Source organism: Gilliamella sp. wkB171, from assembly GCF_001693755.1.
Taxonomy (GTDB): domain Bacteria; phylum Pseudomonadota; class Gammaproteobacteria; order Enterobacterales; family Orbaceae; genus Gilliamella; species Gilliamella apicola_F.
The window spans coordinates 1-115343 of record NZ_LYST01000055.1; the positions used below are offsets into that span (position 1 = coordinate 1).

The window sequence follows — 115343 nt, forward strand, 5'->3', positions numbered from 1 at the left end:
CGCCTTTCCCTCACGGTACTGGTTCACTATCGGTCAATCAGGAGTATTTAGCCTTGGAGGATGGTCCCCCCATCTTCAGACAGGATATCACGTGTCCCGCCCTACTCTATAAGCTTCCACATAATCTACTTTCATGTACGGGACTTTCACCCTCTATCGTGCGACTTTCCAGACGCTTCCACTAATACATTATGCTACCCGCTTGGGCTGCTCCCATTTCGCTCGCCGCTACTTTGGGAATCTCGGTTGATTTCTTTTCCTCGGGGTACTTAGATGTTTCAGTTCTCCCGGTTCGCCTCATCTGACTATGTATTCATCAGATGATAGTGCAGTCACCTGCACTGGGTTTCCCCATTCGGACATCAACGGTTATAGCGCCTTTTATCGGCTCACCGTCGCTTTTCGCAGATTAACACGTCCTTCATCGCCTCTGATTGCCTAGGCATCCACCGTGTACGCTTAATTTCTTAACCTTACAACTCACAGTTGTCTTGGTTTCAATTACGCTTTTTTCTCTTTTCTACTTCATCACATCTATACTTACATACAAATGCTTTCCGTAAAAACGAGAACTCGTTTCTTTCAGCTTGTTCCTAATTGTTAAAGAGCGTTATCTTTCTATTTACTCTTTCAAGTAAATACAAACATAATTTTTTTCAAAAGAGACATCTTAATGGTGGAGCTAAGCGGGATCGAACCGCTGGCCTCCTGCGTGCAAGGCAGGCGCTCTCCCAGCTGAGCTATAGCCCCATTATCTTCACTTCTTCAACATATCAAGCATCTTCGCTCATTACCGTTGAATTGGTGGGTCTGAGTGGACTTGAACCACCGACCTCACCCTTATCAGGGGTGCGCTCTAACCACCTGAGCTACAGACCCAATAAAGTGACTCTTTCTAAACAAACAATCTGTGTGAACACTTACGAGCACTTCGTAAGGAGGTGATCCAACCGCAGGTTCCCCTACGGTTACCTTGTTACGACTTCACCCCAGTCATGGACCACACCGTGGTAAACGCCCTCCCGAAGGTTAAGCTATCTACTTCTGGTGCAACCCACTCCCATGGTGTGACGGGCGGTGTGTACAAGGCCCGGGAACGTATTCACCGTGACATTCTGATTCACGATTACTAGCGATTCCGACTTCATGGAGTCGAGTTGCAGACTCCAATCCGGACTTAGACGTACTTTATGAGGTCCGCTTGCTCTCGCGAGGTCGCCTCCCTTTGTATACGCCATTGTAGCACGTGTGTAGCCCTGGTCGTAAGGGCCATGATGACTTGACGTCGTCCCCACCTTCCTCCGCTTTATCAACGGCAGTCTCCTTTGAGTTCCCGGCCAAACCGCTGGCAACAAAGGATAAGGGTTGCGCTCGTTGCGGGACTTAACCCAACATTTCACAACACGAGCTGACGACAGCCATGCAGCACCTGTCTCACAGTTCCCGAAGGCACTCTCGCATCTCTGCAAGATTCTGTGGATGTCAAGACCAGGTAAGGTTCTTCGCGTTGCATCGAATTAAACCACATGCTCCACCGCTTGTGCGGGCCCCCGTCAATTCATTTGAGTTTTAACCTTGCGGCCGTACTCCCCAGGCGGTCGATTTATCGCGTTAGCTTCGGAGCCCATCACTCAGGGCAACAAACTCCAAATCGACATCGTTTACAGCGTGGACTACCAGGGTATCTAATCCTGTTTGCTCCCCACGCTTTCGCATCTCAGCGTCAGTATCTGTCCAGAAGGCCGCCTTCGCCACCGGTATTCCTCCACATCTCTACGCATTTCACCGCTACACGTGGAATTCTACCTTCCTCTACAATACTCCAGATAACCAGTTTTAAGTGCAATTCCTAGGTTGAGCCCAGGGCTTTCACACCTAACTTAATTATCCGCCTACATGCCCTTTACGCCCAGTCATTCCGATTAACGCTCGCACCCTCCGTATTACCGCGGCTGCTGGCACGGAGTTAGCCGGTGCTTCTTCTGTAATTAACGTCAATTGATGCACCTATTAGATACACCACCTTCCTCACTACCGAAAGTACTTTACAACCCGAAGGCCTTCTTCATACACGCGGCATGGCTGCATCAGGGTTCCCCCCATTGTGCAATATTCCCCACTGCTGCCTCCCGTAGGAGTCTGGACCGTGTCTCAGTTCCAGTGTGGCTGGTCATCCTCTCAGACCAGCTAGAGATCGTCGCCTTGGTGAGCCCTTACCCCACCAACTAGCTAATCCCATATGGGTTCATCAAATGGCGCATGGCCCGAAGGTCCCATGCTTTGGTCTCTCAACATTATGCGGTATTAGCAGTCGTTTCCAACTGTTGTCCCCCTCCATTCGGCAGATCCCCATACTTTACTCACCCGTCCGCCACTCGTCATCAAGTGCAAGCACTCATGTTACCGTTCGACTTGCATGTGTTAAGCCTGCCGCCAGCGTTCAATCTGAGCCATGATCAAACTCTTCAATTTAAAGTTTGATGCTCAATAACTGTCTCTGACATAATTCAAATGAATCTTCAGTGTCACTTATCAAGACTTAATTTTTTGAGTCCGTAGACTTTAATCTTTCGTCTCGCAAGTGCCCACACAGATTGTCTGTTTCTTCTTTTTAAAGAGCTGACAGCTTTAAATTTAACTAAACATTTTGTTGTTTCAGTTTGCTGTCTCAAGGGTTGCGTATGTTACTCACTTCATTTGCCTACGTCAACCCCCAATTTTATAAATTTCAAATTTTTCTTATCGAGTGATTGCTTTTTAAGCTAAACGCAACTTTATAAGCTTATCGTGATTTGTTTTACTGCATTCTTCGCTTTACTAATCGCTTCCTCAACCGTTAGTGCTCTAGCAAGCGCAACACCCATTCTGCGCGTTGCTTTTACTTCTGGCTTACCGAATAAACGTAAATCCGTTTGTGGCTGACTTAATGCTTTATCTAAATTAGCAAATGTAACTTGTTTAGAATCTCCCTCTACTAATAAAACAGCAGATGCACTCGGGCCATATTGTTCAATAACAGGAATAGGTAAACCAAGTATTGCTCGAGCATGTAGCGCAAATTCAGAAAGATTTTGTGATATTAACGTCACCATACCGGTATCATGTGGACGTGGTGAAACTTCACTAAACCAAACCTGATCACCTTTAATAAATAATTCGACACCAAATAAACCGCGCCCGCCTAATGCATCAGTTACTTTAGTTGCAATTTCCTTTGCTAACTTTAGTGCATTATCAGACATCGCTTGAGGTTGCCAAGATTCTCGATAATCACCTTTTTCTTGTCGATGACCAATTGGTTGACAAAATGAAACACCATGAATATGTCGAACAGTTAATAAAGTAATTTCATAATCAAAATCCACCAAACCTTCGATAATAACCTTACCCCCACCAGCTCGCCCTCCTGCTTGTGCATATGTCCATGCTAATTCAATGTCCTGATGATTACGTATCAGTGATTGTCCTTTTCCTGAAGAACTCATAACGGGTTTAACAAAACAAGGAAAGCCTATCTCTTCAACCGCTTTTTTAAATTCATGTTCATTTATAGCAAATCGGTAAGGTGAAGTTGGTAGTTTTAGCTCTTCAGCGGCTAGCCGACGAATACCTTCTCGATTCATTGTCAGTTGTGTTGCTTTTGCTGTAGGAATAACCGTAAAGCCTTGCTGCTCTAATTCGACTAAAGTGTCAGTTGCAATTGCTTCTATTTCTGGAACGATATAATCAGGTTTTTCAGCTTCGATAACTTTCCTTAAAGCTTGACCATCTAACATATTGATTACATGATAACGATGTGCAACTTGCATTGCTGGCGCATTAGCGTAGCGATCAACAGCAATAACTTCACAACCAAACCTTTGTAGCTCTATCACGACTTCTTTCGCTAATTCACCTGCACCACAAAGCATAACTTTTGTTGAAGTGGGTGATAACGGCGTTCCTATTGTAGTCATAATGTCCTCATACTCAGTTAACTATTTTTAATTTTAATATCCTAAAAATAAAAAATCGGGAACAATATCCCGATTTTCTAATTACTATTATGCTTGATAAGGATCACGTAGAATCATGGTTTCACTACGATCTGGACCTGTTGAAATAATATCAATTGGGGTTTCAGTTAACTCTTCTATTCGTTTAATATAATTTTTTGCTGCTTGTGGTAACGCATCATAGCTTTTAATACCAAAAGTTGATTCGCTCCATCCTGGCATAGACTCATATACAGGTTTGACTAAACTCCAATCTTCAGCAGCAGCCGGTGCATTGTTAATCACATCACCATTAGGTAATTGATAACCAACACAGATTTTAACCTCTTTAAGACCGTCTAACACATCAAGTTTAGTTAAACAGAAACCAGAAACTGAATTTAGTTGTACGGCTTTACGAACAGCAACCGCATCAAGCCAACCAGTACGACGACGACGACCCGTTGTTGCACCAAATTCATTACCTTGTTTACACAGATATTCACCTACATCATCAAAGAGTTCTGTTGGAAATGGTCCTGCACCAACACGAGTAGAGTAAGCCTTAACAATACCTAGCACATAGCCAACATAACGAGGACCAAAACCTGATCCTGTCGCTACACCGCCAGCAGTAGTATTTGAAGAGGTAACAAAAGGATAAGTACCATGATCAATATCAAGTAAAGTACCTTGTGCACCTTCAAACATTATTCTTTCGCCTTTCTTCCGAGCGTCTTCTAATAACGTCGGAATATCTGCAATCATAGCGACTAAAATATCTGCAATCGCTAATGTGTCATCAAGGACTTTTTGATAATCAACCGCTTCAACTTTATAGTAATTGACTAATTGAAAGTTGTGGTATTCCATAACTTCTTTCAATTTTTCAGCAAATGCTTGACGATCACGCAAATCACCAACTCGAAGTCCACGACGAGCGACTTTATCTTCATATGCAGGGCCGATACCTCGACCTGTGGTGCCTATCGCTTTACTACCACGTGCTTTTTCACGAGCTTGGTCTAATGCAATATGGTAAGGTAGAATTAAAGGGCAAGATTCAGATATCAGTAATCTGTCTTTAACTGGAATACCTTTTTCTTCTAACGCTTTCATCTCTTTCATTAGCGCATCAGGGCAAAGCACTACACCATTCGCAATGATACTTATAACATCATGACGAAGAATACCTGATGGGATAAGATGTAATACTGTTTTTTCGCCATTGATCACTAACGTATGGCCAGCATTATGCCCACCTTGATAACGAACAACATATTTTGCTTTTTCTGTGAGTAAATCAACAACTTTACCTTTGCCTTCATCACCCCATTGCGTACCTAGCACAACAACATTATTACTCATAGACTATTACTCATTCTGTTATTTATTCGATTTTAGTTTCATGTATTGGAAAAATTCACTATCTGGGCTAATAACCATAACGTCATTACCAATAAAACTTTGTTCATAAGCTTTTAAACTTCGAATGAAGCTAAAAAACTCCATATCTTTACCAAAGGCATCAGCATAAAGTTTAGCTGCATTAGCATCACCTTCACCACGAATAATTCGTGATTGTCGTTCAGCTTCAGATAATATTTTTGTTGCCTCAAGTGTCGCTGCTGCTCTTGTTTCTTCTGCTTTTCTTACGCCTTCAAAACGTTTATCGCGGGCAATGACTTCTCGTTCTGCTCGCATTCTGGCATAGATAGAACCTGAAACTTCAGCAGGGAAATTAATCTGTTTAATACGTACATCAACGACTTCAACACCAAAAGCGCGTAGACTCGTTTTACTACTTTCGGGATCTTTTTCTGTATCTGCAACTAATTTATCTATTGGTGCGTTATCAACAGAATCTTGATGTGTACCATTTAAAGCATCTTTTACTCGAATCATTAAAGAATTACGCGATTTAGTATCCGCATTCGAGTCATTAATAATGTCCTTATTACTCAGTTTACCAATTTCCGCTCTTAAACGACCATTAAGACGAGCAAGTAGTAAGTCTTCAACATTATTGCCACCGGCAACTGTTTCATAATAACGATTGAAATCAACAATTTTCCATTGAACAAAATAATCAACTATCAACTCTTTCTTTTGAACATTGAAAAAACGTTGTTCTTTACTGTTATTAGAACTATTGGTGGTTTGTATTTTAGCATCAATAACTTTAACACTATCAATACCTGGAATTTTAAAATGTAATCCAGGTTGAGATAATCCAATTATTTTATTAAATCTTAAAACAACACCACGGGTGCCTTCCTCAATAACATAAACACTTGAAAAAAACACACCAATTAAAATCAAAACTATAGGAATCAATAACTTACGCATATTCATTTTTCTCCTTATCGTCCCATAGTCCGCGTCGTATTGCTGGTAGAACTATTATTACGGGTTGTAGCACCATTTTGCGACTCTTTGGTTGGTTGAGGTGCACTTTTTATCGCATCAGAAGAGCTTGGCATATTAAAATTGTAATCACTGTTTTGATTTGGCAACGTAGTTGGAGTAGATGTTTTTTCGCCATTATTTTTTAATAATTGCTCTAAAGGTAACACCATTAAATTACCACTTTTATCATTCACAACCACTTTATTAGTTTTACTTAATATTTTTTCCATTGTTTCAATATATAAACGCTCTTTAGTGATTTGAGGGGCAGCCTTATATTGAGGTAATATTTTTTCAAAACGTGCAACATCACCGGCCGCTTCAAGTTCTACCCGAACTTTATACGCATCAGCATCAGCTAAAATTCTTGCAGATTTACCTTCTGCTTGTTGCACTAACTGAACTTTATCTGCTTCAGCTTGTTTAATTTCACGTTCACTATCACCTTGAGCACGAATAGCATCATCGTAAGCATCTTGCACTTCATCTGGTGGTCGAGCAACTTGGAAGTTCAAATCAACAATGTTAATCCCCATATCGTAATGCGTAATCACATTAACTAATTCATCTTTAGTACTGCTTTCAAGCGCAGCTCGTCCATCAGAAATAATCGCATCGATATTAGAACTTCCAACCGCTGTTCTTAAAGCACTATCAGCAGCTTGACGAAGACTATCTTCAACATTGGTCACATTAAATAAATACTTCAATGGATTGCTGATACGATATTGAACATTCATTTCAACAAAAACTAAATTTTCACCTGTTGTAACAATGAACCCTTGTACATTAAAATTTCGTGTACCTTGGGTATCAACGACATAAACTTTGTCGATTAAGGTAGGTTTCCAATTCAAACCAGGTTGAATAATTTCTGGTTGAACCTGTCCAAAACGGGTAATCACACCGCGTTGACTTTGGTTGATAGTATAAAAACCACTTATTCCCCAAATTAGAATAAGCACAACAATGACAGCAATAATAATTTTTGAGCTATTCATCGATAATTTTATTTTTGATGAACCACCATTATTATTGCTTGAATTACCTTTTTTTAATAGGTCTTTAATTTTATCTAAAAAACCACCGGATGAATTAGAAGGTTTTTTATTATTACTTCCCCATGGATCGTTATCTTGTCCGTTATTTCCGGGCTGATTCCACGCCATATTTTATATGCTCCATTTAACAATTAGTTGTTATTTTGCGTATTGATTAAGTATAACAGATCTGGCTCTTGTTTACAGAGGCGATTCCATTCAATTGACGGCATTCTCACATCAAGATGAAAGCTACCATCTTCATTTATAATTTCATGTTCTACTGCATTTAGCTGATAAAAACGACTTCTTAGCCTTACTAAATGAACAGGTAAGCTTAATTGACAAATTTGGATCTGTCTAGCAAGTCTTTCTTTTAATGCAGTAAATAAGAGATCTAATCCTAAACCATTTTGAGCAGAAATCCAAACACGAATAGGCATACCGTTTTCGTCACGATCAATACCAGGCTGTTTACCTTCAATTAAATCTATTTTATTCATTACCATCAATGTTGGAATATCGTGGGCATCTATTTCTAATAGAACCTCTTCGACGGCATGTATATTATCTAATAGGTTTGGATCGGATGCATCAATCACATGTAATAAAAGTGCAGCCTCTTGGGTTTCGAGTAAAGTTGCTTTAAAAGCAGCAATAAGGTCATGAGGTAAATGACGAATAAATCCGACTGTATCGGCTAATACGACTTCACCAACATCTTCAACATTAATGCGTCTTAAAGTCGGATCAAGCGTTGCGAACAATTGATCGGCAGCATAAACATCGGCATGCGTTAATGAATTAAATAGTGTTGATTTACCTGCATTAGTATAACCAACCAACGAGACGGTAGCTAGATCGGCTTTATTTCTTGATTGTCGATTTTGATTACGCTGCTTTTCAACTTTAGCAAGCCTAGATAATATTAATTGAATACGATGACGAATTAAACGCCTATCGGTTTCTAACTGAGTTTCGCCCGGTCCCCTTAAACCAATCCCACCTTTTTGTCGTTCTAAGTGTGTCCAGCCTCGAACTAAACGCGTTGATAAATACTGCAACTGCGCTAATTCTACTTGTAACTTACCTTCATGAGTTCTAGCGCGCTGAGCAAAAATATCTAAAATAAGCCCAGTTCGATCAACGACACGGCATTCACATAATTTTTCAAGGTTTCGTTCTTGGGTAGGAGTTAAGGTGTGATTAACTAAGATGACAGATGCGTCAAGCGCTTTAACTTTTTCGGCAATTTCAAGCGCTTTCCCTTCACCAATAAAATATTTAGCTTGTGGTGCTTTTCTTGAGGTTGTCACAATATCGAGAATCTCAATTTGAGCAGAAGAAACAAGCACTTCAAACTCTTTTAGATCCTCGATATCGCTTTCTTGAGGGAAGAATACATGGACTAATAAGGCAGATTCCCCGCCTTTATATCGCTCAAACAATCAGATTCTCCACTGAATTAATCAGCTTTCGCTTTCCTCTTCAGGTTGAGTCACCAATCCAGAGATAGATCTTGATGGTACAACTGTTGAGATGGCATGTTTATATACCATTTGGCTTACAGTATTTTTTAATAAAATAACAAACTGATCAAATGACTCAATTTGCCCTTGTAATTTAATACCGTTAACTAAATAAATGGATACAGGAATATGCTCGCGACGAAGCAAATTTAAATAAGGATCTTGTAATGACTGCCCTTTTGACATGAGTTTATCCTTTAAGATGAAAATAATAATATGAAGATAATATAATCGTACTTTTTAAAAATTTTTAATTTAACTAAAACATAAAGTACTTATGTCTATTTACCAAAATAACATAAAAAACTCAGCTCTTGAACCGGTCAATAATAATTTATGCACAAATAACTAAAATTTTAATAAATTTACACTAATCAAACAAAAAAATATACTAAAATATTATATTAACCTAAAACTTTTTTACATTTTGGAAAAGCAATTCAGTCATAAAAAGTTAAGTAATAGGCAGTAAAAAAATTTTCAAACCTAAAACAGCTGATCGAAAACCTTATCCATATTATCAGGATTTAACCATGTAATAGGTTGTTTCCAACCACGTAGCCAAGTAATTTGCCTTTTTGCTAATTGACGTGTTGCACAAATACCTTTGAACACCATTTCATCATAACTACTTTGACCATCTAAATACTCCCACATTTGCCGATAGCCAACACAGCGCATCGAAGGTAAATTTAAATGCAAGTCAGGTCGTAATTTTAGCGCTTTCACTTCATTTTCAAATCCTTGATCAAGCATCTGTAAAAAACGTTGTTCAATACGCTGATGTAACTCGGCGCGATCTGAAGGCATAATGGCAAACTGCATCACATCGTAAGGTAATGCTTCACCACTTTCTTGGGTAAGTTCGGTTAAACTCTTACCCGAAATTAAATACACTTCTAAAGCACGATTAAGACGCTGTGGATCGTTTGGATGAATTCTTTGAGCTGAAACAGGATCAACTTTTTTTAATTCTTCATGAATCGCTTGCCAACCAAATTTATTGGCCTTCTCTTCTATTTGTTGCCGAATTTCATTGTTAGCCACAGGTAAAGGGGATAACCCTTCAAGCAACGCTTTAAAGTACAACATTGTTCCACCAACTAACAGTGGAATTCGCCCTTTTTTTAACGTTTTTTCAATTTCAACGAGGGCATCATGCCTAAAATTGGCGGCAGAATAACTTTCTGCGGGATCACATATATCAATTAATTTATGTGGGTAGTTTAATTGTTCTTGTTTTGTTGGTTTGGCCGTACCAATATCCATATCACGATAAATCAGCGCTGAATCGACACTTATAATATCAATTGGATAACGTTCATAAAGCGCCATCGCAAATGCGGTTTTACCTGAAGCCGTTGGCCCCATTAATGAAATAACTTTTGCTTTATTCATAATTACATGGATTTTATAAAAGATTGAAGATCAATAGGATGTAAAAATGTTTCTAGTTGCAATAAATTGCTATCAATTTGCTCTAGCTGTGCAAGTAATTGGATCACTTTGGTCACACTCCAACTTATTGCTTGAGTATTATCGCATTGACTAGCCAGCCAATCTGCAATTTTGGTCGGATCTAATGCTTTTTTCTCTGACGATGAAATCAATGCCAATAAAGCAGGTAATATTTGCTGCCAATTCATCGTTCTAAGCATTTTAGGTACGCTTTGCAAATGTAATTTTGCTTTGTCGATATAAAAATCAAATCCTAAAAAATTAAGTTGAGGTTGATAATTAGTTAATGCTTGTTGTTCTTTATGATTGATTAAAATAGTCAATGGAATCAATAATTTTTCAGAATCTTGAGATAATAATTTAATTGCTGACAATTTTTGTTGAGCTACAGGTAATTTCATCAACATAAATTTTTGCTGATTATCTTCAAACTTTTCAAGCAATGCTATATCTGGTTGAATAACCGTTAACACACGACCAAATTGTACTAATGACGAACTATCAAGCTGCTGTTGTAAGGAGTGTAAAGATGTACTTCGCTGTGGAAACAACGCATCAATTACCGCTTTTTGCCCCTCAGTCATTTGATCATCTTGATGGGATAATCTTACTGGCTCAGGTTTAGTTTCAACCGATTTAGAAACATCAACAAGCTGACCATATAGTGTATTTTCTCTAGCAAAATTACCTGATTTTTTTGTTGGTTGACTGCTAGCTTGATAATTTTTAGGTTGAGCCAATTGATTAAAAATATTAACACCCGCAGCTTGACGATTAGGAGTAATGACTGGCGCTTGAGTCGTAATAGACAAATGGGATTCCAATGCCATCATAATAGCTTGATAAACAAAATCATGAACTAAACGTGCTTCATGAAAACGAACTTCATGTTTAGCAGGATGTACATTGACATCAACCTGTTTTGGATCAAGTTGTAAAAAGACCACATAACTCTGTTGCTCATTAGTTTGACTAATATAAGCTTGACGCAAAGCATGATTAAGTAATTTATCTTTAATAACACGACCATTAACGTAAAAATATTGCAGATCACTGACGTTGTTACTAGCGACCCATCCTTGAATAAGTAAATCATCATGCTGCCAATCGAGTTTAACTGCTTTTTGCATAAACTCTCGACCACAAACTAATTCAACCCTTTTTTCAAGTGTGGATGATCGATATTGTTTAACCAGTTTACCATTATGTTGCAAATTAAAAGAGACATCAGGACGCGCTAAAGCAATTCTACGAACAAACTCTTCAATATGCATAAATTCGGTTTTGTCGGTTTTCAAAAAACGACGACGCGCAGGTGTATTATAAAATAAATCCAAGACTTCAACCGTTGATCCTACGGGATGAGCTGCAGGTTTAATAACCGGTTTCATATCGCGACCTTCGGCATAGACTTGCCAAGCTTCGGATTGCTCGGCGGTACGGGAAGTTAACGTCAATCGAGATACTGAACTGATACTGGCTAGCGCCTCACCACGAAATCCAAGGCTAATAATTGAATCTAAATCATCTAGTGTACTAATTTTACTGGTGGCATGACGTGCTAAAGCTAATGCTAATTCCTCTTTAGTAATACCAAAACCATTATCACGAACACGGATTAACTTACAACCACCTTGTTCGAGATCAATATCAATTTGCGTACTACCTGCATCAAGGCTATTTTCGACTAATTCTTTAATAACAGATGCCGGCCTTTCTACCACCTCACCAGCAGCAATTTGATTGGCCAATTGTGGTGATAGAATATGTATTGCCATTAGTGCCGTTCTCCAAATTTAGGATTTTGTTTTACATAGTTTTTTATACCTTGATAAATTGCTCTTGCAATCTTATCTTGATGAGTATTACTAGCAAGTAAACTTTCTTCAGTTTCATTTGATATAAAACCAACCTCAACCAAAATAGAAGGGATATCCGGAGACCGTAATACACCTAAACTAGCATGTTCAGGTTTACGTTTATGCAGTTTGATTGGCCCACTCATCTCTTTAATAACTTGTGTTGCTAATTCATACCCTACACGCTGAGAATAGGAAAATTGTAGATCTAATACCGCCTGACTCAAATGACGATTATGGTCATCACTAAGCGCATCACCAGCACCACCTAATAGTTGAGACTGTTTTTCATCTTGTTCTAGCCAACGCCCCAGTTCAGTATCCGCACGTTTAGTTGACAACACCCAAACTGAAGCACCAGAAGCACTTCGATTTGGCGCGGCATCAGCATGAATTGACACAAGTAAATTAGCTTTGTTTTTACGCGCGATATCTGAACGCTGCGATACCGAAATGAAATTATCACTACTGCGTGTTAAGACACCTTTAAAATTAGGATCATTATTTAATAAATTGGTAAGCTTTTTAGCAATAGAAAATGTCACTGTTTTTTCATAAAGATTATGTTTACCTATGGCACCAGAATCTTTACCGCCATGCCCAGCATCAACAGCTATAACCACTTTAGCGGCATAAGCTGAGCTGCAAAGTAGCAAAAGCATAAAAAAAGTCATTAATTTTTTCATCAGTATTTTCGCTAATTGTTAATGTAGTAAATTAATAATTGACTGACCTGCTTTGGTATTTGCTTGTAAACAAACACTGCGTTCAAGCGCTAAATAAGACAAATGGATTTCAATATCGGCAATGGGTAATATGCCTTGTGCTTGCTTTGGCCACTCAATTAAACAAATTGATCGAGAAGAGAAATATTCGCGCATGCCCATAAATTCTAATTCTTCAGGATCAGCTAATCGATATAAATCAAAATGATAAACTGAAAAATCGTTAAAATGATAAGGTTCAACTAAAGTATAAGTAGGACTTTTAACATTACCCTTATGACCAAGTTGTTGTAAAAATCCTCGACTGAACGTTGTTTTACCCGCACCAAGATCGCCAATTAAGTAGATAACTATTGCACTACTGTGATTAGATAAATAATTTAAACATTGCTCAGCAAGCTGTTTACCAAATAAAATTGTTTCTTGCTCGTTAGCTAAAATAATCGGTTTCATAACGAATTCTTTGCTCAATAAATGATCCTTATTATATACTAATAACCATTAAAGATGTACCAAGCAAGGTTAACTTGCTTTTTTCTTAAAAATTCAAAGTAAAATAGATATTTTAGTAAAAAGTGGAAAAATGTTACATACAATTTCAACTCATCACTTAACAAATATTGATACAACACTCATATCTACGCAAGATGCCGTACTTTTTTGGCAAAATGGCGTTATGATTGCTTGTCAAAATAATGCCTTATTGAATGATATTTTACAAAAAACCACGCATTGTTATGTACTTGACAACGATATTATTGCTCGTGGCATTAGTCAATTCATCGATGTAAGGCTTGAAGTCATCACTATGCAACAAGTAGTTGAATTAACAGCAAAGTATTATCCACAAATAAATTGGGAATAATCTGTTAATATCATTAAAAGAATTCATTATTCTTAAATAACCACATATCAAAACAGAATTGGCACATTTGCAAATCTAAATCTTGCAGTTTAATATAAATTCAACTGTGTTTTAATGAATAGCTGATATTAATGACCAATTTATTAACTTTATCGCAAGCAAATGCTCGATTAAAAAAAGGGGATGTCATAGCCTATCCAACCGAAGCTGTTTTTGGATTAGGTTGCGATCCTGATTGCCAATCGGCAGTAATGACACTATTACAACTAAAGCAACGATCAATTGATAAAGGATTGATTTTAATTGCCAGCCATTTTAAACAACTTATCCCTTATATAGATGAAACAGCGCTAACAATAGAACAACAACAAAAAGCAATAGCCAGTTGGCCTGGTCCTATTACTTGGCTTATGCCCAAAAATAAAACCACACCTTATTTTTTAACGGGGCAATATAATTCAATTGCGATAAGAGTAACAAATCATCCATTAGTTTGCCAACTTTGCGATTTATTTGGAAAACCATTAGTCTCAACCAGCGCCAATCGTTCTGGTCATGAACCTTGCCGAACCGTTATTGAAGTGACTAAACAATTTGGTGACACATTGCCTATCTTACAAGGTGAAACAGGGCAACGCTCACAACCCTCTGAAATTAGAGATATCAAAACAGGACAAATTATTAGGCAAGGATAGTGTTATGCAAAATTTATATATTGGCGTAATGTCGGGAACAAGTATGGATGGAATTGATATCGCGCTAGTTGATATCACAGCAGGAAAAGTCACATCCATTATCAGTGATTGTTATCCGATGCCAAATTCAATTAAACAACAATTACTAACACTATGCGACACAAAACAGACAACATTAAAAGATTTAGGTCAGCTTGATCATCAACTTGGACTATTATTTGCTAATAGTATCAATCAATTTTTACAAAACAATCATATCAATAAAAACCAAATTAAAGCAATTGGCTGCCATGGGCAAACGATTTACCATCAACCAACAGGTAATAATCCTTTTACCATGCAAATTGGTGATGCCAATATTATTGCAGCTAAAACTGGCATTATCACCATTGCCGATTTTCGCCGTAAAGACATGGCTTATGGTGGGCAAGGTGCTCCACTAGTACCTGCTTTTCATAAAGCAGTACTACAAGATCCACACATCAATCGAGTCATATTAAATATTGGTGGCATTAGTAATATTTCAGTCTTAATTCCTAATCAAACAGTTATTGGATACGACACGGGGCCGGGTAATGTGTTACTTGATGGTTGGATAAATGAAAATCTTAATCAAAGCTATGATAAAGATGCGATGTGGGCAAAAACAGGCCACATTCAACAAAACTTATTACATAAGTTACTTGATGAAGCATATTTCAAATTACCTGCACCTAAAAGCACTGGACGCGAATTATTTAACTTACCGTGGTTACATGAAAAACTGGCAGGTATGAATTTAAAGGCACAAGATGTTCAAGCAACTTTAGTGGAATTAACCGCAATATCTATTGAACATGAAATTGAAAAATTACCTATCAGTAACAATTTACCTTGCGAATTATTGGTTTGTGGTGGTGGTGCTAAAAACCCACTGATTATGCAAAGATTATCAACATTATTACCTAACTGGACAGTATTAACCTCAAATGACAAAGGAATAAACAGTGATGATATGGAAGCAATTGCATTTGCCTGGCTTGCTTATTGTCGAATTAATCATATTCCATCCAACATTCCTGAAGTAACAGGAGCAAGCCAGGCAGTATGCTTAGGGGTGATATATCAATAATTTAAATAATTAATCATCAAATTTTGTTAATTTATTGTAACTAATTAATGCTGATATTTTAGCTATTGATTGACTAATTTCGCTAATTAATTAGCTCCATCTTCAGCCGTATTACACCTAAAAATAGACGTTAATAAACTTAACGCGGCAAGAATGTTACTTAAACGATCATAAATAGATACAGCAAAACATCTTAAACCAAGCTCAGACTCTTCATCATCTTTACCATATCCACAACGTTTTACTTCATCAAGTTCAGCTAAAAAAGCATCTTTACTGGTTATAGTTTTAGGTATGTATTGGCTAAATTCAATGCTATTGACTGAATTTTTGTTACTTTAATCATTAACCAAACAAGTCATACTTTTCCTAACCCTATAGGTGAAATAGCATCATTAAATCTCTTGTTTACTTACCGCGTAAAACTAGACAAATCAATTCACACTCAAGTAATTCAGCAATTAGATAGCTTAAACAAAACACAACACCAAAAATGAGAGCACGAGTAAAAAATTTTCCTAACTATAATTACAATAACTGCTTTGATAATAATATCGATTTTAAATTATCATTAATTTTAATCATCTGATTAATTAAATTAGATGATTTTTTTATTAGAACTAAATCAAACCAAGTTTATGCAAAGCTTTAGCGATTCCATCATTGTTATTATCATCAGTAATAAATTCAGCATGTGCTTTTAGCCCATCAACAGCATTAGCCATGGCTATTGGATGATCAACAGTTAAGAACATCTCAAAATCATTCATTCCATCACCAAATGCATAAGTTGGTACATCAGTGAATCCTTTTCGCTGTAATAACTGAGTTATGCCATTTCCTTTAGAACCACCGTGATTAAAAACATCAACGCAGTAGGGTGTATTACGAATAAAGGTCAATTCAGGAAATAGATCTCGATAATGTTCTTCGCCTGATTCACATAACAGCAATAACATTTGAATAGGTTGATTTAAATAGATCTGATCATCAACGGGAGGAACGGATTGTTTTAAATAATGATAAAATACCTTAGCAGGTTGACTATCTTGCGAAACACGCATAATTTCATAATTATAAAAAGAGAGAGGTATATCCATTTGTTGTTTGGAAAATTGATAAATTCTAGCTATCACATCTTTATCAATATTATTCGTAAAGACCGTTTCACCTTGATAAAGTACCACTTGACCATTCATTCCAACAATTGAATCGATTTGTGTTTTATGCATCAAGTCAACAACTTCACAAGGCGTTCGTCCCGTCGCTAACATGGGAATAATATTATTTTGTTTAAGCTTATTTATAGCTTGATAAGAACTGGGTAAAACTTCAATTTGACTATTAAATAGTGTTCCATCTAAATCAAAAAAAACGATAGCTTCAGGCTTTTTACTCATACTACAAATCCAAAATATATTTAATAAAAGGAATAGTTAACTTACGTTGTTGAGCAAGCGTTGCAACTTCAAACTTTTCTAATAAAGAAAACAGTGTACGCATATCACGATTAACACGTTTTAATAAAAACAATCCAACTTCGGTTGATAATTCAAAACCACTTAATTTAGCTCTTAATTGTAAAGCTTTAAGCTTATCATCATCACTTAATTCTTTTAATTGATAAACTTGTCCCCAAGATAATCGAGAAACCAAATCAGGTAAAGTAAAACAAATCTGTTTAGGAGGTGCATTAGCTGTAATTAATAACTTACTTACATTTTTCTCAGTTAAACGATTAAATAAATCGAAAATAGCCTCTTCCCAATCTCTATGACCAGCTATAGCATCAATATCATCTAAACACACTAAATCATAATTATCCAAGCCTTGTAAAATTTCGGGAACAAGATGGTAATACTGCTTTAAAGGAATATAACTGGCTAACTTATTTTGATTTGAAGCATGCAACAAATGAGTCCGACCAGAAGCACTTGCCGACCACATATAAAAGACATTGAAACCTGGCTTATCAAATAAAGCTTGTAACGAATCGAACAATAATTGATTATCGCCCACATAAAAACTATCAAAAGTTTCACTATTAGATAAAGAAAAAGGTAAAGGTAACTGTGAAAGAGTAATAAAATAACCTCACAATAAAAATAATTTCATGATAAGTATAAATTTGCTACCACAAAAATCAATCACTTTTGTATAAAACAAATCAAGCATAATAACCATCTTACTTAATAAGCTAAATAGAGCAATACAGATCAAACAACAGTGTTTAAAACATCACCGCTAATATATCAAAATTTAAGCAAACAAATTTATTTTTTGTGGATAACTTTGTGATAAATACGGCTAATAAGCTGTTATAATCGGATTAATAACCTTAAAGGCAAAAACAATTGTGGATAAATACAATAGTTATAAACAAGTCTAAATCCAAAAAGATCCGATCAATTAACAGAATTAGATCGCAACTAAGATCCTAAATAATAATCACAAAAATAAGTTATCAACAGAAGTCATCTAAACTAATAACAATAAAAATAAAAAGATCAAATAAAAGATCTTATTTAATTTAAATAGCGATCAAAATAGATCATTTGACGTAATCAAAAAGATGAGTACAATTCCTAACGCTAAATAAACCCTAATCACCTGATCAAAAACGACGATCATCAATATATAAATAAAAACAACGAGGCTTTTATGTTTTATCCAGATCTTTTTGATGTCATTATTGTTGGTGGCGGCCATGCAGGAACAGAAGCAGCAATGGCATCAGCTAGAATGGGCAGAAAAACACTACTATTAACCCATAATATCAATACGTTAGGTCAAATGTCTTGCAACCCTGCAATTGGTGGTATTGGTAAAGGGCATCTAGTAAAAGAGATCGATGCAATGGGCGGACTCATGGCACACGCTATTGATCTAGCAGGGATCCAGTTTAGGATCTTAAATAGTAGTAAAGGTCCTGCTGTGCGAGCTACTCGCGCTCAGGCAGATCGATCGCTTTATCGAAAAGTGATCCGAACAACACTTGAAAACCAACCTAATTTAATGCTATTTCAACAATCAGTTGAAGATGTGATCATCGAAAACGATCAGATCACAGGTGTAAAAACTCAAATGGGTGTATCTTTTAGAGCAAAAGCCGTAGTATTAACAGCAGGCACTTTCTTAGATGGAAAGATCCACATCGGTTTAGATAATTACAGCGGTGGTCGAACAGGCGATCCAGCATCAATTGGTTTATCAAAATCATTGCATCAATATCCATTTAGAATGGGTCGCTTAAAAACAGGTACACCACCACGTATCGATGCGAGAACTATTGATTTTTCAAAACTTGGAACACAATATGGCGATGATCCCGTTCCGGTATTCTCATTTTTAGGTCATGCTAGTGAACATCCAAAGCAGATCCCATGTTATATAACAAGTACTAACGAAACCACACACGAGATCATTCGTAACAGTTTAGATCGCAGCCCTATGTACACAGGTGTTATTGAAGGTGTAGGTCCAAGATACTGCCCTTCCATTGAAGATAAGATCATGCGCTTTGCTGATCGTAATTCCCATCAGATCTATTTGGAACCTGAAGGATTAGATAGTAATGAAATCTATCCAAATGGGATCTCAACAAGTCTACCTTTTGATACTCAACTTGCATTCGTACGTAGTATGAAAGGGCTTGAAAATGCTAATATTGTAAGGCCCGGTTATGCGATCGAATATGATTATTTTGATCCAAGAGATCTTAAACCGACGTTAGAAAGCAAAGTGATCAAAGGGCTATTTTTAGCCGGTCAAATCAACGGCACAACTGGTTATGAAGAAGCTGCGGCCCAAGGGATGCTAGCTGGGTTAAATGCAGCAAGATTTGTATATGATCAAGATCAATGGTATCCAACACGTGATCAAGCTTATTTAGGCGTCTTGGTAGATGATCTTTGTACATTAGGCACAAATGAACCTTACCGCATGTTTACTTCTCGCGCTGAATATCGCTTGATGTTACGTGAAGATAATGCAGATATTCGCTTAACTGAAATCGGACGTAAATTAGGGATGGTTGATGATTACCGTTGGCAAAAATTTAATGAAAAATTTGAAGCAGTGGAACAAGAAAGGGCACGTCTGCGTGATATTTGGGTTCATCCTCATATCGAAACCATTGATGAAGTGAATGCGGTCCTAAGTGCTAATTTAACCAAAGAAGCCAATGGTGAAGAGCTACTAAAACGTCCTGAAATGAATTATCAAACGTTAAAAAAACTATCACTGTTTGCACCAGGGGTAAGCGATCCGCAAGCAGCTGAACAAGTTGAAATTCAAGTCAAGTATGATGGTTATATCAAACTGCAAATTGAAGAAATAGAGCGTCAAAAACGTAATGAACAAACATTGATCCCTGCGCATATTGATTATGCAGAAATATCAGGGTTATCTAATGAAGTAGTGGCTAAATTGAAACAACATAAACCTGTTTCTATTGGGCAAGCTTCACGTATTTCGGGTATTACGCCTGCTGCTATTTCAATGTTATTGGTTTACTTAAAAAAGAAAAATTATGTTAAAAAAGAAACTCATTAATCTAATTGATCAAACTGATCTTTTGATCTCAGATCAACAAATTGATCTATTAATTGATTATGTTGAAATGTTACATAAGTGGAATAAAGCTTACAATTTAACTGCTGTGCGAGATCCTAACGAAATGTTAGTTAAGCATATTATGGATAGTCTTGTTGTATCGCCTTATTTAGAAGGTAAAACGTTTATTGATGTCGGAACGGGGCCAGGTTTACCTGGCATCCCATTAGCAATTATCAACCCTGAAAAACAATTTGATCTCGTTGATAGTTTAGGTAAACGAATTCGTTTTTTAAAACAAGTACAATTTGAATTAAAGTTAACTAATATAAATCCAGTACAAAGTCGAATTGAACAATATTGCGATAAAAAGTTTGATGGTGTGATTAGTCGTGCTTTTGCTTCCCTGCAAGATATGCTTAATTGGTGTAAACATTTACCTAATGAACATGGTGCTTTTTATGCGCTTAAAGGCAGTGAGATCGATACTATTCCCGATGGTTTTATACTTAAACAAAATATTAAATTGACTATTCCCCAATTAGATGCCGAAAGACGTTTGGTGATAATTCAATAGTGTTATGTTTAGTCACTTTTACGATTGCTAGTTTTTACGTTTTTTGACGTAATCTTTAATGCCATCTACGATCGCTTTAGATACTTGATTTTGAAACGAAGCTGTTTTTAATTTTTGCTCTTCTGAAGCATTACTAATAAAAGCAGTTTCGACTAAAACCGAAGGAATATCTGGTGCTTTTAATACAGCAAATCCCGCTTTTTCAAGTGACGGTTTATGTAATTTATTGACACTTTTCATTCTATTTAAAATGGCATTGCCGAGTAATACACCATTGCTCAGTGTGGTTTTTTGCACTAAATCTAAAATGGTATTATCTAAATATTTATCACCACTACGACTGACGCCGCCTATTTGGTCGGCCTCATTTTGAGTTTGTGCTAAATAGCTAGCTGCTGAGCTACTTGCGCCGCGTGTAGATAAAGCAAATACTGACGATCCTTTTACTGATGAGCTAGCAAAGGCATCGGCATGAATAGAAATAAATATATCAGCGTGTAATGATCGAGCTTTAGCTACTCTAACTTTCAATGGTATAAAGACATCCTCATTACGTGTCATGTAGACTTTTATATTAGGTTCTTTTTTCAAAGAACTGTAAGCTCGACGGGCAATTTGTAAAACGACATCTTTTTCACGCGTCTTATTATTTCCAATAGCGCCAGGATCTTCGCCTCCATGTCCAGGATCGAGAACAACAATAATAGGTGCGTTTTTGTTTTTATTTGTTGCTGTTTTGATCTCAGCTTGTTTTTTATTAAGATCGCCTTTTTTATACTCTTCTAATAATGCAAGCAAAGGATCATCATCTGTTGCTGATGAAGGCTTAGATGGATAAAGATCGATGACTAAACGATGTTTAAATTCAGCTACAGGCGATAAGCTAAAGGTATTTGGTTGAATACCTTGCTTCAAATTGATCATGATTCGAACTTTTTTTGAATCAAGTTGGGCAACACTTATTGATTTGATATAAGGATCTCGAGGTAATACTTTAGATGAAATCTTTTTTAAAGTAGCATCTAAATTAATATTCTCAATATCAATGGCAAGCCTTTCTGGATTGGTCAATAAAGTGTGTTTGAATTTTAAATTTACATTCGATTCTAATGTTATTCGAGTATAGGTCGATGAAGGCCAAACTCTAACGGCTATGACCTGAGCTAAGTTTGCTGCAAAACCTACTTTTGTGACAGATAATAAACATGTCGCAATAATACCTTTAATGAGTAGGCGTTTTGTTGGACTAAATGTTTTTGACATATCTAAACACATTATTTTCTAAATAAATTGATCGTGAATAATAGCATAAAATATATTGATATTAAAAAGAATGATTCTCATCTTTAATTGGCTTTTTTATTTGATAAGTTATCTATTGATTATGTTATAGCCGCGGCCTTGATATTTTTTATTCAGGTTAGGATTATATTTAACTCAAGGTTTAATCAATTTGGCTTTGTTGGCATTGTTTGTTAAAACTTTTAAACAATGAAATTTATATTTTTGATGAAAATAGGAAGTAATCAAATTGGCGCTATCATGCATTTTTCAGTTTGCCTACTTATTTTACACTACTAGATAAATTAAAAATTACGTTATTAATAAATCAGTTATAATAAAATTATATCTACGATAAATTTTGACTAAGTGTTAGACAATAAATTGATTGGTGATGTTTTTAGTTAGCAAAATAACCTTTTTTTTACTGTTAAATTTTTTCTAAAATATTGCTATTTTCAATAAAAAAATCCAATACGCTACTTTGTTTTGTTATTTTTCATTTTTATTATAGACCCTACAATTACAAAGGATTACAATATGGCACGCTAAAATCGCGGATTTAAACCCGTTTTCATTTTAACAATTAAATATAGCTGAGTTATTGATGAGCAAAAAACTACATATCAAAACTTGGGGCTGCCAAATGAATGAATATGATTCAACTAAAATGGCAGATCTCCTTGAATCCACCCATGGTTTAACTTTAACAGAAAATGCAGAAGAAGCAGATATTTTATTACTCAATACTTGCTCTATTCGTGAAAAAGCCCAAGAAAAAGTGTTCCATCAATTAGGTCGTTGGAAAAACTTAAAACAACATAATCCGAATATTATTATTGGGGTAGGTGGTTGTGTTGCTTCACAAGAAGGTGCACATATTCGTAAACGCGCACCATTTGTTGATATTATTTTTGGACCACAAACTTTTCACCGTTTGCCTGAAATGATTGAGCAAGTTCGTAGTGGTAAAGGCAATCATGTTGTTGATGTTAGCTTTCCAGAAATTGAAAAATTTGACCGTTTGCCTGAGCCGCGCAGTGAAGGGCCAACAGCTTTTGTATCGATTATGGAAGGATGTAATAAATATTGTACTTACTGTGTGGTACCTTATACTCGAGGTGAAGAAGTCAGTAGGCCGTGTGATGATGTTATTTATGAAATAGCTCAGTTAGCCGAACAAGGCGTTCGTGAAGTCAATTTACTTGGTCAAAATGTAAATGCTTACCGCGGTCCAACATTTGATGGTGATATCTGTTCTTTTGCTGAATTATTGCGATTAGTTGCGGCTATTGATGGTATTGATCGTATTCGTTTTACTACCAGCCATCCAATTGAATTTACCGATGATATTATCGATGTTTATCGTGATACGCCGGAATTAGTTAACTTTTTGCATTTGCCGGTACAAAGTGGTTCAGATCGTGTGTTAAATCTGATGAAACGCACACATACCGCTATTGAATATAAATCAATTATTCGCAAATTACGCAAAGTTCGTCCTGACATTCAAATTAGTTCGGATTTTATTGTTGGATTCCCTGGTGAAACCCAAGAAGATTTTGAACAAACCATGAAATTAATTGCTGATGTGAATTTTGATTTAAGTTATAGCTTTGTTTATTCAGCACGACCAGGTACACCAGCTGCTGAAATGGAAGATAATGTTTCTGAAGACGAGAAAAAACAGCGTTTATATATATTGCAAGAGCGCATTAATCAACAAGCGATGCAATTTAGTCGCCGCATGTTAAATACCGTGCAACGTATTTTGGTTGAAGGACCTTCCAAGAAAAACTTAATGGAATTAACAGGACGTACTGAAAATAATCGTATTGTTAATTTTGAAGGTTTACCAGATATGATTGGAAAATTTGTTGATGTAGAAATAACCGATATTTATCCTAATTCCTTACGAGGAAGAGTGGTTCGTACTGAAGATGAAATGGATTTACGAGTCAATCAATCGCCAATGTCAGTAATTTCACGAACGCGTAAAGAAAATTATTTAGGCGTGGGTATTTATCATCCATAACTATAAGTGAATATCGTGAAGGGTTATCACTATGTTGTGCACTTTTTAATGCGTTAAAATATTAAATTTATATCAATAACGCATTGGCAGTTAATCTTAATTATTAGAGGACTTATCATTGAATATTTTGACTTGTGAAACTTTACTTGAGCCGGCTGATAATCAGCGGTTAAATAGTCTTTGTGGTCCTTATAATGACAATATAAAACAATTAGAGCGTCGACTTGGTATTGAAATTAATCATCGTGGTAATCTATTTTCAATTACCGGTGATCCTATTTGTGTTAATGCAGCCAACGATATTTTAAAAGTACTTTATAAGCAAACTAAATTAAAAAATAAAATAGTTGATATTGAACCAGAACAGATTCATTTAGCTATCAAAGAATCTGGGGCTCTTGAAAAAGCAAGTGAACACTTACCTGCTTATGTTGATTATCAAGCAGGTAAGCTTGTTATGATAAAAACTAAGCGTGGCGTAATTAAACCCAGAACAGCAAATCAAGCGCAATATATTGCGCATGTGTTAGATTATGATATCTCGTTTGGTATTGGTCCGGCTGGAACGGGTAAAACCTATTTAGCGGTAGCCGCAGCGGTTGATGCTTTGGAAAAACAACAAATTCGTCGAATTGTATTAACTCGCCCTGCGGTTGAAGCTGGTGAAAAACTGGGCTTCTTACCGGGTGATTTAAGTCAAAAAGTGGATCCTTACTTACGTCCTCTTTATGATGCTTTATTTGAAATGTTAGGTTTTGAAAAGGTTGAAAAACTCATTGAAAAAAGTGTTATTGAAGTTGCACCCCTAGCTTATATGCGTGGGCGTACTCTTAATGACGCATTTATTATTTTAGATGAAAGTCAAAATACGACTATTGAACAGATGAAAATGTTTTTAACCCGTATTGGTTTTAATTCTAAAGCGGTCATTACTGGTGATATTACGCAAATTGATTTACCTCGCCATCAAAAATCTGGATTACGTCATGCAATTGAAGTATTAAGCCAAGTTGACGAAATTAGCTTCAATTTTTTTAATAGTGAAGATGTTGTTCGTCATCCTGTGGTTGCAAGAATCGTCAATGCTTATGAAAATTGGGAAGAACAACATAAGCATCAATCTGGCGAAAGAAGTATTTAGAGGAGTCATATTATCCCTATCTCAAGTAAAAAAAAGAGAAGCAATATTCGAGATCACTCGGCAGAAACGAATCTGTTTTTGCGGCGAGTGTTATTTGCTTTTGTTATTATCTTATTATTAATATCGGTTTTACTCGGTAATTTAGCTGATTTGCAGATTTCTAATTTTAGTTATTACAGTACTAAATCGAATAATAATCGTATCGAAATTATCCCTATTCCACCTAGCCGTGGAATGATTTATGATCGTAATGGCACGCCCTTAGCCATTAACAATATAACTTATCAACTCAATATTATTCCTGATAAAATTAAAAATCTTAATGAGCAATTTAATGAATTAAAAAATATTGTTAATTTGACCGATGAAGATATTGAAAATTTTCAAAAAGAACGTCGTAATTATAAAGCTCATCGTCCCGTGCCACTTAAGGACAATTTAACTCAAAAGCAAATTGCACGTTTTGTTGTTGATCAGCATCGTTTCCCTTATGTTTCAATTGTGGGTATACAGCATCGCTATTATCCATATGGCGCATCATTAACGCATATTATTGGCTATATTTCAAAAATTAATACTGCTGATAAACAACGTTTAGATGATGAAAATAAAACCAGTGATTATGTGGCAACTTTTAATATCGGTAAAATGGGTATCGAAAAATACTACGAAGATGTATTACATGGTACGCCAGGATATGAAAAAGTTGAAGTTAATAGCCGAGGGCGCATTGTTCGTCAACTTAATCAGCATCCACCACAAGCTGGTGAAGATATTTACCTGTCTATCAATCTTAAATTACAACTTTATATCGAGCAGTTACTTGCTGGCCGTAAAGCAGCAGTTGTTGCTATTGATCCTAACAATGGCGAAATTTTAGCATTGGTTTCAAGTCCGAGTTACGATTCTAATCCGTTTGTTGGTGGAATATCGAATGCTAAATATAGCGAATTACTCAATGACCCTAATAAACCTCTTTATAATCGAGCATTACTTGGTTCTTATCCGCCTGCTTCAACAGTAAAACCCTATATCGCCATTGCCGCTTTAAGTGAAGGTGTTGTTACACCCAAATCAACCATTAATGATCCGGGTTGGTGGCAACTACCTGGTACCGATAGACGATATCGAGACTGGTTAAAATGGGGACATGGGCGCGTTGATGTGTTAAGAGCAATTGAAGAATCAGTTGATACCTATTTTTATCAAGTTGCTTACGATATGGGTATCGATCGTTTACATCAATGGATGACTAAATTTGGTTATGGTGAAAGAACCGGTATTGATATTTCACCAAATGAAGAAAATAAAGCCGTTATGCCTAGCCGTGAATGGAAAATGCAACGTTATAAAAAAGCTTGGTTACAAGGTGACACCATTCCGGTAGGGATTGGTCAAGGTTATTGGACAGCAACACCTATACAGTTAGCTAAAGCGCTTACTATTTTGATTAATAATGGTAAAACTTATACGCCACATTTTTTATTGTATAAAAAGAGCGATATTTTAAATACCAATTCGAATCCACCTGCGGTTAATCAACAAAATTATATTGAAAATAATAGTTTAGTTGATGTTAATCCCAATTACTGGGCATTAGCTAAAGAAGGCATGCATCGGGTAATGTTTGGTGCACGAGGAACTGCACGAAAAATCTATGCCGATGCAAAATACCAAGCAGCCGGTAAATCGGGTACAGCACAAGTTTATGGTTTAAAAGAAGACGAAGTTTATAATGCCCATAAAATTCCTGAACACTTACGTGATCATGCGTTATTTGTTGCTTATGCTCCTTTTGATAAACCAACTATTGCGTTAGCCATTGTGCTTGAAAATGGCGGTGGTGGTAGCTCAAATGGCGGAGCTGTCGCACGAAAAATATTGGATTATTACCTATTAGGTGATAATTCAACGGAATTAGATGAAACTGCATCACATGCAGGGCATGAAGATTAATTATGAATAATATCAAAAAAACTTTTTGGCAAAAAATCCATATCGATCCACTATTTTTTTTATTCATTACATTATTACTTGGCTATAGCCTTTATATTCTTTGGAGCGCTACTGGTCAAGATTTTGATATGATGCAAAAACGAGTCATTCAAATTTTACTTGGTTATGTTGTGATGATTGTCATTGCGCAATTTTCGCCTAGAACCTTTGAAAAATGGGCGCCATATTTGTATTTGTTTTGTATATTTATGTTGTTATTGGTCGATATTTTTGGTTATGTAAGTAAAGGCGCACAGCGATGGTTAGATTTAGGCATTTTACGCTTTCAACCCTCTGAAATTGCTAAGATAGCTGTCCCATTAATGGTAGCTAAATTTATTCACCGTGATGGTTGTCCACCACCATTAAAAAATACCTTTCAAACTTTAATTATTATTGCCGTTCCTACTTTACTTGTTGCTATGCAGCCAGATTTAGGTACTGCAATTTTAATTGTTATGTCAGGTATTTTTATCATATTTTTAGCTGGCATCAATTGGCGATTTATTTTTATCGCTATTATTTTAATTGCGGTATTTCTGCCAGTAATGTGGTTTTTTCTTATGCATGATTATCAGCGACTTCGAGTGTTAATGTTATTTAATCCTGAACTCGATCCTAGTGGTGCGGGTTATCATATTATTCAATCTAAAACCGCTATTGGCTCCGGCGGGATCTGGGGTAAAGGCTGGCTTGAAGGCACACAATCTCAGTTAGAATTTTTACCAGAAAGGCATACTGACTTTATTTTTTCCGTTATCGCTGAAGAGTTTGGTTTTATCGGCACAATAATACTATTAGTGTTATTTTTATGCTTAATTATCCGTGGATTAGTTATTGCCGCACAAGCTCAAACCACATTTGGCCGTATACTCTCAGGTGGTTTAATTTTAGTGTTTTTTGTTTATGTATTTATTAATATTGGTATGGTTAGTGGAATCTTACCGGTAGTTGGTGTACCATTACCGCTAATAAGTTATGGTGGCTCTTCCTTAGTCGTATTAATGGCAAGTTTTGGCATTATGATGTCTATTCACACTCATCGATACATGTTATCTAAAAATATTTAACGGAATTGAATTAAATGAAAAAGAAATTTAAATTATCTTTTGCTTTGTTAGCGCTTGCAATTTGTTCTTCGGCATCAGCTGAAATGGCTTTTCCTATTCCTGCTATTCCCCAATTAGATGCTGAATCTTATATTTTAATTGATGCTAAATCAGGTGAGATTTTGGCGCAATATAATGCTGAACAACAACGCGATCCAGCAAGTTTAACGAAAATGATGACCAGTTATGTAGTTGGACAAGCATTACAATCAGGGCGTATCAAAAATGATGATATGGTCGTTGTAAGTAAAGATGCTTGGGCAACAGGAAATCCTATTTTAAAAGGCTCATCATTGATGTTTTTAGAAGTGGGTAAAACGGTTTCGGTATCCGACCTTAATAAAGGAATAATTATCCAATCTGGCAACGATGCCTGTATCGCAATGGCTGAACATATTGCAGGTAGTCAAGGTGCTTTTGTTAATTTAATGAATGAATATGCGAAAAAAATAGGTTTAGAGCATACGCATTTTGAAACTGTTCATGGCTTAGATGCACCCGGACAATATACAACAGCAAAAGATATGGCGTTTTTAGGAAAAGCATTAATCCATGATTTACCTTCAGAGTACGCTATTTATAAAGAAAAAGAGTTCACTTATACCCTATCTAAACCACAATTAAACCGAAATGGTTTACTTTGGGATACCACTTTAAATGTTGATGGTATTAAAACTGGGCATACCAATGCTGCTGGTTATAATTTAGTTGCCTCAGCTGTTGATGGTAATACGCGTTTAATTTCTGCTGTATTAGGTGGACGCACTTTTAAAGGACGTGAAGAAGAGAGTAAAAAATTATTAGTTTGGGGATTTCGTTTTTTCGAAACAGCTAATCCAGTCAAAGCGGGTACGCCATTAACAACAGAATCTATTTGGTATGGCGATCAGAATAAAATTCAGTTGGGTGCAATTGAAGGTGCTTATGTTACTGTGCCAAAAGGACGTTCGGCTGATGTACAAGTACAATATATTATTGATGATTATATTTACGCACCTATTACTAAAGGCACCAGTGTAGGTAAAATGCAGTTTTTATTAGATGGCAAAATTATTAATGAACAGCCATTAGTTGCATTACAAGATGTTGAAGAAACAGGATTCTTTGGATCTGTATGGGATTGGATTTGTTTGAAATTTAATCAAATATTTAACTAAATTTTATTAAACCATTTGATAAGTAAAAACTTATTGAATGGTTTTTTATAACATAAAAACAATCTGTAAACTTATTCACTGCCCTAAAATAACGTTCTTACAACGCTTTTTACTTTGTTAATCACGCATACTATCTTACTTAATTTACAAGCATAACTTGTTTATTACTCATCGCTTTTAAAAAGATAACTGTCTGGTATTATAAAATTATCTTTCCAACAAGGTTTTGAAATAGAAAAGCGTTGCAATGTAAAACGGGATAAAATCTTCCTGATGTAACACATTAAAATTTTTAAGATCAGTGACTAGTAAAGCTACATCTAGTTCATCTACTACGATACGCTCTCGTTTTTCTAAAGTAATTTTAGTTGATTTAGCATAAAAATTAACTTTTTCATGAATGGCTAAAGTAGGGATAAAAGTCATTTTTTTAACTTAATTTTCAATGACTACAATCTGCAAATAACCGTAATTTATCTTTAACGCATGAAGAATAAAAAAGCTTTTTAATATAACTTACTCTTAGCAATATTTTTTTTATTCGTTATCACATCCTTTTATAGGTTGATATTTTATATCTTTAATACGATTAGGATAGAAGCATAATTAAAAGTAAATTAAGACTAACGGCATAAGCTAACAAGATGACAGTAAAGCTAATTTTTAATATGTAAAAACATCGTGTTAATAAAGCTAGCGTTTTTATTTTTTAATTGAAAAATACTTAGTAAATTCACGAAATTTATTCAAATTTTTATTTTTTGAGTTAACTTTCTTTTTAATGCATAACACTATTGTTGCTATTTTTATAGAAATAACGCTAGCAAACCTTATCTAAATATGGTATAAAACGCGCGCAACTCTTCACATTCATTTTTCAAAAAATTGTTGTGAGATAAAGCAAAAATTTTAAAATTTAATTAACGTTATAACACACACATATCATTACTCTTTGCCGGGGTGCCTTTTACTTTAAGTAATAAGGTCGGATAAAGCGGATATGTGGAGGCATAACCCCAACGTCAAAATGAGGAAATCATGACTACAGTATCAATGCGCGATATGTTACAAGCGGGTGTACATTTTGGACACCAAACTCGTTATTGGAACCCAAAAATGAAACCATTTATTTTTGGTGCTCGTAATAAAGTTCACATCATCAATCTTGAAAAAACAGTTCCTTTATTCAACGAAGCGTTAGCTGAATTAAACAAGATTGCCGCTCGTAAAGGTAAAATTTTATTTGTTGGTACAAAGCGTGCAGCTAGCGAAGCGATTAAACAAGCGGCTGAAAGCTGTGGGCAATACTATGTAAATCACCGTTGGTTAGGTGGTATGTTGACTAACTGGAAAACAGTACGTCAATCAATCAAACGCTTAAAAGATTTAGAAACACAAGCTAGTGATGGTACATTTGACAAATTAACCAAAAAAGAAGCACTAATGCGTGCTCGCGAAATGGCTAAATTAGAAAATAGCTTGGGTGGAATTAAAAATATGGGTGGCTTACCCGATGTGATTTTTGTTATTGGTGCTGACCATGAACATATCGCAATCAAAGAAGCTAACAATTTAGGTATTCCAGTCATTGCTGTTGTTGATACAAACTCAGATCCAGATGGTATTGATTATATTGTTCCAGGTAATGATGACGCAATTCGTGCTATTCAATTATATGCAAATGCGGTTGCTGATGCAGTTCGTTCTGGTCGTGAACAAAACCAATCTCCAGTATCTGAAGAAAGCTTTGTTGAAGAAGCGCCAGCAGCTGAGTAATAAACTCAAATATTTTCAGGGTCGATAATGAGTGTCGACCCATTCTAATGAAAATCATCACAATGGTTAAATAGAGGATTAAAAAATGGCTGAAGTTACCGCTTCTATGGTAAAAGAACTGCGTGAAAGAACAGGCGCAGGCATGATGGAATGTAAAAAAGCATTAGTTGAAGCGAATGGTGATATTGATCTTGCTATCGACAATATGCGTAAATCAGGTCAAGCAAAAGCCGCTAAAAAAGCTGGTCGTGTTGCTGCTGAAGGTGTGATTATTTCTAAAATTTCTGCTGATAAAAAATCAGGTATTATTTTAGAAATCAACTGTGAAACAGACTTTGTTGCAAAAGATGCTGGTTTTATCGCATTTAGCGAAAAAGTAGCGACAGCTGCATTAAATGATCACATTACTGATCTTGCTGCTTTACAAGCTAAATTTGAAGAAGAGCGTACAGCTTTAGTTGCTAAAATCGGTGAAAACATTGGTATTCGTCGTGTTCAAGCAATCGCTGGTGATGTAGTAGGCAGCTACCAACATGGTGCTCGTATCGGTGTTTTAGTTGCAGCAAACAGTGGCTGTGATGAAGAATTAGTTAAACATATCGCTATGCACATTGCTGCAAGTAAACCTGAATATGTTAACCCAAGCGATGTTCCGGCTGATGTGGTTGAACATGAACGTAATATTCAAATCGATATTGCAATGCAATCAGGTAAACCACGTGAAATCGCTGAAAAAATGGTTGAAGGCCGTATGCGTAAATTCACTGGTGAAGTATCACTTACTGGTCAACCATTTGTAATGGATCCAAGTAAAACTGTAGGTGATCTACTTGCTGAGAAAAAAGCGACAGTTGCGACATTTATCCGCTTTGAAGTGGGTGAAGGTATCGAAAAAGTCGAAGTTGATTTTGCAGCCGAAGTTGCTGCGATGTCGAAACAATCTTAATTGTTTTATAAAAACCGCCGTAAAGGCGGTTTTGTTTATCTACAAAATATTTTAAAATTATTACCAGCTAGCTAACCTAGTTTGTCAGGTAATTAAACAACGAAATAGTGAGACTTCATATGGTAACCCCTTTCTATAAACGTATTCTTCTAAAACTCAGTGGTGAAGCACTACAAGGCGATGAAGGTTTTGGTATTGATCCCACCGTTCTTGACCGTATGGCACAAGAAATAAAAGAACTAATTGAAATGAATGTTCAAGTGGCTGTTGTTATTGGGGGCGGTAACCTATTTCGTGGTGCAGGTCTTGCTAAAGCAGGTATGAATCGAGTAGTTGGCGATCACATGGGGATGCTAGCAACGGTAATGAATGGTCTTGCAATGCGCGATGCTCTGCATCGAATAGAAGTTAATGCGCGTTTAATGTCTGCTATACCTTTAAATGGTGTGTGTGATGATTATCGTTGGACTGAAGCAATTAGCTTACTTCGTCATGGTAAGGTGGTTATCCTTTCAGCAGGTACAGGTAATCCGTTTTTTACAACCGATTCTGCTGCTTGTTTACGTGGTATCGAAATTGAAGCGGATGTGGTTCTAAAAGCGACTAAAGTTGATGGTGTATATTCTGCTGATCCTGTTAAAGATCCAAATGCAACACTTTATAAAACATTAAATTATGAAAAAGTGTTAGATGATGAACTAAAAGTTATGGATCTTGCCGCATTTACATTAGCGCGTGATCACAATTTACCTATTTGTGTGTTTAATATGAATAAACCTGGTGCATTACGTCGTGTCATTTTAGGTGAACCAGAAGGAACATTAATTAATAATCAGGCAACAGTTAGCTGTTAGTCTTTGTTATTTTAAATAAGGTTTTTATTATGCTAAACGAGATTCAAAAAGAAGCGCAATCGCGCATGGAAAAAAGTATTGATGCGTTTCAAACTCATATTTCTAAAGTGAGAACAGGCCGTGCATCACCAAGCTTATTAGATGGTATTATGGTTGAATATTACGGCAGCCCAACACCACTACGTCAATTAGCAAATGTGGTTGCTGAAGATGCAAGAACCCTTGCTATTACAGTATTTGATAAATCATTAACACCAATGATTGAAAAGGCGATTTTAACTTCCGATTTAGGGCTCAATCCTGCATCGGCAGGTACAGTAATTCGAGTGCCTTTGCCACCATTAACTGAAGAACGTCGTCGTGACTTAACGAAAATTGTTCGTAACGAAGCTGAACAAGGTCGCGTGTCTATTCGTAATATTCGTCGTGATGCCAATGATCAAATTAAAGCACTGTTAAAAGATAAAGAAATTTCAGAAGATGATGAACGTAAATCACAAGATTTGATTCAAAAAGCTACCGATGCGGCAATTAAAAAATTAGATTCGGTACTTGCCGATAAAGAAAAAGAGTTAATGGAATTTTAATTTTTAAGTTTAAAAGCCTAGTTATAACAACTAGGCTTTTTTTATGTAAATAATTTGCTTCTTAAGATCGGTTTTTTCAATTAATTTTTCATAAAAATGGATAGTTACTGTTTTATTATTTTATTTGTTGGATGCAGTGATAATTCATATTCACCGCAGCATCGCAAAAGCAGGTTAATGATTCCAATCCACTATAAGTAGTTCAGCATTATGCCTAATTAACCGTAAATTCGGAAAAAAGTTAATTTGGGCGCTAATAATGGTAAAAGTACTAATCCTAAATATAAATGAGTTTTAGGCATGATTTATTGTTGTGCTTCGATCAAATGGATGAGTGAATGTAAACACGACTGGTTGATATTGATGTTACAAAACTTAAAAACGGTTAATTGTAACTGAGTTTTTATTTAGTAATTATTGGTTTAAATTGTCTATATTGTGTGATTAGTTTTGTTTCTAATTATCATAATTTAAGTATATAATGTGATGAAAATAACATTATAGGGCTATATTTGTTATTTTTATAACATTTACTAACATTTATAAATGACTAACAATATTTACTAGACATCATTAACAATAATTAAAGGAAAGCTTATGGATTATGCAAAGTATATTGATCATACTCTACTTGCAATGAATGCCACAGAAGATCAAATACGTAAACTATGTGATGAAGCAAAGCAGTACCATTTTTATTCCGTGTGTGTGAATTCTGGTTATGTACCTTTAGCCGCTAGCTTATTAAAAGGTAGTGACGTCAAAGTTTGCTCGGTTGTTGGTTTTCCTCTTGGTGCGATGTTAACTTCTGCAAAAGCATTTGAAACTGAAATGGCGGTTAAAGCAGGTGCGCAAGAAATTGATATGGTTATCAATGTTGGTTGGCTAAAAAGCAATGATTGGGATGCCGTTAAAAAAGATATCGATGCGGTCTTCAAAGCATGTAATTCAGTGCCATTGAAAGTGATTTTAGAAACTTGTTTGTTAACTAAAGAAGAAATCGTAAAAGTTTGTACAATTTGCAAGGAAATTGGCGTTGCTTTTGTTAAAACCTCTACAGGATTTAGTACATCAGGCGCAACGGCTGAAGATGTCAAATTGATGCGAGACACCGTTGGTGATAAAATGGGTGTTAAAGCATCAGGTGGTATTCGTGATCGGCAAACTGCTGAAAAAATGGTTCAAGCTGGTGCTACACGGTTAGGTGCTAGTGCAGGCATTGCAATTGTTTCAGGCAATTCTACCTCATCAAGCAACTATTAATTGATCCTTTCATAAGCTACTGCAAAGTAGCTTATTGCTATTTAATGGAATGGCAATGGAAACACAACCTCAAAAAAGAGTTAACGCACTTATTGAGTACCTAAAATCGACCGATAAAATTCATTTAAAAGAAGCGGCTCAAATGTTAGCTGTATCCGAAATGACAATTCGGCGTGATATTAACAATCAACCTTCACCTTTAGCAGTATTAGGCGGTTATATCGTTAATCAGTCCCAAAATCAAATTACCCAATACTTTGTTAGCGATCAGCAAGATAAACAGGTAGAAGAAAAACGTTACATAGGTAAGCTTGTTAGTCTGTTAGTTAACGAAAACGATACTATTTTTTTTGATTGTGGTACCACAATCCCTTTTATTATCGATGCAATTCATGAGGATATATCCTTCACTGCAATTTGTTATTCGCTCAATGCCTTTTTAGCCTTACAACATAAACCCAATTGCAAAATTATTTTATGCGGTGGGCATTATCAGCTTAACAATGCCATTTTTACGAGTATTAGTCCACATAATCAATTAGATTTTGTATGTCCTAATAAAGCTTTTATTTCGGCTGCTGGCATAGATCTTATACAAGGTGTAACTTGTTATGATTTTGATGAACTAAGTATGAAGCATCAAGCGTTGAATAAGTCTTGTCAGAATATTTTAATTGCTGATCATACCAAGTTTGATCAGGTTAAGCCGGCTTTTATTGCTAAACTTAATCAGTTTTATCAAGTAATTACGGATAAAGCGCCAAGCGCTCAGTACCTTTCTTTTTTTAACGATAATAATATCGGTTTAATTTATTGATGATGAAAAATATTACAATTTTAGGTTCAACAGGTTCAATTGGCTGTAGTACATTGGCCGTTATTCGGCAAAATTGGTCACAATTTAAAGCTTATGCCTTAGTCGGTGGTAAAAATGTCAGCAAAATGACCGAACAGTGCCAAGAATTTAAACCAAAATACGTGGCTATGGCTGATGAGCAAGCTGCCATAGCGCTTAAGGCTAATTTGCGTGATCTGAATTTAGATATTGAGGTATCGAGTGGTGAGCAAGCTATCTGTGACTTAGCTCAATTACCCGAAGTCGATTACGTTATGGCGGCTATTGTCGGCGCGGCTGGATTAAAACCGACTCTTGCTGCTATTAAAAAAGGTAAGCGAATATTACTCGCTAATAAAGAGTCATTAGTCACTTGTGGGCATTTATTTATGCAAGCGGTGAAACAATATGGCGCCGAGTTACTACCGGTCGATAGTGAGCATAATGCTATTTTTCAGAGTTTACCTTGTGCCGTTCAAGAGCAATTAGGTTTTGCTCATTTAGCCGATTATGGCATAACTAAAATAGTACTAACAGGTTCAGGCGGTCCATTTCGAGATTTACCTTTAAATTCGCTCATTTCAGTTACACCCGAGCAGGCGGTTGCGCATCCTAATTGGTCAATGGGAAAGAAGATTTCAGTTGATTCAGCAACGATGATGAATAAAGGCTTAGAGTATATTGAAGCTAGATGGCTATTTAATGCTAGTTTCGATGAAATGGAAATTATTATTCATCCTCAATCGATTATTCACTCTATGGTACGTTATCAAGATGGTAGTGTCATCGCTGAACTAGGTGTACCGGATATGTGTACACCCATTGCCTATGCTATGTCATATCCACAGCGTATTTTGTCAACTGTACCACCCTTAGATTTTACAAAAGTTTCGGCATTGACGTTTAATGCCCCCGATTTTAATCGCTATCCTTGCCTAAAATTGGCGATAGATGCTTTTAATCAAGGGCAAGCGGCAACGACGGCTTTAAATGCCGCCAATGAAATAGCTGTCGAGGCTTTTTTACAACGCAAAATCGGTTTTATGGATATTGCAAATCAAGTTGCGGCAACCTTAGATAAACTCAATTTACCTGAACCTCAAACCATCGAGGATGTGTTAGTAATTGATAAGTGGGCTCGAGAACAGTGTAGTAAGCTATAACTTAAATGTTATAGCTGTGTTTTATAAACGCGGCAAGGCGTGCCCATCGCAATGACATTGCTTGGTATATCACGATCAACTATACTGCCAGCTGCAATAACGGTGTTATCGCCAATGGTCACATTCGGTAATACAATCACATTGCCGCCGATCCAAACGTTATTGCCGATTGTAATTGGCTTTGAAAATTCAAGTCCGCTATTACGAGTTTGACAATCTAATGGGTGTCCTGAGGTATAAAATCCACAATTGGGTGCAACCAGTACATTATCGCCAAAAGTAATTTTAGCTGCATCTAACATAATGCAATTGAAATTAGCAAAAAAATTTTCGCCAATTTCAATATTGTAGCCATAATCACATTGAAAACCAGGCATGATCGTAAACTGTTGCCCAGTTTTGCCTAATAGGATTTGGAATAACTGTTGTCGTTGCTGTTTGGCTAATGGCGATAATTGGTTTATTTGAAAACAAAGATCTTGCGCATAAAGCCTTTCGTTAGCCAGTAAATCGATCTCTGGGTTATAGAGCAAACCTGCTAGCATTTTCTCTTTTTCTCTCATGATACTACGCCATTTGTTTTGCTGTTAATGCAGGGTTATCACTAATAAACGATTGTAAAAAAGCGCTATCAGGAAGTGCAGTTAACGCCCCTTTTTGAGTTGTCGCTAACGCGCCGCAAGCACTGGCAATAGTCATCATGCTTTCTAACATAAGTTTATCGTCTGGCATACCGGACGTTGCAATACTACTTAATAATCCTGCAACGAAAGCATCGCCGGCACCGGTTGTATCAATGCTGTTAACATGATATGAATCGAACGAAAATGTTTTACCATGCCATAAAACTACACTGCCATCTTTACCTTTTGTAACTAATTTGAGTGTTGCATCATAATGTTGTTGTAACTTATTTAAAGCGGCACTCCAATCGTTAGATTCGGTTAGCCAAAATAGCTCTTCATCAGAAAGTTTTAGTATGTCGGCATCATGACAAAATTGTGTAATAATTGTGCGCATTTCGTTTTTATCATGCCACATTTGTTCGCGTAAATTGACATCAAAGCTGATTAAACCCTTTTTACCATTCAACCTTTCAATCGCTGTTTTTAATGTTTGACGGCAAGTCTGCCCAACTAAAGCTAGCGAGCAAAAATGCAAAATATCTTGGTTAAAATCAGGAATCGCCTGCTGAGATAAAAACTGATCGGCAGACGGCGACACTAAAAAAGTAAAACTCCTTTCACCATTATTACCGAGATCAACTACCACCGTACTGGTTCTGTGATTATCATCTTTTTCTAAACTTTGGCAATCAACGTGGTATTGATTAAATGTTTTTTCCATAAAGTGACCAAAAGGATCATTGCCAACACGACCTATAAATGCGGAAGGAAGCCCCAATTTTGCTACACCAATAGCGACATTTGCAGGTGCACCACCTGCACAGGCTTTGTAATTCATATCACCAAAAGGTAAAAGATCGATAACAGCATCGCCAAGCGACCAGACTTTAGTTTTATTCATTTTATTACTCAATTTAAAGTTAATAGGTTTAAGTGTTGTGACTTTATGGCTGGTTTAATTAAACCGTTAAGTCAGCTTAAACGAAGTTTTATAATTAGTCATTAACAATAGACTAAAGCATTTACAAAAAAATTCATTGTTAACGTTAAAAATGTGTGATTATTATCACATATTTTGCCTGTTAATTGATCAAAAGTTAACGTTAACAATTAAGTTAGGGTAATATAGCTTGATAAGAAAGGTGGCTAAATTAAAGTCATCATTTTGATGAAAATTATATTTAATGCGGAATGTATAAAGGGGAGTTTATGTCTACTGCAATCGATAAAGCAAATCAAGCTGTTAAACAGTTAGAAAAGGTAATGAATAAACAGTATTATCCACGTTTTCATCTGGCGCCACAGTCTGGATGGATGAACGATCCTAATGGTCTTATCTATTTTAAAGGTCAGTACCATGCTTTTTATCAGCATCATCCTTTTGATGAAAACTGGGGACCGATGCATTGGGGGCATGTAGTGAGTGATGATTTAGTGACTTGGAAAAGATTACCTATTGCTCTAGCACCGGGTGACGAGTTTGACAAGAGTGGTTGTTTTTCTGGATCGGCGATAGATAAAAATGGTGAGCTTTGTTTAGTTTATACCGGTCATATTTGGTTACAAGGTCAAGGGAATGATGATCACATTTGTCAAACCCAATGTCTTGCTACAAGTAAAGATGGTATTCATTTTGAAAAACATGGCACTATCTTAACCCCAGAAGATGGCATTATGCATTTTCGTGATCCCAAAGTTTGGCAACAAGCAGGTCAATGGTGGATGGTGGTAGGGCAAAGGGATAACAATGATGTTGGACAAATTTTACTGTATCGTTCTCAAGATTTTAAAAAGTGGCAATTTGATCATGTAGTAGTGAGCAATATCGATCCTAATGTCTATATGCTTGAATGCCCTGATTTTTTCCCGCTTGGTGATAAATGGATATTGATGTTTTCACCGCAAGGTATGAAAGCAAAAGGTTATCAATACCGTAACCGATTCCAATCAGGCTATATTGTCGGTGATTGGCAACCAGGGAAAAAGTTTTCGATAGTTAAACCATTTCAAGAAATGGACTTTGGTCATGATTTTTATGCACCACAATCGTTCGTTGCAAAAGATGGTCGACGCATAATTTTTGCTTGGATGGATATGTGGGAATCAATGATGCCAAGTAAACAAGATAAATGGATGGGCGCCTTTACGCTTCCGCGTGAATTGGTTTTAGATCGCAATAATAACGTCCGTAATCGTCCAATCAAAGAACTTGAAGCATTACGAGAAAAACCTAAAAGTTTGAGTGAAATAACACTTAATAATGAATTGAAAAATACCAATATTGAATCAATTAGTTGTGAGATTAATGTCGATATTGATTTAACCCAAAGTAATGCTGAACGTTTTGGTTTACAGCTAGCGGCAACGCCAGATGGTAAGCAAGCCACACTATTGTATGTGGATCTGCAATCGAATCGTATTGTACTTGATCGTAGTCTTTCAGGGTTAGCATTAAAGGGATATCGCAGTGTTCGGTTACCTAAAACTAAAAAGTTAAATTTGCATATTTATGTTGATGCTTCATCTGTTGAGGTTTTTGTTAATGGTGATTTATATAGTCTATCAAGTCGTATTTATCCAAAATTACCGGCTAAACGAATCGTTAACTTATTTGCTGAAAATGGCCAAGCAAAAATCATAAAATTAGATAGTTGGCAGTTAAAATCAATTTATGAATAATTGCCAATCATCCCACTACTTTAATGTAGTGGGATAACAGTTTTTGCTTATAATGAATCTCGTTGCAAAAATGGTGCAGGTACGTATGTTACGTTTTTGTTAGTTTGGTTGTTTATGATGTGTAATGCAGCTTGTTCGCCTATCTGGTAATGAGGTAATTGGACGGTGGTTAGCGGTGGATAAAAAAGTTCCCCTGTGCCGACCATATTATCATAACCTACTATTGCGATATCTGTTGGAATATGAAAACCTTGACTTAACAAAAATTGATAAGCTACAAAAGCAATACGGTCATTGCCACAAATTAACACATCAAAGTCTGGTTTTTTGTTACAGTGCTGTTTTAATATATCAACTGTCATCATATATTCTTGGGTAAGATTATTTTCTACCGTTGTGGTGTGGTAACTGATAATGTCATTTAAATTACGACCTGCGTCTAACCATGCTTGCTCGGCACCTTTACGGCGAGTTTTACCGGCTAAGCTGGTTTTCGACAAATATATACATAATGGTTTTTTATAGCCTTTTTTAATCACTTGTTGCATGGCGTAGTATTGACCTGTGTAATCATCCGGAATATAACACGCTAGATCTTCACTATCACAGATGCAATTGGCTAATACCACGTTTTTCCCAAGTAACTTTGTCGGAAGTTCAATTTTTCTTAGTCCCATAGTGGTATAAATAATGCCATTAGGTCGATAAGATAGCAGAGTATTAATGGCATGATTGGCCTGTTTATCATCAAACAGATTAACAATAAAAGTATTCCAACCGCGTTGTTGTGCTGTTTTTTCGATCGCTTGTAATAATTCTACAGAAAAAGGGGTCATTGCTGTTTCTAATGCTAAAACACCTATTGCACGAGGGCCAGAGCTATCGCCACGAATTTTACGTGCTGACAAGTCTGGCACATAGTCAAGTTGCTCAATAGCTTTTTGAACCCGATTATAAGTCTGTTTATTTAATTTTTCAGGATTATTAATTGCGCGAGATACCGTCATCAACGAAACCGACGCCAACTTTGCAACATCCTTAAGTGAAGCCATAATTAAATCCTTTTGTTTAGCATTAAAAAAATCTTTTTCTAATAATTACTTCAAATGATGATACCACAAATAAAAATGATAAAAAGTGTGAGGAAGCTATCATTTATGATAACCGGTTGTATCTATTTTCTGTCAATTGTGACAATAATGTTAACATTAACATGTTAACGTTAAACTTCACAATATAAGAGTAATAAATATGAATATAATAGCAAATAGAAATTATTGGTTTTCATCTGGTTATCTTATTACCTTTTATGCAGCTTGGTCTCTTTGGTGGTCTTTTTATGCAATATGGTTAAAAAGTAAAATTGGCTTATCGGGTGAGCAGCTTGGAACGGTTTATGCGGCAAACTCGGCTGCTGCCATGTTTTTTATGATATTTTACGGCATCATTCAAGATAAATTGCAAATCGGCAAAGCTGTTATTACCTTTCAAAGTATCGTGATGATATTAATTGGTCCGTTTTTAATTTATGTTTATGAGCCGTTATTAAAAAGTGATTTTATCATCGGTGTCTGTATTGGTGCACCAGTGTTGAGTGCCGGATTTATTTCTGGATGTGCTTTGATTGATTCGTTTATTGAGCGCATTAGTCGCTTATTCGGTTTTGAGTTTGGTCCAGCTCGTTTTTGGGGATCGTTTGGTTATGCTGCTGCCACGTTTGTTGCCGGTATTTTATTTGGTATCGATCCTCATATTAATTTTTGGATGGCCTCTGCTGTTGCTGTTATCTTTTTTATTATTAATTTAACCTTTAAGCCAAAACGTTATCCTGTGGATGCGAACAAGGATAGGATTATTGAAAAAACCTCAACCATACCAACATTAAGTGAAATTTTCTCATTATTTGGTATGAAAAAATTTTGGCTATTTGTATTTTTTATTATTGGTACAAATAGTTTTTATACTATTTATGATCAACAACTGTTTCCAAATTTTTACACCAGTTTTTTTGAAAAAAATGAAGATGGTTACCGCGTTTACGGCTATTTAAACTCTTTTCAAGTTTTTTTAGAGGCGGCTTGTATGATCTTAGCACCCTATTTTATTAATAAAGTGGGTGCTAAAAAGTCACTATTAATTGCTGCATTAGTTATGATTTGCCGAATTGCTTTATCTGCATCTCTACATAATGTTTATCTGATATCATTAATAAAACTATTTCATGCCATTGAAACGCCGCTGTTTATTTTGGCGGTATTTAAATATGTAGTAGCTAATTTTGATGCTAGATTATCATCAACCCTCTATTTAGTTGGCTTTAATATTTCATCTAATATTGGTGTGATTGCATTGTCATGGGTGGTAGGTAAATTATTTGATAATACTGGCTATTCAACAACGTTTTATGTGCTTGCTAGTATTGTGCTATTTATTTTAATTGTTGCTACATTTACCCTAACCAGTGATCGAAAAAATAGACTTCAAGCACAATAATCATTGCTATCTACTCTATAAAATGGAAACGGAAGTTTCCATTTTGCTATTTAGTTTATGATCAATGAATACAAAGCTTGCTTCCATGATGAGTTTGCGAAACAATAGATAATCACTATGATTAATGTCTATAGGTTGTTGTTGTGAACATTACCAAAACAGTAGTTACGCCTGATATGCTATGGCAAACAATCAGGCAAGAAGCATCTAAATTAGTAGAAAGTGAACCGATGCTAGCCAGTTATTTCCATGCCACTTTGCTTAATCACGAAAATTTAGGTAATGCATTGAGCTATATTTTAGCCAATAAACTTGCTACACAAGTCATGCCAGCAATTGAAATTCGTGAAATTGCACGGCAGGCTTATAAGGCTGATCCGCATCTGATTCAATCTGCTATTACTGATATTATTGCGGTTTATGTGCGTGATCCTGCCACCAATTATTATTCAACTCCTTTACTTTATTATAAAGGCTTTTTATCGCTACAAGCTTATCGTATTGGACATTGGCTTTGGCAACAAAATCGTCAATCACTCGCCACATTTTTACAAAGTCAGATTGCTATTGTGTTTGGCGTTGATATTCATCCTGCTGCAAAAATTGGCTGTGGTGTGATGTTCGATCATGCGACAGGTATTGTGATTGGTGAAACTGTTGTCATTGACAATGATGTATCGATTTTACAATCGGTAACACTTGGTGGTACAGGTAAAGAGAATGGGGATCGTCATCCAAAAATTAGAGAAGGCGTCATGATTGGTGCCCATTCAACGATTTTAGGTAATATCGAAATTGGTAAAGGAGCAAAAATTGGTGCCGGTTCAGTCGTATTAGAGCCAGTGCCGGCCCATACAACCGTTGCTGGAGTACCAGCAAAAGTGGTCGGCTGCCCTGATTGTGATAAACCAGCTTTGAATATGGATCAAGAAATTTGATTGCGTGAAGAGATTTCCGTCGACAATGGTCGACGGCAAAAACCAAAATTTAGTGGTTAGAATTAACATTCACATCCATAGTTGGATATGGAATATTAATACCATTTTCAGTTAGTAGATTTTTAATATTTTCCAGTAATTCGGCTCTTACTGACGGGTAATTTTCGTTTAATGTCCAAACCAAAACATTAAAGTTCATTGATGATGCATCTAACAGATCTAAACGAATAATTGAATCTTTATTTGTCAAAATATTGTTGGTTTGGTTTACCGCCTGTCTTAGCACTTGGTAAACATTTTGAATATTTGAATCATAACCCACATTAATAACCAAATCTAAACGTCTTTCAGGTAAACGGGTAAAGTTGATTATATTGGCACTAACTACCTGACTATTAGGAATAACAACAAGTTCGTTAGTTGGTGTAACAATCGTTGTTGAAAAAATCTGTATAGAGTCAATAACGCCTTTTTGACTGTTGATAACAACTGTTTCACCCACTTTAAACGGACGAAATATTATTAATATTACGCCAGCGGCAAAGTTAGACAGTGAACCTTGCAGTGCCAAACCAACAGCTAAACCTGCGGCACCAATGACCGCGACAATTGAGGCTGTTTGTACACCTAACTGTCCTAAAACCGCAACCAGTGTCACGACCATAACGGCATAATAAGATAATGCGCTGACAAATTTCACCACTGTTGGATCAACATGGCGGCTACTTAAAATGTGTTTTAATTGACGACTGATAAACTTAGATATTGTTCGACCAATTATAAAAATAATAATGGCAAAACAAAAATGTGCTATATAGCTAAGCACAATGCCATCATATTTATCAATAAATTCGGTAGTTTGAGTTAAAATTTTTTCAAAATCCATCACATAATCCTATTTTAGAGCGATAAAAAGTTAGTTTAAAAAGTTATATATAGCATCTAAACTAACTGTTTTGCTAGTAACGCCCAACGTGTATCGAAATTGGTGGTAGGAAGATATTTAAAGCCTGAACGAGAATAACGTGACATCATTCCTTCACAAAATGCTAATAATTGACTAGATAAAATACGTTCATCAGTGGTAAAAGCAACCCCTTCGCGAATTTTTCGTTCACGCAAAACTTGCTTTATTTGAGTTTCTATTCGTTCAAATAATTGACTGATTCGCTCTTGTAATTGTTCTTGTTCAAACATTAGCGCATGCCCAGTCATAATCCTAGTTAATCCAGGGTTTTTTTCTGAAAAACCTAATATCAGTGCTAAAATAAGTTGCAAGCGGGTGAATGTTTTAGGCTCATCTTGCATAATGGTATTGATGCGTGAAAGCAGTATATCTTCAATATAAACAATCAAGCTTTCAAACATTTTGGTTTTGCTTGGAAAATGTCGGTAAAGCGCTGCTTCAGAAACACCAACAGTGGCGGCTAATTTCGCCGTGGTAATGCGTTGAGTCCCTTCATTGGACTCAAGCATTGTTGCCAATGCTTGCAAGATATCTTCTTTACGGTTCTTATTTTTGCTGGTCACAATCATTTTTTACCCGAATGCCCAAATCCACCTTCCCCTCGTGCTGAGAGTGTAAATTCATCAACAATGTTAAATTCGGCTTGTACTACAGGTACGATAATCAATTGTGCAATTCGATCACCGGCTTCAATTATAAAAGGGGTTTGGCTGCGGTTCCATACCGGAACAAAAAGCTGTCCTTGATAATCAGAATCAATTAAACCGACTAAATTACCGAGTACAATCCCATTTTTAGATCCTAAACCTGAACGAGGTAAGACCAATGCCGCTAGGTTTGGATCGGCAATATGCATGGATAAACCGGTAGGGGTTAAGATTGTTTCACCGGGTTTAATTTCGGTTGTTTTATCAAACATGGCTCGTAAATCAATACCAGCTGATCCTTCGGTTGCATAAGTGGGGAGTGGAAACTCATTACCTAAACGTTTATCTAATATTTTAATATCAATTTTTCTTTTCATTATCACTCGCTTTGTATCGTGTTATCACAGCTTCAAGTAATTGTTTTGCTAATTGTTGTTTACTACTTAATGGTAACCTTTGTTCACCATTTTGCCAATAAAGGGTTAATGCATTTTGATCGGAATTAAAGCCAATTTTTTTATCTGAAACATCATTAGCACAAATTAAATCTAAATTTTTGGTGGTTAATTTTTTTAAGGCATATTTTTCAACATTATTGGTTTCTGCGGCAAAACCAACAACAAAAGGCCTTGAATTTTCTAATGCGGCAACACTCGCAACAATGTCTGGATTTTTGGCTAATTTAATCACAAGTTCATTATCGTCCGTTTTTTTTATTTTTTGAGTGGCAATTGTTGCCGCACGAAAATCAGCAACTGCTGCACAAGCAATAAAAATAGACGATTTTTGGGCCGCAATTAATGCTTGATTATACATTTCATTTGCACTTTTAACATCGATTCGTGTGACATGTTTTGGCGTATCTAAATTAACTGGACCGCTAATAAGTGTAACATTTGCGCCCATTTCTGCTGCAGCTTTAGCAATAGCAAAGCCCATTTTTCCTGAACTGTAGTTGCTGATATAACGGACAGGATCGATTTCTTCAACCGTTGGTCCAGCAGTAATAGTAATTGATATCCCATTTAATAATGATGATTGGGTGAAGTAGTTATTGAGGTTTTCGACAATCACTTGTGGTTCAAGCATTCGACCAGGACCGATATCACCACAGGCTTGGAATCCTTCATCAGGACCAAGAATTAAGGTGTTTCTATCATGCAATACCGATAAATTATGCTGTGTGGCTATCGCTTTATACATTTGTTGGTTCATTGCTGGTGCTATAGCAATTTGAGCAGGCGTGGCTAAACACACTGTTGATAATAAATCGTCAGCAATGCCATTGGCGATTTTGGCAATGATATTGGCAGTCGCCGGTGCGATTAATACAATATCTGCCCATTTTGCCAGTTCGATATGGCTCATTGAAAGCTCAGCCGAAGGATCAAACAGATCGCTTGAAACAGGATTTGCACTAACTGCTTGTAGTGTCATTGGTGTGACAAAATGACTTGCTGATTCAGTAAGAATGACTCGAACTTCAGCTCCCGCTTTTTTTAAATGGCGAACAAGATCAGGGCATTTATAAGCTGCAATACCGCCTGTAATCCCTAATAAAATATGTTTACCAGATAGATTCATGCTCAAGCTTTCCCCATAATTCAGTCTAAATCGCTATATTACCACAATTCAGTTAGATAATAAGTAACTCTTTCGCATTGGCTAACGTTGCATCAGTGATTTTATCACCGCCTAATAATCGAGCGAGTTCATTTAAACGGCCATTATTATCTAATTTTTGCATGTCGGTTGAAGTCTGTTTTCCCTTTGTTTGCTTACTAACAAAATAGTGTTGATTAGCCTGCCCGGCGACTTGTGGTAAATGTGTGACAGTTATCACTTGTGTTGACTCGCCAAGTTGCCTTAATAATTGACCCACTTTAGCCGCAGTCGGTCCACTAATCCCAACGTCAATTTCATCAAATATTAGCGCAGGTGTTTCCATTTTTTGTGCAGTTAAAACCTGAATAGCAAGTGCGATACGTGATAACTCTCCGCCTGATGCTACCTTAGCTAAAGGTTGTGCTTGTTGTCCTGCATTTGTCGTCACTAAAAAAGTGACTAAGTCCGAACCATCTTCAGTTAAACGATTTTCATCATAAGCAATTTCAATGCTTAATTGTCCATTTGGCATAGATAACTCATGCATCAATGCTGTTACTTTTTTAGCTAGGGTTTTACTTACAGTTAATCGTTTTTGATGTAGCTTTTCTGCAAGTTCAATGGCGATTTGATGATATTTTTTAATATCCGCTTTTAGTTGTTCACTTTGCTCATCTTGCTGGTTAATTTGTTTAAATTCGGCCAATAACTGTTGGTGTAATTCTGGTAGTGCTTCAGGCGCTACATGATGTTTACGAGCCAACGCTATTTGTTTTGATAGGCGTTGTTCAAGTTGCATAACCCGAGCTGGATCAAGATCTAGATTTTCACTGTAATGACGCAGCTCATAGCTTGCTTCTTTAATCTGAATGGACGCCTCTTCTAACATGGTATAAATATTATTTAGCGTTGGATCGAGTTCAGTTAACTGCTGAACGCTATTTTTGACACTACTGAGCAAATTGCTCACATTGTAATCATCGGCTTCGTCTAATAGCATAACTGATTGTTGACTTAGATTAATCAGTTGTTCGCTATTAGATAATCGTTTGTATTCTTCGTCTATTTGTTGGTATTCACCTTCAATTGGCGAAAACTCATTTAACTCTTTAAGTTGATATTGTAACAGTTGCATATGAGCATCACGTTCTTGGCGTGATGTTTCATATTGTTGATAAGCTTGTCGAGCGACTTTCCATTGTTTGTGAGCTTGTTGCATTTGTGCAAGTAATATTGGCTCATTCATATAATGATTTAATAGAAGTTGCTGATAGTCACTACGTAGCAAACGTTGATGTTCATGTTGTCCATGAATTTGAATTAACATTTGCCCTAAATCTTTTAATTGTGAAATAGGAACCGTTCGCCCGTTTATAAATGCTTTAGAACGGCCATCTTGGTTAATTACTCTTCGTAATATACATTCATTACCTTCATCAAGTTGATTTTCAGTAAGCCAATTAAAAGCGGCTGGTGTATCATCAAGTACAAAACAAGCAGAAATATCAACACGTTCTGCGCCATAGCGAATGGATGAAGCATCAGAACGATTACCTAAACACAACCCTAATGCATCAATAGCAATAGATTTACCGGCACCTGTTTCACCCGTTATTGCTGTCATACCTAAGGTAAAGTCAACCAGTAGCTGATCAACAATAGCAAAATTATTAATAGTTAATTGCGTTATCATAATAATGAATACATAAGACTAGTTATAATGTAGGCAGTATAACAGTAAAAACACTGTAAATAAATACAGTTTTTTGGTGAAATAAAGATGTGTAATTAATTAGTTAGTCAACAATGCATGCTAAGCTTTATTTTAATTGCTTTTGGGCTGTTTATGTTATTGATAATGCTTTTTGGTAAAAAGTAAATGATCATTAATTAGTGGGATAAAATAGATAAAAAGCCATGAATAGTTGTCTATTTATGGCTTTAAAGTGATCTATTTAGAATAGTGAACTAATAACTTCATAAATTAACTGTAGGTTGAGTAGAACCAGTGCAATAGCCGCTAACCATCCTAATATGATAGTTAATTTGCAATTAACAAATTCGCCCATGATTTTTTTGTTGGAAGTGACCAACAATAAAGGAACCATTGATATAGGTAAGGCGATACTGAGAAATACTTGAGTATAGATTAATAAATTTTCAACAATGCTCTCTTTTTCACCCCATATATAGATGCATAAAATAACAGGGGCGACTGCTAATCCTCGGCTTATCATTCTACGAGCCCAAAGAGGAATAGATAGATTAATAAAACCTTCCATTACTATCTGTCCAGTAAGTGTGCCGGTTATTGTGGCGTTTTGACCCGATGCAAGTAAAGCAACAGCAAATAATGTTGCCATTATTGAACTGGCGACAGGTCCAACCATTTGCGGATTTTTTAAAGCGTCATAAAGCTGAGTAAAGCGACCAAGATTGTCAGGATCATTACCATAAAAAAGCGAAGCGCCAAGAATTAATAACAGACAATTGATAATAAATGAAAAAGATAATTGTATATTAGAGTCAATAGTTGCATATTTGATAGCATTTTTTAGGCTAGATGTTTTTGTTCTATTATATTTTCGAGTTTGGACAATCGATGAATGTAGATATAAATTATGAGGCATGACCGTTGCGCCAACAATACCTAGTGCAATCACTAATGCTGAGTCATGACCTTTAATTGATTGAGTAAAAATATCTATTTTAGGAATAAACCCATTAATTATGTCATTAAATTGAGGAGAGGCTCGTAAAACTTCGTAAGAAAAAATAATAAATATCGTTGCAATTAAGCAAAATACGATAGCTTCTATTTTTCTAAAACCAAATCTCATTAATATTAATAAAATGAAAACATCGAAGACTGTTAATAACACACCGATTAATAGCGGGATATCAAATAAAAGGTTTAATGCGACAGCGCTACCAATCACTTCTGCTATTTCTGTAGCGATAATTGCCAATTCAGTTGATATCCATAAACAAAAAGAAAATTTTTTGCCTACCATCGATTTTGTTGCTTGAGCAAGATCCATACCAGTGACTATGCCTATTTTGACGCACATCGCTTGCAAAAGCATAGCAATTAAACTCGATATTAATATGACTGACAGTAACAGATAACTATAAAGGGCGCCACCTTGTATAGAGGTGATCCAGTTACCCGGATCCATATAACCGACAGCAACTAATGCGCCAGGTCCTGAAAAAGCCCAGAGTTTTCGAAAAAAACCAGACTGAGGATCCGGAATTTGGACTGTATTATTGATTTCTTCAAGGCTTATTGTCGATGTTTTTAACATAACTAAGATCTCTACAGTAAAGTGTATGTTTTTATTATATTGATAATGAGAATCATTATCAAATAAAAATAACCTTTCATTTTATTAAGCCAGTTATCTATAGTATATAAATACTCGATTTAGCTCACAATGCATATTTTTATATTCGAATAATTTTTATTAATAACTAATATAATCCCTTTAATATACTTTTTAAATGCTTATAACTCTTATTGTAAGATTGATTTGTATTTTATTAATTATCAAATGGTTGCGTTAAATTTTAGTGGGTTAATTTTATGCAGGTTTATAAGGTTCCTCTCTTTTGTTAAAGAATTTTTGCCAACTAACTAAATTTTATTTTTTCGTGGATTAATGTGTAATATAATTTAAAAACATATTAACAATAATATTAGGAATTAATCTAAATGTTTGGAAATAAAACAAATCGGCAAATTATTATTTGGACCACACTTATTGGTGGGTTTATTAGTGCATTAGTAAAATGGGGCTCTGAAGTCAATATGCCGCCTCGCGTTCCTGGCGAAATTTCACCACCAGCAGCACATATTGATGCATGGCTTGGCTGGTTAGGTATTAACTCTCACTCTCTTGATTATGTCTATCAAACGGCGACAGTGTCAGGAGCGGTGACACTTTACCATTGGTTATTTAGTTTTGCTTTTGCCTTTGTGTATGTTTTTATCGCTTATTTTTGGAATAATATTCGTTTATGGTATGGTGCGTTTTACGGCATTATTATTACCGTTGCCATGCATGGATTTTTAATTCCATTACTCGGTTTTCGTCATCCTGCTTATGATCCAGAAGGAACAGTGGGTTGGTTATGGAATTTAAATGGTTATGAACTTTGGAGTGAAATTTTAGGTCACATCTATTGGGGCGTATCAATTGAAATTTGTATGATTGCTGTACTTGCTCATTTTTCAAGACCAATTCGTGGTGAATGGCGTAAGTAATTCGATAAAATAAAAACCAATCCCGCTATTGTGCTAATAGCGGGATTTTTTTTGCTGATAATTATATTTGTTATAGCTAAAAACTATATTAACCAATAAAAAAGTAGAATTATTCAATAACAATTTTTTTTGTTATCTTTTTAACCACTAAAGAAATGTGATTAAGATGAAAAGGAAACAAAAATGAATACTGCTGTTATTGGTTATCCTCGTGTTGGTAAACTTCGTGAACTTAAGTTTGCAACTGAAGCTTATTTTAAAGGCAATAAAACCCAAGCTGAATTATTAAACGAAGCAAAAGCGCTTCGTGCAGAGCACTTAAAACAACAAAGTGCACAAAAAATTGCTTATATCTCATCTAATGACTTTTCATTTTATGATGCGGTTTTAGATACCGCTTGTTTACTTAATGTGATTCCAAAGCGTTATCAAGATTTAGGTTTGCCTGAGCTTGATCGCTATTTTGCGATGGCGCGTGGCTATCAAGGTGACAAAGGCGATGTGCGAGCTTTAGCAATGAAAAAATGGTTCAATACCAATTATCATTATTTAGTGCCTGAAATTGAAGATTCAGTGCAAATTAAATTAGCTGGCAACAAACCATTTGATGAGTATCAAGAAGCAAAAGCACTCGGTATTCAAACTAAACCTGTTGTAGTTGGTCCATTAACCTTTTTTAAATTGGCTCAATATTTAGGTAATAAAAAAATCACTGACTTTAAAGCTGATATTATTAAAGCTTATCAGGATATTATTCAAAAATTTACGGCATTAGGTGCAGAGTGGATTCAAATTGATGAGCCAATTTTAGTCACTGATCTTAATCAAAATGATATCGCTTTATTTACTGAGCTTTATCAAGAAATCTTATCTGTCAAAGGCGCAACTAAAGTGGTTCTACAAACCTATTTTGGTGATGTACGTGATTGTTATAAAGAGTTAGTTGCTCTGCCATTCGATGGTATTGGTCTTGATTTTGTTGAAGGAAAACAATCATTAGCATTACTTGAAGCTAATGGTTTTCCAGCGAATAAAGTGTTATTTGCAGGTGTTGTTAATGGTAAAAACATCTGGAAAAATAATTATCAAAAAACGTTAGCTTTACTTGGTAAGATTAAACAAAAAGCGGCTAACATCGTTATTAATACTTCATGCTCATTATTACATGTACCTTATACGTTGCAGAATGAAACCAAACTAACCATTCAACAACGTGCTTACTTTGCTTTTGCTCAAGAAAAACTGCAAGAACTTGCAGAGTTGGGACAATTATTTAAAGAAGCTAATCCTGAAAATAATGCAGCTTATAAAGCAAATCAAACATTATTTACCCGTGAACGTGAAGGGGCAAATCATTCTGTACGTGAAAAAGTGGCTGCGTTAAAAGCGTCTGATTTTACCCGTTTACCGGAATTTTCAGTACGTGAGGCAACACAGAAGAAAGCCTTTAATTTACCACTATTGCCAACCACGACTATTGGTTCTTTCCCACAAACACCAGATGTGCGCGTAAATCGTGCAAAATTCAAAAAAGGTGAAATTTGTTTGAATGAATATACTGAGTTTAATAAGCAAAAAATTGCAGAATGTATCAAGCTTCAAGAAAAAATTGGTATTGATGTATTAGTTCACGGTGAATTTGAACGTAATGACATGGTGGAGTATTTTGGTGAAAGCTTAAATGGCTTTGTCTTTACCGAAAAAGCATGGGTTCAATCTTATGGTACTCGTTGTGTTAAGCCACCAATTGTATGGGGTGATATTTCACGTTCTAAACCGATTACGGTTGAATATTCAAAATATGCGCAAAGCCTTACTGATAAACCTGTTAAAGGTATGTTGACAGGACCTGTGACAATTCTTAACTGGTCATTCCCACGTGAAGATATTTCACAAAAAGAATCAGTATTCCAAATTGCGTTAGCCATAGGTGATGAAGTATTAGATCTTGAAGCTGCTGGTATTAAAATCATTCAAATTGATGAGGCCGCACTTAAAGAAAAATTACCATTACGTAAAGCGGATTGGAACAGTGAATACCTTGATTGGGCAATTCCATCATTTAGATTAGTACACAGCAAAGTACAAGCTGATACACAAATTCATACCCATATGTGTTATAGCGAATTTGCAGATATTATTAAAGATATCGACGCAATGGATGCCGATGTGATTTCGTTTGAAGCTTCACGCTCAAATCTACAATTGATTGATGTGCTTAAAGCTAATAACTTTAAAACAGAAGTTGGGCCTGGTGTATATGATATCCATTCACCACGTGTTCCGCCTGTTGCTGAAATTAAAGCAACCATTGAGAAATTACTAGCAAAAATTGACAAGCAAAAACTTTGGATCAATCCAGATTGTGGCTTAAAAACTCGAGGCGAAAAAGAAGTGGTTGAAAGCTTAGAGCATTTAGTACAAGCAACCTTAGAAGTTCGAAAAACACTTAATTAATACTCTGTTTGCCAAGTAAGGTCTCTTGGTTATACCTCAGATTCCGCCACCTTTTTTGGTGGCGGAAATGTCAGTAAGGACAATCGTTGTCACACGAATGGATGAAACAGATGAAAACAAATTTACTTTTTAATAAAAAAACGGTGTTCTCTTTTGAAGTTTTTCCACCCAAAAAAACATCACCATTAGAGACTATCTATAGCACATTACGTGAACTTGGCTATTTTAAGCCTGATTTTATCAGTGTTACATATGGAGCAGGCGGCAGCTTAAACGGCCAAACCACCATTGATATTGCGCATTCGGTTAAACACACTTATGGTATTGAGAGTGTTGCCCATTTACCGGGTATTAATTTTGATAAAGCTGAGATGAGTAAAATTTTACATGAGCTAAAATGTGCAGGTATTGATAATGTCTTAGCGTTACGTGGTGATATTAGTCCGAATGTACAACCCAAAAATGATTTTCGTTTTGCCAGCGAATTAGTATCGTTCATTAAAGAAAATGGGGATTTTAATATTATTGGCGCATGCTATCCAGAGGGACATCTTGAAGCAGCTACCCTTAAACAAGATCTGATTCATTTAAAAGAAAAGGTGAATGCAGGTACCGATCAGTTAATCTCACAGCTCTTTTTTGATAATGATTATTTCTATGCTTTTTTAGATAAAGCGCGTGATATGGGGATTAACGTACCAATTGAAGCAGGCATTATGCCGGTAACGAACAAAAATCAAATTGAACGTATGGTTTCAATGTGTGGTGTGAATCTACCGAAGAAGTTCAAACAGATGATGGAAAAATATGAACATCATCCTGATGCATTCCGTGATGCTGGTATTGCTTATGCTATCGATCAGATTGTGGATTTAGTTTCACAAAATGTTGACGGTATTCATTTGTATACAATGAACAATAGTTATATCGCTAGAAGAATCAGTGAAGCGGTATCAACGTTATTAGCAGTGCCAAAATCGGCTTAGAAAAGATAGATTAGACAGAAAATTGGTTGCGGGGGCTGGATTTGAACCAACGACCTTCGGGTTATGAGCCCGACGAGCTACCAAGCTGCTCCACCCCGCGTCAAAGAGGTGAGCTATAATATAGTAATAAAATAATAAAGCAATACCTTTTTGGTTTAACTGTCCTATATTTAAACATTATTAAGTAAATATAGGCTATCTCTTTACATAAATACACCTGTAATCTGAAATTTATTCACAACATAAGTTGTATTTTTAATTTATTTCCTGTTTTTATTGTTAGAATATTTACACAATTAATTAAATAATAGGATGAATTATGTCTAATCAATATCATGGATCATGTTTATGTGGAAAGGTTAAATTAACGGTACCTTTTAAAAATACCCAATTTAGTGCTTGTCATTGTAATACTTGTCGTAAATGGGGTGCGGGGCCATTTATGACATTAATGTATGATGGACAAATAGCGGTTGAAGGGCAAGAAAACATTAGTGTTTATAATTCATCTCAATGGGCAGAAAGAGCATTTTGTCAAGTATGTGGTACTCACCTTTATTATCATATGAAAGATACACAACACTATTATATTTCTACTTGGATTTTTGAAGATATTAACGATCTACAATTTACTACTGAAGTATTTATTGACAAAAAACCAACTTGCTATGCGTTTGCTAATCCTACCCATAAATTGACAGAGGCTGATATCTTAGCCATGGCTGCGGCTAATAAATAGTATAAAAAGTTAATTGTTAACTTAATTATCGATCATCAATAATTAGCCAATAAAATGCATTATTATGGTGTGGTTTTATTGGTTAATTTGACGATAAACTTATCTTTAAAAGGTGATGTTAATACATGAAACCAGTTGGAAAAAAGAAAATGATTTTCTTTTTTAGCCCAGATCATTACTTGTCACAATGGTATCCTTGTCGTTTTGTTATTGATGATATTGAGTTTACCAGTACCGAACAATGGATGATGTATGCTAAGGCAATGTTATTTCAAGATTTGGATTGTGCTAATGCTATTTTAGCGACGTCTTCTGCCAAAATGCAGAAAAATCTGGGTAAAAAGGTAACTAATTTTGATGATAATATTTGGAATATTCATAAAAAAGAGATAGTTTTTAAAGGGAATTTAGCTAAGTTTTCGCAAAATGCTGAGCTCAAAACCTATTTATTATCGACCAAAGGTAAAGTATTAGCAGAGGCAAGTCCATACGATAAAATTTGGGGAATAGGTTTAAGTATGGATGATGAGATGCGCTTTAATATGACTAAATGGCGAGGTCAAAACTTATTGGGTGAAGTTTTAATGCAAGTTAGGGAAGCATTAAAAGCATCAAAGCTTTAATGTTTTTTATTGGGTATTAAGCTCGTTATTGCAATAAACACAATTATTCACTGACAACTAAATGCTCTTGAATACCTAATTGGGCAATGCCTAAACGAACCTTTTGTCCTGCTTTCAAAAAGATTGGTTTAGGTTTAATACCAAGACCAACGCCAGCGGGTGTACCTGTTGCGATAATATCACCCGCTTGTAAACTCATAAATTGGCTGACATAACTTATGATCTGTTTAACATCAAAAATCATATTACTGGTATGACTGTGTTGATAGCGTTTGCCATCGACTTCTAACCATAATTCAAGATTTTGTGGATCTTTAATTTCGTCGGCTGTGACTAGCCAAGGTCCAATAGGGCCAAAACTATCGCAACCTTTACCTTTGTCCCAAGTTCCACCACGATTTTTTTGATAATCACGTTCAGAAACATCATTAACCACGCAATAACCAGCAACATAAGTTAATGCATCTTGCTCTTGAATATATTTACCTTCTTTGCCTATGATGATTCCTAGCTCTACTTCCCAATCGGTATGGGTTGAGCCTCGGGGTAATACAATATTATCATTAGCACCACTAATGGCACTGGTCCATTTATTGAAAATAACTGGTTCGTTAGGAATTGGCGCGCCAGTTTCTTTTGCATGATCGATATAGTTCAAACCAATACAGATAAATTTACCGACTTTACCAACACAAGGGGCAATACGCTCAGGACGATTAACTATTGGTAGCGTATCAATATCCATTTGGCTAATTTTTGTTAGCACATTATCGGCTAATGTTTGTGCATCAATATCGGCAATTACTGCACTTAGATCGCGCAGTTGATCTTGGTCATCTAAGATGGCTGGTTTCTCATTTCCTTTCAAACCATAACGCAGTAATCGCATATTACTCCCCCTATCATTTTACAGGCTGATTTTGCCCAAAACTTATTGGTACAGTGCTTGTAATGGTATAACGGTTTTTGCCGGATCGCAATCGAGAGCAGCGGTGGTGGCATAGGCTGCATTCATCGTTGTATCGTAGTGTACTTTATATTGTATTGCACTTCGACGCAGGATTTTTGATGCTTCAATGGCTGCGCGTCCCGAAGTGGTATTAAGAATATAACTATATTCACCATTTTTAATGTGGTCATGAATATTGGGTCGACCTTCGTTCTCTTTTTTTACGATTTGACAAGCAATACCGGCTTGTTGCAATATTTTAGCTGTGCCGGTAGTGGCATCAATTGTAAAGCCATGAGCAACAAGTCGATTAGCTACTTGGAGTAGGCGAGTTTTATCTTGATCACGAACTGATAAGAGCGCTTTCCCCGATTTTTTCATATTTGATAAACTACCCAACTGTGCTTTAGCAAAGGCTTCGGCAAAGGTTTTTCCAATTCCCATTACTTCACCTGTGGATCGCATTTCAGGCCCTAAAATGGGGTCAACGCCGCTAAATTTATTAAACGGTAATACCACCTCTTTAACCGAAAAGTAAGGAGGAATGACTTCCTTAGTGATATTTTGTTTAGCAAGTGATTGTCCTGTCATTACTCTAGCTGCAATTTTTGCTAAGGGCAAACCGGTAGCTTTCGATACAAATGGTACTGTACGTGCGGCTCGAGGATTGATTTCAATCAGATACACATCATTATTTTTAATCGCAAATTGACCGTTCATCAAACCTTTAACATTAAGTTCCTGTGCTAGTTGTTTGGCTTGCTTGCGTAATTTATCTAAAATTTCTGGACTGAGAGTATACGTTGGTAATGAACAAGCAGAATCTCCCGAGTGAATGCCGGCTTGTTCAATATGTTCCATAATGCCACCAATTACAATTTGTTCACCGTCGGCAATCACATCAATATCAACTTCAATGGCATCATCTAAAAAGTGATCAAGTAATACCGGTGCATTATTAGACTCATTGACCGCAGTTTTAAAATAACGCCGTAGATCTTGTTCGTTATAGACAATTTCCATTGCTCGTCCACCTAAAACATAAGATGGCCTAACCACTAAGGGATAACCAATCTGTTCGGCCTTAATCACCGCATCTTCAATATCGGTAACAGTAGCATTAACGGGCTGTTTTAATTTTAATTTTTCAACAATAGCTTGAAAGCGTTTTCGGTCTTCCGCTTTATCGATCGAATCAGGTGAGGTACCAATAATCGGTATGCCAGCCGCTTCAAGCGCACGAGCCAATTTTAAAGGTGTCTGTCCGCCATACTGCACAATAACCCCATTTGGTTTTTCTACATAAGCAATTTCTAATACATCTTCAAGCGTGACAGGCTCAAAATAGAGTCGATCTGAAGTATCATAATCGGTTGATACCGTTTCGGGATTGCAATTCACCATGATCGTTTCATAACCATCTTCACGTAGCGCCAGCGCTGCATGCACGCAACAGTAATCAAACTCAATTCCTTGCCCAATTCGATTCGGTCCACCACCTAATATCATGATTTTAGGACGATTAAATTGTGGCTTAGCTTCACACTCTTGCTCATAAGTTGAGTAAAGATAAGCGGTGTCGGTTGCAAACTCAGCGGCACAAGTATCAACGCGTTTATAAACCGGATGAATATCGTATTGGTTTCGTCGATCACGAACGTCTTGCTCTTTGACATTTAGTAGTTTAGCGATACGTAAATCTGAAAAACCTTTACGCTTAAGTTGCCATAATGATTCTGAATTAAGGCTAGCTAATGATTGTGATTTTAGTTGGTTTTCAAGGCTAATAAGTTCTTCAATCTGCACTAAAAACCAGCGATCGATATTTGTTAGTGTGAAGATTTCATCTAAACTAAAGCCTGCTCGAAAAGCATCTGCGATATACCAAATGCGTTCAGCGCCCGCTTCTTGCAGTTCATACCGTATTTTGCTGAGATTTTTTTCATCATCATAATTTTCAATTTTCGGATCAAAACCACACGCACCGACTTCAAGCCCTCGTAGTGCCTTTTGTAATGATTCTTGAAAAGTTCGACCAATGGCCATCACTTCGCCCACTGATTTCATTTGGGTCGTTAAACGGTCATTACATCCGGCAAATTTTTCGAAGTTAAAGCGAGGTATTTTTGTCACAACATAATCGATAGACGGCTCAAATGACGCAGGTGTTTTACCGCCAGTAATATCATTGGAAAGTTCATCAAGCGTATAACCAACCGCTAACTTAGCGGCGATTTTGGCAATAGGAAAGCCAGTTGCTTTCGATGCTAGTGCAGATGAGCGTGATACACGTGGGTTCATTTCGATAACAATAAGTCGCCCTGTTTTAGGATCGACCGAAAATTGTACATTTGAGCCGCCGGTTTCGACACCGATTTCACGCAGTACCGCAATCGACGCATTACGCATGATTTGGTATTCTTTATCGGTCAAGGTTTGAGCAGGAGCAACAGTAATAGAGTCACCCGTATGGATGCCCATAGGATCAAAATTTTCGATCGAACAAACAATAATACAGTTATCATTTTTGTCTCGAACAACTTCCATTTCATACTCTTTCCAACCTATTAAAGATTCATCAATCAATAGTTCATTGGTGGGAGAAAGATCCAATCCTCGAGCACAAATCTCTTCAAACTCTTCGGTGTTATAGGCGATACCACCGCCAGTTCCACCCATCGTAAATGAAGGACGAATAATGCAAGGAAAGCCAACTTGTTCAAGTACGGCATAAGCCTCTTTTAATGAGTGTGCAATACCTGAACGTGCTGTATCAAGTCCTATTTTTTTCATTGCTTGGTCAAAGCGCTTACGATCTTCAGCTTTATCGATAGCATCAGCGGTGGCACCGATCATTTCAACATTAAATTGCTTTAAAATACCCTGCTTTTCAAGCTCTAAAGCGCAGTTTAGTGCCGTTTGCCCACCCATAGTTGGTAAAATGGCGTCAGGCCTTTCTTGTTCGATGATTTTGGCAACGGTTGACCAGTGAATAGGTTCTATATAGGTGGCATCGGCCATCTCTGGATCTGTCATAATGGTTGCCGGATTGGAATTGACTAAAATAACGCGATAACCTTCTTCACGTAGGGCTTTGCAGGCTTGAGCGCCTGAATAATCAAATTCACAAGCTTGACCAATAACAATTGGACCAGCGCCAATAATTAAAATCGATTTGATATCTGTTCGCTTAGCCATGTTATTGCTCCTGCTTATAAATTTTTATTAATTCAATAAAGTGATCAAAAAGGGGTGCGGCATCATGGGGGCCAGGGCTTGCTTCAGGATGGCCTTGAAAGCTAAAAGCCGGTTTTTGATTGTGATGAATACCTTGCAATGAATCATCAAATAAAGATTTATGTGTAGCGCGCAAATTGCTCGGTAAACTGGCTTCATCGACAGCAAAACCATGATTTTGTGCAGTGATCATGACGCGATTATTTTCTAAATCTTTAACGGGATGATTACCGCCATGATGTCCAAATTTCATTTTTATGGTTTTTGCACCACACGCCAGTGCTAACAGTTGATGACCTAAGCAGATACCAAAGATAGGAATATTAGTGGTTAAAAATGCCTTAATTGCATCTATAGCATAAGTACAGGGGGCGGGATCACCAGGACCATTTGATAGGAATATGCCATCTGGGTTTAGTGCTAATACTTCAGTTGCGGGTGTTTTGGCTGGTACTACTGTTAATTTACATCCTCGCTCAACTAACATTCGTAAAATATTTCGCTTTACGCCAAAATCATAAGCAACAACATGCAAAGGTAGCGTGTTCTCAGCTTTCGGCATAGGACTTTCATTCTCTCTTGTCCATATACTTTGTGTCCAGATATAGCTTTTTGTGCAAGTCACTTCTTTTGCTAAATCTAATCCTGATAATCCTTTAAAATTTATTGCTTGTTGCTTGGCCGCTTGTGCATTATCCAATAAGGTTTGTTTATTTGTTGCTGTTATGATTACGCCATGTTGTGCACCTTTTTCACGCAATATTCTGGTTAAACGACGGGTATCGATATCTGCAATAGCAATGACATTATGCTTTTTTAAATAGCTTGAAAGATCAAGCTCACTACGGTAATTGCTGGTTATTAGGGGCAAATCACGAATGATTAAACCTTTAGCATAAACTTGACTAGATTCGGCATCGGCATCATTCGTACCGACATTACCAATGTGTGGATAAGTTAAGGTAACGATTTGCTCGCAATAAGAGGGATCAGTTAGGATTTCTTGATAGCCAGTCATTGATGTATTAAAAACGACTTCGCCAACTGTTTGTCCGTCAGCGCCGATTGATTTACCAATAAATGTTGAACCATCTTGTAACATAAGGAGGGCATAAGTTTGCATAATTAAAAAGACCTTTTGAATAAAAATATATTTAAATTGAATAAAAATTCAATCTTGCTTATCTTTCCATATACAGCACTCGGCTAGTTTATTACAATATTTTAAATAAAAAAAGTATTATTATTAAAAATAACTAAATAATAATGTCTAATTTTTGAGATTTTAGTTGGGTTTTGGGGGTTGTTATTGATTTTTGAAAAATTGGCTTGAAAGTGAATAATTATTCAAATAAAATTATTTAAATCATGATAACTAAAGGGGTATTGCATGTACGGGTTTTATCAGCGCCATTTCTTAAGATTACTCGATTTCACACCAGCAGAAATTAATCAATTAATTAATCTTGCTATTGAATTAAAACAGGCTAAGTACCAAGGAGCGGAAAAAAAACATTTATCAGGTAAAAATATCGCTTTAATTTTTGAAAAAGACTCTACTCGTACCCGCTGTGCATTTGAAGTTGGTGCTTACGATCAAGGTGCACAAGTGACTTATTTGGGACCAAGTGGTAGTCAAATTGGTCATAAAGAGTCGATTGCTGATACTGCACGAGTGCTTGGTCGAATGTATGACGGTATTGAATATCGAGGTTATGGGCAAGATATTGTTGAAACCTTAGCAAAATATGCTGGTGTGCCAGTTTGGAATGGTTTAACTACCGAAGCGCATCCAACCCAAATCCTTGCTGACTTTATGACCATGCAAGAGCATATTGGAAATCGAGCTTTAAATAGTGTTAAATTTGCTTACTTGGGGGATGCACGTAATAATATGGGCAACTCATTAATGGAAGGCGCGGCATTAATGGGAATGGAAATTCGCCTTGTTGCGCCGAAAGCTTGCCAACCTGAAGCTGAATTGGTGCAAAAATGCCAAGCGATAGCCAAAACCACTGGTGCTAAAATTATCTTAACAGAAGATGTTGCCGAAGGTGTAAAAGATGTTGATTTCCTTTATACCGATGTTTGGGTATCAATGGGCGAACCGAAAGAAGTATGGGATGAGCGAGTAAAATTATTAACCCCATACCAAGTCAACCAAAATGTGATCAAATTAACTGGCAACCCTAAAGTTAAATTTATGCATTGCCTACCAGCTTTTCATGATATGAATACGACTGTGGGTAAACAGATGGCTGCTCAATATGGTTTGAAAAATGGCTTAGAAGTGACAGATGAAGTTTTTGAATCCGAGCATAGTATTGTTTTTGATGAAGCTGAAAACCGACTACACACCATTAAAGCCGTCATGGTTGCAACCTTAACTAAAGACGAATAATATACCTATCTGGACTTAATGCTTATAAGGCATTAGCTTTTTATGATTTGCCGACTTTAGTCGGCAAAATTTTATCAATAAGAATCACGAAATAATGACTAAACAAGATCGCAATAAAGATTTTAAAAAATACCTAAAACTTACCAATCCAATCCATTTTTTAGCGGTCGGGCTAGGCAGTGGTTTATCGCCTATTATGCCAGGAACCACGGGCTCATTAATGGCAATTCCATGTTGGTTATTATTTAATGGCTTGCAACCCATTTTATACTGGGTATTGATGGTTGTTGCCTTTATATTTGGTTGTTTTTTATGTCAAAAAACATCTGATGATACGCATACTCATGATTCGGGACATATCGTTTGGGATGAGTTTGTCGGCATGTGGATAACCTTATTTTTTATTCCACAAGTTTCTATTCTCTGGGTCATGATTGCTTTTGTTGCATTTAGAATATTTGATATGGCAAAACCGTGGCCTATTCGTTGGTTTGATAAGCGTGTACCAGGTGGATTTGGGATTATGGTCGATGACGTTATCGCCGCTATTTTTTCATCTATTACTGTTTATCTATTAACTTATCTGATTAACTGCTGATTTAAAAACAATATTGTTTTGCTTTCTTTTATTCTCGCTTGTTTTTATCTTAACAAGCGAGTTGTCTTGCATAACGATGTTAGCTAAAAAAGGGCCATTTAAATTGGCTAATACATTTTTTGTGACCAGCCAAGTTTAGTTGAAAGATTATTAAAGTAATCATAGTCTTTAGAGTGAATTAGGTTAAATTCATACTCTGAACGACGAATAATCACATCCTGACTTGGTTTCACCGGTAAAATTATTTGACTGTCACAGGCGATATTTAGATCGAGTGCGGTGGTTGGAAATTTAAGGTGAATAGGGTTGTCACTTTTAATAACTAATGGCCTAACTGCTAATGAATGCGGAAACATAGGTGTAATAATTAAAGCATCTAAATGCGGAGCTAAAATAGGTCCGCCGGCAGATAAAGAATAGGCTGTTGAGCCAGTTGGTGTGGCAATAATTAAGCCATCAGCCCGCTGTGAAAAGGCATTACGTTCATTGATGTAGACATCATAATCAATCATATGCGCAACGGTATTTGGCGTAACGACAATTTCATTAACGGCAAAACCAGAATTGATTAATTTGCCATTATCATAAATAGAGACTTCGACTAAAAAGCGAGGATCGTCATCATATTCACCTGCAATCACAGGGCTTAACTGCTCGATCACTTTTTCATGTGAAATATCGGTTAAAAAACCCAGATTGCCACGATTGACGCCAATTACCTTAATTTTATAGTGTGATAAGCAACGTGCTGAGCGCAACATATTACCATCGCCCCCTACCACGATAGCCAAATCTGCCTGCTCACCGATTTTATCTAGTGAAGCATAAACTTTGGCTGGGAATTTAATATATTCCGCTAATCGGTCTTCAACTAAAACCTCAATTCCCAATTTAACCAGCCAATCATAGAGTACGCTATGTGTTTCGATTGCCTCAAGTTTTCTTGGAATGCCAATTAAGCCAATACATTTAAATGGTGCACTCATAGAATATCCTTGTTATTGTTAGATATAAATTGCTGTATTTTTTTATAACAGTCAAAAAAATATCTATCAACTTATTGTTAAGCTTGTAATAATAAAATTTGTCCCCATAATAACCGTTATTAACTAAGTTTTCGACTACATTTGGAGTACCGTATGACAGAGCAAGATAAGAATATGTCAGAAAATGAATCTAACATTGATACCGCAACTGAATCATCAACCGAGCAAGCTACACAAGCTCAACCTAATGTTGATGAGCAATTAAAAGCGAAAGATGCACGAATTGCCGAGCTTGAACAAGAATTACAAATTGCTAAAAAGAATGAAAGCGAAGCCATGATTCGTGCTCGTGCCGAGATCGACAACGTGCGCAAACGTGTAGAGCAAGATGTTGATAAAGCCCGTAAATTTGCGCTTGAAAAGTTTTCGAATGAATTATTACCTGTCATTGATAATCTAGAACGTGCTTTAGAATCAACTGATAAGGATAATCCACAGCATCAAGCAACGGTTGAAGGTTTAGAGCTGACCTTAAAATCATTTTTAGATACCGTGAAAAAATTTGGTATTGAAGTGATTAACACCCAAGATTCACAATTAAATCCAGACTTACATCAAGCGATTAGTATGGTTGAGTCACCTGAACATCAATCAGGTCAAATCGTAAATACTATTCAAAAAGGTTATACGTTAAATGGTCGATTAATTCGTCCAGCTATGGTAATTGTTGCTAAATAAAGTAAAAAATGAGCCGCCTTAAAAGGGCGGCTAAACTTATTTATTGCGTTGCTCTTCTCGCGTCAATTTTTTCATTTTTTGTTCAATTCGTTGACGTTTTAATGGTGAAAGGTAATCAACAAATAATTTACCTTTTAAGTGATCCATTTCATGTTGAATACAAATAGCAAATAATTCATCGGCATCAATTTGGTAAGGGTTACCATGACGATCAAGTGCTTTAATTTTAATTTTTTCTGCTCTTGGTACAAATCCACGGCAATCAGGAACTGATAAACAACCTTCTTCAATACCTGTTTCACCTTCTTGACTAATAACCTCTGGATTAATAATGACATAAACTTGACTTTTGTCTTCCGAAACATCAATAACAATAATTTGTTCATGTACATCGACTTGAGTTGCCGCAAGTCCAATACCATTTTCGGCGTACATTGTCTCAATCATATTATCAATGATGGTTTGTAGCTCAGGTGTAAAATTAGTTACAGGTTTTGCAACTTTGCGAAGTCGTTCGTCAGGAAAACGTAATACCGGTAAAATAGCCATAAATTGTTCGATCTACTCCTCATTTGTTAGGTTTTATCAACTTGCTCACATTGTAAACATTTATCTTGGTAATGAATAGCCTTAGTTGGCTATTGATAAAATATATCTTATCAATTCAAGGTAAGGCATCTGTTTTAGATGTGAATCAAGAGGAATGTAATGAGTAAATATGAATTCTTGCTCCGAATTTCAATGCTTGGTCATGGAAAACTGGCTATTTTTAAAAAATTGAGTCAGTTTTTTGTATCTGGTCTACCTAATCAAATTAAGGATGTTCCTTTTTTATTAGAAAAATTAGGCTTAAGCAAAACTCAACAAACACATTGCTTATCTATCTCTTATTTACATTTTGAACCTGTGCTCAATTGGTTAAATAATTCTTGCCCACCCAGATCTTTGATCGCTTATTGTGATTTACACTATCCCGTTTTACTAAAGCAAATCAGTTCGCCCCCTATATTTTTATTTGTAATGGGAAATGCTCAGCTGTTATCTTCCCCCCAAATTGCGATGGTCGGTAGCCGTGAATTTAGTGAATATGGTGCGCAATGGGGGCGATATTTTGCAGGTGAGCTTGCGATTAATGGTTTAACGATAACCAGTGGTTTAGCGCTTGGTTTAGATGCAATTTGCCATCGAGGTGCACTTGAAGTATCGGGTGATACTATAGCAGTTCTTGGTAGTGGCTTAGCTAAGATCGCACCAACATCTAATCTTAAACTCGCGCAAGATATTTTGGCACAAAATGGTGCGTTAGTATCTGAATTTTTGCCCTTTGAAAACGCGAGAGCTGCGTACTTTCCAAGACGTAATCGGATTATAAGTGGATTAAGTTTAGGCACGTTTGTGGTTGAAGCCTCTGAAAAAAGTGGATCGTTAATTACTGCGCGTTATGCTATTGAACAAAATCGTGATGTGTTTGCTTTACCTGGGGATATTGATAATCAAAACTGTAGTGGAACCCATTATTTAATTAAACAAGGTGCCTATTTAGTGACTCAACCTATCGATATTTTAGAACACTATAACAGTTATTTATCAACAATGGTGCGGCAAGAAAAAAAACAACATGATGACAGTATTTTGTATCCCGAAATTTTTGCTGTGATCCATCACCAACCTATAGCTGTTGATGTGATTGCCTCATTAGTTGATTTACCAATTCCAGAGCTAACCAGTAAACTATTAGAGATGGAAATTGCTGGATTAATTATGACAGTAACTGGCGGTTTTATTCGTACAAGAATTCGCTAATACATTTTTATTGTCGCGAATTTTTAGCTAGATTATCTGTTAAGAATAGCTGCCACCGATATGAATCGGTGGTGAATATACTTTTTATTTTTCTTCAATTTCTAATGCAATTTCAGATAGGATAATACCGGTGTTATCGGCATAGACAAAATCACCTGAAAAGAAAGTTACACCGCCAAAGTTAACACGGATATCGACTTCACCCACACCTTGATCTTCTGAGCCGACAGGAATTGCTGCAAGAGCTTGAATACCGATTTCAGCATCAGCAAGGTAATCAACTTGACGAACCGCACCATAAACAATTATGCCTTCCCATTGATTTTGAATAGCAATATCAATTAATTCTGCATCGATTAGTGCTCGTCGAACCGATCCTCCACCATCAATCACCAATATTTTGCCAGTACCATTGGATTGTAAGACTTCGTATAATAAGCCGTTATCTTCAAAACATTTTACTGTTACAGCTTGACCTGAAAATGACGATACACCACCAAAATTGCTGAAAATTGGTTCAACGACGTTAACATCTTCTGGGTAATAATCGCAAAGAATTGAAGTATCAAACTCCATCATCGAGTCTCCTTTTGCATTTTAAATTGTGTTTAGTATAACGCTAACATTGATTAACACGATATAAAATTTAAATAAACGTGAGCTAGCTCAAAATAATACCCAAACAATAAAGTAAATTAGTTAATAAAGCAAGTTTGACCATCTGTATTAACAAAGGTAATGCTTCATTTGAATTGCGATATTGTAAAATTGCATAAATATGTTTGCCATATAGTGGTAAGATTATTAAGAATAATCCACTATAAATAGTGTGTAGTTGATAATAAGAAAACAAGCTAAAAAAGCTTAGAGAACAGAGCAATAACAATATATGGTAATATCGCCCAAAAGTGTTTCCCATCAAGACTACAAGCGTTGTTTTATGATTGAGTCGATCACTGTCGATATCGCGTAAGTTATTAATATTAAGAACCGCTACAGCCAATAAGCCGCTTCCAATAGATGGCAAGATAATCGATACAGATAATAATTTAGTTTGTAAAAAATAACTGCCCATTACCCCAACTAAACCAAAAAAGAGCAATACGGATAAATCACCTAGTGCAATATAACCGTAAGGTTTTTTACCAATAGTGTAAGTGATGGCTGCGATAATCGCCAAAAGTCCTAACAGAATAAAGCTTAATAATTGATAAACACTATTACAGGCTACAATAATTAAAATTAATCCCGATAAGATACATAACAAAATGTTAATCCATAATGCTATCTTTAATTGCTTTAAGGTAATTAAACCTAATTGAATGCCTCGAGCATGTGCGCTGAGATTTTGCTTATCACTCCCTTTAATGGCATCACCATAGTCATTGGCTAAATTAGATAATATCTGTAATAGAGCGGCTGTGGTGATTGAAAACAGCATAATAAATAGATTGAATGCGTGCTGCCAATAAGCTAGCGCATTACCCATTAGAATTGCAGAAAGCGAAAGCACTAATGTTTTTGGACGTAAACTAATAATCCACGGATAACATTTCATTGATATTTAACATGTTATTTAAATTTACTGAATTAGCAGACATCATAACAGTAATTGATATTAACTGCTAATGATGAACTAAGTGAATTTTATTTTTCTAATTTTATCAATATAAGTTCTTTTCATTTTTTTAAAGAATCGTCTTACTTGCCCTTGTCTTAATGCGGCAATAAAAAAACCAAGTGAGCCGTACATCACGCCAAGCATTAAAATCATAAATACATTAAACCAATTATCTGTTAGACCTAATCCCATTTGATTAACGCCCGCGATCATATTGGTTGCCCAAGTTGAGGGTAACATTCTTGAAACTGTCTGCACCCAAAGAGGCATGGCATCAAGCGGCCAAATTGTACCGGATAAGTAAAATACAGGCGTTGTTAAAAATGCCAGTGTTAAATAGATCATTTCTGCTCTACGTAAACACTCGGTCAGTAATTTGCTGAGACCTAAAACTGCAAGCAATAATGGAAATGTCATAATTAAAATTTCAGGTATGTTTGCCAATTGCCTGTATCCTAAAACCCAAGGCCATAAACCAAATAGCACAATTGATAAGAATAACCAAATTGGAATTAAACCGCATAAACTACCTATTACCGCGATTTTGGGTGGTTTTCCTTGAGGCAGTGAGTTTAAAGTTATATTCGTGCGCGTTGAAGCAATTAAAAATGAGTGTTGTAATAACATCACTAATAAACCAGGAAACGTTATTGCAGCAAAGCTAATTCCAGCATTATAAAGAGGCTCAGTTTGACCATTTATTGGTGAAAGAATGACATTGATTTGTTTGTCTGAAAAACCATTATTTCGCATAATTCGGCTATTAAATTCCGTTAATATTTGCTGATAAATGCCCTTTATGTCCACCTGTATTAAGCCATTAGCTAAACGGCTTGAAGCATCACCATAAGCTGGGATTGTCACTTCTTGACCACTTAAGATCCGTTTTTCAAAATCTCGAGGAATGGTGAAAACAGCAAACAGTTTACGATTATTTATATCGTCATAAGCTTCTAATGAACCTTCGTATATAATTGTTTCAATCTTGGAACTGGTATTTAAAGAACGAATAAGGCTACGGCTGGTTGCTGTATGATCTTGATCAACAATTGCTACAGGTAAACTCGTAATCGTACCATTACTATACACTAAGCTCATCAACGAGACAGATACTAACAGCAACAACCACATCGGGCGTATTAGCATAAATAAAAATATTTTTGCAAATGAAGACCAAAATATTTTAACCACCAAATGTTTCCTCTTACTGTGAATGTAGCCGTCTAACTAAGCGTTTTCGAACTAACACTGTAATAATTATTGGGTAAATCATTAAAATACTACAGGTTTTTAGTACTGAAAGATAACTAGAATGCCGCAAAAATAGATCAAACAATTTATTTAGAGCATAGGTTAACGGCTCAAGAGATGAGATAAATCTTGCAATCCAAGGCATCGATAATTCGGGTACAACTACACCAGAATAAGTGAGTGCCAAACCAACCAAGACACCAATATAGGTGTAGGCATCTAAAGAGGTTTTGGTAAATGTGTAGAGCAAAATACCAATACTTTGTGCAGCAATAACATAAAAGAACACCACCACAATCATAGCAAAGGGCGAGCCTGATACGCGAGCATGCGAAAATAGCACCAACATGGCGATTTCAAAAATGAGTAACATGGTATACCAAATGGTATAAGGTGCTAACTTGCCGAGCACAAACGGATAATTTGGACGAGTACGTTTAGGTAGCTGCGCTAAAATATGAATTGTGGTTGTGACTACAAATAGTTGTAACAAATGTACTACAGCAGAGAACTGTTGGAAGTACATAGAGTTGCCGCTAGCATTAAATAGCCCATCATAATTGAAGTTAACTTTTGCCAACGTTGGAACAGGTAAGCCAACACTGGTTGCCATTGTGGTTCGATATTGAGTATTTAATGTGGCAATCAAACCTGAATAATCCATAATTGAATACAGACCTGCACTATAATATAACGCATTATAATAAAGCATAGGCGTAGGTTGACGACCGGCTAATACGTCCGCTTCAAAATTGGGTGGAATATACAAAATGGCATAAATTTTAGCTTTTTGTAAATCACGTTCAGCAATAGAAAGTTGGCTATCATAATTGATAAGATTAGCATGTGCGCCAGCATTGAGATCGCGCACTATTTCACGTGATAAACTACTTTTGTCATTATCAATATAGCCAACTGGCAAATCAAATAATACTCCACGATGGAAGATACTACTGATTAATATGAAAATAATCAGCGGTAAAATCCACATTAGCCAGTGGAAGGTAAACCGTCTAAATATGACTGGTATTTCAGCGTTAAATGCTTGTTTAAAACGCTGCCAAAAGTCTAAAATTAGTTGTCTAATTTCCATAAGGTGCTCATGCCAGCGCGTAAACCTGCAATAGGTGTAGTTGGATAAAGTCTAACTTCAAATGTTTTCAAGTCAAAGTCACCAGTGGCACGAGTTGCGCGTTTAGTTGCGTAATCACCCATAGGCGCGATATAACGAATTTCCGCTTCAACCTCTTTATTACCAAGTGCAGGTACTTCTAATTTAACGTGATCTCCTTTGTGGATATTAGGCATAATATTTTCACGAAGATTAAATACAAAATAGGCTTCGGGTAATCGAATTATGGTTAATAATGGGCTATTTGCATTAAATAACTCGCCAACTTCAGCCGGGATAGAGCCAATTTCACCTTCAACTGGGGCTTTAACTTTCAAGTCATCGTATTGGATTTGTAACTGCTTAAGTTGTTCTTCTGCTTGCTTTAATTGCGCATCATAAATTTGACGTTGTTCAACTCGGTCACCATTTTTGGCCTGATCTAAATTAGCTTGTGCAGATTGAACTTGTTGAAAAGCAGCGTCGCGAGTTTTTAAAGCATTATCTAATATTGATTGAGAGACAAATCCTTTGCTTGAAATGGCTTTATTACGTTCATACTCTTTTGATGCATTGTTGTAATCTACTTTGGCTTGTTTAAGCAGTGCTTCGTAGTAACGAATGCTTTCTTCACGTGTTCCATGTTCTGAAAGTTCGACTTGCGCCTGAGCTTGATCGCGAGCCGCTTCGGCCGCTTTGACTTGCGCTAAAAGCTCAGGACTATCAAGAGTAATAACAATCTGATTAGGCTTAACATCATCGCCTCGATTGACATTGATGACTTGTACCCGGCCTTTCGCTTTTGACGAGATACTGACATTAGGCGCATCAACCTCACCTTGTAATATGAGTTGATTATTGTGTGATCGAATTAAAATTGTCATTGAAATTAAAATAACAATTAATGCAATAATAATAAAAGTTCTTTTATTCATAAATTTTTTAAGAGTGACAGTAATTAGATAAGGCCTAAAGAGTTAGGATAATTGTATGCAATATGGATTTTACATACGTAAATTGTAACTATTCTTTATATTATACGAAATGTGTTTTATTTAAACAACGAAAGCAAGTTCTTTGTTTAAAGAATACGTAAATATTGGCACTTTTATAGATATTATTATTATTTTATTTGGACAATATATAAATTTCAATCATTCTAAACTACTATTTTAATAGATTTTATTTATGAATAAGATTAGTTAAAAGAAATAGATAAAAACCGACTTATTTAGTATGATATTTAAAATTGAAATACTAAGGCCTAAAATTTATGAAAAAAATAATTATTATTGGTGGTGGCGCTGGTGGTTTGGAACTAGCGACAGACCTAGGCGATAAGCTGGGAAAAAGTAATAAAGCACAGATAACGTTGATCGATAAAAATAGTTATCATCTTTGGAAACCACTATTACATGAAGTTGCAACTGGTGTTCTTGATGAACAAGTTGATAATATTTATTACTCTTCTCAAGGGCAAGATCATGGTTTTGGATTTACTCAAGGTACGTTTACCGATATAGATCGTGATAACAAATTAGTTAAAATTATCGACAATAATAATGAAACAACGTCCCTTGCGTATGATTTTTTAGTGATAGCAATTGGTAGCACTTCTAACGATTTTGGTACGCCAGGTGTGAAAGAGCACTGTATCTTTTTAGATGACCAAAATGCGGCAATTAGTTTACGTGAAACCTTAATTTCTAAATTTACCAGTTTTTGCTCTATTATTGATGAGAGCGAAACAAAAGATGAAGATAAAATCCGTATTGCTATCGTTGGTGGTGGCGCAACAGGTGTTGAATTAGCCTCTGAGCTACCTCATATGGTTGAAACTTTCGGTGCTTGTGGACGCAATAAAATGTGTTCTGATTTATTAGATGTTTCGGTAATTGAAGCAACTGATCGAATTCTACCTGCCTTACCAGAAAAAACAGCGGAAAGTATTACTCAAACTTTACAAAAACGCGGTATTCATGTGTTAACTAAAACCATGATTACTAAAGCTGAAAGTGACGGTTTTTACCCTAAAGAAGGGGACGAGATTAAAGCCGACATTATGATCTGGACTGCTGGTGTTAAAGCGCCTGACTTTTTAAAAGAGATTGCCGGTTTAGAATCAAGCCGCTCTAATCAGTTGGTCGTCAAACCGACATTACAAACTACGCGCGATGATAGTATTTTTGTTATTGGTGATTGTGCTTATGCTATGCAAGATAACGGCCATGCATCTCCTCCTACCGCGCAAGCTGCACATCAAATGGCAAAAGTGTGTTATGAAAACATTGTTAACTTGTTTAATAATCAACCAATGAAGTCATTTAAATATTCTGACAAAGGTACCATAATTTCGTTGCACGATACTGCACAAGGAGTGGTTAAATTGGGCAGTAAAAGTGAAATGAGTGTTAAAGGCTTTTTAGCGTTAATGATTCATCGATTACTTTATCGTACACATCAGGCGAGTTTACTTGGCATATTTAAAACCATTCGGTTTGCTAGCGCAAGTAAAGTGATGTATAAAGCTAAAGCGTCGTCGATTTTTACTAATCGAGATTAGTTTTTACATAAGAACATATAGCTACTTATAAGAATAAAAATTATAAGTAGCTATTTTTTTATATAATTTAGGCTAATTAGTTTAGTTATTTGGGTTTTTATTTATGCGTTTTGTTTCAGTACTTGTGTTATTATTAATCAGTTTTATTTGTGTTGCTGACTACAAACCTCAAGATGGGGATATTATCTTTCAATCTTCTCAATCCCGTCAAAGTCTTGCTGTTCAACAAGCCACTAACTCACCTTATAGTCATATGGGAATAATTTTTATTAAAAATGGAAAACCTTATGTCTTTGAAGCGGCAAATAAAGTGGTCTATACACCGTTTGATAAATGGATAAATCGAGGAAAAAATAGAAAATATATAATTAAACGTCTAAAAGATCACCCTTTATCACAGCAAGAAATTTCTCATTTAAAACAAGTTGCTCATTCATTTGAAAATAAGCCTTACGATATTTGGTTTGGTTGGGATGATACATATATTTATTGTTCTGAATTAGTTTGGAAAATTTATGACCGAGCATTAGCGTTGAAAATTGGACAATTACAAAGAATTAAAGATTTTAATCTTTCAGCACCAGCAGTTAAACAAAAACTAACTGAACGTTATGGAGATAAGATCCCTTATTCAGAAAAAGTGATTTCGCCTGTTGCTATGTTTAACTCGCCATTATTGGTCACTGTTGATAAGCATTGGTAGTGTTAAACTAACAGTAATTTTTTTATCGGAGCAAAGCTTTTTCGGTATAAGTGATTAATACCATGCGCTTCAATGGCAGTTAAATGGGCTTTAGTTGGATAGCCTTTATGCTGAGCCAGTCCATATTGTGGATACAATTTGTCTAATTCAACCATTTCACGATCACGCGTCACTTTTGCAAGAATCGACGCAGCACTAATTTCAGCAACAAGTAAATCACCTTTAACCACAGCTTGCGTTTGAATGCCGAATTTAGGACAACGGTTACCATCTACCAAAACAAAATTGGGTTTAATCGGTAATCCGTCTACAGCTCGTTGCATAGCTAACATGGTAGCGTGTAAGATGTTTAACTTGTCTATTTCTTCAACAGATGCTCTTGCAATACACCAAGCTAATGCATTTTCTTTAATAATGTCAAATAGCTGTTCGCGTTTTTTTTCTGACAGTTTTTTTGAGTCTGTTAATCCCTTAATCGGTTTATTGGGATCTAAAATAACCGCTGCGGTAACGACATCGCCGCATAATGGTCCTCGTCCAACTTCATCAACACCGGCAATTAATGTGGCATCAGGGTAAATAAATTCTAACAACAAGGTGAGTCCTCTAAAACATCAAGTACTGCTTGAGCGGCTTGTTCATCGGCATTACAACGAATTTGCTTATGTAACGATAAAAAGGTTGCTTTCAATTCCGTATTATCACTCTCTAAGAGAGGAATAACGTGATTAGCGATATTTTCGGGTGTACAGTCATGCTGAAGTAATTCAGGTACGATCGCTTTACCGGCTAAAATGTTAGGTAATGAAACATAAGGTGTTTTGATTAATTTTTTAGCTAGCCAAAACGTAAAGGCTTTCATTTTATACCCAACCACCATTGGACATTTAGCCAACATACATTCTAAAGCAACCGTCCCTGATGCTAAAATAGCTGCATTACTTGCAATCATTGCTTCACGCGCCTGACCATCGAATAATTGAACCTTAAGATTAGGGGCGATTTGTGCTTTAATTTGTTCAAACTCTTGTCGCCTTTTTGAATTAGCTAAAGGCACAACAATATGTAAATCTGGAAAACGTTGCTGTAGCAACTGAGCAGCTTGTAAAAAAGGTGCCGATAATAGCGTGACTTCAGCATGACGGCTTCCTGGTAATAGCGCTAAGCAACGATTATTAAGTGGGATGCCTAATTGTTGGCGCATTGCGAATTGATCGGGTATTAAAGGGATATCATCCGCCATTTTATGACCAATAAAACGACACGGCACATCAAACTTGTCATAAAACGCTTTTTCGAACGGTAAAAAGACCAAAATCAGATTTGTATTACGTTTGATCTTAAATACGCGTTTTTGTTTCCATGCCCAAACAGATGGGCTCACATAATGTATGGTTTTGATACCGGCTTGTTTTAGCCTACCTTCTAAAGAGAGATTAAAGTCAGGGGCATCAATACCAATAAAAACATCTGGTTTAAGGGCGATTAAGCGTTTAGTGATATCTTGGCGGATGGATAAAATGCGGCGCAATCTTCCTAATACTTCGACAATTCCCATTACCGATAACTCATCCATTTCATACCAAGCTTGACAGCCTTCGGCTTGCATTTTGGGGCCTGCGATACCGATAAATTGAATATTGGGATGAAGTTTTCTTAAAGCGCAGATTAGACCTGCGCCGAGAATATCGCCAGAGGTTTCGCCGGCAACTAAAGCGACAGTAAAGGGCTTATCTGCCATTAACGAATCATGCCACGAGTTGAACGCGCAAAAAAGTCGACAAATAATTGTACTTCTGGATGCTGTTTTGCGAGTGTTTCAATTTCTATTTTAGCTTCATCTAAACTTAATCCGTTTCGATAAAGAATTTTGTAGCTATTACGAATTGCTTGTAGCGCTTCTTTACTGAATCCACGGCGTTTTAAACCTTCATAATTAACACCATGCGGAGTGGCATGATTACCTTGAGCAATCACATAAGGTGGTACATCTTGCGCAACGCCTGAACAGCCACCTACCATCACGTGTGATCCTATTACACAAAATTGATGTACAGCTGTCATACCACCAATAATGACATAATCGTCTAATTGAACATGCCCACCAAGTGTTGCATTATTGGCTAAAATGCAATGATTTCCAATATGACAATCGTGTGCAATATGGGCATTTATCATAAATAAATTATCACTGCCAATACGCGTTAACTCACCACCTTGAACCGTTCCTCGATGGATAGTCACACTTTCACGAATCATATTACGATCGCCAATTTCCGTGCGAGTTGGCTCACCACGATATTTTAAATCTTGATTAACTTCACCGATTGAAGCAAATTGATAAATTTGGTTATCGTTACCAATTTTAGTATGGCCATTGATGACAACATGTGATTTTAAAAAAGTCCCATTGCCAATTTCAACATTTTCACCAATAAAGCAAAAAGGTCCAATTTTGACGTTATCGCCAATTTTTGCGCCTTTTTCAATTACTGAACTTGGGTGTATTTCCGTTGCCATAGCAGTTCCTTAATACTGTTTTAGGAATATTTTAAAAACCAAGTTATTTACGAGCACACATCATTTCTGCTTCGCAAACCAACTTGCCATCAACAGTTGCAACTCCATGGAATAGTGCAATACCACGACGTTCTTTAATATATTCAACATCAAGCACGATTTGATCACCTGGCACAACCGGTCTTTTAAAGCGAGCTTTATCAATTGATGCAAAATAATAAAGTTGTCCTGGTGATAACTCTTCAATACTTTTAAAAGCTAAAATTCCCGTAGCTTGTGCCATAGCTTCTAAAATTAATACGCCAGGAAAAATCGGTTTATTTGGAAAGTGACCTTGGAAGAAAGGTTCATTAACCGTGACATTTTTAATCGCTTTTAATGTTTTACCTTTTTCATAACTAATCACCCGATCAACCATTAAAAATGGATAACGATGAGGTAATAAACTGATGATTTCTTCAATATCAAGGGTATTAAGTTCGGTAGTCAAAATAGCTATCCTTTTACATTATTTTCTATAAATTTTATACATTATAACTGAGGATGCCACTATCACTCAAGGATGATTTAAATCCCCCGTTTTGTTTAACTATAACTATTATTGCTATATTAATAATAGTTTTATTAAATAAATGATCTGTAAATACTATATTATCCTATATCAAATCATATATAATGATCTGAAAATATAGCTAAAAAGTTCCTAACTTGGAGAGTAGTATGAAATCATTGATTAAAATGACGTTAGTAAGTAGTGCAATTGTATTGGCTTTGGTTGGCTGTGATGATAAAAAAACATCTCAAGAAAAAACACAGCCAGCAACAGATAAAATTACCATTTCAAATGATGCACAAAAAGAAGCTTATGCTTTGGGTTCATCATTTGCAACTTACATGAAAGCAAATTTAGAACAAAATCAAATTAAAGCCGACCAAGATTATATTATTAGTGGCTTTAATGAAACTTTCCGTGATGCATCTCAACTTTCAAAAGATGAAGTAAAAAATGTTTTAGAAGCATTCGGTAAACGTATTCAAGAAGAAAGTAAAGCGCGTTTTGAAAAAGAAAAAGCCGATAATACTGCCGCTGGTGATAAATTCCGTGCTGATTTTGCTAAACAAGATGGCGTTAAACAAACTAAATCTGGATTACTTTATCAAATTCTTAAAGAAGGCTCAGATCGTCATCCAACTGCCGATGACACCGTTATTGTTCACTATACTGGAACATTAACTGATGGACGTAAATTCGATAGTTCTTATGACCGTGGTGAAACAGCAACATTCCCATTAAGCGGTGTTATTAAAGGTTGGACAGAAGGAATTCAATTAATTGGTGTTGGTGGTAAAATTAAGTTGGTTGTGCCACCTGATTTAGCTTATGGTGATCAAAGCTTCCCTGGACAAGGTGATAAAGCTTCAATTCAACCTGGTTCAACATTAATTTTTGAAGTTGAGTTACTTGGTATAGATAATGGTGATGCTAATAGCGAAAACCAAAATACTCAATCAGCCCAACCAAAGGCAACAAACTAATTTGAGTAATTCATTAAGTTACACTCTTGTCGTTTTGGGTCCCGCTTATGGGACCCAATCTGCTTATTGTGCCTATCAATTTGCACAATCACTATTAAGTCAAACTTCTTATCGTATTGAAAATATCTTTTTCTATGGCGATGGCGTGTATAATGCTAACGATTATACCGATCCGGCAAATGATGAATTTAATTTAATTTCAGCTTGGCAACAATTAGCGGAAAAATATGCCTTAAAGTTAGGTGTTTGTGTCGCTGCTGCACAAAGGCGAGGTGTGACTAAAAATAATCTTGCGCAATATTTTGAATTAACCGGGCTAGGAGAGCTAAGTGAATCAATGGCGATTTCAGATCGGACTATTCAATTTTAACTTAAGGTTATTGCAATGAAGAAAATTGCCATTATTATTAGCTCTTTACCTCATGGTGATGCTAAAGGTCGAGAAGCACTTGATATTGCACTTGCTGCATCGGCTATAAACGCTATTTCGGTACTATTTATTGACGATGGGGTATTTCATTTATTGCCAAATCAGTATCCTGATAAAATTTTAATGCGCGATTATATTGCTACTTTTAACCTGTTAGAGCTTTATGATATTGATGATGTTTATGTTTGTCAGTCTGCGTTAAACTCACGAAATCTAACTAATATCAACTTAAATATTCCACATAAAGTACTTGATGCAACATCTTTAAAAAAATTATTAGCTAGTCAAGATGTGGTTTTACGGTTTTAATTATCAAAACTAAAACACAAATCAGTTTTAACTCTACCCACTGTTTAGATCTTTATTACTTCTATTTGATATATTGAATGTGTATAGATGTTTTTATAACAAAATACTAATGATATAAGTTATTAATCCAACCTATTACTTTGCTAACCTCAGTAATAGGTTGGATTATTTTTATTAAAATAACTTATAGAAATTGAGTGATAACTCGGTTAGACCAATTTTTTCATTTGATCGGCAATTTTTTCAGCTTGCTGTCCAACCACAATTTGCACACCTGTTTTACCTAATTTAATTACTGCCATTGCACCAAGTGCTTTTGCTGCTTGTTCATCAATTAAGTCAGAATCATTAACACTTAGGCGTAAACGAGTAATACATGAGTCAATATTGGTTAAGTTTTCTTTACCACCAACAACAAATAAATATTCCTGTGCAAGTTGAGATGCATCGCTAATAGCAAGTCCTGATTGTGAATCTTGGCTATTTGTCGTTACTGTTTCATCATCTTCACGACCTGGTGTTTTAAGATTGAATTTAACAATCACAAAACGGAATACAACATAGTAGACAACAAAGAACACTAAACCTTGTAATATCAACATATACCAATGTACAGCTAAAGGATTGCGGCTGGATAACAGCATATCGATTAAACCTGCACTAAAGCCAAAGCCAGCTATCCATTGCATGGTTGCAGCGATAAATAGTGAAATTCCAGTTAAAATAGCATGGATTACATAAAGTAAAGGTGCTACAAACATAAAAGCAAATTCTAAAGGTTCAGTAACCCCAGTGAAAAATGCGGCAAATGAAGCGGCTAACATGATCGATGCGGTTTTATCTTTGTTGCCTTTTTTAGCTGTATGATACATGGCTAATGCTGCGCCTGGTAAACCAAACATCATAATTGGGAAAAATCCTGCTTGATAGCGACCGGTAATACCAATGGTTGCTAATCCATCATCAATTGATTTTTGTCCACCAAGGAAGGTTGGTATATCATTGATGCCAGCTACATCAAACCAAAATACCGAGTTAAGTGCGTGGTGTAAGCCGACCGGAATTAACAAACGGTTAAAGAAGCCATAAATACCCGCTCCAATAGAGCCTAAATCTTTAATGTATTTACCAAAAGCAACTAATGCATCATAAATAGATGGCCAAATAAAATATAAAACAGCAGAAACTAATAGCATGACGATAGAAACAATAATAGGAACTAATCGTTTACCACTAAAAAAAGCTAACGCTTTATGTAATTCAACAGAACTGAATCGGTTATATAATTCAGCTGCAATAATACCAACTAAAATACCAACAAACTGATTATTAATTTTTTTAAATGCAGGAGAAATTTGAGATTGCCAACCATCAACACTGGTATCAATACCATTAAATAATGCAATAGAACTTGGTGAAAGTAATGTTGTGACAACTAAAAAACCGACTAATCCTGATAATGCAGCTGCACCATCTTTATCTTTTGACATACCATAAGCGACACCTATAGCAAATAGGATTGGCATGTTTTCAATAATTGCACCACCAGATTTTATTAAAAAGGCAGCAATAATGCTATTTTGTCCCCAGCCATTTGGATCAATCCAGTAGCCTATACCAAGCAATATTGCCGCCGCAGGTAATACTGCCACCGGCACCATTAATGAACGCCCAATGCGTTGTAAATAAGCTAAAATTCCCATAAGTTAACCTCACATATTGTTAAACAATATCTAAAAAAGTTAAGTTAAAAACAGTTGTTAGATATTAGTTGTTATTTTTTTATATTTGATATTATATTATTTTACTTCGCAAATTAATTATTTAATTTTTGTGATTTTTGTCACTAATTTTTTTGATTAAATACTTTAATATAGTAAAATATAGTCAACATATTTTACTTTAAAAAAAAAGAAGTTATTTTATTATATCAGAAGAGGTAGTAGCACATGAGACTTATTCCTTTAGAAAATGCGCAACAAGTTGGCGCTTGGGTTGCACAGCGTATTGTTAATAAAATTAATCAATTTAAACCGACAGCGGATCGTCCGTTTTTATTAGGCTTACCAACCGGTAGTTCACCTTTAGTTATGTATCAACAATTAATCAAACATTATCAGGCAGGTCATGTCAGTTTTAAACATGTTGTTACCTTTAACATGGATGAATATGTTGGGTTACCGGAAGATCACCCTCAAAGTTACCACACGTTTATGCATGAAAATTTCTTCAACCATATTGATATTGATAAAAACAACATCCATATATTAAACGGTAATGCGCCAGATATCGATCAAGAATGCCGTGAATATGAAGAAAAAATTAAATCTTACGGTAAAATTAATATTTTCGTTGGTGGTGTGGGTCAAGATGGACATATCGCATTTAACGAACCAGGCTCTTCACTTTGTTCAAGAACACGGATTAAAACTTTAACTGAAGATACCATTATTGCTAATTCTCGCTTTTTTAATAATGATAAAAATCAAGTACCAAAACACGCACTGACTATTGGTGTTGCAACATTAATGGATGCACAAGAGGTAATTTTACTTGTTTGTGGTCATAATAAGAGTTTAGCACTACAAGCAGGTGTTGAAGGTTCAATTAATCATTTATGGACTGTGACTGCATTACAAATGCACCCAGCATCAATTATTGTTTGTGATGAGCCAAGTACTGATGATCTTAAAGTCAAAACCTTAAAATATTTTAAACAGATGGAAGCAGATAATCTTAAAATAACTGTTTTATAAAGGATAACTCAATGTACGCATTAACAAATTGTCGTATTTATACTGGTTATGAAATTCTTGAAAATCACGCCGTTATTATTGACGGCGATAAGATTAGCAAAGTTTGTAAACAAGAACAATTGCCAGCTGGCATCACTATTGATGATTTACAAGGTGCCATTGTTGCACCGGGTCTTATTGATATTCAAGTCAATGGTTGTGGTGGAGTGCAGTTTAATGAATCACTTGATGCTTTAAGTGTTAAAACACTAGAAGCAATGCAAGCAACAAACCTTGTTCATGGTTGTACCAGTTATTTACCGACTTTAATTACTTCAACAGATGAATTTATGATAAAAGCGGTAAATGTTATGCGTGAATATTTAGCCACGCATCCTAACCAAGCTTTGGGATTACATCTTGAAGGACCTTATATCAATCCAGAAAAGAAAGGTATTCATGATCCTAATATTATTCGTCAACCGTCGCAAAAAATGATTGATTTTCTTTGCGAAAATGCTGATGTGATTAAAATTATTACCCTTGCACCAGAAAAAGTTGAAAGTCATTTTATTCAACAGTTGGTTAATGCTGGTATTCATGTATCAGTTGGCCATTCTAATGCCCATTATGATGATTGTCGTCGAGGATTTAATGACGGTATTCGTTTAGGGACGCATCTATTTAATGCTATGCCTTATATTTCTGGGCGAGAACCGGGTGTAGTTGGTGCAATTTATGATGAGCCAGAGGTTTATGTCGGCATTATTGCTGATGGTCATCATGTGAGCTGGGCTAATATTCGTAATAGCCATAAAATAAAACAAGACCATTTAATTTTAATAACTGATGCGATGTTACTTGCTGGTTCAAATTTAACTTCGGGCGTGTTTGCTGGAAAAACTATCTATTATAAAGATGGACGTTGCGTTGATGAAAATGGCACATTAGGTGGATCAGCGCTTACCATGATTGAGGCGGTAAAAAACGCAGTTGAATATGTGGGCATTGCATTGGACGAGGCATTAAGAATGGCAACGCTTTATCCTGCAAAAGCAATAGGTGTAGATAAACAACTGGGTACGATTAATGCAGGTAAAATAGCCAATCTTGTTGTTTTTAATCGTGACTTTAGAATAATTAAAACGGTTGTTAATGGGGTGATGACCCGCTAGAATGTCAGATAACGAATGAAATTATCTGAGTTAATCTATGACATTTAATTATCTAAACTTAGTTGGCAACGCTGAGCTAATCAAGCAACTTAATTATGCAATGATTTATCGTTTGATTGTTCAGCAAGCGCCAATTTCTCGAATACAACTTGCGGAAATTAGTCAGCTAGCCCCTGCCAGTATCACAAAAATCACCCGCCAACTGCTTAAAAATAGATTGATTAAAGAAGTTGATGCACAACAATCAACAGGCGGACGTCCTGCTGTTTCTATACAAGCTAAGTTTAGTTATTATCAAACTATTGGCGTACAATTAAGTCGTTCACATGTCACTATTGAACTTTATGATTTAGGTGCGCATAGTATAGCGTTAGAAGTTTATCCGTTAACCGCTTTTACTGAGCAAGAAGTGCAAGACTATCTTGTTGCTTTACTTAAAGAATTTATTCATAAAAATAGTAAAAAAGTGAAACGTTTGATAGCCATATCGGTTGTACTGCCTGGTTTGATCGACTCCGTACGAGGTATTGTTCGGTACGCTCCGCATATTCAAGTCAAAGAGTGGCATTTAGGTGAAGTATTACATCGTGAGTTTAATGTCACTATCTTTTTAGGCAATGATATTCAAAGTTTAGCGCTTGCTGAAAGTTATTTTGGTACCACACAAGATGTGGATGATTCAATATTGATACGTGTTCATCGAGGAGTTGGATCAGGCGTGATTGTTAATCAACAATTATTAACCAATCACAATCAAAGTGCTTGTGAAGTGGGTCATATTCAGGTTGATACACTAGGGGAACGTTGTCATTGTGGTAATTTTGGTTGTTTAGAAAATCGAGTTGTAAATAACGCTATAGAGCGCCGAGCTAAACAGATGATCGAACAAGGATACCCGACTAAATTAACGCTTACTGAGTGTAATATTGCAAATATTTGCAGTTGTGCTAATCAAGGCGATGAACTAGCTATTAAATTAGTTAAAGACGCAGGTGAAAATTTGGGGCGAGCTGTCGCAATTATGGTAAATATATTTAACCCACAACGTATTGTACTCGCTGGGGAATTAACCAAATCACCAGAAATTTTGTTAAATGCTGTAAATAGTGCATTAAATGCTCAGAGTTTAGAGGGATTAAGAAAAAACCTCACCATTAATTGTTCAGCGTTAAATGATTGTTCAGCTATAGGCGCTTTTGCTCTTATTCAACAAGCATTATTTAATGGTTCGTTATTAATGACATTAGTTGAAGATAGTGAACAATAGTTTTTGGATGATAAAAAAAAGCCCGATGGTTCGGGCTTTTTTATTAGGCTAAAATACGTAACATTCTTCTTAATGGTTCTGCCGCGCCCCATAATAGTTGGTCGCCAACGGTGAATGCTGATAAATAGTCTTTACCCATATTAAGTTTACGTAAACGTCCAACTGGTGTTGTTAACGTACCAGTAACTGCAGCTGGTGTTAATTCTCGCATTGAAATTTCACGATCATTAGGTACCACTTTTACCCAATCATTATGTGCAGCTAATAATTTTTCAATTTCTGGCACGCTGATATCTTTGTTTAATTTAATTGTGAATGATTGACTGTGGCAACGTAGAGCGCCAATTCGAACACAAAGTCCATCAACAGGGATAATTTTGCTGGTTCCTAAAATCTTATTGGTTTCAGCTTGGCCTTTCCACTCTTCTTTACTTTGCCCATTATCGAGTGCTTTATCGATCCAAGGAATCAAGCTACCGGCTAAAGGCACACCAAAATTATCGGTAGGTAAGCTTCCATCACGCATTTTTTGCGTTACTTTACGCTCAATATCTAAAATTGAAGAATGCGGATCTTGCAATTCTTTAGCAACTTCGGCATTTAGCATTCCCATTTGGGTTAACAGTTCGCGCATATGACGTGCACCACCGCCAGATGCTGCTTGATAAGTTGACACTGATACCCAATCTATCAAGTTTTCAGCAAATAAACCACCTAAAGACATTAGCATTAAACTAACGGTACAGTTACCACCAACAAAGGTTTTAATACCTTTATCTAAAGCTGCGTGAATATTCGCTTTGTTAACGGGATCAAGCACAATAACAGCATCATCTTCCATACGTAAAGTTGATGCGGCATCAATCCAGTAGCCTTGCCAGCCCGTCGCGCGTAGTTTTGAATAGATTTGGGAAGTGTAATCACCACCTTGGCAGGTGACAATAATGTCTAATGCTTTTAGTGCATCAATATTATCTGCACTTTGTAACGTTCCTGTTTTTCCACCAAAAGTCGGTGCAGCAGCACCTGCTTGAGAAGTTGAGAAAAAAACAGGGTTGATATAATCAAAATCGTGTTCTTCAACCATACGTTGCATCAGAACAGAACCCACCATTCCACGCCATCCGACAAAACCAACATTTTTCATAATTTATTTCCAAAAAGTAGATGTTATATAAATAGTCACTTTTACTATTAAAGCAAAATATCATCATAAAACAAAGTAAGATAAGAATTATTTTTTTAGATTATTAAAAGATAACAGTGAATTATATAAAACTATGGTTATTTAAATTGCTAGCTAGTTTTTATTGATGTTTGTTACCTATTCATTTTTTACAATGATAAGTGCGTTTAAGTAACATAATTAATGATAGAGATTGTCATAAATAATATTCACTCTAATGTTAGCAATTTTTAATTATGGTGTTGGCATGGTTTGCCAAATAAAAAACTCGACTGTATTGAGAAAATTATCCAAAAAATGCCCTTCATATTGATCTGCAATAACTAACACCTGCTGTTTTTCGCTATGGCTTATCGCATTAAGGCGAGCGATAAATTTAGCACTTTGCCATGGTGCGACACGCTCATCTTTCAAACCTAGCGAAATCATAACCGGTGGATACGTAACATTATCTTTTAAGTTTAAATAGGCATCTATTTTAGATAAATCATTTAACTGTTTTGCGTTTAATGGCGAACCAAACTCGGCAAAGTTTGCTTTGCCAATGGCGATGTTATCTAATCGGCTCATATTTAACATACCCACATTAATAGATGCCGCAGCAAAAAGTTCAGGATGTTTAGCTAATGCCATGCCAATTATAATACCACCCGCACTCTCACCGCTGATAACTAGCTTAGATGGTTGGGTAATATGATGATTAATCAAATATTGTGCGCATTTTATAAAGTCATCAACTGAGTTTTGTTTATTAGCTAAGCTACCGCCACAATGCCAATTTTTTCCTAATTCTCCACCGCCTCGAACGTGAGCAATTGCAATTATTCCACCTCTTTCAAGCCAAATTAAACGTGTCGCATCAAAAAAAGCGAGCTGACTTACACCATATGCACCATAGGTCGTTAACCATGTAGGAGCAGTACTATCATATTTGATCCCTTTAGGATGAATAATCGTCATGGGAACGAGTGTGCCATCGCTTGATTTTATCCATTGTTGTTCAGCCTCATAGTTGGCAAACGAAAAAGCACTGGGATTAATCATTTTTGTATCTTGAATTAATCCATTATCAGGATCATAACTAAATATTTTGGGTGGGACAGTCCAATTTTGAGCAGTAAATAATATTTCTTTGCGATCTGCATTACTAAAAATGGCCGTTACTTCTTCATTATTGGCAAGTGGAATCAATTTAACATGATGAGTGTCAGCAAAAGGGATAGTTACAAAGTGGGGGATTGTTGACTCATGATAAGCTAAGTAAATAGCATCTTTGCTTGCTGCAAATTGAGTCAAATCTCCATTTTGCCATTCCATAATTTTTTCTTCTGGTTGGCTATTCTTATTTAGATTCACGCGAGAAATAGTATAACCAGACAAATTATTATGTTTAGCTAAATATAACCAATCATCTTTTAGAATAAAATTGGTCACATTTTGTTTTCTATCGATGATTTTTTGCCAATGAGCATTATTTTTTTGAAGATCATCATAAGGTGTTATATACAAATCGATACTATAACCCGATATAGAAGGTGAGACCGAAGCAATAGCCCAATTTGACGAAAAGGATAATGAAGTATTTTGATCGGTAAAGGGGTTATAATCGGATATCTGGCCAGTACCAAATATTAAAACATCATTTTGTCTATTTGCGTTTAAATAGTGACGATAGACCTCTTCTGTGCCGGATTTTTGACTATGATGTTGATATCTATCATTTCTTTTATAAAAAAAAGATAAATTATCTTTAGACCAAATGATACTTGGATCTGATATGCCGGTTATATCATCGTTAAGATGTGATTTGGTCTTTACATTAATAATTTTTATTGATGATATCTCAGCACCATTTTCATAAATGCTATAAGCAATATATTGACCATCATATGATGGATAGAAGTCATATATGCCATAGCCAATAGGAGGATCGATTAATACTTTTTCATTGTTGAAGCGATCTTTAACAAAAAGACGATTATATGGATGATCTGCTGTTTGTTTGAAATAAAAACAATTATCACCTACGTGTTGAATATCAGATATTCTAGGTTCAGCGCCAAAATCTGTTAACTCATTAAACCGCTGATTCACTGTTTTTTGCCAAGGTAACGCATTTAGTGTTTTGACAGTACGTTCAGATTCAGACAATAACCAATTATTGATTAACTGTGGTTGATTTTCCATCCAACGATATTTATCGTTCGCGTCGATTTGTTTTAATGTTAATTCATTATTAGTTTTACAACAGCTACAAATACTACTTAATAATAGAATCAATATTATGATAGCTGTTTTATCTTTGAATATAGTCAAATTTGCCTACCTATTTATTTGATGATCAATGTAAGGCTTTAAATAGAAAGGTATTACTCGTAATGGATAAAAGCAAATATAATTTTATTGTGATTAAAAATATATTTGCCTTATTGAAGTTAAATTAATCGTTTTTATTTGACCAGTTTAAAACTCTTCATCTTCTATTATTGATGATGTCATCGACACGATATTATAGTGTTCAATACTTTGTTGAGCTGTTTGCATTAGTTCTGGTAATAAATCATCTAACGCCATTTGCGTTCTTAGCATAAATGTTGCCAATAACATGGGTATATTCACCCCAGTAACAATTTCGAGATTTGGGTAATTTGCCATTAGTCTGGTTAATGTATTAAAGGGGGTGCCACCTTTTAAATCAACAAAACAAAGCAGAGTTTGTCCTTCCTGTGTTAGCATTGTCAATGTTTGTTCAATTTGCTGTTGAAAATCATCTAACGATTGCTCCGTTAAAAAAGGGACTGCTTCACATTGTGTTTGTTTACCACAAATCATTTCAGCACTTTCAATAATGCTGTTTGCCATTGGTCCATGGGTGCTGACTAATACTGCAATCATTGGCAATGTTCTCCTTAGTAATCTAAGCAACGATAATAACGACGAATTGACATTGGATGACGATTTAAGTGTTCGACATAAGCATCAATTCGATTATTGATAGTACGAAAAACAAACGGTGATAAGTGTCCACGATATTTTTCAGAGATACCCGGCAATTCATAATCTTTGGTATCAATAATGGTGTAATTTCCACAAATTTGTGGTAAGAATTTAGCGACACGTTCACTTAATGGGCGCTGTGTATCTTCACCAACATAAACAGTAACTGCCGTATCACGGTCGATCACTTCTAATGTACCATGAAAAAATTCAGCTGATTCAATGGATTTTGAACGTAACCAATGTTGTTCTTCCCAATAACACATAGCATGAGAATACGTTGCTCCCCATTGATTGCCCGCGCCAACAAAATAGTGCATTGTATCGTTATGGTGTTTTTCAGCAACTTCTTGACCAAATTTATCGGCTTTTTTGGCAACAGCAACAATATTTTTAGCAAAGTGTTGATCCATTTGTTGATAAAACTCATCATAATCAGGGAACTCACCGGCTAAATACATTAAACGATCTGCTGTCATAAAGAATTTTAATTGTTCATTCATTGGGTAAGTAATAACATGGTGTGCCATTTTCCCTAATGGTGTATCAGCTTTATCCATGAAAGCGAATATGGTTGAACCAACTTCTTTTTGAATTTTCTCAATAGCTGCAACGACTTCTTGTGTGGTACCTGTGACAGATGAAATAATGATTAATGTGTCTTTAGTGATACGTTTGTTTCCTGTTACTAGATATTCAGCCGCATGTTGAACAAAAGTTTCAATGGCTGTTTTTTCTTTCATATGGACAACTGCTTGCATTGATGATGCATAAGTACCACCAATACCTAACCAACAAACATTGCTGTAACCACGTTTATGAATTTTATCAATAAACTCATTAATTTGTGGACGTAATGCTAATGCACCATTCATGCTATTGAGTTCTTTTTGTTCGTCATATTTTCTCATACTGTAACCCTCTTTATTTTAGATTTAGTGATTTCATCAAATTCTGGATATGTTGATTTTTCTAGATTGTGACCTTTTAATTGCGATACTTGATAACTGAGTAAGTGAATTGGGATGGTCATAAATAGTGATGATAAAAGTTCATCACAGTCAATATTTAAGCACAAATCGGCTGTTTTCGGTGTTTCGGTATTATGTGCATAAATAGTTGCAATGTTTTGCACATATTGTTTTAAAAACTGTTTTAACAACTCAGCTCTGTCCATGAGTCGACCTTGTGGCTCAATAAAAACGATATAATCATCGCGATGCAAGCCAAGATAGGGTCCATGCATGTACTCTTCTAATTCTTTGCCAAATGCTGTATTGCGTACGGTTTCAGTGAATTTGGTTTCACCTTCGCGTGCAATGCCATATGTTGCGCCATAACCAATAAAAATCACACGGTTAGTTTGATTGAATTGATCTTGATGTTTCGCAACCCAAGCTTGTGATTGCAAAATGACTTGTGGCAGTAATTGAGTTATTTTTTGTATTTGTGCAAAATAACTTTCAAATTGTTGAGCGTTAATACGCCCTAGTTTTTGACTAATAGCTAAAGTAATTAACATCAAATCGAGTATGGTTACACTATAACCTGCACTAACATAAGGCATTTCCTCAATTGGCATTCCCATTGATAAAATGTGATTACTCACTTTATACAATGGACTGCTTGGATTGCTGGTTAAACTGTAAATGGTTTGATTATTCTCCACAAATTGTTTAACTAAATGAATCGTTGAGTAGCTTTCACCACCTTGCGAAATAGCAAAATATAAATTGTTAGGATCGTTATAATATGAATAATTAGCCGCAATAGAAGGATCTTCTATATAAACTGGCACGTTTAATATTTTACTCATAAAAGGGCGAGCGCTATAGGCCGCATTAGCGCTTGAACCTGTTGCAAAAATAACAATTGCGTTAAGTTGTTTAATCTGGCTTAAATCGATAATATGAGCAAATAACGTTTGGTAATTATCGAGTATATGCTGATAATACTCAGGTTCTAAAGCCACATAATCTGCAATACTTTTCATTGTTTTCCTCTCATTAACCTAACAAACCGCTCCAGGCTCCAAAAATACCAATTGCCGCAATTAATAATAGAATCCAATGTGCTTTAACTTCTTTTTTAACCAGTACAAAAATAAACAGCGTAAAGAGCAACGGTAATATTTGTGGCACAATTCCATCAAATATATCTTGCAGTGATGCAGCGTCTGAACCTGAACCAATTTTTAATGGCATATTTAAGGTAACCATAGTGGCAACCATCGCCCCGACTACACAAAGCCCTAATACTGAAGCGCCGTAGGATAATTTATCCATCAATCCTGTTTTTTGAACTTTATCGATAAATGACGTCCCAATGTTATAGCCTATCAGTAAGCCAAAATAACGTGCCAAAATCGCTGGGACATTAAAAATCAGTAAAAATAGTAGCGGGCCTAAAATATTGCCTTGCAACGCTAACGAGGTACCAATGCCTGTTGCAATGACACGTAGAGTTCCCCAAAAAAATGAGTCACCCAAACCGCTTAATGGTCCCATTAGGGCAATTTTAACGTCATTGATTGAGTTTTTATCAAACTCACTGTCTGTAGCATGTTGCTCTTCCATGGCAATACAAATACCCAATGGAAAGGTGATTAACCATGGTGTGATATTATAAAATTCAAGGTGTCGTTGATAGGCATCGGTTAATTCTACTTTGTTATTACTGTAGATTTTATCCAAAGCCGGACGCATAGCATAGGCATAGCCTAAATTCATTTGTCGTTCATAGTTCCATGACCATTCAGCGGTAAAAGAGCGCCAAAAGGTTCTGTTTAACTCTTTATTGGTTACTAATTTAGAATTCTTCATTTTCATAATCGATCTCCTGTGATGCTAATGCATTACCTGTATTTGTATTGAGCTGTTGGTTACCTTCGTCTATTGCGCCTTTTTTGCCATTAAATGCAGAATAACCGGTCAAAATTAAGGCAAGACAAGCACCAAAAATAGCTACGCCGGTAACTGGCACTTTCATGTATACCGCTAATGCAAAGCCAAGAACAAAGAAGGTAGTATTGGTTTTTTTGATCATAATTTTCATTAACATTGCAAAACCAAAAGCTGGTAGTAGCCCTGTGGCAATACCTAAACCATCAATGATAAATTTAGGTATCATCTCTAATAAGCTGTTAACAGCGGCACTACCAAATAAATAGGAGAATCCGACAACTAAGCCAATTGGCAGATTGATTGAGAAAAATCCACCTAAGATATTCATTCTATCCATCCCTTTACCATTGCCTTCACTGGCATATTTGTCTGCTTTGTGAACAAAATAAGGAAGAATAAAAAGGAAACAGAGATTTTTGACTAATAACACCAGTGACGCAATTGGAATACCTAATGTTAAAGCAATTTCAGTACTTTTACCTGCACCAATAGCAAAAGCGGTACCTAAAACACTGCCTGAAATTATTTCGGGAGGAATCGATCCCCCAATAGAAAACGATCCAACAAAAGCTAACTCTAAGGTTGCACCAATGATAATGCCTTGAGTAATATCACCCATAACTAAACCTGCTAAAGTACAGGTGACGAGCGGGCGAGATAACATTGATGATCCTAAAAAGTATTCAGCATTTGCTAACATCGCAATTAAAGCTAATAGAAGTGCTGTTAATTCGATACTCATGTGTTGTATCCTCTAAATTATTTTTCAAATTTTTGCTTTGCTTCACTCGGAACTTGTTGAATGTAAATATCAATGCCATCTTGTTTTAGTGCAGTTAATAAATCTGCTTCTTGTTCAGTTAGATTGATAGTTTTAGAATAGCTCTTCGTTCCTTCGCGTGGTTTTGTGCCGCCCAAATTGAGGCTGGTTATTTTTCCTTGTGTGCCTCTAATTAGCTTTTCAGCATCGGCAACCGATTCAACAACAATCAGCATTTGATATTTATCAGTTACACCAGAATTAATTGCCTCAATGCTGTCATCAATGGATTTCATGACTAATTTGCCATGTTCAGGTTTAGCTAATCGAATAGCTGATTTGCGTAGTTCGTCATTTGCCACCGTATCATTAGCGACCAAAATAGTATTGGCCCCAACGCTATCGAACCATGAAACAACAACTTGACCATGTAATAAACGATGATCAACACGTAATAATTTAATCATTAATTTTCCTCCTAGGTGAAATCGACAACATATTTAGTATTAGTAGCAAATTTATATTCAATGGCTATTGGTTCGCTGTTAATATCAAAATAGTGGTTAGAAATTTTAAATAATGGGTTATTAATTTTGATACCTAGCTGTTTGGCAAGTTCAGCATTGGCAACAATTAATTGTAAATCTTGTTCTAATTTATCAACTTTCTTTTTACTCGAATTGACAATTTCGAGTGCCGATAACACTTTTATTATGGAAAGTTGAAAATCAGGAAAATAGTTAAGAGGTAGCAAAAAAATAGCTTTTACGACACTGTTTTTTGCCACTTCAAGAAAGCTAATATAATAAATAAGCTCGGACGATTTTATTTTTAATAATTGACTGTAGTAGCTTCCTGCTTGTCTTAAATAAGACTCTTTGATCACTTTTTTATCATTTTGATAATCATAGGGTTTGATGATGCCCGTCATTTCTAGAATATTTTGCGTTGAAAGTTTAGGTGCGACAAATAACCCCACCCCTTTCTTTCTTACAACTTGATTTTTTTCAACTAATAGGTCTATTGCTTTACGAATAGTTGTTCTACTTACGCCGTAGTTTTGTTGTAGCTGGCCTTCTGGCGGTAATGCGGCACCAACACCATACCTACCCGTATCTATTAACTCGCTTAACTGAACTGCAATTTTTTCAAATAACTTCATTTATCTGTCTCGCTATAATTGAAGATATTTTTAGCCGATAAGTGATATTTAAATCGGTTACCTATTAAATATTGCTCAGTGTGTTCAAAAGGCTCAAAGTTATTATCGTAGTTATAACTTGAAACCTTATAGATTGGTGTTTGTTCTTTGATACCTAAATACTTGGCACATTCTTTATTTGCGGTTTCGTAGGTAATTTCTTCCCGACCATGACTCGGTATTAGCTGGTAATGATCTTTTAAATATTGATAAAGCGACACATTGCTCAAATTCTGTGTTTCTAAACCTCTGAATTTTTCGAAGGGTAAATAACAGATCTCGTAAGATAAAGGCATTTCACCTAATACGCGTTGCCTAATTATTTTGAGTAATTGGTGATTAAAATTAAAGAATTTTGTCAATTCTGAGGGAATCTTGATAACTTGGTTGGAAAGAACTTTGATTTTAATTTGTTTTGGATTTTCTTTATCTATTTCTTCACTAAATGAAGACATTTTCAACATATTGATTTCAAATATTGTTGGATATTGTGTATTTTTTTTAGCAGAAAAAACATAGCCTTCCATGGCCAAATCATTTAACGCTTTTCTAACCGTTGTTCGACTGACGCCAAAATATTCGGCAAGCCCACGTTCTGTGAATTTATCCTTAATTATGGCTGGATTTGCTTTAATTTGCTCTTCAACAGCTGTTTTGACCGCAATATCACGATATTCCAATAGTCATCCCCTTCCTTTTTGGATCGTAATATCCAAAAGATATATCTTAAATCCATTTTTATTGGTTAAAAATTAATTAAAAAAATATATCTTGTCAATCTTAAGTACCAAAATTGTTGTTATGATCACAATATTTATTGTAAGTGACATTAAATCAGTAAGATAATAAAAAATAGAGCGGGGAAGAGAGGATGACTCGCATTTCATGCTCGCCCTTCGGGTCGTTGCTTAAGCAACGTTGTCTCGCTACGCTCTGCTCGAACCTCCGTCGGTTCTCATCCTTTAAGCTGAAGCGGATAATAAAAAAGCCCACTTAATGAGCAGGCTTTTTTATTTAAAATTGGTCGGCGAGAGAGGATTCGAACCTCCGACCCACTGGTCCCAAACCAGTTGCGCTACCAAGCTGCGCTACTCGCCGTTAGATTTTTTGCTTCATAAAATGGGGTGGCTAATGGGATTCGAACCCACGACAACTGGAATCACAATCCAGGGCTCTACCAACTGAGCTATAGCCACCATTGAAGCAGGACGAAATATTACGCATAAAAAACAACATTGTCCAGCATATTTTTTAAAAAATATACCAATTGGTTATATTAAAAGCGCTAAAAGTTTAATCTTTTAGCACTAAAACGTAGTTTAAGCCTTATGTGACATGATATCAATAATCTGAGTATCAGTTGCTTTCATGCTATTACTAGCGATGGCCCCTAAGTTGTTGATTGAATTTTCAACACTATCACAGACTATACCTTCGTTTCCTGTTACCCGAATATGGTTTAAAGCCATCAGTACAGCTTTAAACGCTGATGAAACAGATGTTGAAACTTTCATTGCACAGCTATTTGAAGCGCCATCACAAATGATGCCTGATAAGTCGCCAATCATATTACAAATTGCCATATCAACAGGTTCATATTTGCCTTGACCAAGTAACCATGCCATACCCGCTGCTGCGCCCATAGCGGCTGTTGACGCTGCACAAAGAGCCGATAAAGGCGGAAACTTGCTATGAATATAAATGGCAATGGTATGGGATAACATTAATGCTCGAGCTAATTGTTCAGGTGTTGCATCTAAATAGTCTGCTACCACTACAACCGGCATGGTAGCGGTGATTCCTTGATTACCTGAACCTGAATTGCTCATGGCTGGTAACGTTGCACCACCCATACGCGCATCAGATGCAGCAGTTGTGCGAATAATGACCTTTGAAAGCAAATCATCAGCTAATAATCCTGTTTGGGTTTGTTCATGTAATGTTGAGGCAATACTTAATCCATAAGCATGCTTTAATCCTTCTTGAGAAAGGGCGCAATTTAATTCGGCAGCGTGTAAAATGAATTGAATATCTTCAAAATTTGCATAGGTTGCAAAGTCATAAATTAATCTTACCGATACCTGTTTGATGATATCGTTATTGTTTAATTGATTTGTAGCAATGTTATTTTGTTTAAAAATAACGCTACTGTTTTTTTCAATCAAAATAACATTGGTATGTGAATTTTCGATGCATACTTTAACATGATCGTGTTGTGTATAAATATTGACTTCACAGTAGATGGCTTGATTATTGTTGGCTATTTTCACATTCACTTTGTTATCTACTAACATTTTTTTAGCTAAGGTTATTTGCTCTGTTGTTATATTTTTTAATACTTCAAGTCCAGCCTTTGCATCGCCACCTATCGCGCCAATTGCTGCGGCAATAGGTAATCCAACCATGCCAGTGCCAGGCACAGTCACGCCCATACCGTTTTTCATTAAATTTGGTGAAACATAAGCATCAATTTTTTCAATATTATTTTTGTTTAGATATTGAGCCGCAACAGCAGCGGCAAATGCTAATGATATCGGTTCAGTACAACCAAGTGCGGGTAATACTTCATGTTTCACCAATTTAATTAATTCTTGCCACATTACTTGTTGTTTCATTGTTTATCTCCATATTTTAATGGTAATGTTGATGGTGAAATGTTACCTTCTTGATAGCATACTATTTTATTTAATATTTATTGAAAATTGAACGATGTGATTGCAGCGTAAACAGCATAAGGCTTAATTATTTGCTGTTTGATATTAATAACCAATCTGACAATTTTGACTTAAATAATATGGTAAGTAATTTAACTGATAAATACTATTCAAATTCTTTCAAAAAATATAATAAGCAATAATATTTATCTTAAATTTTTTATATGGTTGGTTAGTAAATTAAATAATCAGGAATAGTTCAAAATATGTAATATTTTAGTAAAACTACCTGACTTTTTTTTAATTATTGCAATAATGTAAAGACCTAAAATTTAGATAATAATGGCGATTATGATAAATATTTTATTAATTGATGATGATATTGAATTATCACAAATGCTAAGTGAATATTTGACCAATGAAGGTTTTAATATTAAAAGTGTTTATTTGGGTAAGGATGGTATTGATGAAGCATTATCGGGTAAGTATCGTGCCGCAATTTTAGATGTCATGCTACCTGATATTAATGGTATTGATGTATTAAAAAGCATACGTCAGCAATGTAATATGCCCGTTATTATGTTAACAGCTAAAGGCGATAATATTGATCGGGTGTTAGGCTTAGAGCTTGGTGCTGATGACTATATTCCTAAACCTTGTTATCCACGAGAATTATTAGCTAGGTTGCGAGCTGTTTTACGTCGGTTTGATGAACGTTCAGTTGAAATGGTCGATGACAAAAAATACCATTTTAATGGTTTAACGCTTGATTTACCGCAGCGCCTTTGTACTTGGAATGGGCAAGTTATTGATTTGACATCAACTGAATTCAATTTATTAGTTTTATTAGTCAAACATAGTGAACGGGTTGTGACTAAAGAAGAGCTATCTGAAATAGGATTAGGTCGAGCTAGAGAGCTTTATGATCGTAGCGTTGATGTCCATATTAGTAATATTCGTCAAAAACTGTCTCAAGTAGCACAAAACGATGTGACAATTGAAACCATTCGAGCAGTAGGTTACCGTATCCGTTAACGATAGAGTAGGCTTTGGTATGAATCGTCGATTATTTTGGAAAATACTGATTATATTTTGTGTGATTTTTTATCTTACCTTTCAGTTAACCTGGATAGCTTTCTCCTTTTATGTAGAAAATAGAAATCAACGTTTTCTTAATCATATGCCGACCAAAGTCGATATGATCGCGCAATTGTTACATGTCGCGGGTGAAGATGAAACACTTAATTTTATTGCGCATTTACCTGAACGTGAACGGGCGTTGTTATCAATAAAATTAATTTCCCCTCAAAATGATCAAGTTAATATATTGACTGATGAATTAGAGTCACCAACTTATATTTATCAACGAACAGCTATTGCGCCTGATGGTACTTTATATGCTGTTTCGTTCAAAGAAGATAAAGATGATCGTAGCAAAAAGGTATTTTTTAGTATGCCGTTGCCAATTATGTTAATGGGAGGATTTGTTGGTTTAGCTTTTAGTCTATTTTTAGCATGGAACTTAACTAGGCCAATGCGGTTATTGCGACAAGGCTTTTTTCGTGTATCACAAGGTGATCTTTCTGTCAGGTTATTTAAAAAATTAAAGCCTAGACGTGATGAACTCAGTGAGTTGGGTAAAGATTTTGATATGATGGTTGAACAATTAAATATTTTAATTTCAGATCGTCAAGCACTTTTACATGATGTGTCACATGAGTTGCGTACACCGCTTGCGCGTTTACAGTTAGCCATTGGGCTTGCTCAACAGAATAAACAAAATATTGATACTGCTTTAGCGAGAATTGAATTAGAGTCGGAACGATTAGATCAGTTAATTGGTGAAATTTTAAATTATTCACGCGCCGAAATGAATAATCGTACTGATGAATATTTTGATTTAAAAGATTTAATTAGTGTGGTGATTAGTGATGCTAATTATGAAGCCAATCATCAATTAATTGATGTACATTTTAATTTAGCATCCATAACGCATTCTATTATTAAAGGTAATTCGGAACAAATTCGCCGAGCAGTTGAAAATATTATTCGTAATGCAATTCGTTTTTCTAAAGCTGGGCAAGCTGTCGAAGTATCGTTAAAAGAAGTGGGTAAATATTTGCAAATTGAAGTCAAAGATCGTGGTCCAGGTGTTGATTCAAATAAATTATCGAGTATTTTTGAACCGTTTGTTCGTATCCAGTCAGCACAATTAGGTAAAGGTTATGGTTTAGGTCTGGCAATTGCAAGAAAGACCGTCATTATGCATAACGGTACTATTCAAGCAAATAATCGTGATGGTGGGGGATTAGTGGTCACTATCAAACTTCCTTATTGGCGTAACCACTAATGTATTATTAATAACACTCAGAATTAACTGTTAATACATATTGTTTGACTAAACTTTCAAGTGTAATTTTGTCGTGACCAGTAAAATTGAGTCTTTGTATAATTTTATCAGGCTCACTGTCTAATATAGCTTTATATTGCGCGATATATTGGCTGGAAATAGGTTTGTATGACCAGTGCCACTCTTCTGGCAAATATCCTCCTTTACGACCTTCATTGAATGGCTGGCAAAAACCATACTTAGGTAAATTTTTTTGTAGCCATTGGTAAAGTATGATGCCTTTTTTATCATTTCTAAAATAACTTGATGAAACACTGGTAATGTCTATATCTGTTCCCCAATGATGTCTTGAGGTACCTGGCATAGATGATAGTTTTAAAATTTGCTCAGCAATTTTTTGGGGTTCATGAAGTTTTGGTAACAAGTCATCCCATTTACGTTGCCAAATGCCATTTTGATACGTGTAATTACGAGTTGCACTCACAACTATAAACGGTATATCTGGATAAGACTTTTTAAAGTCGTTATAAGCTTTAATTAACTGCTGGGCAGGTTCTTTTTGCAGATACATGCCTTTTTTATTAACAGGTAAAATTGTTGAATCTAACGCAATAAAATTGTTATCTTTCTTTTCGTCAAATTGACCTGTTAATTTATCTAATGAAATTGGTTGTGCCATAGCGAATGTTGAACATAAAAGTAAAGTTATTGTGTGCGTAATCGTTAACGTTTTTTTTAAAATTGTTGAATTCATTTTCATTTATAAATCACTAATATTTATTAGCCAGATAAAGTGAAAACCAGTATAATCCTTTCCCTAAAAATTTAAATAGCCATAATGTGTAAAAACGAGGCCTTATGTTAACATCATCAACACCGAACATGTCTGTAAATTGTGCAGATGCAGCAAAAATAACACAAACTACTCCAGCAACCAATGAAAAAATTAATCTACTCAATTTTACCCGCCAGCAATTGAGAGAGTTTTTTATATCATTAGGTGAAAAACCTTTTAGAGCAGATCAAGTGATGAAGTGGATCTATCATTTTGGAATAGATGACTTTGATCAAATGACTGACATTAATAAAAAATTACGTGAACAATTAAAAACGTTAGCCGAAATTAAAGCTCCAATAATAGCGATGGAACAACGTTCATCTGATGGTACCATTAAATGGGCATTGGATGTCGGCAATAATCAGATGATTGAGTCGGTGTATATTCCTGAGCGCGATCGCGCAACTTTGTGTGTGTCCTCACAAGTAGGATGTGCTTTGGAGTGTAAATTCTGTTCAACCGCTCAGCAAGGTTTTAATCGTAATTTAACCGTTTCTGAAATAATCGGCCAAGTTTGGCGTGCATCAAATGCCATTGGTGTGACAGGAAAATTAGCCGATAGACCTATCACAAATGTTGTTATGATGGGAATGGGGGAACCTTTACTCAACTTATCTAACGTTGCGCCGGCAATGGAAATCATGTTAGATGATTTTGGTTACGGTTTATCGAAAAGACGTGTTACGCTTTCAACTTCGGGTGTTGTTCCTGCTTTAGATAAATTGGCTGGAATGATTGATGTTGCGTTAGCGATTTCACTTCATGCTCCAAATGATACGATTCGTAGTGAAATTATGCCAATTAACCAAAAGTATAATATGGCGATGTTACGCGATTCAATTTTACGTTATTTGTCGACTTCAAATGCCAATCATGGCAAGGTAACAATTGAGTATGTGTTACTAAATCAGATTAATGACGGCGTAGAACATGCTCATGAGTTAGCTCAATTCTTAAAAAATGTACCAAGTAAAATTAATTTAATTCCATGGAATCCGTTCCCTGGTGCTCCTTATTCACGTTGCTCAAATACACGTATAGACCGTTTTATGAAAACATTGATGGGTTATGGATTTACGGTTATTGTACGTAAAACCCGCGGCGATGATATAGATGCCGCATGTGGTCAGTTAGCCGGTGAAGTTGTCGACAGGACTAAAAGAACACTGTATAAAAAGCAAAACTTGGTTCAGCAAACCGCATAAAAATAGACAACGGAAAAGGGAAAAGTTAATGAAAATATGGTTAGTCATCTTCAGCTGTGTATCCATGATTGCTTTAACAGGTTGCCAAGTTAAAGGCCATGAAGAATTTGATCCTCAAACCGCCGCATTATCTAGAACGCGATTAGGTTTGGCTTATTTGGCTAAGGCTGATGAGTCACCAGAAAATATCAAAGCTGCACATTATAACTTGAAATTGGCTGCACAATATTCACCTAATAACCCTCAAGTTATGCTAGCAATGGCAATGTTTGATCAGCATGTTGGTGAATATAATGAAGCTGAAATGATTTACAAACGTATCACCTTAATGCAACCCGGTAATGGACTGTATCGTGTTCATTATGGTTCTTTTTTATGTGGTAGAAATCGTTATCAAGAAGCAAAACAACAATTTCAACAAAGTATTGATTTAGATCGCCACCGTTGGAAAGCCGATGCGTATGAACAATATGGTTATTGTGCGATTCAGAACGGTGATCAGAAAACTGCTGATTTAATGTTTAAGCAACTTTTTAATTACGATGCATCTCGACAAGAAAGTGTCATTAAAACGGCTCAATTATACCAAAAAAATGGTGATACTAAGGTGGCTAATTATCTATTTTCTGTTGCGAAAAAATAAATATTGATAACGATATGGTGCTTGTACAAAGCGGAAGTTTATACCCTAAGCTTGTTGCGTAAGTTTAATTAAATTATGTTAGTAAACCATTTTGGGTGATGGTTTACTTTACGTAATATAACTATGAGAAAAAATTACAACGGTTAATTTATTTACCACTGCTATTGGGTAATTTTCTGATAATTTACGTGGCTACGCTAAAAAGTTTTGAATTTAAGAAGGGTTGTATAATTGAAGCTAAAGGAACATTACCTGTTAGCTTCAATTTATTGTAGTAAATTTCACTTCGCTAAAAACGAAGTGAAGCGTTTTTAATTTTTACAAAATTCCATATCAAAACTATGCGTTTGTTGGTTATACACTATTTTAAACGTGCCTTGATCAAGTGGATTTTGTAATATGTGATTGACGATAAACGGTCGAATATTGGCTTTAATATAACCAGGTAAACCTCTTGCACCACGAATAATATCATAATGATCATGACAAAATGCACTAAGACAAGCGTCTTGTACTTCTATAGTTAGGTTTCGAGGTTGATAAGCTTGATTGAGTTTATCAATTTCACGACGGATAATCTTCTCAATAACTTCCATTGGTAGTCGTTTAAAGTGAACAATATTTTCCCTACCATTAAAACGATTCAGTAATTCTGAACGATAGGTATTATTTAGCTCATTTGTTGCTAGTTCGCGTGCTGCCTCATCAGATAGATTAGGATCAAGATAATAAGGCTGACCAATATTTGATGTCATAATAATCATTATGTCAGAAAAATCGACCGTACGACCGATATTATCGGTTAAACGTCCGTCTGATAAGATCTGCAAGAAAATATTAAATACATCAGGATGTGCTTTTTCGATTTCATCAAATAGGTAGATACCAACCGGTTTAGCCCTAACTGAATTAGTCAAAATACCACCAGCTTCAAACCCTTCATATCCTGGCGGTGCACCAATTAATTTAGCAACTGCATGTTTTTCCATATATTCTGACATATCAAATCGCACTAATGATTTTTCGTCACCATATACGTATTGCGCTAAAGCTTTTGCCATTTCTGTTTTGCCTACACCGGATGGTCCTAAAAAGAGGTAAGACATTGCTGGTCCAGACTCTTCTAGAGCATCGACTTTAGCAACTTTAACCGAATTAGCTACATGTTTGACGATTTCATCCTGACCAAAAATACGTGACAATAAATGCGCTTCTAAATTAATCAAATTTTCAACTTCGTTTTCATCGAGTTTATTGGCTGATATTCCCGAAATTTTACTAAATTCAGTGATTACTTCTTGTCGATTTAGTCGTAGATCTTTATTGGCAAGCATTACTAGTTTTTTATGTTGCTCATTATTTTGTGCAATTTCGGCATCAATTTGTCGAATTTTTTCTTTTAATTTGGTGACAGCTGGCGAGTCAAATCCACCTGCTGTCAATTGAGCAAAGGTTTTTATGGCCGCAGAATCAGAAATTTTGTTTTCCTCTTCTTGCTCCTGAATTTGGGTGATTTCGTCTTGTAGCTGGAAGCGTAATGTTTCAGCATCTCGTTGATATTGATATGTTTTGCTGATTTCTGATTTCAAATCTTGCCAATCTTGTTGCCATTGATTTAATTGCTGTTGCAAAGATTGACGTTCTGTTTCATCAGTACTTTTCGCAATTTTAGCCATTAATTCAGCAATTTTAGGATGCTGTTTATGCGTTAGTTGGCGGTAGCTTGCTAGTGCGCGATCCAGCAAGGATATTGCGCGTTGAGGCTGTGCTCCACCTAAACCCAAACTATCACGATATTTGCTTGTTAAGTGTATTGCTTCGTCAATAGCATTATCGTCAACTTCGATTTGATGATGTTCAGACAGCTCTTTTGCAACAACTGTAACAATTGCTTTTAAATCACTTCCTGTTGGCTCTTTTACATCATAAAGCGTGTAGAGCTCAGGCATTTTAGTACTAGCTTTTAGCACACTACTAAGTTTATCATCACGAACTTCTAGAATTACTTGAAAATTACCCGATTTATCAGCATTATTTAATGCATTAATAAAATGAGCATTACCGGTATTGTGTGCCGCTTCTAAAAAATTAGCTGTATCAGTAATAATTAAAACCGATTCAGGTGTTTGCAGTAATTTTTTTAAAATATTTTGAAATTCGTTATTAATTTTAGTGCTATCACCACTGGAAAACAGTGCATCACTATTTAACCAAAATAGTTTTTTAACAATTAAGTCAAATGGTGTGTCAGGACTATTTTTAGCTGCTTGTAAACCAAGGGTAAGCGCCGAAACGCCTACACCAGCTGGTCCTGTTAGTAAAAGTGAGTTTGATGATTGTCGGATCAGAATTGATGATATTCTTTCTAAATCATGCTCTCTTCCCACTAATGAAAAATTGGGATGTTGCGCTAAATATTCACGCCCTCTAACTAGGTACATTGTGCATTCCTTCGTCAGTTATAGTTTAAAAGGGGACGTAGTATTTTTAGTTTCTTTTTTGGCTTCACTCTTTTCAGATAAAACATCACCAGTCACTGCAATAAATTCACGAGTATCACCTTGAACATCTTTGGACATTTTTTCGATTTCTTCTAAATTAGCGCGCATTGTTTCAAGGGCAGAACGGGTGATTTCTGTTGCTTCACGTTGAGTATCGCCAAATTCAGCTAAGTTTTGTAGCATAGCTTCTAAATCGTTATTGATTTCATCACGACCCGTTGCAATTCGTATTGCTTCGTTCTTAGCAATATCGTTAGTTACTCTCGCCATTTCAGCTAAAGTATTTCCTGCCATGGATTGCGCTTCATTAATCGCTGCTGAGTTAACCGCTGTTACCACAACGCTAAGTTGTGAAGCGACTGATGCAATACCGCGTGAATGCATTGCTCTTGCACTTTCTACTTGTTTTTTAGTTGCAGCTTGCATGTTACGTATTTTAATTGCTTCGGTAGTCAATTCGCCGTAGGTTTGCATCGTATCGACAGTTGCAGTTGATACGGTATCGATATGTTCATCCAAATTACGTCTGGTTTCTTCCAGTTTCATTGACTCTAACAAATTGTCACCAACATCTTTATTTTCGAGTTCTTGTCGGCGTTCACGATGGACTTTTTCAACTTGTTTGGTCGCTTCGTTCATAATGGCATAAATTTGGATCATGTTACCATTATTGTCGCTAAGCCCTTCGATTTGTTTAACCATCTTTTCAAGATGACCACGAATAGCACCAAAACGCTCTTTACCTTGGTTGACGAATTTTAAGGCAGATTCAACCATATCAGCTTGTCGTAATGTGTGTTCATCTGATGTTAAATTCAGTAGCTCTTTTAATTTCTCAACATCAAGTGATTCACTACGTTGCGCATGGCGGTGTTTAATTTCTTCTTCAAGATTTGCTAATTGTGTATTTTTATTTTGTATATCTTGTTCTAATTGCGCTATTTTTTCTTGATTAATTGCTATTTTCGCTTTTGAGGCGGCTTTAATTTTTCCAAGGCCAAAGAATATTCTATCTTGCTCTAATGTATGAATTTCTTCTTTTAGTTTAGCTATTAGTGTATCGTTATTTGTGATTTCATCTTGTATTTGTTTTTTTTCGGCTTGCTTCTCATCATCCCATTCTTGATCTGCTTTTATTTGCGCTAGGGCGTTACGCGTTTCACCATTTTGGCGTAGGTTATAAAGTGCATCAGTGATTTCGGTAAGCGGTTTGATTTTATCAATAAAATCATTAAGGTCATTATTAAAATCAGCATAGACTCGTTGCAATTCAGCGAACACTTCGGTATCAGTCATTTCGATACGTTGCTTAGACATCTCTTCAGAGATTGATTGTAGATATTCTTTGAACTTATCAAACTCTTCTACTTTTTCACGATCTATTTCTTTATTATCGGTAAATTCTAAAATTTGTGTAACTTCTTGAACTTTTTGTTGAAGAGAAAGATTATCGGAAAAAATAACTTTGAAAAAAGTATTATTTTGAATGTTAGCTTGAGGGGATTCTGTTCGGGTAGATTTTTGTCGTTGTCTTGCTGAATAATCATTTTGTTGAACTGTTGCAGCTTTTTTACTGGACGATACACTCATTGTTCTATTCCTTTTTATATTCACTTATTACTTAGTAACTTTATATCCTATTTTATATCCTATTTCATATAAAGTAATAAAGTTAGGTATAATTAATTTATTTTTATAGAAAAAATAAACCGCATTTTTTCATCATGTTATTATCTATTTTACATTTCATTTTGACAAGAAAAAAACAACATACTTGGTTCATTTCTAAAAAAGCGTAACTAAAAGTCATAAAGAAAAATTAGGTGTTTTGCTATTTTAAACAACAATTAGTGTAAATGGACTTTTATTTGATATTCACGGTGTTGATTATGTGATTAAGTTGTGAAGTTAATGAGTATTTGATAGAAGGAAAATAAATAAAAAACCACCCAATAAAAGGGTGGTTTTTTAACAGGTTTTGGGTTGTAACGATAGGATGAATTACATCATTCCGCCCATTCCACCCATGCCGCCCATACCACCAGCAGCACCTAAATCAGCTTTATCATCTTTAGGTAAATCAGTAACCATACATTCAGTTGTGATCATAAGACCCGCAACAGATGCAGCATATTGTAATGCGCTACGCGTTACTTTAGTTGGATCTAAGATACCCATTGCGATCATATCGCCGTACTCTTCAGTTGAAGCATTGTAACCATAGTTACCTTTGCCACCTTTAACTGCGTTAACAACAACTGATGCTTCTTCACCACAGTTAGTTACGATTTGACGTAATGGTGCTTCCATCGCACGTAAAGCTACTTTAATACCAACGTTTTGATCTTCGTTTGCACCTTTAAGGTCTAAAATTGCAGATGCAGCACGAACTAACGCAACACCACCACCAGCAACAACACCTTCTTCAACCGCTGCACGAGTCGCGTGTAATGCATCTTCTACACGTGCTTTTTTCTCTTTCATTTCAACTTCAGTTGCTGCACCAACTTTAATGACTGCAACACCACCAGCAAGTTTAGCTACACGTTCTTGAAGTTTTTCTTTATCGTAGTCAGAAGTTGATTCTTCGATTTGTTTACGGATTTGTTCAACACGCGCAGTGATTAAAGACTCTTCACCAACGCCATCGATAATAGTGGTATTGTCTTTATTGATAACAACACGTTTAGCTTGACCTAGATCTTCTAAAGTTGCTTTTTCAAGCTCTAAACCGATTTCTTCTGAAATTACAGTACCAGCTGTTAAAATCGCGATGTCTTGTAACATTGCTTTACGACGGTCACCAAAACCAGGAGCTTTAACTGCGGCAACTTTAACAATACCACGCATAGTATTGACAACTAATGTTGCTAATGCTTCGCCTTCAACATCTTCAGCAATGATTAATAGTGATTTACCTGCTTTAGCAACTGCTTCTAATACTGGTAATAATTCACGAATGTTAGAGATTTTTTTATCAGCTAATAAAATATATGGGCTGTCTAATTCAACAGTCGCTGTTTCTGGTTTATTGATGAAATATGGTGATAAATAACCACGATCAAATTGCATACCTTCAACAACATCAAGCTCGTCTTGTAAACCAGTACCATCTTCAACAGTGATAACACCTTCTTTACCCACTTTTTCCATTGCTTGTGCAATTAAAGTACCAACAGTTTCATCAGAGTTTGCTGAAATAGTACCAACTTGCGCAATCGCTTTAGAGTCTGCACATGGTGAAGATAATTTTTTAAGCTCTTCAACTGCTGCAACAACAGCTTTATCGATACCACGTTTTAAATCCATAGGGTTCATGCCAGCCGCAACCGCTTTTAAACCTTCGTTAACAATCGCTTGAGCAAGTACTGTTGCGGTAGTTGTACCGTCACCAGCAGCATCATTTGCTTTTGAAGCTACTTCTTTAACCATTTGTGCACCCATGTTTTCGAATTTATCTTCTAATTCGATTTCACGAGCAACTGACACACCATCTTTAGTAATAGTTGGTGCACCAAATGATTTATCTAATACTACGTTACGTCCTTTTGGACCTAAAGTGACTTTAACTGCATCAGCTAGTACATTAACGCCTTTAAGCATTTTAACGCGAGCGTCATTACCAAATTTTACATCTTTAGCTGCCATTTTGTATTTCTCCTGAATTCTGTCTATAAATTAAATTATTTGCCAATTACGCTTGAACAATGGCTAAAATATCGCTTTCAGATAAGATAAGCACTTCTTCGTTATCAATTTTTTCTGTTTTAACGCCATATCCTTCATTGAAAATAACGATATCGCCAACTTTAACGTCTAATGGTTGAACTTGACCATTTTCTAAAATGCGACCATTACCAACAGCTAAAACTTCACCACGTGTTGATTTACCCGCAGCTGAACCTGTTAAAACAATACCGCCAGCTGATTTTGATTCTACTTCTTTGCGTTTAATGATCACACGATCATGCAATGGACGAATTTTCATTAGTTATCTCCTAGCACTAATTTAAATTAAATAATTATTAACAATAAATCATCAAATTATGATCTATATAATATAGTGAATATTACATGGGGTTTGTTTTAAATTCTTCAAGAGAATAATATTAAAATATTTTTCAATTGATTAATTCTTCATCATCTTTACGGATGAACTCTCCCTCAATAATATCAGCATTTTTATCAGTACGTTGGTATGATGAAAATATTGATTTTTTTGGTAGTTTTCTCACAATGAAATTAACAATCGATTCTTGCACATAAGGAATTAATAAAATAGCGCCTAAAATGTCGGTTAAAAAACCAGGGATAAGTAATAGAAAACCAGCAAACAATAAAGCAACACTTTTAATAATTTCATTTTTAGGACTCTGATTTTCTGCTATTTTTTGTTGCATTTCGCGCAGGTTTTTCAAACCTTGTGTTTTAACTAATGAAAAACCAATAATAGATGTTGCAATAATACAAATTAAGGCAAGAAAAACGCCAATAGCGTTAGCCACCATCATAAATGTACTAATTTCAAAATAGAGATAAATAAAAAAAACAATAAAGCCTAGATATCGCATATAACAATTCCTTAAAAAGTGACGTTATATTATTAAAATTAGATCCAGATATATAGATGATTAGTTATTTTTCAACCAAACAATCTATTTTTTTTAAAATATCTTACAAAAGGGATTGACGGATAATCTCAGATCGTGTTTAATGTGCATCCATTGTTGCCCGGATAGCTCAGTCGGTAGAGCAGGGGATTGAAAATCCCCGTGTCCGTGGTTCGATTCCGCGTCCGGGCACCAATTCTAAAAAAAGAACACCAGCGAGAGCTGGTTTTTTTATGTCTGATGTTTATCAATTCTGATTTTATTAATAATTACTTGCCGATATTCTTTTACACTTCTATTTTTAAGCACGATTTAATTATCATTCTTTTAAATTTGTTTATTGAATGCTTTAATATTTTGTGAGCTGTCTCACAAAATTAATGTAATATTTGTAATAGCATCCAACTTTTTGCATTCAGTTTATGGGATGATGGATATCAAATATTTACAACAGAAAATCGGCGATCTCTCCATTTGGAAAAAAGGACCTCAAAGAACGCTGCATAAACCTTTGTTACTGCTTTACGTCTTATCTCAATATAAACAAGGTCATAAACGCTATTTAATTATGGAGCAGAAATTGAAGAGCCATTGTTGGATTTATTGATCAAATTTGGTCCATCACGAACGCATTATTATCCGAATATGCCTTTCTGACGTTTGAAAAATGATAGATTTTGGCAATTAACTAATATTGAAGATTGCATTAATACTAATAAGCCAAGTAAAGAACCGTCCAGTAAGCAGCTTTCACTAAATCAGGTTCATAATGGATTTGATGAACTAACATATCAATACCTTAAAAAAATACCCCCTTGTTATTGATAAATTAGCCGAGCAGATATTAAGCCAATATTTTCCTGAAAGTGTACAAGAAAATTTAATCAATCGACTTGATTTTGGATTTAGTGATTTTAACCGTCAACGAGATCCTAAATTTAGGCAATTGGTGTTACGAGCTTATAACTATCAATGTGCTATCTGTGGTTATGATTTAAAGTATGACTCGATATCGATAGGTCTTGAGGCTGCTCATGTTAAATGGAAACAATATGGCGGTCCTTGTATTGTCAATGATGGTTTAGCTCTTTGTTTATTACATCATTCTGCTTTTGATATGAGAGCGATTGGTCTTGACAGTTATTTAAAAATGAAAATATCAAGTGGAGTTAATGGTCATCAAATGGTTGAAAAATTGTTCTGGGATTTTGAAGGTAAAAACATCTTACTACCACGTATAAAAGAAGATTATTTGCATGATCGGTTTGTTGAATGGCATTTACGGGAAGTGTTTAGGAAGTAATCACTATAAGTAACAAATTAACCTATTATTTTTAATAATGGATAAAAAATTTATAAATCTGATAAAATTAACAACAATGTTAATCATTAATTGATGAGATTCTGCTACATGGAACAAAATTCTAGCACACTTTATAACGCGCTTTGGGCGTCAGCCGATATTTTACGCTCCAAGATGGATGCCAATGAATACAAAAACTATTTGTTGGGTATTATTTTTTATAAATACCTATCGGATAATATGTTGGATTATGCGGTTGATCAGTTAGAAGAGAAAGCTGATGATTTAAAACAAGCACAAGCAATCTATACTAAGGCTTATGCTAATCCAGAATTACAGCAAGATCTTAAAGAGGTGCTCAATACTCAGTTTTCTTATGTAATTGAGCCACAATATACTTTTACTCAATTGTTGGATGATATTAATAACAGCACTTTCCAATTAGAAACCTTAGCACAAGGTTTTCGTAATATTGAACAAGCGCATGAGACTTTTGCCAACCTATTTCAGGATATTGACCTTTATTCTCGTAAGCTTGGGGCCTCACCACAAAAGCAAAATGAAACTATTTCGGCTGTAATGAAAAAATTGGCTGAGGTTGATTTAGATGGTTATGTTGGTGATATTTTGGGCGATGCTTATGAATATATGATCAGTGAATTTGCCTCTGAATCAGGAAAAAAAGCGGGGGAATTTTATACACCACATGGTGTCGCAAAGTTGATGACTAAAATTGTGATGCATGGCAAACAAAAGCAAAAGGGTTTTAGCATTTATGATCCAACTATGGGATCGGGGTCATTAATGCTTAATATTAAAAAAGAGAGTCATGAACCAGGAACCGTGCTCTATTTTGGTCAGGAAATTAATACTTCAACCTATAATCTGGCACGAATGAACTTAATGTTGCACCAAGTGCCGATTGCAAATCAATATTTAAGCAATGCTGATACCCTAAGCGATGACTGGCCAACAGATGAACCAACCAATTTTGATGGTGTATTAATGAATCCACCGTATTCCGCGCACTGGAGTGCAGTAAAAGGCTTTTTAGATGATGCTCGTTTTGCACCTTATGGGGTGTTAGCGCCCAAATCGCGTGCTGATTTTGCCTTTTTACTGCATGGCTTCTACCATTTAAAATCAAAGGGTACCATGGCGATTGTACTGCCACATGGGGTATTGTTTAGAGGCAGCAGCGAGGAAAAAATACGCCGCACATTACTTGAAAACGGTCATATTTATGCTGTGATAGGTTTACCTGCGAATATTTTTTATAATACTGGTATTCCAACTACAATTATTGTCTTACGTAAAGATTACAATCAACGTGATGTGCTGTTTATTGATGCACAAGAATTATTTGAAAAAGCGCGAACCAAAAACGTCTTAACTGATGAACATGTTGAAACCATTTTTAAGGCTTATGTAGAACGCAAAACTATCGACAAATTCAGCTATTTGGCGAGTTTTACCGAGATTGAAGCGAATGATTTTAACCTTAATATTCCCCGCTATGTTGATACCTTTGAAACAGAACCAGAGATTCCTCTAACTGATTTATCCACAGCGATGATGCAGACACAACAAGAAGTAAAAACCTCAGAAAATGAACTGATTGCGATGTTAGATGAACTAACGGGCACGACACCAGAAGCGAAAAAAGAGTTAGCAGACTTTAAAGCGGCATTACAAGGAGTCGGTAATGGCAAGCATTAAGAGTAAGGTGCCTAAACTGAGGTTTAAGGGATTTAGTGGAGAGTGGAAACGTGACGAACTGTCAAAAGTTATTAATCTGAGAAATGAATCGGGTAATAAAGAAGATTTTGATGTTGATATTGAATTAGAAAATCTAGTTATAGACAAGGGGATTATCATTGGTGATACTTCAATTAGAACTCAATCAAATAGCATTTTTAAAAAGAATGATATTTTGTTCGGAAAACTAAGGCCCTATTTAAATAAATGGTGGTTAGCCAATTGTGATGGAATAAAAAGTGGGGAAATTTGGGCTCTCTATCCAAAACAAGGTTTTTCAAACTTGTTTATTTATGGATATATTCAAACCTATCAATTTTTAAAAGCTGCGAATTTAACATCTGGTACAAAAATGCCAAGAGCTGATTGGTCAATATTAAAAGAACAATCTATTAATTTCCCTCTATTAGAAGAACAAACGCAAATTGGCGATTTTTTCCAGAAACTAGATCAAGTGATTGAACTACAACAACACGCCTTAACTCAAGCGCAAAACTATAAAAAAGCCATGCTACAAAAAATGTTTCCACAAAAAGATGAAAAGGTGCCGAGGATACGCTTTAAGGGGTTTAGTGGAGAGTGGAACCGACAAAGATTACGAGAATATACCAAACTAATTACAAAGGGAACAACACCAAAAAATCAACTAAATACAGGACCAGTAAATTTTGTGAAAGTTGAAAATATTAGTTATGGAATAATAAAACCAAATACTAAAATTTCTCAAGAGGAGCATGAGAATTATTTAAGGCGTTCAAAATTAGAAGAAAATGATATTTTGTTCTCTATAGCAGGAACATTAGGGCGTGTAGCTATTGTAAATAAGTCAATATTACCAGCTAATACTAACCAAGCATTATCAATAATTAGAGGATATAATTATGATACCTATTTTTTGATGACAATATTGTCTGGTAAAGTTGTTACCGATTATATTCGCAAAAACCCTACAGTCGGTGCTCAGCCTAATTTATCTCTTGAGCAAATAGGTAATTTAGAAGTTTGTACTCCTAGTATCCAAGAACAAACCCAAATCGGTAACTTTTTCCAACAATTAGATAAACAAATTACTGAACAACAAAATAAATTAACCCATTATCAAACACTTAAAAAAGCGATGTTACAGCGATTATTTATTTAGTGGATCATTATAAAAAGGACAGCCTGTGGCGATTCAATTTACTAAAGAACGAGAGCTAGAAATCAACCTGATTAATCAACTGATTCAAGGTGAATCTCAATGGCACTATCGGGATGATTTAACCAATGAAGCAGCTTTATGGCAAAACTTACGCAACATTCTTGAAGCGAATAATCGTGCAATATTACGCGGCGTCGCTTTAACGGAGCAAGAGTTTATGCAGGTTAAAACACAGCTGACTTTTATTAGTTTTTATGAAGCGGCTAAATGGCTTGCTGGTGAAAATGGTATCGCTAAAGTACAAGTACAGCGTGAAGATGCCAGCCTTGGTACAATTCGTTTGAATGTGATTAATCGCGCCGATGTAGCTGGTGGCAGCACAAGTTATGAAGTAATTAATCAGTTTACCAGCGGTAAGCAGCAAGCTAATGATCGTAACCGTATTTTTGATGTGACATTGCTGATCAACGGTTTGCCAATGATTCATATTGAACTAAAAAATCGCCAGCACCCTTATATGGATGGCTTCCGTCAGATCAAAAAATACCTAAAAGAAGGGAAGTTTAAGGGTATTTTTTCTTCAGTGCAGATGTTTGTTGTGAGTAATGGCACCGATACCCGTTATATTGCTTCAGCACTATATTCTCAATTAAATGAACGCTTTTTATGTAAATGGGTGGATAGCAATAATAAACCTATCACCGACTATTTGGCTTTTGCTAAAGCTGTGCTATCTATTCCACAGGCACATAAAATTGTCACTCAATATTCTATTACCGACAAAGATAATGAAACGTTAATTTTATTACGACCTTATCAGATCCATGCTATTGAAGCGGTTAAACAGGCTTCGGCACGACAGCAATCTGGTTATGTATGGCACACTACCGGTTCGGGTAAAACCTTAACCTCTTATAAAGTGGCGTGTAATCTGTTACAGATTCCAGCGATTGATAAAACCCTATTTATTGTTGATCGCGTCGATCTTGATCAGCAAACGACCAGTTCCTTTACTTCTTATGCTGAATTTGATCCTGTATCAATTGATGAAACTGATAATGTCAATGATTTAGTACAGCGACTGGCAAGTGAAGATCGTGGTGTGGTTATTACCACTATTCAAAAGCTTAATTATTTAATGAAGCGCATGGCAGAAACGAATATTAGCGAACGCAAACAAAAACGCTACGATAAAATAAAATCCCTTAAAGTGGCGTTTATTGTTGATGAGTGTCACCGTGCTGTCACACCACGAAAAAAACAGGAACTTGATCGCTGTTTTCAGTATGCGCTATGGTATGGTTTTACTGGTACGCCAATCTTTGCCGAAAATCCACGCGCTGAGTTAGGTGATTTAGCAAGAACGACTGAACAACAGTATGGTAAGCGTTTACATGAATACACGGTAAAAGAGGCAATTAACGATCAAGCAGTACTTGGCTTTCAAGTGGAATATAAGAGTACTCTTGAAGAAGATGAAATTGATAGAATTATTTGCCATTATCATGCTAACAAAGAGCCGAACCAGTTAAGTACGAAAGAGAAAGAAAAGCTCATTCCTAGTGAGGTATATGACGACAATAGGCATCGCTTAAAAGTCATTGACTCGATTATCAATAAATCAAAAAGCAAACTTGGTTTTACGACGGAAAATGGTGAAGGCAAAGCTTATGGTGCAATTTTAACGGTACCAAGTATCGCTATTGCACAGGAATATTATGATTTGTTTAAACGTGTGATCGCCGGACTTGAAACCGTCAAAATTAGTGAGCACACACGAAGTATATTGCCAGATTTTCCTAAAGTCGCGATGACATATTCACTCTCTGAAAATGAAGAATCATCAATTCGCAATCAAGAAAAAATGAAAGAAGCGTTAGTTGATTATAATCAGTGCTATGATACGAACTTTACTCTTGAAACAATTCGTGCCTATAATCAAAATATCAATGCCAGACTGGCTAGAAAACAAAGCCGGTATCATAGACGAGCTGAACAGATTGATATTATTATTGTGGTCGATAGACTATTAACCGGCTTTGATGCTCCTTGCATTTCGACTTTATTCATCGACCGGCCTCCAATGCGGCCACATGATATTATTCAGGCATTTTCACGTACTAATCGATTATTTGATCATGGCAAAACCTTTGGTCAAATTGTCACTTTTCAAACACCCCTTCTCTATCAAGACGCTGTTGAACAAGCATTATTTCTTTACTCTAATGGTGGTGAAAATCATGTTCTTGCCCCAACCTGGCAAGAAGCGAAAGCCCGTTTACAACGAGCGATAAAAGCGTTACGTAATCTAGTGCCTACACCTGAAGCGACTCATCATCTCACACTAGGTGAAAAACGGCAATTTGCAAAGCTATACCAGCGTTTTGATAAAGCATTTAACGCGGCATCAGTTTATTTTGATTTTGATATTACTAAGCTCGAAGAAGATTTCTCTATTACAGAAAGTGAGATAGAAGGCTATCATGGTTTTTATGTTAATGTGCTTGAAGAGCTGCGCGATAATCGTGATGATGACGATGAAGTAGAGCCGTTAGATATTGAATATGTTCTGCTTACACACCGGATGGAAGAAATTAACTATCGTTATATTCTATCCCTTATTCAGCGTTTTGTACCTAATGCAGAAACAGCATCAGGCTTACATTTAGAGGATGATACGCAATATCAAGAAGTCGATAACTATATTCAAACGCTGAGTGAAGAAAATTCAAAACTTGCGGGGCTAATGGATACGCTTTGGCAAAATATTAAGCGTGATCCGGAATCTTACCGTGGTAAAAATATTACTGAGTTGCTGGAACAGATGATCAGTGAAACCATTCAACATTTAGTAACAAAATTTGCTGAGATTTGGGCGGTTGAGGTGGATAAACTGCGTTTTGTGGTAGATAACTATAACCCAAATCGTAGCAAACAAAATGGTGAGGATGAATTACGAAATACTAGCCATTATGATGTGTATAAGACAAGCACTGAAAACCCTGTACCTAAGTTACGTTATTGGCGTAGCATTAAAGAAGCCTATATGGAAATGATGCAAAACAACATTTTACCACTACGTTTAAGGCATTAAACCGAGTTCATTGATTAAATCGAGTGGATTATAGGATATTTGTAACAAAAAAGACAAAGTTGTAGCCGAGTTGTCAAAATAAAAATTAGGATAAGCTATGTTTATCATCGATCGTCAAACTAACCGAATTAGTTCGGTAAATGTAAAGTGTTTTAGTGAATTAGGATTTACTGAGCGTAAACATTTACAAGAGTGGCTCACCTATCAGTCCGATGCATTAGGTGAAGAGTTACTGATTATTCAAAAGGAGTTTGATGGTTTTGATGATACCCGTGAACGTTTGGATTTATTAGCACTTGAT

The 115343-nt window shown here is 35.8% G+C and carries 100 protein-coding genes, 6 tRNA genes, 2 rRNA genes, 1 other RNA gene and 2 pseudogenes (1 of these 111 running past the window's edge); 47 read left to right on the plus strand and 64 right to left on the minus strand.

The window, feature by feature from the left end; genetic code table 11:
- The 14 genes and pseudogenes from A9G03_RS11155 to tsaE all read right to left on the minus strand — a co-directional run.
- Positions 1-473 (minus strand): 23S ribosomal RNA (locus A9G03_RS11155); the annotation flags it as partial.
- Between the two features lie 201 nt (positions 474-674).
- Positions 675-750 (minus strand) — tRNA-Ala (locus A9G03_RS11160).
- Positions 751-802: 52 nt separating this feature from the next.
- A tRNA-Ile gene (locus tag A9G03_RS11165) sits at positions 803-879 on the minus strand.
- A 55-nt stretch (positions 880-934) separates the two neighbouring features.
- A 16S ribosomal RNA gene (locus A9G03_RS11170) occupies positions 935-2472 on the minus strand.
- A 302-nt stretch (positions 2473-2774) separates the two neighbouring features.
- On the minus strand, positions 2775-3956 hold the full coding sequence (gene purT, locus A9G03_RS11175) for a formate-dependent phosphoribosylglycinamide formyltransferase (RefSeq protein WP_065799243.1): 1182 nt from the start codon (positions 3954-3956) through the stop codon (positions 2775-2777).
- An 87-nt stretch (positions 3957-4043) separates the two neighbouring features.
- Positions 4044-5342: an adenylosuccinate synthase gene (locus A9G03_RS11180; protein ID WP_065633723.1), complete on the minus strand. Its 1299-nt coding sequence runs from the start codon at positions 5340-5342 to the stop codon at positions 4044-4046.
- An 18-nt stretch (positions 5343-5360) separates the two neighbouring features.
- Positions 5361-6323 (minus strand): protease modulator HflC, encoded by a 963-nt coding sequence (hflC, locus tag A9G03_RS11185; protein ID WP_065799341.1) that lies wholly within the window; start codon positions 6321-6323, stop codon positions 5361-5363.
- Between the two features lie 14 nt (positions 6324-6337).
- The gene (gene hflK, locus A9G03_RS11190; RefSeq protein WP_065799244.1) at positions 6338-7552 is read right to left on the minus strand and encodes an FtsH protease activity modulator HflK; all 1215 of its coding nucleotides are present in this window, start codon (positions 7550-7552) and stop codon (positions 6338-6340) included.
- Between the two features lie 23 nt (positions 7553-7575).
- Complete coding sequence (gene hflX, locus A9G03_RS11195) at positions 7576-8871, minus strand: ribosome rescue GTPase HflX (RefSeq protein ID WP_065633725.1); 1296 nt, start codon at positions 8869-8871, stop codon at positions 7576-7578.
- A 21-nt stretch (positions 8872-8892) separates the two neighbouring features.
- Complete coding sequence (hfq, locus tag A9G03_RS11200; protein WP_065633726.1) at positions 8893-9138, minus strand: RNA chaperone Hfq; 246 nt, start codon at positions 9136-9138, stop codon at positions 8893-8895.
- 300 nt (positions 9139-9438) lie between these two features.
- A complete protein-coding gene (miaA, locus tag A9G03_RS11205; protein WP_065799245.1) occupies positions 9439-10350 on the minus strand; it encodes a tRNA (adenosine(37)-N6)-dimethylallyltransferase MiaA in 912 nt (303 codons plus the stop codon).
- Between the two features lie 2 nt (positions 10351-10352).
- Positions 10353-12188: a DNA mismatch repair endonuclease MutL gene (gene mutL / locus A9G03_RS11210; RefSeq protein WP_065799246.1), complete on the minus strand. Its 1836-nt coding sequence runs from the start codon at positions 12186-12188 to the stop codon at positions 10353-10355.
- A 20-nt stretch (positions 12189-12208) separates the two neighbouring features.
- Positions 12209-12913, minus strand: a pseudogene (locus A9G03_RS11215) (N-acetylmuramoyl-L-alanine amidase); the annotation flags it as partial.
- 60 nt (positions 12914-12973) lie between these two features.
- The gene (gene tsaE / locus A9G03_RS11220) at positions 12974-13447 is read right to left on the minus strand and encodes a tRNA (adenosine(37)-N6)-threonylcarbamoyltransferase complex ATPase subunit type 1 TsaE (RefSeq protein ID WP_065799247.1); all 474 of its coding nucleotides are present in this window, start codon (positions 13445-13447) and stop codon (positions 12974-12976) included.
- Positions 13448-13577: 130 nt separating this feature from the next.
- On the opposite strand from tsaE, the gene tusB reads away from it, so the two are divergent.
- The 3 genes from tusB (at position 13578) to A9G03_RS11235 (ending at position 15665) form a co-directional block, all read left to right on the plus strand.
- Positions 13578-13859, plus strand: a complete 282-nt coding sequence (tusB, locus tag A9G03_RS11225) for a sulfurtransferase complex subunit TusB (RefSeq protein ID WP_065799248.1) — start codon at positions 13578-13580, stop codon at positions 13857-13859.
- 131 nt (positions 13860-13990) lie between these two features.
- Positions 13991-14554, plus strand: coding sequence for a Sua5/YciO/YrdC/YwlC family protein (locus tag A9G03_RS11230; protein WP_065799249.1), 564 nt, complete (start codon positions 13991-13993; stop codon positions 14552-14554).
- 4 nt (positions 14555-14558) lie between these two features.
- Entirely contained in the window at positions 14559-15665 is a 1107-nt protein-coding gene (locus A9G03_RS11235) for an anhydro-N-acetylmuramic acid kinase (protein WP_065799250.1), read from the plus strand.
- A gap of 86 nt (positions 15666-15751) precedes the next feature.
- Here A9G03_RS11235 and A9G03_RS12920 read toward each other — a convergent pair whose 3' ends face one another.
- The 3 genes from A9G03_RS12920 to hda all read right to left on the minus strand — a co-directional run bounded on the left by A9G03_RS12920 (position 15752) and on the right by hda (position 17750).
- Positions 15752-15979, minus strand: coding sequence for an IclR family transcriptional regulator domain-containing protein (locus A9G03_RS12920; RefSeq protein ID WP_082209465.1), 228 nt, complete (start codon positions 15977-15979; stop codon positions 15752-15754).
- A 306-nt stretch (positions 15980-16285) separates the two neighbouring features.
- A complete protein-coding gene (locus tag A9G03_RS11240) occupies positions 16286-17065 on the minus strand; it encodes a Cof-type HAD-IIB family hydrolase (protein ID WP_065799251.1) in 780 nt (259 codons plus the stop codon).
- 1 nt (position 17066) lies between these two features.
- Positions 17067-17750, minus strand: a complete 684-nt coding sequence (gene hda, locus A9G03_RS11245) for a DnaA inactivator Hda (RefSeq protein WP_065633735.1) — start codon at positions 17748-17750, stop codon at positions 17067-17069.
- Positions 17751-18326: 576 nt separating this feature from the next.
- Here hda and mnmG point away from each other — a divergent pair.
- Both mnmG and rsmG read left to right on the plus strand, forming a co-directional pair.
- Positions 18327-20219 (plus strand): tRNA uridine-5-carboxymethylaminomethyl(34) synthesis enzyme MnmG, encoded by a 1893-nt coding sequence (gene mnmG / locus A9G03_RS11250; RefSeq protein WP_065799252.1) that lies wholly within the window; start codon positions 18327-18329, stop codon positions 20217-20219.
- On the plus strand, positions 20197-20796 hold the full coding sequence (gene rsmG / locus A9G03_RS11255; protein WP_065799253.1) for a 16S rRNA (guanine(527)-N(7))-methyltransferase RsmG: 600 nt from the start codon (positions 20197-20199) through the stop codon (positions 20794-20796). The genes mnmG and rsmG overlap by 23 nt, the downstream gene beginning before the upstream one ends.
- Before the next feature lie 27 nt (positions 20797-20823).
- Here the strand turns inward: rsmG and A9G03_RS11260 are convergent, their stop codons facing one another.
- Complete coding sequence (locus A9G03_RS11260; RefSeq protein ID WP_065633738.1) at positions 20824-22059, minus strand: N-acetylmuramoyl-L-alanine amidase; 1236 nt, start codon at positions 22057-22059, stop codon at positions 20824-20826.
- Between the two features lie 625 nt (positions 22060-22684).
- On the opposite strand from A9G03_RS11260, the gene miaB reads away from it, so the two are divergent.
- From miaB to A9G03_RS11285, 5 genes are all read left to right on the plus strand, one after another.
- Complete coding sequence (gene miaB / locus A9G03_RS11265) at positions 22685-24112, plus strand: tRNA (N6-isopentenyl adenosine(37)-C2)-methylthiotransferase MiaB (RefSeq protein ID WP_065799254.1); 1428 nt, start codon at positions 22685-22687, stop codon at positions 24110-24112.
- Between the two features lie 118 nt (positions 24113-24230).
- A complete protein-coding gene (locus A9G03_RS11270; protein WP_065633740.1) occupies positions 24231-25253 on the plus strand; it encodes a PhoH family protein in 1023 nt (340 codons plus the stop codon).
- Positions 25254-25331: 78 nt separating this feature from the next.
- Positions 25332-27209 carry a penicillin-binding protein 2 gene (gene mrdA / locus A9G03_RS11275; protein WP_218056835.1) on the plus strand — a complete coding sequence of 626 codons (1878 nt, stop codon included), beginning with the start codon at positions 25332-25334 and terminating at the stop codon, positions 27207-27209.
- 2 nt (positions 27210-27211) lie between these two features.
- The gene (mrdB, locus tag A9G03_RS11280) at positions 27212-28318 is read left to right on the plus strand and encodes a peptidoglycan glycosyltransferase MrdB (RefSeq protein ID WP_065633742.1); all 1107 of its coding nucleotides are present in this window, start codon (positions 27212-27214) and stop codon (positions 28316-28318) included.
- 14 nt (positions 28319-28332) lie between these two features.
- Positions 28333-29514 carry a serine hydrolase gene (locus A9G03_RS11285; protein WP_065633743.1) on the plus strand — a complete coding sequence of 394 codons (1182 nt, stop codon included), beginning with the start codon at positions 28333-28335 and terminating at the stop codon, positions 29512-29514.
- Between the two features lie 207 nt (positions 29515-29721).
- On the opposite strand, the gene A9G03_RS11290 is transcribed toward A9G03_RS11285, so the two are convergent.
- A complete protein-coding gene (locus A9G03_RS11290; RefSeq protein ID WP_065799255.1) occupies positions 29722-29940 on the minus strand; it encodes a hypothetical protein in 219 nt (72 codons plus the stop codon).
- Positions 29941-30552: 612 nt separating this feature from the next.
- On the opposite strand from A9G03_RS11290, the gene rpsB reads away from it, so the two are divergent.
- The 7 genes from rpsB to ispC all read left to right on the plus strand — a co-directional run bounded on the left by rpsB (position 30553) and on the right by ispC (position 36938).
- Positions 30553-31290 (plus strand): 30S ribosomal protein S2, encoded by a 738-nt coding sequence (gene rpsB, locus A9G03_RS11295; RefSeq protein WP_065633745.1) that lies wholly within the window; start codon positions 30553-30555, stop codon positions 31288-31290.
- 85 nt (positions 31291-31375) lie between these two features.
- Positions 31376-32236, plus strand: coding sequence for a translation elongation factor Ts (tsf, locus tag A9G03_RS11300; RefSeq protein ID WP_065633746.1), 861 nt, complete (start codon positions 31376-31378; stop codon positions 32234-32236).
- A 119-nt stretch (positions 32237-32355) separates the two neighbouring features.
- Positions 32356-33090 carry a UMP kinase gene (pyrH, locus tag A9G03_RS11305; RefSeq protein WP_065633747.1) on the plus strand — a complete coding sequence of 245 codons (735 nt, stop codon included), beginning with the start codon at positions 32356-32358 and terminating at the stop codon, positions 33088-33090.
- Positions 33091-33119: 29 nt separating this feature from the next.
- Entirely contained in the window at positions 33120-33677 is a 558-nt protein-coding gene (gene frr, locus A9G03_RS11310; protein ID WP_065633748.1) for a ribosome recycling factor, read from the plus strand.
- Between the two features lie 597 nt (positions 33678-34274).
- The gene (gene deoC, locus A9G03_RS11315) at positions 34275-34940 is read left to right on the plus strand and encodes a deoxyribose-phosphate aldolase (RefSeq protein ID WP_065633749.1); all 666 of its coding nucleotides are present in this window, start codon (positions 34275-34277) and stop codon (positions 34938-34940) included.
- 55 nt (positions 34941-34995) lie between these two features.
- A complete protein-coding gene (gene deoR / locus A9G03_RS11320; RefSeq protein ID WP_065799256.1) occupies positions 34996-35757 on the plus strand; it encodes a DNA-binding transcriptional repressor DeoR in 762 nt (253 codons plus the stop codon).
- 2 nt (positions 35758-35759) lie between these two features.
- Positions 35760-36938 carry a 1-deoxy-D-xylulose-5-phosphate reductoisomerase gene (gene ispC, locus A9G03_RS11325; protein WP_065633810.1) on the plus strand — a complete coding sequence of 393 codons (1179 nt, stop codon included), beginning with the start codon at positions 35760-35762 and terminating at the stop codon, positions 36936-36938.
- A gap of 8 nt (positions 36939-36946) precedes the next feature.
- On the opposite strand, the gene A9G03_RS11330 is transcribed toward ispC, so the two are convergent.
- Positions 36947-37501: a sugar O-acetyltransferase gene (locus tag A9G03_RS11330; protein ID WP_065799257.1), complete on the minus strand. Its 555-nt coding sequence runs from the start codon at positions 37499-37501 to the stop codon at positions 36947-36949.
- 4 nt (positions 37502-37505) lie between these two features.
- The gene (locus tag A9G03_RS11335) at positions 37506-38465 is read right to left on the minus strand and encodes an aminoimidazole riboside kinase (RefSeq protein WP_065633752.1); all 960 of its coding nucleotides are present in this window, start codon (positions 38463-38465) and stop codon (positions 37506-37508) included.
- A 308-nt stretch (positions 38466-38773) separates the two neighbouring features.
- Between A9G03_RS11335 and A9G03_RS11340 the strand changes: the two genes are divergently transcribed.
- Positions 38774-40243 carry a glycoside hydrolase family 32 protein gene (locus A9G03_RS11340; protein ID WP_065799258.1) on the plus strand — a complete coding sequence of 490 codons (1470 nt, stop codon included), beginning with the start codon at positions 38774-38776 and terminating at the stop codon, positions 40241-40243.
- A 47-nt stretch (positions 40244-40290) separates the two neighbouring features.
- Here the strand turns inward: A9G03_RS11340 and A9G03_RS11345 are convergent, their stop codons facing one another.
- Complete coding sequence (locus A9G03_RS11345) at positions 40291-41295, minus strand: LacI family DNA-binding transcriptional regulator (protein ID WP_065633754.1); 1005 nt, start codon at positions 41293-41295, stop codon at positions 40291-40293.
- Positions 41296-41494: 199 nt separating this feature from the next.
- Here A9G03_RS11345 and A9G03_RS11350 point away from each other — a divergent pair, with 199 nt between their 5' ends.
- Together A9G03_RS11350 and cysE are read left to right on the plus strand one after the other, a co-directional pair.
- Positions 41495-42736, plus strand: a complete 1242-nt coding sequence (locus A9G03_RS11350) for an oligosaccharide MFS transporter (RefSeq protein WP_065799259.1) — start codon at positions 41495-41497, stop codon at positions 42734-42736.
- A 176-nt stretch (positions 42737-42912) separates the two neighbouring features.
- Entirely contained in the window at positions 42913-43674 is a 762-nt protein-coding gene (gene cysE / locus A9G03_RS11355; RefSeq protein WP_065633811.1) for a serine O-acetyltransferase, read from the plus strand.
- Between the two features lie 49 nt (positions 43675-43723).
- Here cysE and A9G03_RS11360 read toward each other — a convergent pair whose 3' ends face one another.
- The 6 genes from A9G03_RS11360 to A9G03_RS11385 form a co-directional block, all read right to left on the minus strand.
- A complete protein-coding gene (locus A9G03_RS11360) occupies positions 43724-44560 on the minus strand; it encodes a mechanosensitive ion channel domain-containing protein (RefSeq protein WP_065799260.1) in 837 nt (278 codons plus the stop codon).
- Positions 44561-44616: 56 nt separating this feature from the next.
- Complete coding sequence (slmA, locus tag A9G03_RS11365; RefSeq protein ID WP_065633757.1) at positions 44617-45210, minus strand: nucleoid occlusion factor SlmA; 594 nt, start codon at positions 45208-45210, stop codon at positions 44617-44619.
- Positions 45207-45665, minus strand: coding sequence for a dUTP diphosphatase (gene dut, locus A9G03_RS11370; protein WP_065633758.1), 459 nt, complete (start codon positions 45663-45665; stop codon positions 45207-45209). Before dut ends, slmA begins: the two co-directional genes overlap by 4 nt.
- On the minus strand, positions 45649-46872 hold the full coding sequence (gene coaBC, locus A9G03_RS11375) for a bifunctional phosphopantothenoylcysteine decarboxylase/phosphopantothenate--cysteine ligase CoaBC (protein ID WP_065799261.1): 1224 nt from the start codon (positions 46870-46872) through the stop codon (positions 45649-45651). The genes dut and coaBC overlap by 17 nt, the downstream gene beginning before the upstream one ends.
- Positions 46873-46924: 52 nt before the next feature.
- Positions 46925-48586, minus strand: a complete 1662-nt coding sequence (gene recN, locus A9G03_RS11380; protein ID WP_065799262.1) for a DNA repair protein RecN — start codon at positions 48584-48586, stop codon at positions 46925-46927.
- Positions 48587-48848: 262 nt separating this feature from the next.
- Positions 48849-50201, minus strand: a complete 1353-nt coding sequence (locus A9G03_RS11385) for an Nramp family divalent metal transporter (protein WP_065799263.1) — start codon at positions 50199-50201, stop codon at positions 48849-48851.
- Positions 50202-50608: 407 nt separating this feature from the next.
- Between A9G03_RS11385 and A9G03_RS11390 the strand changes: the two genes are divergently transcribed.
- From A9G03_RS11390 to metF, 3 genes are all read left to right on the plus strand, one after another.
- On the plus strand, positions 50609-51160 hold the full coding sequence (locus A9G03_RS11390) for a YagU family protein (protein WP_065633762.1): 552 nt from the start codon (positions 50609-50611) through the stop codon (positions 51158-51160).
- A 183-nt stretch (positions 51161-51343) separates the two neighbouring features.
- Positions 51344-53617 (plus strand): 5-methyltetrahydropteroyltriglutamate--homocysteine S-methyltransferase, encoded by a 2274-nt coding sequence (gene metE / locus A9G03_RS11395; RefSeq protein ID WP_065799264.1) that lies wholly within the window; start codon positions 51344-51346, stop codon positions 53615-53617.
- 110 nt (positions 53618-53727) lie between these two features.
- Complete coding sequence (gene metF, locus A9G03_RS11400; RefSeq protein ID WP_065633764.1) at positions 53728-54603, plus strand: methylenetetrahydrofolate reductase [NAD(P)H]; 876 nt, start codon at positions 53728-53730, stop codon at positions 54601-54603.
- A 23-nt stretch (positions 54604-54626) separates the two neighbouring features.
- Here the strand turns inward: metF and A9G03_RS11405 are convergent.
- Positions 54627-54703, minus strand: a tRNA-Met gene (locus A9G03_RS11405).
- Between the two features lie 219 nt (positions 54704-54922).
- On the opposite strand from A9G03_RS11405, the gene A9G03_RS11410 reads away from it, so the two are divergent.
- Entirely contained in the window at positions 54923-55342 is a 420-nt protein-coding gene (locus A9G03_RS11410) for a GFA family protein (RefSeq protein ID WP_065633765.1), read from the plus strand.
- A gap of 125 nt (positions 55343-55467) precedes the next feature.
- The gene (locus A9G03_RS11415) at positions 55468-55965 is read left to right on the plus strand and encodes an NADAR family protein (RefSeq protein ID WP_065633766.1); all 498 of its coding nucleotides are present in this window, start codon (positions 55468-55470) and stop codon (positions 55963-55965) included.
- 43 nt (positions 55966-56008) lie between these two features.
- Here the strand turns inward: A9G03_RS11415 and A9G03_RS11420 are convergent, their stop codons facing one another.
- The 3 genes from A9G03_RS11420 to carA are packed head-to-tail and all read right to left on the minus strand — an operon-like array spanning position 56009 to position 61274.
- Positions 56009-56854 (minus strand): fumarylacetoacetate hydrolase family protein, encoded by an 846-nt coding sequence (locus tag A9G03_RS11420; RefSeq protein ID WP_065633767.1) that lies wholly within the window; start codon positions 56852-56854, stop codon positions 56009-56011.
- 42 nt (positions 56855-56896) lie between these two features.
- Entirely contained in the window at positions 56897-60112 is a 3216-nt protein-coding gene (gene carB / locus A9G03_RS11425) for a carbamoyl-phosphate synthase large subunit (RefSeq protein WP_065799265.1), read from the minus strand.
- 1 nt (position 60113) lies between these two features.
- Entirely contained in the window at positions 60114-61274 is a 1161-nt protein-coding gene (carA, locus tag A9G03_RS11430) for a glutamine-hydrolyzing carbamoyl-phosphate synthase small subunit (protein ID WP_065799266.1), read from the minus strand.
- 267 nt (positions 61275-61541) lie between these two features.
- Between carA and argF the strand changes: the two genes are divergently transcribed.
- Both argF and A9G03_RS11440 read left to right on the plus strand, forming a co-directional pair.
- On the plus strand, positions 61542-62552 hold the full coding sequence (gene argF, locus A9G03_RS11435) for an ornithine carbamoyltransferase (protein WP_065799267.1): 1011 nt from the start codon (positions 61542-61544) through the stop codon (positions 62550-62552).
- 94 nt (positions 62553-62646) lie between these two features.
- Positions 62647-63150, plus strand: coding sequence for a phosphatidylglycerophosphatase A family protein (locus A9G03_RS11440; protein ID WP_065799268.1), 504 nt, complete (start codon positions 62647-62649; stop codon positions 63148-63150).
- Positions 63151-63257: 107 nt separating this feature from the next.
- Here the strand turns inward: A9G03_RS11440 and nadK are convergent, their stop codons facing one another.
- The gene (nadK, locus tag A9G03_RS11445; RefSeq protein ID WP_065633772.1) at positions 63258-64136 is read right to left on the minus strand and encodes an NAD(+) kinase; all 879 of its coding nucleotides are present in this window, start codon (positions 64134-64136) and stop codon (positions 63258-63260) included.
- Positions 64137-64289: 153 nt separating this feature from the next.
- Between nadK and grpE the strand changes: the two genes are divergently transcribed.
- Positions 64290-64874, plus strand: a complete 585-nt coding sequence (gene grpE / locus A9G03_RS11450; protein WP_065799269.1) for a nucleotide exchange factor GrpE — start codon at positions 64290-64292, stop codon at positions 64872-64874.
- Positions 64875-64910: 36 nt separating this feature from the next.
- Here grpE and def read toward each other — a convergent pair whose 3' ends face one another.
- Positions 64911-65423: a peptide deformylase gene (gene def, locus A9G03_RS11455; RefSeq protein ID WP_065633774.1), complete on the minus strand. Its 513-nt coding sequence runs from the start codon at positions 65421-65423 to the stop codon at positions 64911-64913.
- A 159-nt stretch (positions 65424-65582) separates the two neighbouring features.
- Between def and dprA the strand changes: the two genes are divergently transcribed.
- Entirely contained in the window at positions 65583-66677 is a 1095-nt protein-coding gene (gene dprA, locus A9G03_RS11460) for a DNA-processing protein DprA (RefSeq protein WP_065799270.1), read from the plus strand.
- A gap of 84 nt (positions 66678-66761) precedes the next feature.
- Here the strand turns inward: dprA and rraA are convergent, their stop codons facing one another.
- The 5 genes from rraA to A9G03_RS11485 form a co-directional block, all read right to left on the minus strand.
- The gene (gene rraA / locus A9G03_RS11465; protein WP_065633812.1) at positions 66762-67253 is read right to left on the minus strand and encodes a ribonuclease E activity regulator RraA; all 492 of its coding nucleotides are present in this window, start codon (positions 67251-67253) and stop codon (positions 66762-66764) included.
- Positions 67254-67338: 85 nt separating this feature from the next.
- Positions 67339-68235 (minus strand): 1,4-dihydroxy-2-naphthoate polyprenyltransferase, encoded by an 897-nt coding sequence (locus A9G03_RS11470; protein ID WP_065799271.1) that lies wholly within the window; start codon positions 68233-68235, stop codon positions 67339-67341.
- A gap of 78 nt (positions 68236-68313) precedes the next feature.
- Positions 68314-69444, minus strand: a complete 1131-nt coding sequence (locus tag A9G03_RS11475; RefSeq protein WP_065633813.1) for an ABC transporter permease — start codon at positions 69442-69444, stop codon at positions 68314-68316.
- A gap of 58 nt (positions 69445-69502) precedes the next feature.
- A complete protein-coding gene (locus tag A9G03_RS11480; RefSeq protein ID WP_065633777.1) occupies positions 69503-70642 on the minus strand; it encodes an ABC transporter permease in 1140 nt (379 codons plus the stop codon).
- A complete protein-coding gene (locus A9G03_RS11485) occupies positions 70624-71595 on the minus strand; it encodes an HlyD family secretion protein (RefSeq protein ID WP_065633778.1) in 972 nt (323 codons plus the stop codon). Before A9G03_RS11485 ends, A9G03_RS11480 begins: the two co-directional genes overlap by 19 nt.
- Before the next feature lie 338 nt (positions 71596-71933).
- On the opposite strand from A9G03_RS11485, the gene A9G03_RS11490 reads away from it, so the two are divergent.
- Both A9G03_RS11490 and A9G03_RS11495 read left to right on the plus strand, forming a co-directional pair.
- A complete protein-coding gene (locus A9G03_RS11490; RefSeq protein WP_065799272.1) occupies positions 71934-73223 on the plus strand; it encodes an NAD(P)/FAD-dependent oxidoreductase in 1290 nt (429 codons plus the stop codon).
- Positions 73224-73326: 103 nt separating this feature from the next.
- Positions 73327-73926: a YiiX family permuted papain-like enzyme gene (locus A9G03_RS11495; RefSeq protein ID WP_065799273.1), complete on the plus strand. Its 600-nt coding sequence runs from the start codon at positions 73327-73329 to the stop codon at positions 73924-73926.
- A gap of 2 nt (positions 73927-73928) precedes the next feature.
- Here A9G03_RS11495 and rnhB read toward each other — a convergent pair whose 3' ends face one another.
- The 4 genes from rnhB to fabZ are packed head-to-tail and all read right to left on the minus strand — an operon-like array spanning position 73929 to position 76936.
- Positions 73929-74519, minus strand: a complete 591-nt coding sequence (rnhB, locus tag A9G03_RS11500) for a ribonuclease HII (protein WP_065799274.1) — start codon at positions 74517-74519, stop codon at positions 73929-73931.
- A complete protein-coding gene (gene lpxB, locus A9G03_RS11505; RefSeq protein ID WP_065799275.1) occupies positions 74513-75667 on the minus strand; it encodes a lipid-A-disaccharide synthase in 1155 nt (384 codons plus the stop codon). Before lpxB ends, rnhB begins: the two co-directional genes overlap by 7 nt.
- Complete coding sequence (lpxA, locus tag A9G03_RS11510) at positions 75667-76446, minus strand: acyl-ACP--UDP-N-acetylglucosamine O-acyltransferase (RefSeq protein ID WP_065633782.1); 780 nt, start codon at positions 76444-76446, stop codon at positions 75667-75669. Before lpxA ends, lpxB begins: the two co-directional genes overlap by 1 nt.
- Positions 76447-76489: 43 nt before the next feature.
- Positions 76490-76936, minus strand: coding sequence for a 3-hydroxyacyl-ACP dehydratase FabZ (gene fabZ / locus A9G03_RS11515; RefSeq protein WP_065558097.1), 447 nt, complete (start codon positions 76934-76936; stop codon positions 76490-76492).
- A gap of 230 nt (positions 76937-77166) precedes the next feature.
- Between fabZ and fkpA the strand changes: the two genes are divergently transcribed.
- Genes fkpA through tusC form a run of 3 tightly spaced genes read left to right on the plus strand, consistent with a single transcriptional unit; the run spans position 77167 to position 78721 of the window.
- Positions 77167-77982 carry an FKBP-type peptidyl-prolyl cis-trans isomerase gene (gene fkpA / locus A9G03_RS11520; protein WP_065799276.1) on the plus strand — a complete coding sequence of 272 codons (816 nt, stop codon included), beginning with the start codon at positions 77167-77169 and terminating at the stop codon, positions 77980-77982.
- A 1-nt stretch (position 77983) separates the two neighbouring features.
- Entirely contained in the window at positions 77984-78352 is a 369-nt protein-coding gene (gene tusD, locus A9G03_RS11525) for a sulfurtransferase complex subunit TusD (protein WP_065633784.1), read from the plus strand.
- Between the two features lie 15 nt (positions 78353-78367).
- Positions 78368-78721 carry a sulfurtransferase complex subunit TusC gene (tusC, locus tag A9G03_RS11530; RefSeq protein WP_065799277.1) on the plus strand — a complete coding sequence of 118 codons (354 nt, stop codon included), beginning with the start codon at positions 78368-78370 and terminating at the stop codon, positions 78719-78721.
- 209 nt (positions 78722-78930) lie between these two features.
- Here the strand turns inward: tusC and nagE are convergent, their stop codons facing one another.
- A complete protein-coding gene (nagE, locus tag A9G03_RS11535; RefSeq protein ID WP_065799278.1) occupies positions 78931-80424 on the minus strand; it encodes an N-acetylglucosamine-specific PTS transporter subunit IIBC in 1494 nt (497 codons plus the stop codon).
- A gap of 246 nt (positions 80425-80670) precedes the next feature.
- On the opposite strand from nagE, the gene nagB reads away from it, so the two are divergent.
- From nagB to A9G03_RS11550, 3 genes are read left to right on the plus strand one after another with little or no spacing between them, the layout of a single operon-like run.
- Positions 80671-81477: a glucosamine-6-phosphate deaminase gene (nagB, locus tag A9G03_RS11540; RefSeq protein WP_065633787.1), complete on the plus strand. Its 807-nt coding sequence runs from the start codon at positions 80671-80673 to the stop codon at positions 81475-81477.
- 11 nt (positions 81478-81488) lie between these two features.
- The gene (gene nagA / locus A9G03_RS11545; protein WP_065633788.1) at positions 81489-82631 is read left to right on the plus strand and encodes an N-acetylglucosamine-6-phosphate deacetylase; all 1143 of its coding nucleotides are present in this window, start codon (positions 81489-81491) and stop codon (positions 82629-82631) included.
- A 37-nt stretch (positions 82632-82668) separates the two neighbouring features.
- Entirely contained in the window at positions 82669-83898 is a 1230-nt protein-coding gene (locus A9G03_RS11550) for an ROK family protein (RefSeq protein ID WP_065633789.1), read from the plus strand.
- 43 nt (positions 83899-83941) lie between these two features.
- Here the strand turns inward: A9G03_RS11550 and asd are convergent, their stop codons facing one another.
- From asd to A9G03_RS11620, 14 genes are all read right to left on the minus strand, one after another.
- Complete coding sequence (asd, locus tag A9G03_RS11555; protein ID WP_065633790.1) at positions 83942-85045, minus strand: aspartate-semialdehyde dehydrogenase; 1104 nt, start codon at positions 85043-85045, stop codon at positions 83942-83944.
- Between the two features lie 273 nt (positions 85046-85318).
- On the minus strand, positions 85319-87400 hold the full coding sequence (locus A9G03_RS11560; protein ID WP_065799279.1) for a prolyl oligopeptidase family serine peptidase: 2082 nt from the start codon (positions 87398-87400) through the stop codon (positions 85319-85321).
- A gap of 147 nt (positions 87401-87547) precedes the next feature.
- Positions 87548-87979 carry a PTS sugar transporter subunit IIA gene (locus tag A9G03_RS11565; RefSeq protein ID WP_065633792.1) on the minus strand — a complete coding sequence of 144 codons (432 nt, stop codon included), beginning with the start codon at positions 87977-87979 and terminating at the stop codon, positions 87548-87550.
- A 14-nt stretch (positions 87980-87993) separates the two neighbouring features.
- Positions 87994-88992 (minus strand): SIS domain-containing protein, encoded by a 999-nt coding sequence (locus A9G03_RS11570; protein ID WP_065633793.1) that lies wholly within the window; start codon positions 88990-88992, stop codon positions 87994-87996.
- Positions 88989-90074 (minus strand): SIS domain-containing protein, encoded by a 1086-nt coding sequence (locus A9G03_RS11575; RefSeq protein ID WP_065799280.1) that lies wholly within the window; start codon positions 90072-90074, stop codon positions 88989-88991. The genes A9G03_RS11570 and A9G03_RS11575 overlap by 4 nt, the downstream gene beginning before the upstream one ends.
- 13 nt (positions 90075-90087) lie before the next feature.
- A complete protein-coding gene (locus tag A9G03_RS11580; RefSeq protein ID WP_065633795.1) occupies positions 90088-90909 on the minus strand; it encodes a PTS system mannose/fructose/sorbose family transporter subunit IID in 822 nt (273 codons plus the stop codon).
- Positions 90890-91726, minus strand: coding sequence for a PTS mannose/fructose/sorbose/N-acetylgalactosamine transporter subunit IIC (locus A9G03_RS11585; RefSeq protein ID WP_065633796.1), 837 nt, complete (start codon positions 91724-91726; stop codon positions 90890-90892). Before A9G03_RS11585 ends, A9G03_RS11580 begins: the two co-directional genes overlap by 20 nt.
- Before the next feature lie 17 nt (positions 91727-91743).
- Positions 91744-92211, minus strand: a complete 468-nt coding sequence (locus A9G03_RS11590; protein WP_065633797.1) for a PTS sugar transporter subunit IIB — start codon at positions 92209-92211, stop codon at positions 91744-91746.
- 11 nt (positions 92212-92222) lie between these two features.
- The gene (locus A9G03_RS11595; protein ID WP_065633798.1) at positions 92223-92906 is read right to left on the minus strand and encodes a GntR family transcriptional regulator; all 684 of its coding nucleotides are present in this window, start codon (positions 92904-92906) and stop codon (positions 92223-92225) included.
- Complete coding sequence (locus tag A9G03_RS11600) at positions 92903-93625, minus strand: GntR family transcriptional regulator (RefSeq protein WP_065633799.1); 723 nt, start codon at positions 93623-93625, stop codon at positions 92903-92905. Before A9G03_RS11600 ends, A9G03_RS11595 begins: the two co-directional genes overlap by 4 nt.
- Positions 93626-93800: 175 nt before the next feature.
- A non-coding RNA gene (locus A9G03_RS11605) (RtT sRNA) lies at positions 93801-93925 on the minus strand.
- A 41-nt stretch (positions 93926-93966) separates the two neighbouring features.
- Positions 93967-94043: transfer RNA gene (locus A9G03_RS11610), tRNA-Pro, on the minus strand.
- A 22-nt stretch (positions 94044-94065) separates the two neighbouring features.
- Positions 94066-94141, minus strand: a tRNA-His gene (locus A9G03_RS11615).
- Positions 94142-94264: 123 nt separating this feature from the next.
- Positions 94265-95560 (minus strand): L-cysteine desulfidase family protein, encoded by a 1296-nt coding sequence (locus tag A9G03_RS11620; RefSeq protein ID WP_143425857.1) that lies wholly within the window; start codon positions 95558-95560, stop codon positions 94265-94267.
- Positions 95561-95953: 393 nt separating this feature from the next.
- On the opposite strand from A9G03_RS11620, the gene A9G03_RS11625 reads away from it, so the two are divergent.
- Both A9G03_RS11625 and A9G03_RS11630 read left to right on the plus strand, forming a co-directional pair.
- Positions 95954-96634 (plus strand): response regulator transcription factor, encoded by a 681-nt coding sequence (locus A9G03_RS11625; RefSeq protein ID WP_065633815.1) that lies wholly within the window; start codon positions 95954-95956, stop codon positions 96632-96634.
- Between the two features lie 19 nt (positions 96635-96653).
- Positions 96654-97949 carry an ATP-binding protein gene (locus A9G03_RS11630; RefSeq protein ID WP_065633801.1) on the plus strand — a complete coding sequence of 432 codons (1296 nt, stop codon included), beginning with the start codon at positions 96654-96656 and terminating at the stop codon, positions 97947-97949.
- Between the two features lie 7 nt (positions 97950-97956).
- Here A9G03_RS11630 and A9G03_RS11635 read toward each other — a convergent pair whose 3' ends face one another.
- Positions 97957-98709 carry a M15 family metallopeptidase gene (locus A9G03_RS11635; RefSeq protein ID WP_065799281.1) on the minus strand — a complete coding sequence of 251 codons (753 nt, stop codon included), beginning with the start codon at positions 98707-98709 and terminating at the stop codon, positions 97957-97959.
- A 122-nt stretch (positions 98710-98831) separates the two neighbouring features.
- Here A9G03_RS11635 and A9G03_RS11640 point away from each other — a divergent pair, with 122 nt between their 5' ends.
- Positions 98832-99992, plus strand: a complete 1161-nt coding sequence (locus tag A9G03_RS11640) for a bifunctional tRNA (adenosine(37)-C2)-methyltransferase TrmG/ribosomal RNA large subunit methyltransferase RlmN (RefSeq protein ID WP_065799342.1) — start codon at positions 98832-98834, stop codon at positions 99990-99992.
- Positions 99993-100020: 28 nt separating this feature from the next.
- A complete protein-coding gene (locus tag A9G03_RS11645) occupies positions 100021-100635 on the plus strand; it encodes a hypothetical protein (RefSeq protein WP_065799282.1) in 615 nt (204 codons plus the stop codon).
- 311 nt (positions 100636-100946) lie between these two features.
- On the opposite strand, the gene A9G03_RS11650 is transcribed toward A9G03_RS11645, so the two are convergent.
- The 5 genes from A9G03_RS11650 to A9G03_RS11670 all read right to left on the minus strand — a co-directional run bounded on the left by A9G03_RS11650 (position 100947) and on the right by A9G03_RS11670 (position 107707).
- The gene (locus A9G03_RS11650; RefSeq protein ID WP_065799283.1) at positions 100947-103076 is read right to left on the minus strand and encodes an AAA family ATPase; all 2130 of its coding nucleotides are present in this window, start codon (positions 103074-103076) and stop codon (positions 100947-100949) included.
- A gap of 18 nt (positions 103077-103094) precedes the next feature.
- Positions 103095-104726 carry a hypothetical protein gene (locus A9G03_RS11655; RefSeq protein WP_065799284.1) on the minus strand — a complete coding sequence of 544 codons (1632 nt, stop codon included), beginning with the start codon at positions 104724-104726 and terminating at the stop codon, positions 103095-103097.
- A 411-nt stretch (positions 104727-105137) separates the two neighbouring features.
- On the minus strand, positions 105138-106784 hold the full coding sequence (gene groL / locus A9G03_RS11660; protein WP_065633806.1) for a chaperonin GroEL: 1647 nt from the start codon (positions 106782-106784) through the stop codon (positions 105138-105140).
- Positions 106785-106830: 46 nt separating this feature from the next.
- On the minus strand, positions 106831-107124 hold the full coding sequence (locus A9G03_RS11665; RefSeq protein ID WP_034915350.1) for a co-chaperone GroES: 294 nt from the start codon (positions 107122-107124) through the stop codon (positions 106831-106833).
- Between the two features lie 133 nt (positions 107125-107257).
- Complete coding sequence (locus A9G03_RS11670; RefSeq protein ID WP_065633807.1) at positions 107258-107707, minus strand: FxsA family protein; 450 nt, start codon at positions 107705-107707, stop codon at positions 107258-107260.
- 158 nt (positions 107708-107865) lie between these two features.
- On the opposite strand from A9G03_RS11670, the gene A9G03_RS11675 reads away from it, so the two are divergent.
- The 6 genes and pseudogenes from A9G03_RS11675 to A9G03_RS11700 form a co-directional block, all read left to right on the plus strand.
- Positions 107866-107941, plus strand: a tRNA-Phe gene (locus A9G03_RS11675).
- A 232-nt stretch (positions 107942-108173) separates the two neighbouring features.
- Positions 108174-109049: pseudogene (locus tag A9G03_RS12925) on the plus strand (phosphorothioated DNA-binding restriction endonuclease).
- A 108-nt stretch (positions 109050-109157) separates the two neighbouring features.
- Complete coding sequence (locus A9G03_RS11685; protein ID WP_065799285.1) at positions 109158-110768, plus strand: type I restriction-modification system subunit M; 1611 nt, start codon at positions 109158-109160, stop codon at positions 110766-110768.
- Positions 110755-111948 carry a restriction endonuclease subunit S gene (locus A9G03_RS12390; RefSeq protein WP_082209457.1) on the plus strand — a complete coding sequence of 398 codons (1194 nt, stop codon included), beginning with the start codon at positions 110755-110757 and terminating at the stop codon, positions 111946-111948. Before A9G03_RS11685 ends, A9G03_RS12390 begins: the two co-directional genes overlap by 14 nt.
- 25 nt (positions 111949-111973) lie before the next feature.
- Positions 111974-115042 carry a type I restriction endonuclease subunit R gene (locus A9G03_RS11695; protein WP_082209458.1) on the plus strand — a complete coding sequence of 1023 codons (3069 nt, stop codon included), beginning with the start codon at positions 111974-111976 and terminating at the stop codon, positions 115040-115042.
- Between the two features lie 97 nt (positions 115043-115139).
- Positions 115140-115343, plus strand: the 5' end (the start) of a protein-coding gene (locus A9G03_RS11700; RefSeq protein ID WP_065799286.1) for a DUF4268 domain-containing protein. The gene runs 969 nt beyond the window's last position; the window shows 204 of its 1173 coding nt (coding positions 1-204); the start codon lies at positions 115140-115142; its stop codon lies off the right edge, out of view.

Coding starts and splice junctions, on each gene's coding strand:
- purT (WP_065799243.1), bottom strand. CDS start 3,956: ATGACTACAATAGGAACGCCGTTATCACCCACTTCAACAAAAGTTATG.
- A9G03_RS11180 (WP_065633723.1), bottom strand. CDS start 5,342: ATGAGTAATAATGTTGTTGTGCTAGGTACGCAATGGGGTGATGAAGGC.
- hflC (WP_065799341.1), bottom strand. CDS start 6,323: ATGCGTAAGTTATTGATTCCTATAGTTTTGATTTTAATTGGTGTGTTT.
- hflK (WP_065799244.1), bottom strand. CDS start 7,552: ATGGCGTGGAATCAGCCCGGAAATAACGGACAAGATAACGATCCATGG.
- hfq (WP_065633726.1), bottom strand. CDS start 9,138: ATGTCAAAAGGGCAGTCATTACAAGATCCTTATTTAAATTTGCTTCGT.
- miaA (WP_065799245.1), bottom strand. CDS start 10,350: ATGAATAAAGCAAAAGTTATTTCATTAATGGGGCCAACGGCTTCAGGT.
- mutL (WP_065799246.1), bottom strand. CDS start 12,188: ATGGCAATACATATTCTATCACCACAATTGGCCAATCAAATTGCTGCT.
- tsaE (WP_065799247.1), bottom strand. CDS start 13,447: ATGAAACCGATTATTTTAGCTAACGAGCAAGAAACAATTTTATTTGGT.
- tusB (WP_065799248.1), top strand. CDS start 13,578: ATGTTACATACAATTTCAACTCATCACTTAACAAATATTGATACAACA.
- A9G03_RS11230 (WP_065799249.1), top strand. CDS start 13,991: ATGACCAATTTATTAACTTTATCGCAAGCAAATGCTCGATTAAAAAAA.
- A9G03_RS11235 (WP_065799250.1), top strand. CDS start 14,559: ATGCAAAATTTATATATTGGCGTAATGTCGGGAACAAGTATGGATGGA.
- A9G03_RS11240 (WP_065799251.1), bottom strand. CDS start 17,065: ATGAGTAAAAAGCCTGAAGCTATCGTTTTTTTTGATTTAGATGGAACA.
- mnmG (WP_065799252.1), top strand. CDS start 18,327: ATGTTTTATCCAGATCTTTTTGATGTCATTATTGTTGGTGGCGGCCAT.
- rsmG (WP_065799253.1), top strand. CDS start 20,197: ATGTTAAAAAAGAAACTCATTAATCTAATTGATCAAACTGATCTTTTG.
- A9G03_RS11260 (WP_065633738.1), bottom strand. CDS start 22,059: ATGTCAAAAACATTTAGTCCAACAAAACGCCTACTCATTAAAGGTATT.
- miaB (WP_065799254.1), top strand. CDS start 22,685: ATGAGCAAAAAACTACATATCAAAACTTGGGGCTGCCAAATGAATGAA.
- mrdB (WP_065633742.1), top strand. CDS start 27,212: ATGAATAATATCAAAAAAACTTTTTGGCAAAAAATCCATATCGATCCA.
- A9G03_RS11285 (WP_065633743.1), top strand. CDS start 28,333: ATGAAAAAGAAATTTAAATTATCTTTTGCTTTGTTAGCGCTTGCAATT.
- A9G03_RS11290 (WP_065799255.1), bottom strand. CDS start 29,940: ATGACTTTTATCCCTACTTTAGCCATTCATGAAAAAGTTAATTTTTAT.
- rpsB (WP_065633745.1), top strand. CDS start 30,553: ATGACTACAGTATCAATGCGCGATATGTTACAAGCGGGTGTACATTTT.
- tsf (WP_065633746.1), top strand. CDS start 31,376: ATGGCTGAAGTTACCGCTTCTATGGTAAAAGAACTGCGTGAAAGAACA.
- pyrH (WP_065633747.1), top strand. CDS start 32,356: ATGGTAACCCCTTTCTATAAACGTATTCTTCTAAAACTCAGTGGTGAA.
- frr (WP_065633748.1), top strand. CDS start 33,120: ATGCTAAACGAGATTCAAAAAGAAGCGCAATCGCGCATGGAAAAAAGT.
- deoC (WP_065633749.1), top strand. CDS start 34,275: ATGGATTATGCAAAGTATATTGATCATACTCTACTTGCAATGAATGCC.
- deoR (WP_065799256.1), top strand. CDS start 34,996: ATGGAAACACAACCTCAAAAAAGAGTTAACGCACTTATTGAGTACCTA.
- ispC (WP_065633810.1), top strand. CDS start 35,760: ATGAAAAATATTACAATTTTAGGTTCAACAGGTTCAATTGGCTGTAGT.
- A9G03_RS11330 (WP_065799257.1), bottom strand. CDS start 37,501: ATGAGAGAAAAAGAGAAAATGCTAGCAGGTTTGCTCTATAACCCAGAG.
- A9G03_RS11335 (WP_065633752.1), bottom strand. CDS start 38,465: ATGAATAAAACTAAAGTCTGGTCGCTTGGCGATGCTGTTATCGATCTT.
- A9G03_RS11340 (WP_065799258.1), top strand. CDS start 38,774: ATGTCTACTGCAATCGATAAAGCAAATCAAGCTGTTAAACAGTTAGAA.
- A9G03_RS11345 (WP_065633754.1), bottom strand. CDS start 41,295: ATGGCTTCACTTAAGGATGTTGCAAAGTTGGCGTCGGTTTCGTTGATG.
- A9G03_RS11350 (WP_065799259.1), top strand. CDS start 41,495: ATGAATATAATAGCAAATAGAAATTATTGGTTTTCATCTGGTTATCTT.
- cysE (WP_065633811.1), top strand. CDS start 42,913: ATGCTATGGCAAACAATCAGGCAAGAAGCATCTAAATTAGTAGAAAGT.
- A9G03_RS11360 (WP_065799260.1), bottom strand. CDS start 44,560: ATGGATTTTGAAAAAATTTTAACTCAAACTACCGAATTTATTGATAAA.
- slmA (WP_065633757.1), bottom strand. CDS start 45,210: ATGATTGTGACCAGCAAAAATAAGAACCGTAAAGAAGATATCTTGCAA.
- dut (WP_065633758.1), bottom strand. CDS start 45,665: ATGAAAAGAAAAATTGATATTAAAATATTAGATAAACGTTTAGGTAAT.
- coaBC (WP_065799261.1), bottom strand. CDS start 46,872: ATGAATCTATCTGGTAAACATATTTTATTAGGGATTACAGGCGGTATT.
- recN (WP_065799262.1), bottom strand. CDS start 48,586: ATGATAACGCAATTAACTATTAATAATTTTGCTATTGTTGATCAGCTA.
- A9G03_RS11385 (WP_065799263.1), bottom strand. CDS start 50,201: ATGTTAAAAACATCGACAATAAGCCTTGAAGAAATCAATAATACAGTC.
- A9G03_RS11390 (WP_065633762.1), top strand. CDS start 50,609: ATGTTTGGAAATAAAACAAATCGGCAAATTATTATTTGGACCACACTT.
- metE (WP_065799264.1), top strand. CDS start 51,344: ATGAATACTGCTGTTATTGGTTATCCTCGTGTTGGTAAACTTCGTGAA.
- metF (WP_065633764.1), top strand. CDS start 53,728: ATGAAAACAAATTTACTTTTTAATAAAAAAACGGTGTTCTCTTTTGAA.
- A9G03_RS11410 (WP_065633765.1), top strand. CDS start 54,923: ATGTCTAATCAATATCATGGATCATGTTTATGTGGAAAGGTTAAATTA.
- A9G03_RS11415 (WP_065633766.1), top strand. CDS start 55,468: ATGAAACCAGTTGGAAAAAAGAAAATGATTTTCTTTTTTAGCCCAGAT.
- A9G03_RS11420 (WP_065633767.1), bottom strand. CDS start 56,854: ATGCGATTACTGCGTTATGGTTTGAAAGGAAATGAGAAACCAGCCATC.
- carB (WP_065799265.1), bottom strand. CDS start 60,112: ATGGCTAAGCGAACAGATATCAAATCGATTTTAATTATTGGCGCTGGT.
- carA (WP_065799266.1), bottom strand. CDS start 61,274: ATGCAAACTTATGCCCTCCTTATGTTACAAGATGGTTCAACATTTATT.
- argF (WP_065799267.1), top strand. CDS start 61,542: ATGTACGGGTTTTATCAGCGCCATTTCTTAAGATTACTCGATTTCACA.
- A9G03_RS11440 (WP_065799268.1), top strand. CDS start 62,647: ATGACTAAACAAGATCGCAATAAAGATTTTAAAAAATACCTAAAACTT.
- nadK (WP_065633772.1), bottom strand. CDS start 64,136: ATGAGTGCACCATTTAAATGTATTGGCTTAATTGGCATTCCAAGAAAA.
- grpE (WP_065799269.1), top strand. CDS start 64,290: ATGACAGAGCAAGATAAGAATATGTCAGAAAATGAATCTAACATTGAT.
- def (WP_065633774.1), bottom strand. CDS start 65,423: ATGGCTATTTTACCGGTATTACGTTTTCCTGACGAACGACTTCGCAAA.
- dprA (WP_065799270.1), top strand. CDS start 65,583: ATGAGTAAATATGAATTCTTGCTCCGAATTTCAATGCTTGGTCATGGA.
- rraA (WP_065633812.1), bottom strand. CDS start 67,253: ATGGAGTTTGATACTTCAATTCTTTGCGATTATTACCCAGAAGATGTT.
- A9G03_RS11470 (WP_065799271.1), bottom strand. CDS start 68,235: ATGAAATGTTATCCGTGGATTATTAGTTTACGTCCAAAAACATTAGTG.
- A9G03_RS11475 (WP_065633813.1), bottom strand. CDS start 69,444: ATGCTAATACGCCCGATGTGGTTGTTGCTGTTAGTATCTGTCTCGTTG.
- A9G03_RS11480 (WP_065633777.1), bottom strand. CDS start 70,642: ATGGAAATTAGACAACTAATTTTAGACTTTTGGCAGCGTTTTAAACAA.
- A9G03_RS11485 (WP_065633778.1), bottom strand. CDS start 71,595: ATGAATAAAAGAACTTTTATTATTATTGCATTAATTGTTATTTTAATT.
- A9G03_RS11490 (WP_065799272.1), top strand. CDS start 71,934: ATGAAAAAAATAATTATTATTGGTGGTGGCGCTGGTGGTTTGGAACTA.
- A9G03_RS11495 (WP_065799273.1), top strand. CDS start 73,327: ATGCGTTTTGTTTCAGTACTTGTGTTATTATTAATCAGTTTTATTTGT.
- lpxB (WP_065799275.1), bottom strand. CDS start 75,667: ATGGCAGATAAGCCCTTTACTGTCGCTTTAGTTGCCGGCGAAACCTCT.
- lpxA (WP_065633782.1), bottom strand. CDS start 76,446: ATGGCAACGGAAATACACCCAAGTTCAGTAATTGAAAAAGGCGCAAAA.
- fkpA (WP_065799276.1), top strand. CDS start 77,167: ATGAAATCATTGATTAAAATGACGTTAGTAAGTAGTGCAATTGTATTG.
- tusC (WP_065799277.1), top strand. CDS start 78,368: ATGAAGAAAATTGCCATTATTATTAGCTCTTTACCTCATGGTGATGCT.
- nagE (WP_065799278.1), bottom strand. CDS start 80,424: ATGGGAATTTTAGCTTATTTACAACGCATTGGGCGTTCATTAATGGTG.
- nagB (WP_065633787.1), top strand. CDS start 80,671: ATGAGACTTATTCCTTTAGAAAATGCGCAACAAGTTGGCGCTTGGGTT.
- nagA (WP_065633788.1), top strand. CDS start 81,489: ATGTACGCATTAACAAATTGTCGTATTTATACTGGTTATGAAATTCTT.
- A9G03_RS11550 (WP_065633789.1), top strand. CDS start 82,669: ATGACATTTAATTATCTAAACTTAGTTGGCAACGCTGAGCTAATCAAG.
- asd (WP_065633790.1), bottom strand. CDS start 85,045: ATGAAAAATGTTGGTTTTGTCGGATGGCGTGGAATGGTGGGTTCTGTT.
- A9G03_RS11565 (WP_065633792.1), bottom strand. CDS start 87,979: ATGATTGCAGTATTAGTCAGCACCCATGGACCAATGGCAAACAGCATT.
- A9G03_RS11570 (WP_065633793.1), bottom strand. CDS start 88,992: ATGAGAAAATATGACGAACAAAAAGAACTCAATAGCATGAATGGTGCA.
- A9G03_RS11575 (WP_065799280.1), bottom strand. CDS start 90,074: ATGAAAAGTATTGCAGATTATGTGGCTTTAGAACCTGAGTATTATCAG.
- A9G03_RS11580 (WP_065633795.1), bottom strand. CDS start 90,909: ATGAAAATGAAGAATTCTAAATTAGTAACCAATAAAGAGTTAAACAGA.
- A9G03_RS11585 (WP_065633796.1), bottom strand. CDS start 91,726: ATGAGTATCGAATTAACAGCACTTCTATTAGCTTTAATTGCGATGTTA.
- A9G03_RS11590 (WP_065633797.1), bottom strand. CDS start 92,211: ATGATTAAATTATTACGTGTTGATCATCGTTTATTACATGGTCAAGTT.
- A9G03_RS11595 (WP_065633798.1), bottom strand. CDS start 92,906: ATGAAGTTATTTGAAAAAATTGCAGTTCAGTTAAGCGAGTTAATAGAT.
- A9G03_RS11620 (WP_143425857.1), bottom strand. CDS start 95,560: ATGAAACAACAAGTAATGTGGCAAGAATTAATTAAATTGGTGAAACAT.
- A9G03_RS11630 (WP_065633801.1), top strand. CDS start 96,654: ATGAATCGTCGATTATTTTGGAAAATACTGATTATATTTTGTGTGATT.
- A9G03_RS11635 (WP_065799281.1), bottom strand. CDS start 98,709: ATGAAAATGAATTCAACAATTTTAAAAAAAACGTTAACGATTACGCAC.
- A9G03_RS11640 (WP_065799342.1), top strand. CDS start 98,832: ATGTCTGTAAATTGTGCAGATGCAGCAAAAATAACACAAACTACTCCA.
- A9G03_RS11645 (WP_065799282.1), top strand. CDS start 100,021: ATGAAAATATGGTTAGTCATCTTCAGCTGTGTATCCATGATTGCTTTA.
- A9G03_RS11650 (WP_065799283.1), bottom strand. CDS start 103,076: ATGTACCTAGTTAGAGGGCGTGAATATTTAGCGCAACATCCCAATTTT.
- A9G03_RS11655 (WP_065799284.1), bottom strand. CDS start 104,726: ATGAGTGTATCGTCCAGTAAAAAAGCTGCAACAGTTCAACAAAATGAT.
- groL (WP_065633806.1), bottom strand. CDS start 106,784: ATGGCAGCTAAAGATGTAAAATTTGGTAATGACGCTCGCGTTAAAATG.
- A9G03_RS11665 (WP_034915350.1), bottom strand. CDS start 107,124: ATGAAAATTCGTCCATTGCATGATCGTGTGATCATTAAACGCAAAGAA.
- A9G03_RS11670 (WP_065633807.1), bottom strand. CDS start 107,707: ATGCGATATCTAGGCTTTATTGTTTTTTTTATTTATCTCTATTTTGAA.
- A9G03_RS11685 (WP_065799285.1), top strand. CDS start 109,158: ATGGAACAAAATTCTAGCACACTTTATAACGCGCTTTGGGCGTCAGCC.
- A9G03_RS12390 (WP_082209457.1), top strand. CDS start 110,755: ATGGCAAGCATTAAGAGTAAGGTGCCTAAACTGAGGTTTAAGGGATTT.